Origin of the sequence: Bradyrhizobium sp. CSA112 (assembly GCF_029051645.1) — a bacterium.
Lineage (GTDB): Bacteria > Pseudomonadota > Alphaproteobacteria > Rhizobiales > Xanthobacteraceae > Bradyrhizobium.
Genome location: NZ_JAACFS010000003.1, coordinates 401,382 through 514,244 on the forward strand (window position 1 = coordinate 401,382; position 112,863 = coordinate 514,244).

Genomic DNA, 112,863 nt, shown 5'->3' on the forward strand with positions numbered 1-112,863 from the left:
GCGCATCAAGGAAGCGCGCGCCAAGCTGGAGAAAGGCGAGATCACTGCGGAGGACCTGCGCAAGGCCGAAGACCTCGAGATCGAAAAGGTCGTGCACAAGCAGGCCTCTATCGGCCTGAAGCTTGCGACCGACGGCGAGTTCCGCCGCTCCTGGTGGCATTTCGACTTTCTCGCCAAGCTCGGCGGTTGCGAGCTCTTTCACCCCGAGACCGGTATTCAGTTCGCGGGCGTCGAGACCCGCCATGACGCCGTCCGCGTGATCGGCAAGCTCGATTTCCCCGACAACCATCCGATGCTGGATCATTTCCGCTTCCTGAAGAAGCATGCCGACACCGCGCACGTCACGCCGAAGATGACGATCCCGTCGCCCGCGGTGCTGCATTTCCGCGGCGGCCGCAAGTCGATCTCGAAGGAGGTCTATCCCGACCTCGAGGAATTCTTCCTCGACCTCGGCAAGACCTATCGCAAGGCGGTCAAGGCATTCTATGACGCCGGCTGCCGTTACCTGCAGTTCGACGACACCGTGTGGGCCTATCTCTGTTCGCAGGACGAGTTGCAGAAGGCACGCGATCGCGGCGACAACCCTGACGGCCTGCAGGAAATCTACGCGCGCATCATCAACTACGCTTTGGCCGAGCGGCCGGCCGACATGGTGATCACCACCCATGTCTGCCGCGGCAATTTCCGCTCGACCTGGATCTCGTCCGGCGGCTACGAGCCGGTCGCCGAGACCATGCTGGCCGGCACCAATTACGACGGCTACTTCCTCGAATATGATTCCGATCGCGCCGGCGGCTTCGAGCCGCTGCGGTACTTGCCGAAGGGCAACAAGGTCGTGGTGGTCGGCGTCATTACGTCGAAATTCGGCGAGCTGGAGAAGAAGGACGACATCAAGCGCCGCCTCGAAGAGGCCGCCAAGTTCGCTCCGCTCGATCAGCTCGCGGTCTCGCCGCAATGCGGCTTTGCCTCGACCGAGGAAGGCAACATCCTGTCCGAGGAAGAGCAGTGGGCTAAGCTCAGCCTCGCGGTGGAAGTCGCTGGCGAGGTGTGGGGGAAGTAGGCGCACGGTCATTGCGCGCCACGGTTGTCACCGGCCATCGCTCGGCTTGTCCAGGCCAAACAATGCGCGGGTGATGACATCCTCTATGTGGCGCTTGTATTGGTGTTTCCAAACACTTGACGGATGCGCGGGGTAAACGCCCGCGCATCGGTAATATTTTGGCGGTTTCTTTTCGACTTTGTTGACCGTGTTTTCCGACCTGCCTGTCCGCGGTCGCCGACAGGAATTACAACAAAACCCGTACCTTAACCTGCCGTTCAGCCTTTCCGGCGAAGCTCGCACAAAGGAAAACCGGCGGCGCCGACCGTCTCGCGGCCGCCGCTCACCAGCCTTGTGGGCTGTGTTTCGAAGTGTGAGGGCGAGCGTGATCAGCCTCGGTGATCAGCTAGACAGACATCGCGGCTTTGGGCCCGGGTTCGACTTTCTCCGGATTTCCCTCGCACTTGGAATTGTGGTCTGGCACTCCTTCAGTCTTGCGCATGGCGGATTCAATATCGAGCAAGCCCCGGTCGCATGGTTCGCCGGCTACGGCATGGTCTATCTATTTTTTGCCTTGAGCGGCTTTCTGATCGCGGGCAGCGCGCAGCGCCTCAGCCTCGGTAATTTTCTCGTCAATCGGGGCTCACGGATTTTTCCGGCGCTTGTCGTCGAAGTCCTGCTCTCGGCGTTCGTTCTGGGCGCGCTGTTCACCGAGCTTCCAGTCGGGGAATATCTGTCCAATCCAGGGACCTATCGATACCTGACGAACATCCTCGGTCTGATGAATTTTCATCTGCCCGGCGTGTTCAAGGGCAACAGCGTCGACGTCGTCAACTATTCGCTCTGGACAGTGCCTTACGAATTCTTCTGCTACTTTATCATCATGTCGGCCTTCATGATCTTTGGCTTGCTTCGCAGGCCGGCGCTGGTTGTCGCCTTCGCAGCGGCAATGGCGATCATCGGCCTTGCCCTGGCGCTGTTTGCAGCAGGCCCGCAATCTGAGGGTGGGCTCATCAAGCTCTGCTATTCCGCCTTCACCGAACGCGGGTCGCGGCTGATCGTGGCATTCATGCTGGGAAGCGCTGCCTACCTGTTGCGATATCGGATCCCCTACAGCCATGCGGCTTTCGGCCTCAGTATGCTGTTCCTGTTCGGCCTCGCAGCGCTTGGACCACTGACCGTTCCCTCACTCAATGTGCTGGCTTCGCTGCCGCTGGTCTACGTCATGGCCTATCTTGGGGCTTCCAACGTGCCGATGCCCCCTGTGTTTCACGAGCGTGATTATTCCTACGGAATCTATCTCTACGGGATGCCGATACAGCAGATGATGATCAGCCTTTTTCCAAACGTCACCAGCCCGGTGGCCCAACTCGGCCTGGCGGTTCCGACCATCATCTGCTTTGCGGCGCTTTCCTGGCATCTGATCGAGCGGCCGATATTGCGGCAGCGGCGACGCTTCTCGTTCGTCGCCAAGGTCCGCGATGTCGGCCCGAGCACGCCGGCGCCGATTGCGTCGGACGAAGCCTTGCGGATGGCCAAGTGAGTGAGAAGGTGGCGTCGTGCTGGAGAAGGCCGGCGGCGTAGGGGCGAGCTCGCCGGCGACACGGTGACCGGCTTCATCTGCAGACCGACCGCCGCCATTTCCGGCTTGCCCGGCATGGCGATGCCGCCACGGCGCAGACATCGGGCGGTTCAATCGTGCCAGGGCATCCGGCAGGCCCTTCCCCCGTTGGGCAGGTGGTGGTAGGACACTTCGGCCATCCGGCTCTGCCCACCGAAACTTCCCAAACTCCATCCGATGAAGAACGACCAGATTCTCAGCCAGATCACCGAGTTTTGCCGCCAGGCCGACATGGCGGAGACGACGTTCGGGCGCCGGGCGGTCAACGACGGCAAGCTGGTGCATCGCCTGCGCGAGGGCAAACGCATCACCGTCGACACGCTGGATCGCATCCATGCCTATATCGCGGCGTCCACCGGCAGCCTTCCGCCGCCCCGCGGCCTCGAAGTGCCGCCTGAAAAGCGCGATCCGCGCGGCAATTTCCGCTTTTTCGAGAACCGTCAGAAATACCTGCTGTTCGTCCATACCTGCAGCGAAAAGCGGGTCATTGCCGAGCGGGTGGCGCTGGAGCTGTCCAGCCTGCATCCGCGCCCGCCGGCGCTTCGGGTGTTCGACGCCGGCGTCGGCGACGGCACGGTGCTGGCGCGGGTGATGCGCTCGATGCACGGCCGCTTTCCCCACATGCCGTTCTACATCGCCGGCAAGGAGCTCAGCCTGGAGGACGTCCGCCTGACGCTCGATAAGGTGCCGGACCGGCTGTTCGAGCACCCCGCGACCGTCGTCGTCCTGACCAACATGCATTACGCCGAGGCGCCCTGGCTGACGCCGGCCTCGCCGGCCGCAGCCGCCGGGATGATTTGGCATGAGGTACCCTTGCGGGGGGCCTCTTCGGGGGAATTCGAGGCCCAAATTGCCGAATTGGGGCCGTTTCTGGAACAAAACTGGCGGGCCAATATCAGCCCCAAATCGGGCATGCCGATCTATGAACGCCCGGTGGCGCTGGTGGTGTATCGGGAGGACCACAGGTTCCTGCTTGATTCGATCATCCCCCGGGCGGGCCGAACCGAGGCCAATTTCGATCTTGTGATCGCTTCCCAGCCCTACCGGGCAAAATCCTCTGTGAATTTCCGCGCCAAGCGGATCATCGCTCCGCTGGCCCGTTCCCTGCGGGCAGGGGGCCGTCTGATTGGAATTCACTCCCACGGGCAGGATCCGGGCCTGGAAATCATCCAGTCGGTCTGGCCCGGAGAAAATCCTTTCGCGGTGAGCCGTCATGAGCTATTGCGCGCGGTGAAATACGAGCTGGGATCGGCTGGGCGCGACCTTAACTTTAATGCCTACGCCGATAACCGTTCCATCTTCCGTTATGATATGGAAGCGCTGCCCAACGAGGTCACCGGCCAGATCGGAACCTCGACGGCCTTTGCAGCGTGGAATGCGGCGGTGTATGTCGCCCAGATCGAAGACGACCGGTTGACGGAAATGACTGAAAACAGCCGAACACTCGATGCCACCAGAGAGGTTCTGCGCAAGCATAATGGGCTTTGGTTTTACGACGAATCCTACGTCATTTCGCGCCGTCGCGACTGACATTCCAGGATAGATAACACACAGCCGCCGGCATCCGGCGGGAACTTAAGGGGTTGTTGATGCGCGCGTCCTATCTGTTCACCAGCGAGTCGGTTTCCGAGGGTCATCCGGACAAGGTTTGCGATCGAATCTCGGACGAAATCGTCGACCTGTTTTACCGGGAAGGCCCGAAGGCGGGCATCGATCCGTGGGCAATCCGCGCGGCCTGCGAAACGCTCGCCACCACCAACAAGGTGGTGATCGCCGGCGAAACCCGCGGCCCGGAATCGGTTACCAATGAACAGATCGAAAACACCGTGCGCGAGGCGATCAAGGACATCGGCTACGAGCAGGAGGGTTTTCACTGGAAGACCGCCGACATTGAAATCCTGCTGCATCCGCAGTCCGCTGACATCGCGCAGGGCGTCGACGCCAAGCAGCCCAGCAACCAGGAAGAGGGCGCGGGCGACCAGGGCATCATGTTCGGCTACGCAACCAACGAGACGCCGGATCTGATGCCGGCGCCGATCTTCTACGCCCACAAGATCCTGCGGCTGATTTCCGAAGCGCGCCACTCCGGCCGCGAAAAGGTGCTGGGTCCGGACTCCAAGAGCCAGGTCACCGTGCAGTACGAGAATGGCAAGCCGGTCGGTGTTCGCGAGATCGTGGTCTCGCACCAGCATCTGGTCGAGGACCTCACCTCCAATCAGGTTCGCGACATTATCGAGCCCTATGTGCGCGAGGCGCTGCCGAAGGAGTGGATCAACGGCAAGACCATCTGGCACATCAATCCGACCGGCAAGTTCTACATCGGTGGTCCCGATGGCGACTCCGGTCTCACCGGCCGCAAGATCATTGTCGATACCTATGGTGGCGCGGCCCCGCATGGCGGCGGCGCCTTCTCCGGCAAGGATCCGACCAAGGTCGACCGCTCGGCTGCCTATGCGGCGCGCTACGTCGCCAAGAATATCGTCGCAGCCGGCCTTGCCGATCGCTGCACGCTGCAACTGGCGTACGCAATCGGCGTGGCGCGGCCGCTGTCGATCTATATCGATACCCACGGTACCGGAAAGGTGCCGGAGGACAAGCTCGAGAAGGCGGTGGCCCAGGCCATGGATTTGACGCCGCGCGGCATCCGCACCCATCTCGATCTCAACCGGCCGATCTACGCGCGTACCTCGGCCTACGGCCATTTCGGCCGCACGCCCGACAATGAAGGCGGCTTCTCCTGGGAGAAGACCGATCTGGTCGAACCGCTCAAGCGCGCGGTTTAGTTTTAACAGCGTCATTCCGGGGCACCGCGATAGCGGTGAACCCGGAATCTTTTTCGATAGTTTCGAGATTCCGGGTTCGCGCTGCGCGCGCCCCCGGAATGACGAGTTCAACAAAGGGAAACTCCCCATGACCACCGCCGCCGCCAAGAAGCCCGCCTTCACCGACTACATCGTCAAGGACATTTCGCTCGCCGAATTCGGCCGCAAGGAGATCTCGCTGGCCGAGACCGAAATGCCAGGCCTGATGGCGACGCGCGAGGAATACGGTCCGAAGCAGCCGCTGAAGGGCGCCCGCATCGCCGGCTCGCTGCACATGACGATCCAGACCGCGGTCTTGATCGAAACGCTGGCCGCGCTCGGCGCCGACATCCGCTGGGTGTCGTGCAACATCTATTCGACGCAGGACCATGCGGCGGCCGCCATCGCCGCCGCCGGCATTCCGGTGTTCGCGGTGAAGGGCGAAACGCTCGCCGATTACTGGGACTACACTGCCAAGCTGTTCGACTGGCACGGCGGCGGCACGCCCAACATGATCCTCGATGACGGCGGCGATGCCACCATGCTGGTGCATGCCGGCTACCGCGCCGAGCAGGGCGATACCGCCTTCCTCGACAAGCCGACGTCGGAGGAAGAGGAAATCTTCTATGCGCTCGTCAAGCGCCTGCTGAAGGAGAAGCCGAAGGGCTACTTCGCCGAGATCGCCAAGAACATCAAGGGCGTCTCGGAGGAGACCACGACGGGTGTGCATCGCCTCTACGACATGGCGAACAAGGGCACGCTCCTGTTCCCCGCCATCAACGTCAACGACAGCGTCACCAAGTCGAAGTTCGACAACCTTTATGGCTGCCGTGAATCGCTGGTCGACGGCATCCGTCGCGGCACCGACGTGATGATGTCCGGCAAGATCGCGATGGTTGCCGGATTTGGCGACGTCGGCAAGGGCTCGGCCGCCTCGCTGCGCCAGGCCGGCTGCCGCGTCATGGTCTCCGAGGTCGATCCGATCTGCGCACTGCAGGCGGCAATGGAAGGCTATGAAGTCACGACCATGGAAGATGCTGCGCCGCGTGCCGATATCTTCGTCACGGCGACCGGCAACAAGGACATCATCACCATCGAGCACATGCGCGCGATGAAGGATCGCGCCATCGTCTGCAACATCGGCCACTTCGACAACGAGATCCAGATCGCGGGTCTGCGTAACCTGAAATGGACCAACATCAAGCCGCAGGTCGACGAGATCGAATTCCCCGACAAGCACCGCATCGTCCTGCTCTCGGAGGGGCGCCTGGTGAACCTCGGCAACGCGATGGGTCATCCTTCGTTCGTGATGTCGGCCTCCTTCACCAACCAGACGCTGGCGCAGATCGAACTCTGGGCCAACAACAAGGACGGCAAGTACGAAAAGAAAGTCTACGTGCTGCCGAAGTCGCTGGACGAGAAGGTGGCGCGGCTGCACCTCGCCAAGATCGGCGTCAAGCTGACCGAGCTGCGCAAGGACCAGGCCGACTATATCGGCGTCAAGCCGGAAGGCCCGTACAAGTCGGATCATTACCGGTATTGATTTCACGCAGGACGCGCCGTCGCAGGTGTCTTCCTGACGTAAACGCCAGACCCTCAGCAAGCCCCGGAGCGATCCGGAGCTTTTTGCTGGCCGGCCGCACAATCCGCAATCGTTGCGATGCAATAGTAAATTCCGATACAGCCTGTATCGTTGCGACAACCTGACAATGCGAGTTGCAATTTCTACCTGCAGACCCTTAGATCGATCAGCAGGGAGATCGTCATGACCGATACGGCAGAGCACTTCGACGTCCTCATTGTCGGCGCCGGCCTGTCCGGCATCGGTGCAGGCTATCACCTGCAGGAGAAGTGCCCCGGCAAGAGCTACGTGATCCTCGAGGGCCGCGATTGCATCGGCGGCACCTGGGATCTGTTTCGCTATCCCGGCATCCGTTCCGACTCGGACATGTACACGCTCGGCTATTCGTTCAAACCCTGGACCGAGCCGAAGGCGATCGCCGACGGGCCGCGGATCCTCAATTATGTGCGCGAGACCGCTGCCGACAACGGCATCGACAAGCACATCCGCTTCCACCATCGCGTCAAACGCGCGTCGTGGTCGTCGCCGGATGCGCGCTGGACGGTCGAAGCCGAACGCAGCATGGGCGAGGGCGCGACCGAAATCGTGCGCTTCACCTGCAATTTCCTGTTCATGTGCTCGGGCTATTACAAATACGAGGAAGGCTACACGCCGAAATTTTCCGGCACGGCTGACTTCGCCGGCCAGATCGTGCATCCGCAGAAATGGCCTAGGGATATCGACTACGCCGGCAAGCGTGTGGTGGTGATCGGCTCGGGCGCCACAGCGGTGACGCTGGTGCCGGAGATGGCCAAGACCGCGTCGCATGTCACCATGCTGCAGCGCTCGCCGACTTACGTCGTGGCGCGGCCGGCGGAAGATGCGCTCGCCAACAAGTTGCGCCGGAATCTCTCCGCGAAATTCGCCTATCACATGATCCGCTGGCGCAACGTGCTGTTTGGCATGTATTTCTTCCAGCTCTGCCGCCGCAAGCCCGATCGCGCCAAGCAACTGATCCTCGGCGGCGTCAAGATGGCGCTGGGGCCGGAATACGACGTGGCTAAGCATTTCACGCCGCGTTACAATCCCTGGGAGCAGCGGCTCTGCCTGGTGCCAGACGGCGACCTGTTCAAGTCGATCCGGGACAAGCGCGCTTCCGTCGTCACCAGCGAGATCGACACCTTCACCAAAAGCGGCATCAAGCTGAAGGACGGCAGCGAGCTCGAAGCCGATATCATCATCACCGCGACCGGGCTGAACCTGCAGGTGCTGGGCGGCCTCGAAGTCAGCGTCGACGGCCGCCAAGTCGATTTCGCGCGAACGCTGAACTACAAGGGCATGATGTATTCTGATATTCCGAACATGGCCTCGGCGTTCGGTTACACCAACGCGTCGTGGACGCTGAAATGCGATCTCACCTGCGAATATGTCTGCCGTCTGATCAACTACATGGACCGCAACGGCTACAAGCAGTGCATGCCGCAAAACGTCGATCCTGACGTCACGGAACTGCCGTCGCTGGATTTCTCGTCCGGCTATGTGCAGCGCTCGATCGCGAAGCTGCCCAAGCAGGGCTCGAAGCGGCCGTGGCGGCTGTATCAGAACTATGCGCTCGACATCGTCACCTTGCGCTACGGCAAGATCGACGACGGGGTGATGCAGTATTCGTGAGCGGTTCCGCCGCGAGAGGCGCGTCCCGACGCCCCATGCGTTATTTCGCGTATACGTATGTGAGCGCGAATCGTTCAAGGTGCCCTCAGGGTTAACGCCGGATTAACCGGAGTCACTATACGCTGCGTGGCTTGCGGCCCCTGACAGCACGAGGAAGCCCATGGACGCCCAGCGAATTGCCGTCGATGTCATCGTGGCGCTGACCGATTGCGACCGCGAGGCCGCCACTGCCTTCGTCCGCAAATGCTATCTCGCCGGCGTCCGCGATCCCAAGCGGCTCACGTTCAAGGGCCTGCAGGCGCTGGCGCGGGGTTGACGTTCGGCCTTTCTTCGATTTTCTGGTTCAATTTAGCGAACTGTTCAACTGCGAACGCAACTGTCTCAACGTCATTGCGAGCGCAGCGAAGCAATCCATCTTTCCGTGCGCGAGGTGACAATGGATTGCTTCGCTGCGCTCGCAATGACGGGGAAATAGCGACACATCCACCATCGTCATCCCCGCGCATGCGGGGATCCAGTCGTAGGATGGGTGGAGCGAAGCGATACCCATCGCCACACGCACTCGCATTGATGGGTATCGCTTCGCTCCACCCATCCTACGAGGCATAACTTCACCTTCTCGCGGCGCATTGCGTCCGAGGTTTGCATCTTCGTTTGCCCCTCCTGAACTTAGAGGGCGCAGGGAAGACCGGGTGCTTGCTGCACCCGCGGTCTCGCGTGCGATTTGCGCAAACAAAACTGCACACGAGCATACAGGGCAGCGGGAGCATTCCGGCCTTCCCTGCGCAATGGCTTTACGGCTTACTTCGTGCTCTCCCCCGGTGAACGGCTTTCCGTAGGGCGGATAGCGAAAGCGTAAGCCGCCTTAGCAGCGATCGGTGGGCTACGCTTTCTCGACATATTTTGAAGATGATGGAGAGCCTCATCGGCTCTGTGCTCCGGCACAAATAAATGATCGTGATAAAAGGCCGACACTGCATTCACGCTTATGCCGGCTTCTGCTAGTCGGCCGGCGACTGCCGCCAGAAAGCCGACCGCTTCAAGCGAGGAATGAACGGTCAGCGTGATCAGTCGCGATGCAAATTGATATGACAGTCCTGCGCTTTCGGCTTCTTCCCGCCGCACGATGAAAGTCGTTCCTTCGCGTTCGCGGAAGATGTGTAGCGGCTTCAGTGTGGCTGGAATTTCCTTGTCTTCCGAAATGCTGCAGAAAACGAAGACGCCTTCGTGCATCTCGGGCGTCATGTTTTGCAACAACGTCTTGAGATCGCGTTCGCCTGGCATGGCCGTATGCCCTTCAAAAGAGCTCTGCGAGCCGTAGTAATCCGCATGAGCCACCGGGTCGCGCGAATGCGCGCCCGATGACAGGCTCCGCGATATGCGGGGATATCATCCGGATGTCGCTTCACTCATCCGGGCTAAGGTTTTCGAGTTGTCAGCCTACGACGACTTCGCTGATCTGGATGACCGGAGATTGGTCGGTATAGTTCGGGATGTCTGCCATGATCTCCTTGGCGTGAGGCCCGAAGCCGGCCTGGAAGGCCTCGACCGAGTCGCAGAAGATGTGACACATGCCGACATAGGTTGCGGGAACACCGGGCGCGCCGCCGGCCAGGCCCTTGTCGACTGTGTAGGACTTGCAAGCGTCGCCCATGCGCGCTTTCACGAGCGGCATATGCTTGTCGCGGTAGTAATCGTGATCGAAGCGCCCGCCGGGTGTATTGGGATACATTACGCTTACCTTGATCATGGACGTGCCCTCCGATCTGACGTTCGCCGTTATTCTCCGGCAATATCCGGAGTCTGTGTCAGTTTTGCGGATCTTGCAACCAGGAGGCGGCGGGGCGCGATATCAGGCGCGCGCGGCTGCGGCGTAAGCCGAGCAATGCGTAAGATGGGTGGAGCCAACGGGTCCAGCCTTCGGCCGGCCCGATGATAAACTCCGCGATACCCATCGTTTGCATCCGATGATCGCGATGGGTTCGCAAGGACTCAACCCATCCTGCCGCTCAACGAAAGCCCCGGACCTCGGTCCGGGGCTTTGCATCCCGCGGAGGCTCAGTCGCAGATTACTCCGGTTTGCCGATTGCAACCTTCAGCGTACCGACGCCGTCGACGCCGCACTCGATGTTGTCGCCGGGGTTGAGCTGGGAGACGCCGGCCGGCGTGCCCGTCATGATGATGTCGCCGGCAGCGAGTTTTACCTGCTGCGAGAGCTGCCAGATGATTTCCGGCACGTTCCAGATCAGCTCGGTGAGATCACCTTTCTGGGTCTCCTTGCCGTTCACCGTCAGCCAGATCTTGCCCTCGGTAGGATGGCCGATCTTGGCGGCAGGCTGGATGGCGGAGCAGGGCGCCGAATAGTCAAAGGATTTTCCGACTTCCCACGGCCGCTCCTTCTTGCGCGAGGCGAGCTGCAGGTCGCGGCGGGTGAGGTCGATGCCGACCGCATAGCCGTAAACATGGTCGAGCGCCTTGTCGGCTGATATGTTGAGGCCGCCGCTCTTCATGGCGACGATCAGCTCGACCTCGTGATGCAGGTCCTTGGTCAGCGGCGGATAGGGAATGGTGGCGCCGTCGGGCACCAGCATGTCGGCGTGTTTAGCGAAGAAGAACGGCGGCGCGCGCTCGTCATTGCCCATCTCGCGGATATGTTCGAGATAGTTGCGCCCGACGCACCAGATGCGGCGGACCGGATAGGTGGCTGTCTCGCCGACGACGGGAAGCGTGGGCTGCGGGGCTGCTGATATGACGTAGGAGGCTGCGTTCATGAAGTTGGTCTCGGCAGGTTACAGATGAAAATCCGGGCTCATCTTTTATTTGAGCATGATCTCCGCGCAAACGCGTTCCGCGTTTGTCGCGAGGGAAAACCGGTACCCACTTTTCCGGATCATGCTCTAGCTTTTACGCGGTTGCGCTGACCGGCGCCAGACTGGGATGGCCGGCGTCGCGCTGCTGCAGGCGGAAGAACGAGGCGTAACGCCCGCCGCGCCGCAGCAAATCGTCATGCAGGCCGCGCTCGACGATTTCGCCGCCCTCGATCACCAGGATGGCGTCGGCATGCATGATGGTGTGCAGGCGGTGGGCGATCACGATGGTGGTGCGGTTCTGGCAGAGATGCTCGATTGCCTCCTGCACAGCTTTTTCGGATTCCGAGTCCAGCGCCGCAGTGGCCTCGTCGAGCAGGATGATCGGCGCGTTCTTGAGCAGGGCACGCGCCACCGCAATGCGCTGGCGCTGGCCGCCGGATAGCTGCGTGCCGTGCTCGCCGACAGGAGTGTCATAGCCGAGCGGAAAGCCCATGATGAAGTCATGCGCACAAGCCGCTTTCGCCGCCGCCACGATCTCGTCCTGCGTGGCGCCTTGCTTGCCGAAGGCGATGTTGGCGCCGATCGTGTCGCGGAACAAATAGACGTCCTGCCCGACATAGCCGGTCTGGGCGCGCAGCGAATGGCGTGACACGCCCGAGATGTTCTGGCCGTCGATCAGGATTTCGCCGCCGTTCACTTCGTAAAGCCGCAGCAGCAGCGCGAGCACCGTGGACTTGCCGCCGCCGGACGGTCCGACCAGCGCGGTGGTCTTGCCGGGCTCGGCGATGAAGCTTATGGCCTTTAGCACCGGCTCGTCCGGCCGGTAGGAGAAATTGACGTCGCGGAACTCGACCCGTGCGCTCGAGAGCTTGAGCGCCGGCTTGTCGTTGTCGGCGGGCTCGCTCGCCGGGCTGTCGACGATCTCGAGCAGCATGCGCGCGCCGACCAACTGGCTGTTGAGGTCGATATTGAGCCGCGCCAGGCGCTTGGCCGGCTCGGTCGCCAGCAGGAAAGCGGTCATGAAGGAGAAAAACTGGCCGGGCGTAGCGCCGAGCGCGACCACGCTGTAGCCGCCATAGAGCAGGCAGCCGGCGACCGCAAAGCCGCCGAGCATTTCCATCAGCGGATTGGAGCGGTTGGAAACCCGCGCCATCTTGTTGGCGTTGCGCTCGACGATCGCGATATTCTCGTCGATGCGCCGCTGCATGGTCTGTTCCAGCGTGAACGCCTTCACGGTGCGGATGCCCTGCAGCGATTCCTGCATGGTCTCCATAATGTCGGCGCTGCCGGTGAACTGGTTGTGGGCGAGGCCCTTGATGCGCTTCACCAGCTTGCGCAGAATCAGCATCGCCGGCGGTACCACCACGAGGCCAATAAACGACAGCACCGGATCCTGCGACACCATCACGCCGATCAGGCTGATCAATAGCAGCACGTCGCGTCCGACCGCATTGATCAACAGCGTCAGCACGTCGGTGATGGATTTTGCGCCCGATGTCAGCCGCGCCAGGAATTCGGACGAATGCCGCTCGGAGTAGAATCCGATGCTTTCGCTCATCAGCTTGGCAAACAGCCGCCGCTGATTGTTGGCGAGAATGGCGTTGCTGATCTTCGACAGGATCACGGTGTGGCCGTAGGTCGCCAGGCCCTTGATGAACAGTAGCACCACCGTGACGCCGGAGAGAATGGCGATTCCGACGACGTTCTTGTCGATATAGGCTTGGTTGATCACCTGGCCCAGGATATAGGCGGAGCCCGCAGTGGCGCCGGCGGACACGCCCATCAGCGCGAACGCGGTCAGATAGCGCCGCCAATAGACAAAACCCTGTTCCATGACGAGGCAGCGAATCAGGATCGCCGCGCCATAGGGGTCGTCGGTAATTTTTCTGGTAGGTTTGCTTGGAAGTTCGGTCATCCGCGTTCCATTGACGGCGCCTGATAGCCCGGCGCGTCAGGGCTGCTGCGGTGACTCCTTGCCTGCTTGGCGGGGCTTTTTCAAGCCAAATAAGCGCTTGATTTCAGGCTGATTCCGCATGCTGCGGAAGGCCGCCGCGCTCGCGAAACAGCTTCTCCTCCCAGGCCAGCGCATGGGCGGCGATGGTCTCGAGATTGTCGTATTGCGGCGTCCAGTCCAGTGTCGCGTGAATGCGGCTGACATCGGCGACCATGGTCATGATGTCGCCGGGGCGGCGCGGCGCATAGGATACCGCGAAATTGCGCATGGAGACGCGGCGGACGGCTTCGATGGTCTCGAGCACCGAATAGCCGCGGCCGTAACCGCAGTTCAACGTGATCGAGCTTCTGCCGTCGCGCAAATAGGCCAGCGCTGCGCGATGGGCCTGCGCGAGATCGCTGACATGGATGAAGTCGCGGATGCAGCTTCCGTCCGGCGTCGGGTAATCGGTTCCGAACACGTCGATCTTGGCGCGCTGGCCGGTAGCGGCTTCGACCGCGATCTTGAGCAGATGGGTCGCGCCGACGGTGGCGAGGCCGCAGCGGCCTTTCGGATCGGCGCCGGCGACGTTGAAATAGCGCAGCACGACATAGTTCATGCCGTGAGCGGAAGCTGTATCATGCAGCATGATTTCGGTCATCAGCTTGGAAGAGCCGTAGGGCGAGGCCGGCCGCGTCGGCGCATGTTCCGGCACCGGCACCTGGTCCGGATTGCCGTAGACGGCGGCGGTCGACGAAAAGATGAAGCGGTTGACGCCAGCCTTGACCGCGGCATTCAGCAGGCTGCGGGTCGTCATGGTGTTGTTGCGGTAATAGCCGAGCGGATCGCGCACGGAATCCGGCACCACGATGGAGCCGGCGAAATGAATGATGCTCTCGATGCCGTGCTGAGCGATCACGCCTTCGACGAGGTTTTCGTCGCCGGCGTCGCCGATGAACAGCGGCACGCCTTCCGGCAGGAAGGCGGTGAATCCGGTGGAAAGGTTGTCGATCACGACGACGCTTTCGCCGGCGTCCGCCAGGGCATGAACCATGTGACTTCCGATATAGCCGGCGCCACCGGTGACGAGCACGGTCATGACTTCACCTCTCCCGATTATTGGGGGCGATGCTAGCGGGGCTGCGGTGAAGAGTGGGTTTCGGCGCGGCCGAACTGGCCACTATGCTTAATGTTGCGTATAGGAACTGGCCGAAACGGAGCAGGACGTGCCGATCGAGAACAATTTGGCCAGTGATCTGCAACTGATCGTGCCGAATCTGCACAGGCGCTATTCGGGGGTCACGGCGACCAACCGGATGGTGGCGCCGAGGCTTGCCACAATGTACCGCGCGGCGTGGCTCGGGCCGCATGCGCCCGACGGCATCGCGCGGACGGGTTTTGCGGATCTGTTGAAACTCTGGCGACGCCGCAACTCCCTGATCTGGCATGCGCGGCGCAATGACGAGATGATCGCAGGGTTATTGCTGCGCGCGCTCGGCTGGCCGCTGAAACTCGTCTTCACTTCGGCGGCGCAACGGCATCACAAGCTGCTGACGCGCTGGCTGATCCGGCAGATGGATGCGGTGATCGCCACTTCCGAACTCTCGGCGTCGTTTCTCAAGCGCGAGGCGACGGTCGTGATGCATGGCGTCGATACCGACAGCTATGCACCGCCGACTGACCGCGCGGCAGCGTTTGCGGAAGCCAAGCTGCCGGGGCGCTACGCGATCGGCTGCTTCGGCCGGGTGCGCGCGCAAAAAGGCACGGACGTTTTTGTCGAGGCGATGTGCCGGCTGCTGCCGCGCTATCCCGATTTCACCGCAATCATCGTCGGTGCGGTCGTGGCGGAGCAGCAGGGTTTTGCCAGCGGCTTGAGAAAGCAGATCGAGGTGGCCGGGCTGCAATCGCGCATCGTCATCACGGGCGAGCTCGCGATTGAAGAGGTACAGCGCTGGTATCAGCGGCTGACGATCTACGCCTTCACCTCACGCAACGAAGGCTTTGGCCTGACGCTGATCGAGGCGATGTCCTCAGGGGCGGCGCTGGTGGCGTCGCGCGCGGGCGCCGCCGAATTCGTGGTTGAGGATGGCGTGACAGGCGTGCTGACGCCGCCGGGCGACGTCGATGCGCTGGTCGCCGCACTGGAGCCGCTGATGCGCGATCCGGTCGCGGCGCATGCGATGGGCGAACGCGCGCGGGCGCGTGTGCTGCAAAAGTTCAGTCTCGATGCCGAGGCGCATGCGATCGCCGCGGTCTATCGGACGCTCGGCTGACTGACCAGCAGGCGATGCGCGACATCGGCCACGTAGCTGGGGTCGATGTCGCGCATGCAGCGATGGTCGTTCATGGTGCAGACGGTGCGTTGGCAGGGCTGGCAGGGCAACTCGGCCTTGGTCTGAACAACCGTGGCCGCAAGACCGTTCAGCGGCGCCCACAGATAGGGATCGGTGGGGCCGAAAATGCCCATGGTCGGCGTGCCGATCGCCGCCGCGATATGCATCAGGCCGGAATCGTTCGAGATGGCGACGCCGGCTGCCGCCATCGCCAGAATCCCGTTGCGCAGGTCTGAGCCGGTGAGGTCGCGGGCCTTACCGCCGGTGGCGGCGACAATCTCCAGCGCCAGCGCCTTCTCGCCGGGGCCGCCGATCACCCAGACGTCGAGCCCGCGCTCGGCCAACAGCCGCGCGGCGCCGGGGTAATAGGTCCAGCGCTTGGAGGCGCCGACCGAGCCCGGGGCCAGCGCCACGGCGGGACCAGTGCCGAGGCCGTTGGCCCGGCGCCAGCGCGCGATTTCCTCCGGCGCCACGACGAGCTGCGGCACCGGCCACTCCGCCGGCAGCGACGCGCCGGAGGGCAGCGCCAGGGCGGCATTCTTGTCAATGAAGCGGGGCAGGGCCTTCTCGCCCCAGCGCATCCGGTTGATCAGTCCGAATCGAGCCTCGCCGAAAAAGCCGATGCGCTCAGGGATCCCGGCCAACGCCGGGGCAATCGCGGCCTTCCAGGTGCGCGGCAGGACGAGGGCGGTTCGATAACCCCGGGAGCGCAGCTCGGATGCGAGACCCCATTGTTTCGCCGGCGCAAGCCGGCTGCGGGGCAGGTCCCAGACGATTCCCGCCCGGACACCCGGCATGTAATCGACCAGGGGGGCGCATAGGGAGGTCACCAGCAGATCGACCGGCCGGTTCGGCCAGCGCTGCTTGAGAACACGCACGACCGTGTGGCCGCGGACGAAATCGCCAATCCACATATAGGGCACGATCAGGATCGGCCGCGTATCGGCGGCATCCTCCATCTCGATTCCATTAAGTGAATTAATATTCATATTTTGTGTTCGGCTGTTCGGCGCCGGGACGATTCCGCTCCGGAGGTAACCGCTTCGCATCGGCAGGTAAAGCCGTTACCGAACAATCATGGCAGGGGATGACAAGCTGCTGGTGACCGAGGGCGCCAGTTTTGTCGGGTCGAACGTCGTGGCTGCGTTGAATGACGCCGGCCGGGACGTGGCCGTGTGCGACGTGCTTGGCCATGACGGATTTGGACGCGATCGCGGCAACCTACAAAACCTCGGTCTGAGCTATCACCTCAGCGATGAATGCATCGAGATCTCCACCTGTGAACAGGAAGCCCGGCAGGCCCGCGGCCTTCGCCGCCTCGATATCAGTCGGGCGGTCTCCAATGACGAAGCTGCCGGCGCGTCGTACTGACCAGTGCTGAAGCAGGTCGTGGATCATGCCAGGGTTCGGTTTGCGCCAATGATGATCTTCGAGATAGCCGGCGACCGAGCCCGCTGGATGATGCGGACAGTACCTGATGTCGTCGATCACGGCGCCCTGGGCTGCAAGTTCGGCGCACATCCAGTTATGCAGCGCATTGACTTGATCCTCGGTGAAGTAACCGCGCGCCACGCCGGACTGGTTGGTGAAAAGGAAGACGAAATAGCCGGCCTCGTTGAGGCGCCGGATTGCTCGTGCTGCATTCGGCATCCAGCGAATCCGCTCGCGTGTGCCGATATAGCCGTCGTCACAATTGACGACGCCGTCGCGGTCGAGAAAAGCCCCAGGCCTTTGGCTCAACTGCTCGCTCATCGGTGGGGCGCCCATTGGAGTACGCCCTGAGCGCGCTTGGTATCGGCGGAATCCTCCATTTCGGTCCCATATGATGAATATGAATTCATATCTTTATCTTGTCGCGGCTAATCATTTGCGGTCCTGTCGGTAACCGCTCCGCTTCGGCAGGTAAAGCCGCTCGATCGGCCTTGGCTTCGCCCAAGAAGCAAAGTTGCCTGCCGCGCGGGAGTGGGGCAAAGCTTTGCCGATCAATCATGGCAGGGGATGGCATGTTGCTGGTGACCGGGGGCGCCGGTTTTATCGGGTCGAATGTGGTGGCTGCGTTGAATGACGCCGGCCGGGACGTGGCCGTGTGCGATGTGCTCGGCCATGACGGCAAATGGCGCAATCTGGCCAAGCGCCGGCTCGCCGATTTCGTGCCGCCTTCGGAACTGATGGACTGGCTGAAGGGCCGCCGGCTGGAGGCCGTCATTCACCTCGGTGCGATCTCCGAGACCACGGCGACCGACGGTGATCTGGTGATCGAGACCAATTTCCGCCTGTCGATGCGGCTGCTCGACTGGTGCACGGCGAACGCCACGCCGCTGATCTACGCGTCCTCGGCGGCAACCTATGGTGACGGCGAGCAGGGTTTTCGCGACGACCAATCGATGGATGCCCTGAAGAAGCTGCGGCCGATGAATCTCTATGGCTGGAGCAAGCATCTGTTTGACATGGCGGTCGCTGAACGCGCCGCACGCGGCGAACGGCTGCCGCCGCAATGGGTCGGGTTGAAGTTCTTTAACGTGTTCGGCCCCAACGAATATCACAAGGGCACGATGATGAGCGTGCTGGCGCGCCGCTTCGACGACGTCAAGGCCGGCCGTCCCGTGCAATTGTTCAAGTCGCACCGCGAAGGTATCCCCGACGGCGACCAGCGCCGCGACTTCATCTATGTCGACGACGTCGTGCGCGTGACGATGTGGCTGCTCTCGACGCCATCGGTCAGCGGCATCTTCAACGTCGGCACCGGCACCGCGCGCAGCTTTCGCGATCTGATCCTGTCAGCCTATGCCGCGCTCGGCGCGAAGCCGAACATCCAGTATATCGAGATGCCCGAGCAAATCCGCGGCAGTTATCAATACTTCACGCAGAGTGAAGTCGATCGGCTGCTGGGCGCCGGCTATAATGGCGGCTTCACCGCGCTGGAAGACGCGGTCGAGACTTATGTGAAGGCTTTTCTCAATCGCACCGATCGCTTTCGCTGATGGGCACCAGGTAGACAGATGTTCGATTTTGAAGCCCTGAGCCAGGCGATCCCACGTCAGACCGTGCTCTGCGTCGGCGACCTCATGCTCGACGAATTCGTCTATGGCGAGGTGTCGCGCATTTCGCCGGAAGCGCCAGCGCCCGTTATCGCGGTCCAGCGCAGCGAGACCAATGTCGGCGGCGCCGGCAACGTTGCGCGCAACATCGCCTCGCTCGGCGCGCGCTGCATCTTTGCGGGGCTCGTCGGCGAGGACGCGGCGGGCGCGAAGCTGAAGGCCGATCTGGCGCGGGAGAGCCTGATCGAGGCTGTGCTGGTTGCGGATTCCTCCCGTCCGACAACGCGCAAGGTGCGCTTCGTCTCCGAGCATTTTTCCACCCACATGCTGCGCGCGGATTGGGAGCTGGCGGTGCCGGCCTCGGCCGATGTCGAGCAAAAGCTGATCGACGCGATCCTGCCGCAGGTCGCACGCGCCGACATCGTGCTGCTGTCCGACTACGCCAAGGGTGTGCTGACGGCGCGCGTCATCCGCAACATCATCGACGCCGCGCGGAAATTCGGCAAGCGCGTGATCGTCGATCCCAAGAGCGCCAATTTCGCGATCTATCGCGGCGCCACCCTGCTGACGCCGAACCGCAGGGAGTTCGCGGAAGCCACCCGCAGCCGCGCCGACACCGACCAGAACATTGCCGGCGCGGCGCAGGACGCGATGGTTCTCGCCGATTGCGAGGCGATGCTGGTGACGCAAAGCGAGCACGGCATGACGCTGGTGGTTCGCGGCGGCGAGGCGATCCATGTGCCGGCATTGCCGGTCAAGGTGCGCGACGTCTCGGGCGCGGGCGACACGGTCGCCGCCGTCCTGGCGCTGACGCTTGCGGCCAGGGCGGACTGGGAGACGGCGCTGCGGATGGCGAATGCGGCGGCCGCGGTTGCGGTCGGCAAGAAGGGCACCGCCACGGTGACGCCGGCGGAACTGCGGCGAAAGATCCTGCCGCATGCGTCGCTGGCGGCCGAAGAAAAGATCGTGCCGGCAGGCGGCGATCTCGATGCGCATCTTGCGGACTGGCGCAGGCAGGGGCTGCGCATAGGCTTCACCAATGGCTGCTTCGACATTCTGCATCCCGGTCACGTCAAGGTGCTGACAGCCGCGCGCGGCGCCTGCGACCGCCTGATCGTCGGTCTCAACAGCGATGCCTCGGTGAAGCGGCTGAAGGGCGAGGGACGCCCCGTTCAGGACGAACGGGCGCGCGGCGAAGTGCTGGCGGCGCTGGAGGCGGTCGATCTCGTCGCGATCTTCGAGGAAGACACGCCGATCGACCTGATCGCGAAGGTGACGCCGAGCGTGCTGGTCAAGGGCGGCGACTATACCCGCGAGCAGGTCGTCGGTCACGAGATCGTCGAGGCTGCAGGCGGCGAGGTCGTGCTGGTCGACATTCTGCCCGGCCACAGCACGACGTCGCTAGTCGGGCGCGCGAGGGGAGGCAAGGCGTGAGCGTAAGTGCGGTGCCCGTACCCGAGGCACGGATACGGTGGCATTGGCGTGACCAAGCGATGTGGATGACGATCGCGGATGTTTTCGCGGTTCTGACTGTACTTACGCTGCCTTGGTCGACGAGCCTGCCGGGAATTTTCGTGCCCTGCTGGCTCGGCGCCGTGGCGTGGGGAACGGACTGGCGAGCCTTCGCGCGATTGCTGATGCAACCGATCTGCTATTTGCCGCTTGCTTTCGCCGGCCTGGCTGCCGTCGGCACGCTCTGGTCGGACGCTGCGTGGGGCGCGCGTCTCTACGCCGTTGGTCCCACGCTCAAGCTTCTGGTGTTGCCCGGCTTGTTCTATCATTTCGAGCGCTCGTCGCGCGGAATGTGGGTCTTTATCGCGTTCCTGGTTTCGTGCACATTGCTGATGCTGGTGTCCTGGATCGTTCTGATCGATCCAAGTTTTTCGCTGAAGCCCGTCGCGGAGGCGGAGCGCGGCATCTTCGTCAAGAATTATATCGACCAAAGCCAGGAATTCGCGCTGTGCGCGGTGGCGCTGGCCTACCCGATCGTCCGTCTCTTGCAAGCAAACAGGCTGTGGTTGGCGCTGATGCTGGCCGTGATCTCGTTCGGCTTCATCGTCAACATGTCTTTTGTGATCGTTTCGCGCACGGCGATGGTCACCATCCCGGTCATGATTGCAGTATTCGCGCTGCTTCACCTGAAATGGCGAACCAGCCTGATGATCTTCAGCGGATTGGTTGTCCTGACGGCACTTGCTTTTGCCACGTCGCCGCTCCTGCAGCGGAAGGCGGAAACGATCGTCAGCGACTACCAGCGGTACAAGCAGGAAAACCTACCTACATCCGTGGGGCTGAGGCTGGAGTATTGGCGAAAGTCGCTGCAGTTCTTTGCCGCGTCGCCTGTCGTCGGTAACGGGACGGGTTCCACGCTCGGGCTATTCCAGAGAGCCGCTAGCGGCGAGGCCGATCGCGCCACGGCCCAAATCATCGGCAACCCCCATAACCAGACGCTTGCCGTTGCGGTTCAGTGGGGCGCCGCCGGGATCATCGTGCTGTATACGATGTGGTTTGCGCATCTGCGGCTGTTCCGCGGCGAGGGTCTCGTGGCCTGGATCGGACTGCTGGTCGTGGTGCAAAACATCTTCACCTCGGTGTTCAATTCGCACATCTTCGATTTCCACGAAGGATGGATGTACGTGCTGGGTGTCGGTGTTGCCGGTGGCATGATGCTCGCGGCCAGGCAACGCAGCGTAGGCGCAAAAGGGGCCGGGTCGTGATGGGGGTGGACCAGCGCAGGGAGATAAATTCGATCGGCTCGATATTGTCGGTCATGGCCTCGGCTCGGCACAATCCGTCCGCGCGCATGCTGAATGTCGATCTCATCGCTGTTTTGGTGGCAGTGTTGCTGCCATGGTCGACCAGCGGCGTGGGCATCGGCATGCTGGTCTGGATCGCCGCTCTGGCCGCAACGCTCGAATTGCGCCCGTTCCTGCGTTCGTTGCAGCGGCCGATCTGCGCGCTGCCGATCGTGCTCGTTGCGCTCGCCGCGCTGGGAACCCTGTGGTCGGACGCATCCTGGGGCGCACGCCTCTATGCTCTTAGTCCCGCCACGAAGCTGCTCTTTCTGCCGTTCCTGTTCTATCATTTCGAGCGCTCGACGCGCGGCATGTGGGTGTTCGTCGCTTTCCTGGCGTCCTGCACGCTGCTAACGGTCGCGTCCTGGATGGTTGTGATTGATCCCAGCCTCTCACTGAAGGCTCCCGGCGACCCGGCAGGGTACGGCATCTTTGTCAAAAACTACATCGACCAGAGCCAGGAATTCGTGTTGTGCACGGTCGTGCTCGCTTTCCCCATCATCACATTGCTGCGGGACGGGAAAATGCGGCAGGCGTTGTTGTTGACGGCCGTTGCTGCGAACTTCGTCCTCAACATGGCGTTCGTCGTCGTGTCGCGAACGGCACTGGTCACGCTGCCGATCATGCTCGCCGTGTTCGCCATGGCGCATTTGAAGTGGCGAACCAACGTGCTCCTGTCCGTCACCGCCGTCGTGCTCGGCGCGCTGGCCTGGACACTATCGCCTCAACTGCAGGCGACGACCGACAGGTTCGTGCGGGACTACCGGATTTACAAGGAATTCAATCAGCCGACATCGATCGGGCTACGGCTCGAATTTTGGGAGAAGTCGTTGCGGTTTTTTGCCGAGGCGCCCGTCATCGGCCACGGCACGGGTTCAACACGTGGGCTGTTCGAGGCGGCCGCGACCGGTCCCGCGGTGCTGGCGCAGGGGCACGTGATCGGCAATCCGCACAACCAGACCCTCAACGTCGCTGTCCAGTGGGGCACGATCGGGATCGTGATCCTGTACGCAATGTGGTTTTCGCATTTTGCGCTGTTTCGCGGCGAAGGTCTGGCGGCCTGGATCGGCCTGATGGTCGTGCTGCAGAACGTGTTCAGTTCGTTGTTCAACTCGCATCTGTTCGATTTTCACGAGGGCTGGATGTATGTGCTGGGCGTCGGGGTAGCCGGAGGCATGGTATTGCGCGCGAAATCCGGCGGAGAGGAACCTTCCGGAACAGCCCGGTCATGATCGCTGGCATGCACGCCGGAGATAAGATATCAGCGGACCCGGGATGCCCTGCGAATCCCCTCGCTTCCGCACCCGGCTATTGGAAATGACGCCTCTTTCGCAACTGACCCGTCGTAATTTCCTTATCGCAGTGCATGACGCGCTGGCGACCGCGGTTGCGCTTCTGGCAAGCTTCTACCTTAGATTTGATGGAGGCGAGGCCTTCTATGCCCGGCTGCCGCTGCTGCTGCGCATTCTGCCCCTCTTCATCGTCTTCAGCATCGTGATTTGTTACGTCTTCAACCTGACGACGACGAAATGGCGTTTCATTTCGCTCCCCGATGCGCTGAACATCCTGCGCGTGGCGACCGTTCTGGCGGTAACGCTCGTTGTGTTGGACTATGCCTTCATTTTCGCGGCATCGAACGGAAAGGCGCCGGTGCTATTCGGCCGCATTACCATCGTTCTCTACTGGTTTCTCCAGGTGTCCGCGCTGAGCGCCCTCCGTTTCGGCTATCGCTATTTCCGTTATTCGCGCGTTCGCCGCCATGCCCGGACCGAAGGGGCCGCGTCGATCCTGTTGATCGGTCGTGCCGCCGACGCGGAGGTACTGTTGCGCGCAATCGAGAGCGGCGCCGTCAAGCAGCTTTGGCCGGTCGGCGTGCTGTCGCCGTCGACCGCGGATCGCGGGCAGTCGATCCGCAACGTGCCGGTGCTCGGCGGCATCGACGATGTCGAGGACGTGATCCGCGACTATGCCGGGCGTGGCAAGCCGATTTCGCGGATTGTCATGACGCCGTCGGCGTTCGAACCCGAGGCTCACCCCGAGGCGGTTCTGATGCGGGCCAAGCGGCTCGGCCTGTTCGTCAGCCGCCTGCCGTCACTCGAAAGCGGCGACGTGCCGAGGCTGACCAATGTCGCCGTCGAAGATCTGCTGCTGCGGCCGAGCGAGAAGATCGATTATGCGCGGCTTGAAGCGCTGGTGAAGGGCAAGGCTGTGATCGTCACCGGCGGCGGTGGCTCGATCGGTTCGGAAATTTGCGATCGCGTCGCGACCTTCGGCGCTGCGCGGCTATTGGTGATCGAGCATTCGGAACCGGCGCTTTACGCAGTGACGGAGGCGCTGACGGCGCGCGCGGCCAATGCCGAGATCGAGGGCCGAATCGCTGATATCCGCGATCGCGACCGGATCATGAACCTGATGAAGGAATTCAAGCCCGATATAGTGTTCCATGCCGCCGCCCTGAAACACGTGCCGATCCTCGAGCGCGACTGGAGCGAGGGCGTCAAGACCAACATCTTCGGATCGGTCAACGTCGCCGACGCCGCGCAGGCGGCAGGCGCCGAAGCCATGGTGATGATCTCGACCGACAAGGCGATCGAGCCGGTCTCGATGCTGGGCCTGACCAAGCGCTTTGCCGAAATGTATTGCCAGGCGCTCGACCATGACCTGATGACGCAGTCGGACGGCAAGCCGCACATGCGGTTGATCTCGGTGCGGTTCGGCAACGTGCTGGCCTCGAACGGATCGGTAGTGCCGAAATTCAAGGCACAGATCGAGGCCGGCGGCCCAGTCACGGTGACGCACCCGGATATGGTCCGCTATTTCATGACCATCCGCGAAGCCTGCGATCTCGTGCTGACCGCGACGACCCACGCGCTGACGCCGGCGCGGCCCGATGTTTCCGTATACGTCCTCAACATGGGGCAGCCGGTCAAGATCGTGGAAATGGCCGAGCGGATGATCCGCCTGTCCGGCCTCGAACCCGGCATCGATATCGAGGTGGTGTTCACCGGCATGCGGCCGGGCGAGCGGCTGAACGAGATCCTGTTCGCCACCGAGGAACCGACCATGGAGATCGGAGTAGCCGGCATCATGGCGGCCAAGCCGAACGAGCCGCCGATGCAGACGTTGCGCAAGTGGCTCGCGGCGCTGGAGGAGGCGATTGCGCGGGATGACCGTTCCACCATCAGGGCGGTGCTCAAGGATGCCGTTCCCGAGTTCGGATCGCACGCCGCCTAATCTTGTTCGGTGTTCGCCGGCCATGCGGCCGCTTCGAAGGCAATGATGCAGAAGTCCGGAAAAGTCGTAGTCGTCAGCCAGCACTATCCGCCGGCCGCGATCATGGCGGCGATTTCGGAGCGCATCACAGGAAGCCGAAGTCCTGGTCCTGTTAGGAACAATAGCGTCAAGCATTTCGATTTTGAAATCGCGATGGCCGACTATTGCATCCAGATCCGCGAACTCTTGCAGAAGAATCCAGGTTAGCCGGCGGACATTTGCCGGCGCGAGAAGCGGTGCATCAGGAACGCCGTGGCGATGCCGCCTGCAACGAAGAGCAGGATTGCGATCGCCGTCGACGACGTCATGACCGAGCCGATCGCCAGCGCAGCCAGGAGGACATTGAGCGCGAACACCTCGCTCACGACGCGCCACACCGGAAAGCCGTTGTCGGTGGCGCGCTGATAGAAGTGGCTGCGATGCGCCGCCCAGAACGGCTCGCGCCTGATGACGCGCCGAAACAGCGTGACGGTGGCGTCAGTGAGATAATAGAGCGGCAACAGTAGCGCCGCTGTCACATGCTGATGCCAGGCGAGCTGCAGCAGGCACCAACCGATGAGCAGGCCGATCGGCAGGCTGCCGACGTCGCCGAGAAAGATTTTCGCCACCGGCCGGTTGAACGGCGCGAAGCCCAGCATCGCGCCGAACAGCGCCGCGGCGGCGACCGTCGCCGGCGCCGGAAGTTCGCCGAGCCAGCCGAGCATAACGAGTGCGCCGGTTACGGGCACGATCTCGGCGACGGTCATCAGGTCGAGCCCGTCCATGAAGTTGACGAGGTTCACGAACCACAGGCCCGCAAGCAACAATAGGCCGCGCTCGAGCCAGAACGGGCAGGCGGAAACGATCCTCAAGTTTTCAGGCGCGGCGAGGATCACGGCGGCGACGGCAAGCCCCTGCAGCAACAGCCGCGGCACAACGGGAATCGATTTGACGTCATCAGCGATGCCCACGGCCCCAATGAACAGCGTCGCGGCAAATACAGCGACGGGAATTTTCATCTCCGCAGCCCCGGCAAGCACGATGACCGCGACCGTCGTGATCAGCGTGGCCGTGATCACCGCGATGCCCGCGCCCTGCGGCGTCGGAATCCGGTGGGAAGAACGCGCGTTCGGCTTTGCCAGTGCTATTCGCAGCAGCAGCGGCCGGATCGCCCAGGTCAGGACGCCCGACAGCAGCGCCGCCGGCACCGCTGCAGCAAACAACAGCAGTAGTTGCGAATTGGCCATTCTGTCCGCGCGGAAGTTAGTGAAGATTACTTGGGAACCTCGATGGCTGCCGTGCCCTGTGCGGCCTTCTCGGCGCTCAAGATCCAGACCAGCCCGCCGATCGCGCCGACGATGAAATATACTGCGCCAAAGAGCAGCGAGATGTTGACGCCCTCGTTGGCCATCAGTCCGGCATATCCGAACGCCAGCCCCATGGTGGCCTCGCGGACGCCCCAGCCGGCTATCGAAATCGGCAGCATGGTGATCAGCATCACGGGCGGAACGAGCTGGAAAATCTGGCCGAACAGCACGGGGGCTGCGATCGACTGCACCACGCACCAGGCGATGACGACGGCGAGCACGTGCACCAGCAACGACAGCACCGCGACTTTCGGACCGTGGGAGCCGAACAGCACACGATTGGCGATCACTGAGCAGGCGTGGATGTGATGGGTTCCCCACCAGCGCTTCAACCACGGCCACGGCAGTCTGCCGAGCAGGAGAAATCCGAGGCCGCCGGCAAGCGCTGCGAAATCGACGAACAGCAGCGCCGACCTTCCGTGCGGATCGGTGATCAGGCGGTAGCTCCAGGGCAGGCTCGCGACGATGACCACAGCGAGCGCGATCAGGCCGATAGCGCGGTCGACGAAGATGGAATAGGTGGCGGCCCGCCAGCCGGCGCCGCTGCGCGCCACCAGCCAAAGCCGTACCGCGTCGCCGCCGATCGAGGAGGGCAGGGTCTGGTTGAAGAAGGTTCCGATCACGTTGAAGCGCATCGCCTGCCTGGTCGGCAGCGGCGCGCCGCACTCCGCGCTGATCTCTCGCCATCGCAACACGCCGATGAATATCTGCAGGAACGCCACGGCGATCGCCACGCCGATCCAGCCAAGGCTGGAAACGTCGATGCGGGCGACGAGGTCGGCTAGATCGATCTTGCGCAGCGAGAAATACAGGAGCGCCGCCGAGACCAGTATCTTCAAAGTCGAAAGCAGGATTCGGCGCATCTCGCCCGTGCTGGGTTTGAGAAGGGGTGCAAAAAGCGATGCAATTCGGCGCCTTGGTATGGTTTTCAGGCCGATCTGGCAATAGCGGGGCTGGTAGGTGTTGCGGCCCCCTCGACAACGCGGGTAAAAAGCCGCGAACCGGATGTGGCGAGCCGGTGCCACGTTCAGGGATATGATGTCGGATCAGGCAATATTGGTCACGGGAGCAGCCGGTTTCATCGGCTTCCACGTCGCTCGCCGGTTGCTGGCCGAGGGCCGCGCGGTGGTCGGCCTCGACAATCTCAACGACTACTACGATCCGGCGCTGAAACGGGCGCGGCTGGACATCCTGCGCCAGGAGCAGGGTTTTGCGTTCGAACAGATCAATCTCGCCGATCGCGCCTCGATGGAACGTCTGTTCGCCAAACACCGCTTTGCAAAGCTACCGTTTTCGGAGAACGACAAGACCGACCATCCGGTCAGCCTCTATGCCGCCACGAAGAAGGCCAATGAGCTGATCGCACATTCCTACAGCCACCTCTACCGTCTTCCGGTGAGGGACCTGCGGTTCTTTACCATTTACGGGCCATGGGGACGGCCCGATATGGCGTATTTCCTCTTTACCAAAGCGATCGTGGAGGGCACTCCGATCAGGCTCTTTAACCATGGCAGGATGCGGCGCGACTTTACCCATGTTGCGGACGCGACACGTGCCATACTGCACCTGGTCGATCAGGCCCCGCGCGATGGCGGCCCGGCGGCCGATGCGCCGGCACGTATTTACAATGTTGGCAACAATCACCCGGAAGAACTAACCCATGTGGTCTCGGTTCTGGAGCGGGAATTGGGCCGCGCGGCGTAAAGGAGATGCTGCCGATGCAGCCCGGAGACGTGACCGAGACCTTCGCCGATGTCGCGGAATTGATGCGCGACACCGGTTTCAGGCCGCAGACCTCGACCGAGGACGGGCTTGCCGATTTTGTCGCCTGGTATCGTGACTCTTACAGGATTTGAGGCGCCGATGAGCCAACGAATTATTCCCCTGATCATGTGCGGTGGCGCGGGAACGCGGCTGTGGCCGGCCTCGCGCGAGGTTCACCCCAAGCAGTTCCTGTCCTTGTTCGGGGCGCGCTCGACGTTCCAGGACACGCTGTTGCGGGTTTCCGATGCTGATCTGTTCGAACGGCCCGTCATCATCACCAACAACGCCTATCGCTTCATGGTGCTCGAGCAACTGGCGGAGATCGGGCTCGAGGCCGACGTGCTGCTCGAACCGATGCGGCGCGATTCCGGGCCTGCGATTGCGGCTGGCGCCGCTTTTGCAGAGGCGCGCGACAAGGATGCGATCGTGCTGGCGCTCGCCGCCGATCACGTCGTTTCCGACACACCCGCCTTCCTCGCCGCCTGCCGCGAGGGGCTGGCTGCAGCGGAAGCCGGGCACATCGTCACGTTCGGTGTGCAGCCCGAACGCGCCGCTACCGAATATGGCTACATCAATCCCGGCGAAGTCATTTCCGGCAAGGTCCACGCGGTCGCGAAGTTTGTCGAGAAGCCTGATCCGGCAACGGCGGCGGGTTATGTCGAGGCCGGGTATCTCTGGAACAGCGGCAACTTCATGTTCCGCGCCGCCATACTGTCGGATGAATATCGCAAGGTGGATGCGGACAGCGTCCAGGCCGTGACCGACGCGGTGGCGAAGGCGGGCACCGACCTCGGATTCGTCAAGCTCGACGATGCCGCGTTCGGATCGGCGAAGTCGATCTCGATCGACTATGCTGTGATGGAAAAGACCGCGCGCGCCGCGGTCGTGCCGGTCGCGTGCGGCTGGTCCGACGTCGGCTCCTGGCATGCGGTGTGGGAATTGTCCGGCAAGGACGGCGAGGGCAACGCGGCTCGCGGCGTTGCCGTGTTCGAGGATTCCCGCAACTGCAACGTATCGACCGACCGCGCGCTGGTCGCGCTCGAAGGCGTCGACGATCTCGTGGTGGTCGCGACCCAGGACGCCGTGCTGGTCTCCAGGCAAAAGGACGCCAACGGGCTGAAGCGGCTGGTCGCGAAGCTGAAGACGGTGGCTCCGCAGGTGACCGAGGATCACATCAGGGTACACAGGCCCTGGGGATCCTATCAGTCGGTCGACAATGGCGACCGGCATCAGGTCAAGCGCATCATCGTCAAGCCGGGCGGGCGGCTTTCGCTGCAGAAGCATCACCACCGGGCCGAGCACTGGATCGTGGTGCGCGGAACGGCGCAGGTTACCGTCAACGAGCTGGTCAAGACCGTGCACGAGAACGAATCGATCTACATCCCGATCGGCGCGGTGCACCGGTTGGAGAATCCCGGCAAGATTCAGCTCGAACTGATCGAGGTCCAGACCGGCAGCTATTTCGGCGAGGACGACATCATCCGCATCGAGGACGACTACAAGCGCAGTTGAGCGAAACAGTAGTTTTACCGGTCCCGGCGGCTGTAATTCTTTGAATCAAAACGTGTCCGAAAACCGTCGATCGCGTTCGCCACATCTGTGACAGCGTGCTAGAGAACCGACGGGGGACGTTACCGGCGCAGAATCTGCTTGGGGTCGACAAATCATGAGTTTCAAAGGGTCCGCATCTGCCGCGAAGACCGATGCAGAACGCGGCTTGCGCGTCGGCGTGGTCGGCGCAGGCGTGATGGGCAGCAACCATGCCCGCGTGCTGGCTGGTCTGCCCGGGGTGACGCTGGTCGGCATCGTCGATCCGTTACCGGAACACCGTGTGCGCGCCACCGCGCTTGCCGGCTGCCGGGCTTTCGCCGATCTCGACGAGCTGTTTGACGAGGGCGTCGATGCCGTGACGATCGCGGCGCCGACCCATCTGCATCATGAGATTGCGCTCGCCTGCGTCACCCGCAACATCCACATCCTGGTCGAGAAGCCGGTCGCTTCCACCGTGGAGGAGGGGCAGGACATCGTCAATGCGGCGCGCAGCGCCGGCGTGACGCTGATGGTCGGCCATGTCGAGCGCTTCAATCCAGCGGTCGCCGCGATCAAGCAGGCAATCTCGGGCGAGGACATTCTCTCGATCGGCATCACCCGCGTCGGGCCGTTCCCGCCGCGGATGTCGAATGTCGGCGTGGTGATCGATCTCGCCGTGCACGACATCGACCTGATCCGCTGGTTCACCGAGTCCGATATCGTCGAGGTGCAGCCGCAGCTCTCGAGCGCGGTTGCCGAGCGCGAGGACATTGCGCTGCTGCAGTTCCGCACCGCCTCCGGCGTGCTCGCCCACATCAACACCAACTGGCTGACGCCGTTCAAGGCGCGCAGCGTCACGGTTGCGACGCGCGGCAAATATGTGATGGGCGATCTGCTGACACGCCAGGTGACCGAGTGTTTCGGCTTCAAGCCGGACGGCAGCTATTCGATGCGGCATCTGCCGGTCGGCCATGACGAACCGCTCCGCGCCGAACTGATCGCGTTCCTCGATGCCGTCCGCACCGGTAATGTGCCGGCGGTTTCCGGCGATGAGGGCGTCGCCAGTCTCGAAATCGCGATCCGCTGCCTCGAGCAGCCCGCCAAGCCCGCGGCTTCCGCCGCGCGCAAGGGCCCGCGCCGCATCGCCGGCTGAACTCTCCCATCCGATTCCCGGAAGGCACCATGAACCAGCATATGCGCCAAGAACCCGTTCCCTTCGTCGACATTACCGCGCAGCGCCGACGGCTCGGTAAATCGATCGATGAGGCCGTTGCCCGCGTGCTCAACCACTGCCAGTTCATCAACGGGCCGGAGGTCACGGAGTTGGAAGCCGCGCTTGCAAAATTTTGCGGCGCCAAGCACGTCGTGAGCTGCGCCAGCGGCACCGACGCGCTGCTGATGGTGCTGATGGCGAAGCAGATCGGCCCCGGCGATGCCGTGTTGTGTCCCTCCTTCACCTTTTGCGCGACCGGCGAGGTGGTGGTGCTGACCGGTGCCACGCCCATCTTCGTCGACGTCGACGAGGTGACCTTCAATATCGACACCGGCTCGCTGAAGCGCGGCATCGCAACCGCGCGGCAGCGCGGCCTGAAGCCGCGGGCGGTGATCCCGGTCGACCTGTTCGGACAAAGCGCCGACCACGACGCGATCGGCGCCATCGCGGAGGCCGAGGGCCTCTTCGTGCTCAACGACGCCGCGCAGAGCTTTGGCGCCAGCTACAAGGGCCGCCGGCTCGGTACCTTCGGCCTGGCGACCACAACCAGCTTCTTTCCCGCAAAGCCGCTCGGCTGCTACGGCGACGGCGGCGCGATCTTCACCGACGACGATGCGCTGGCCGAAACGCTGCGCAGCATCCGCGTCCACGGCCAGGGCTCGGACAAATACGACAATGTCCGTATCGGCCTCACCGCGCGGCTCGACACCATGCAAGCCGCGATTCTGATCGAGAAGCTGAAAATCTTCCAGGACGAGATCGCGGCGCGCAATGTGGTTGCAGAGCGCTATGCGCGGGGGCTCGGAAATGTCGTGACCGTGCCCCGTCTTGCCAGCGGCTGCAGCTCGATCTGGGCGTGCTATACCATCCGCCTGCCTAAAGGCACGGACCGTGACCGCTTCGTTGCCAACCTGAAGGCGCAGGGGATTCCGACCGCGATCTATTACACGAAATCGATCCATCAGCAGACCGCCTACAAGAGTTTCCCGGTGGCGGACGGCGGGCTGCCGGTGAGCGAAAAGCTCTCGGACGATGTCGTCAGCCTGCCGATTCACGCCTATCTCGACGAGGCGACGCAGGCGCGGGTGATCGAGGCGGTGCGCGGCGCGCTCTCTTCCTGATTTCACGGTTTGGCGAATATGCGCTAGAAGCGGCGCATGCTCGGACGCATCTTCACCGTCGGCGGTTACACGCTGCTTTCGCGGCTGACCGGTTTCGCGCGCGACATCATGCTCGCCGCCATACTCGGCGCCGGGCCTGTCGCCGATGCGTTTTTCGTGGCGCTGCGGCTGCCCAATCATTTTCGCGCGATCTTCGCCGAAGGCGCCTTCAACGCCGCCTTCGTACCGGCCTATGCGCATCTGCACGGCAAGGGTGAAGCGTCGGCGCGGCTGTTCGCCGACCGCGTCTTCACGCTGCTGTTTGCCGTCCAAGTGATCCTGCTCGTTGTCGCCTGGGTGTTCATGCCGGAGGTGATCGCCATTCTCGCGCCGGGATTCAAGGACGATCCGGCGCGCGGCGAACTTGCGATTTCGCTGACGCGGATCACATTTCCGTATTTGCTGTTGATCACGCTGGTGACGCTGTACGGCGGCATGCTCAACGTGATGCACCGCTTTGCGAGCGCCGCCGCCGCGCCGATCTTTCTCAATTTGTCGATGATGGCGACGCTGGCGCTGGCCGCGTTCTTTCCGGGCGCGGGCTACGCCGCCGCATGGGGCGTCCTGCTCGCCGGCATCCTTGAATTCCTGCTGCTGGCCGGCGACGCGGCCAAGACCGGCATCCTGCCGAAATTCGCTTTCGTCAAATTCGACGAAGACGTGCGCGCGTTCTTTCGGGCGCTCGGGCCTGCGACCATCGGCTCGATGGGAACGCAGGTCGCGTTGTTCGCCGACACCATCATCGCGACCTTTCTGCCGGCAGGTGCGCTTTCGGCGCTGTACTACGCCGACCGTCTCAACCAGTTGCCGATCGGCGTGATCGGGATCGCGATCGGCACCGTGCTGTTGCCGGAAATGTCGCGGCGCCTGACCGCGAACGATGTCACCGGTGCATCAGCCGCGCAGCGGCGCGCGTTCGAATTCTCGCTGTTGTTTTCGGTGCCGTTCGTCGCCGCCTTCCTGACCGTGCCTGACGTCATCATGCGCGCGATGTTTGCGCGCGGCGCATTCTCGAAGGCGGATGCCGTGGCCGCGGGCGCCACATTGGCCGCTTACGCGATCGGACTCATTCCGTTCGTGACCATCCGCAGCGCGGTGGCGACCTTCTATGCCCGTCATGACACCGCGACGCCGGTCAAGGCGGCGCTGACCGGCGTTGCGGTCAACGTGGCGCTGAAGGTCGCTTTGATGGGGGCCCTGGCGCAAATCGGCCTGGCGCTCGCCACCGCCATCGGGGCCTGGGTCAATCTGCTGCTCGTGCTGTTTTTCGCGGTGCGGGCAGGCTACCTCGAACTCGACCGCGCCTGGATGACGTCGCTCGCCAAGTTCGCGGCGGCGGGGGTTCTGCTCGCCGCCGCGCTTTGGGCCATCGCGCGATTCGCTAATTTCTACTTCGCGCAAATGCACATCTTCCGCGACGAGACCTCGCTGCTGCTGCTGATCGTGGCTGGTGCATTCGTGTACGGGGTCTTGATCCTGCTGCTGTTTGGCAGGGGATGGCTATTTGTGCTGCTCCGCGACCGCCAATCCCGGGGCTAAACTTCTGTGAATAAAAGAAATTTTCTGGAAGTCGCGCGCTGGCCGCGTTAGCGCAGGCTCGCGCCTGCCGCCGGAAAAACGCCGGCATTGCGAGCCGGACGCCATCAAGTTTTCTTGTTGTGCAGGTGCGGAAAATCCGGCCGCTGGAATAGTGGTCGCCGCTGAAAGCGGGTTTGCGCTGGCTCGCGAACCGCTGCAATATAGAACGCTTCCAGGTGCGTGATCCGGAAACGCGGGTACCGGGTTCTCCGAAAGGATCATGCTCAAAAACAAAAGTGAGTGCGGTGACGTTTCCAGGAAAAGTCATCACGCGCTAACGGCAATTGGAGATACGATGGCAGCTCCCATCAAGTTCGGCGTCGGTCAAAGCGTTCTTCGCAAGGAAGACGACGCGCTCATTCGCGGCAGGGGCCGCTATACCGACGACCACTCACCGTCGCCTGCGATGCACGCGCTGATGCTGCGCTCGCCGCATGCGCACGCGAAGTTCACCATCAACGTTACCAAGGCCCGCGGGATGCCGGGCGTGTCGCTGATTCTGACCGCAGCGGAGGTCGGTGATCTCGGCGATCTGCCGTGCCTGTTCAACCTGGAAGTAGATCCGTTCACCGGCCCGCCCTATCCGATTCTAGCCAAAGACGAGGTTCGCCATGTCGGCGACGCCATCGCCTTCGTCGTCGCCGATACGATCGATCAGGCCCGCGACGCGATCGAGGCGATCGAAGTGAAGTGGACGCCGCTTCCTTCGGTGGTCGGCGTCGTCAACGCCGTCAAGCAGGGAGCGCCGCAGGTCTGGCCCGACAAGCCCGGCAATGTGCTGTTCGACGTGTCGATCGGCGACAAGAAGGCGGCTGAAGCCGCCTTTGCCAAGGCGCATGCGGTCGCCGAAGTATCGATCGTTAACCCGCGCGTCATCACCAACTTCATGGAAACGCGCGCCGCGGTCGCCGAATACGACGCCAAGCGCGATCATCTGACGCTGACTATCGGCAGCCAGGGCAGCCATCGCCTGCGCGAAATCCTGTGCGGCATGGTGCTGAAGATTCCGATGGAAAAGATGCGGGTGATCTGTCCCGACGTCGGCGGCGGCTTCGGCACCAAGCTGTTTCCATATCGCGAATACGCACTTATTTCAGTTGCGGCGAAAAAGCTGCGCAAGACCGTCAAATGGACCGCCGACCGCTCCGATCACTTCATCGGCGATGCGCAGGGCCGCGACAACGTCACGACCGCGAAGATGGCGCTGGCCGAAGACGGCAAGTTCTTGGGGATGGACGTCGACCTGATGGGCGATATGGGCGCCTATCTCTCGACCTTCGGGCCCTATATCCCGCATGGCGGCGCCGGCATGCTGCCTGGGCTCTACGACATTCAGGCCTTCCACTGCCGCGTCCGCACCGTGTTCACCAACACCGTACCGGTCGACGCCTATCGCGGCGCCGGACGTCCCGAAGCGGCCTATGTGGTCGAACGTCTGGTCGACGCCGCCGCGCGAAAACTTGGGCTGGCGCCGGATGCTATCAGGCGCAAGAATTTCATTCCGCCGAAGGCGATGCCCTACAAGACCGCAACCGGAAAGATCTATGATTCCGGGGATTTCAGCGCGCATATGAAACGCGCGATGGAAGTCGCCAACTGGAAGGAGTTTCCCAAGCGCGCCAAGGCGGCGAAGAAGGCCGGCCTGGTGCGTGGCATCGGCATGTCCTGCTATGTCGAAGTCTGCGGCACCATGGGTGAGGAAACCGCCAATGTCGCGCTCGACCCTAATGGCGATATCAGCATCCTGATCGGCACCCAGTCGAGCGGGCAGGGCCACGAGACGGCTTACGCGCAATTGGTCGCCGAGCAGTTTGGTGTGCCGCCGGAGCGCGTTCACGTGCTGCAGGGCGATACTGACAAGATCGCTACCGGTCTCGGTACCGGCGGCTCGTCGTCGATCCCGACCGGTGGTGTCAGCGTCGAGCGCGCCACTCGCGAGCTCGGCACCAAGTTGAAGGAAATCGCGGCCGAAGCGCTGGAAACCAGCGCCGGCGACCTCGAGATCAGCAATGGCGTCGTGCGCATCGCCGGCACCGATCGCTCGATCAGCTTTGCCGACCTCGCCAAGCGCCCGGGCGTCGATCCCTCGAAACTGAATGCGAGCGCGACCTTCGCCCAGGCCGATGGCACCTATCCGAACGGCACGCATCTCGCCGAAGTCGAGATCGATCCGGCGACCGGCATCATCAGAATCGTCAACTATGTCATCGTCGACGATTTCGGCGTGACGCTCAATCCGCTGCTGCTCGCCGGCCAGGTGCATGGCGGTGCGATGCAGGGGATCGGTCAGGCCTTGATGGAGCAGGCGGTCTACAGCTCAACCGACGGCCAGCTCGTCACCGGCACCTTCATGGACTACGCGGTGCCACGGGCGTCCGACGGCCCGTCATTCCATTTCGAAACGCACAACGTGCCGTGCACGACCAATCCGCTCGGCGTCAAGGGAGCAGGCGAGGCCGGCGCGATCGGCTCCTGTCCTGCGGTGGTCAACGCGATCATCGAAGGGCTGTGGCGCGAATACAAGATCGATCACATCGATATGCCGGCGACAGCCGAGCGGGTCTGGATCGCGATCCGCGAGGCGCAGAAGCGGCATAACCTCTGATATTTTGTCGCAGGCGGAATGATGCGGCGCCTGCGGTGTTTACAAACAGTCGGTCCGCACCACCTTGGGGCCGGTACAAACCCGAATTGAAGGGGATTTAGCCAATGAAGCGGATCGTCGTCGTCGTAGCTGCGCTTGCATTCAGTGCCGGTGCGGTCGTTGCACAGCAGGATCAGGTCAAGCGGACCCAGGCCATGATGAAGGACAATGGCAAGAACGCCGGCGCGTTGTCGGCGATGGTCAAGGGCGAAAAGCCCTACGATCAGTCGACTGTCAATGCCGCGCTGGCTCAGTTCGATGACACTGCCAAGAACCTTCCGACGCTGTTCCCCGAGAGCATGAAAGGTGTCAAGTTGGAGGGTGATTACGATCCCTCGCCGAAAATCTGGACAGACAAGGCCGGCTTCGAGTCCCAAATTAAGAGCTTCGCCAAGGTCGTCACCGATGCCAAAGGCAAGGTCAAGAATCTCGACACGCTAAAGGCGGAACTGCCTGTCATCGGCAAGCAGTGCGGTGCCTGCCACGAGACATACCGAATCAAGAAGGGCTGATTCCAACTTTGAGCATGATCTCCGCGCAAACGCGTTCCGCGTTTGTCGCGAGGGAAACCGCTACACATTTTTTCCGGATCATGCTCTGGCCTCAAAAAAGGGGCGGACGCCGCGAAGCGTCCGCCCCTTTTGTGTTAGCCTTTTCTTGTTTTGTTTACTCGTGCTCGAACTTACCTACTTCGTCACCAAATTTATTGGTGACTTGATTTATTTGGTTACCTGGCCGCGGATTTCGCCGCCCGGATTGGCTGCGGTGTGAATGTTGACGTAGTACTTGCCGGCCACAAGGTCTGCGGCCTGCGCATCGGTCAGTGTCGCGCTGCCTTCGACCGGGCTCGACGCCGCATTGGGAATGGCGACCGCAACACCGGCATTCTTGCCGGCTTCGGCGGGACCGTGGAAATGTGCGGCGGTCGCTGGACCGGACAGGCCGGAATAGCTCAGCTTCCAGCTCAGCTTCTTGCTGGCGGGATCGTAGTCGATGTCGGCGGTGCCCTTGCCCGCGCTGGTGTTGGGCGGCACCTGGGCCTTGCCGTCGAGCGTCGCCTTCATCTTGTCGGCAGACGCGGGCCCTGCAAAAGCAATCGCTGCCCCCAGCGCAAGCGTGGCAAGCATGGTCTTGTTCGACATGGTGTTTCTCCCTGTTGACGTCAAACGGAAGCGTCAGCCTCAAAACAATGATCTTCCGGATTTATTCCCGAAACGCCACCAAACGCCTCGAAATTTCGTGCAAGCCTGTGGCGCAAAGTGCGTCCATACTGGTTATTGAAGTTGGACGCGTGACGACGGATCGGTGAATGCTGCGACGAATTCTCCTTGGGTTGATTTTTCTCAGCGTCGCCGGTGCTGGCATCTTCTGGTGGCTGACAGTCCCGGCGGTCGTTGCCCCGGCCTCGCTTTCTCCCCGCACGCCGAACCTTGCCAATGGCCTCACGACGTTCAACGCCGGGGGCTGTTCCTCCTGCCATGCCGTTCCCAACCAGCCCGATCGGCTGAAACTGGGCGGTGGGCTTGCAATGCCGTCGCCGTTCGGGACGTTCTACGTTCCCAACATCTCGCCCGATCCCACTTACGGTATTGGCCGGTGGAGCGAGGCGGATTTCGTGACGGCGGTGCTCAAGGGGACTTCACCGGACGGCCAGCATTATTTCCCGGCCTTTCCATATGCGTCCTACCAGCATGCGACGGTCGAGGACGTCCGTGACCTCTTTGCCTACCTGAAGACGCTTGCGCCGGTGGCCGGCAAGCCGCGCGACCACGACGTGCCGTTTCCATTCAATATCCGCCGCAATGTCGGCGTCTGGAAATGGCTGTTCATGGACGGCAAGCCTTACACGGCGGACGCCTCACGTTCGGCGTCATGGAATCGCGGCGCCTATCTCGTCAATGGTATGGGCCATTGCGCCGAGTGCCACAGCCCGCGCAACTTCCTCGGCGGTATCGTCCAGGCGCAACGCTTCGCAGGTGGGCCAAATCCGGAGGGCGAGGGCTGGGTACCCAACATCACCCAGAAGAGATTGGCCGAGTGGAGCGCGAAAGATATCGACTACTTCCTCGAAACCGGGCAAACGCCGGATGGCGACACCGCCGGTGGATCGATGGCGAGAGTGATCAGGAACACATCGCAGTTGCCGCCGGAGGATCGCGCCGCCATCGCGGAATATGTGAAGTCGTTGCCGCCGGTCGAGGGACCGCCACGGCCGCCGAAGGCAAAGGACGATCAAAAGTCTTGATGGAAAGCGTGACTTCGCGCGTCGTCAGTTAGTCAAGGCGGCGGTGATCGGCTCACGCCTTTCCGGCAATGTCGGCACGATCGTCAACGGCTTGCGCGCCACGGGCGGCGCGGCGGTTTTCGTCCGTTTCAAATCAGCGGGGCGCTTGGCCGGAGCGATGTCGGCGTGCGGACGATCGAAATCGCCGATCCGGTACAGCACGACGCCGCGATCGAAATAGGCTGCTGCGAAGCGCGGATAATATTGAACCCCCAAATTGTACGTGACGAAGCCCGGGACAGGCTCGAAGCGGCCGATTGGCGCGGTGCCGGCTTCCTTCGCCGCAGGCGCTGCGGCGGCCATCGTGACCGCTGCGCCGGTTGAAGCTTCTCCCTCGCGCTGGACGCGCGGTTCGTCCTGTGCCGGAGCTTCGGGCTGCAGCGCGGCAACCTCCAGTGCTCCGCCGGCGGTTCTGTCGGTCACCATTTCCGCCGCTCCCGGCGGTTTTGAAAACAGTCCGAACAGGGTGTAGCCGCCCACCAGCACCGCCGAAATGATTGTTGCCGCCATCGTGTTGGAGGCGGCCTTTCGCATGGTCTCGTAGGTACGGGTCGCCGGCGTCGCCGGAGGCTGCAGCGCGATGGCGAGCAAATGATCGTAGGTTGCGCGCTGCTCGGTATCAGTCAGGATGTCATAGGCACGCATCAGCTCCCTGAACCTCAGGGCAGCATCGGGATTGTCAGGGTTCATATCGGGATGCGTAGCCTTGGCGGCCTTGCGGAAGGCAGTCCGCAATCCCTCAGCGTCATCACTCGGAAGCGCTCCGAGCAGATCGTACAGCGTCCCCATTGGTGGTACTCGCGACTGTTTCCCCCTCGGAAGGTCCCCCGCCGCGGAGCTTCCGATTGACGACGCCTAAGCTAATGAAAAACTTCAAGGCGGTAGGATGATGCTCATATGGCAAAAGCATGCCATTGAGATCCGTCGTTAACCATATGTTGCCGCAAAGCTATTCGGCCTAGCCTAGCAGGCCGATACGGGGGGTTCCAGCCCCGTCTCTCCGGGTAGGCGGCCCTGAACGAGCCATCCTTCTGATAATGGTGAGGAAGACTTTGGGCGGTGCGTCCTGCATCTTCGCTTGCCTTCATCGAGCGGCTCAAGAGCCTGCACCATCGTGACGCTGGCGTGTGGTCTCGACATGCCGGAAGATGGGCAGCCGCTCAGGAGGCCCCTCAGGCATGATTGTCGCCGGTCGTCATTGCGCGCTTACGCAGGATGCCTGGAGTGAATTGGCTGCCCGGGCGGTGATCGAAGAAATTGCAGCCGATGCTATGGCGCAGTTCGATCCCGAGACGTTCTGGCCGGGTCATCCAAGCGACGACGGCGTGGGAGACGGTCACGCCAGTTTCTACACGGGCGTGGCCGGTGTTATTTGGGCGCTAGACTACTTGCATCGAGTAGGTGCTGTCAGCGTTGCTGAAGACTTTCGGCCTGTTCTGCCTCGGCTCCTGGAGCGGACAATTGCTGCCTTCGAAAACAATTCGCCTATCGGTTACGGGAAGCATGGCTCGCTGCTCAAGGGCGACATGGGTGCGGCGCTTCTTGCCATGCGTCTCGCACCCGCATCGAGCCTAGCTGATCTTGTGCATCGGCGCGCAGAGGCAAATATGGGACTGCCGATCCGAGAGCTTATGTGGGGCATGCCTGGGTCCATGATTGCCGCAATCCACATGGCCGAGTTGACAAAGGAGCCACGATGGCGCGGCCTGTTCGAAATGCAGGCGGCCCGGCTGTTAGGTGCCCTTGAGGACACGCCGCAAGGCCAACTTTGGACACAAGATCTCTATGGTGAGAACGACCGTTGGCTGGGGCCCGTTCACGGTTTCGCTGGCAACGCCATCCCGTTGCTGCACGGGTGGAATTGGTTGACGCCGACGCAGCAAGCGCAGGTGGCCGAATTTGTGCCGGTGACGCTCGCAGCGAATGCGTGGCGGTCTGAAATTGGGACAACATGGGGCGCGAGAAGCAAGCGCGCGAGGCCGCCTATCTACTGTCAGCATTATCACGGCGCTCCCGGTATGGTGACGACATTTGCAGATGCGCCGTTTGCTACCCCTGAATTTGACGCACTTCTTGTCGACGCCGGCCGCTTCACCTGGGCTGCCGGACCACTTACCAAGGGCTCGGGCCTTTGCCACGGCACGGGTGGGAACGGCTACGCATTCCTCAAACTCTACCGCCGCACGAACGACCCGATCTGGCTCGACCGCGCACGCCAATTCGCGATGACGGCCATCGTCCAGTACCGCGACGCTCGGTTAGCCGTTGGCCGCGGGCGGTATACGCTTTGGACTGGCGACGTCGGCCTTGCAATTTACCTTTGGGACTGCACCACAGGGGAACCTCGTTTCCCGACGATCGACGTGTTCTGATCCGAACATTGCGACAGGTCTGAGTTCGCAAATACGTACTGCAGCGTTTTGTCTTGAACAGCCGCTATCGGCCCATAAAATGAGAGATAACCGGCAGGCACGTTTCAGAGTGCGCTTATATGGCGTTGAATTTACTTCGTTCCGGATACGCAACGATCGAATACGAGATCGCCCAGGAGAGGGCGTCGGCGCTCGGACGGCTTGGACGACGCCTTGAGGCCGCGCTGACGGCACTTGCCGCATGCCCGCTGACGGCCAATTCCGATCGAAAAATCCGCGATGGTCTCGTCGAACAGGCGGGATATGCACTCTGGCTCTTCGTCGTGCAACGCGAGGCCTGTGGTCTCAAACAAAATCGACCAAGTGTTACGTGACTATGGCGTGCCGAACGAGGTGTATGCCCGCATGGGGCCATTGGCCACGCCGAGCATCGATGCGGCGGAGACCATAGGCGGTTAAGGAAGCGCCGGCGCCCATGTTCGGCCGCGGGCGTAGCCGCGCCGGGCGAAGTTTGGTGGCGGTGGCCGACGGGCGGGCCCGCTGTTGCTAGCCCGTGCCAAACGCCTTGAACGTGATGATGGTGTGGGTGTCCTGGATGCCCGGAATCACCTGTACCTTCTCGTTGACGAAATGGCCGATGTCGATGTCTTTATCGACATAGAACTTGACCAGCAGGTCGTAGTGACCAGCGGTGGAATAGATCTCCGAGGCGATCTCGGCCTCTGCAAGTGCATTAGCGACGGCATAGGACTGGCCGAGCTTGCATTTGATCTGAACGAAGAAGGGAACCATCGCTGTCGTCTCCGAAAATGTTGGTCCCAATAGGCCAAAAACCGGGGCCAATGGCAAGCCAGCTTGCCGCCCTTGAGAGGGCGCGTTAGGTAGCCGAAGGCGAAAGCTGGAGCTGGCGGGCCGCTCTACGCCAGCATATCCAATGCCCTTCCATTTTGGGCTGCTCGGCCATATCTTTCCCCTATGACAAAACTGCTCGAAAAGGCTTTGGAAGCCGTGCGGCGTTTGCCCCCTGACAGTCAGGATGAAATCGCGCTCGCCATGCTGACTCTTAGCGGCCATGAGGGAGAGCCGGAGGAGATCGATCCCGCGCATCTTCCCGCCGTGCTGGAAGGGTTAGCGCAAGCCAAGCGTCGTCAATTCGCAACCGATGCCGAGGTCGAGGCCGCGTTTCGTCGCTTCGAGCAATGAAGCTCCGTTTCACGCCACGTGCGGCTCGGAATATCGCCGAGATTGCCGACTATATCCGCGAACACAGCCCGCAGGCCGCGCTTCGGGTGCGGGCCGCGATACTTGCGTCTCTCGAGAGCTTGGTTATGTTTCCGCACATCGGACGGCAACAGAAGATCGAGGGCGTGCGCAAGTTGTTGACGCGGCCTTATCCATACCTAGTCTACTACGTTGCTGACGACGAGGCTGAGGAAATTGTCATCCTCGCCATCCAGCATCCAGCCCGCGAGCGCGAACATTCGGATGCTTAGGGCCGTAAGGCGGATTAGCTTATTAGGATTGGCCATGGCCTTGGACACCGCATTTTCACGAGGCTATCGATGACGACGCCGATCGCGCTGACCATCGCCGGCTCCGATTCCTCAGGGGGAGCGGGCATCGAGGCCGACCTGAAGACGTTTGCCGCGCTCGGCGTCTACGGCGCCTCCGTGATCACCGCGGTGACCGCGCAGAACACCAAAGGCGTCAGCGGCATCCATCAGGTGCCGGCTGAGTTCGTAACCGCGCAGATCGACGCGGTGTTTTCCGATCTCGCGGTGGGGGCGGTTAAGATCGGCATGGTAGCGCAGCCGCCGGTTATCGACGCTATCGTCGCCGGGCTGGCGCGCTGGTCGCCGAAGCACGTCGTGCTCGATCCGGTCATGGTTGCAACTTCGGGCGACCGGCTGCTCGCGACTGAAGCTGTCGACGCGCTTCGGACCAAACTTATTCCGCGCGCTTCGGTGATTACGCCCAATTTGCCGGAAGCCGCCGCGTTGCTGGACGAGCCGGTTGCAGCAGGCGAAGCCGCCGTCGAGGAGCAAGGCAGGCGATTGCTGGCGCTGGGTTGCAAGGCGGTGCTGATCAAGGGCGGCCACGGGGAGGGTGCTGAGAGCATCGACTATCTGATCGATTCTTCTGGTGTCACTGCACTCGCCGCGCCGCGCATCGCCACAAAAAATACCCACGGCACCGGCTGCTCGCTCTCCTCGGCGATTGCCGCGGAACTGGCGAAGGGCGAGGACGTGGAAACCGCCGTGCGCAACGCCAAGACGTGGATTAGCGCTGCGATCGCCGCCGCCGACCGCTTCAGCGTCGGGCATGGCCACGGCCCGATCCATCACTTTTATAAATTCTACTAGCCGCCGTTCCTGCCTGGTGGGCAATCGCACGGGCTCTTACGCCGCGGCGCATCCGTTGAATTACGGGGGTGGTTAATCTCTAGGGATAATTGACCCGGCTGGTGATGGATTCCTGCGCAATTGTGCACCGGGCGGGGACAACGTCGAGATGTTGCCTCTCCAGTGTCGCCTGCCTGTCGCATCGCACTGTTATCCGCAAGCTGTGGGGCGCGGCATTGATTCTCGTGGGATTATCGCGGCGTGAACAAGTCATCGCCCTGTCACAGGAATCTGTCAGGGGACAGGTATGGGTAGTGACTCCTTGAGTGAAGAAAGCCCTGAACGGCGCTTTCGCACCTTGTTTATCTCCGATGTTCATCTCGGAGCCCGCGGCTCGCAAGCCGACCGATTGCTGGACTTCCTCAAAAGCCACGACGCCGACACCATCTACCTCGTCGGTGATATCGTCGATGGCTGGGCGCTGAAGTCGAGCTGGTACTGGCCCCAATCGCACAACGACTTCGTGCAGAAGATGCTGCGCAAGGCGCGCAAGGGCGCCAAGGTCATCTATGTGCCGGGCAATCACGACGAGTTCCTGCGCAACTATTACGGCACGCATTTCGGCGGCATCGACGTGGTGGAAAACACCATTCACGAGGGCGCCGACGGCAAGCGCTACCTCATCATCCACGGCGATATCTTCGATCTCGTGGTGCAGAACGCGCGCTGGCTCGCCCATCTCGGCGACAAGGCCTATGATTTCGCCATTCAGATGAACCGGCTGGTCAACTTCTTCCGGCGCATGTTCGGCGTGCCCTACTGGTCGCTGTCGCAATGGGCGAAGTTGAAGGTCAAGAACGCCGTGAACTATATAGGCGCGTTCGAAAAGACCCTGGCCGGTGAGGCGCGTCGGCACGGCGCCGACGGCGTGATCTGCGGCCATATCCACTACGCCACCATTCGCGACGAGCACGGCATCCGCTACATGAATTGCGGTGACTGGGTGGAAAGCTGCACCGCGCTCGCCGAGCACGAGGACGGCCGGTTCGAGATCATCACCTGGACCGATCCGCAGCGAAGGGCCGCGCCCGTTCCCCGTGTCGCGGCGCGCGCCGCATGACGCATATCCTGGTCGCGACTGATGCGTGGCATCCCCAGGTCAACGGGGTGGTGCGGACGCTGACCGCGACCGCGGAAGCGGCCAAGGGGATTGGCGTTGAGGTGAGTTTCCTGACGCCGCAATCGTTTCGTACCTTTGCGATGCCGAGCTATCCCGATCTGCGGCTGGCGGTGCCGTATCCAGCAAAAATCGCGCGGCTGATCGAAGAGGCAAAGCCCGACAGCATTCATATCGCGACCGAAGGTCCGATCGGGCTGTTGGTGCGGCGCTATTGCCGCAAGCGGGGCCTGCCGTTCACCACGAGCTTTCACACCCGCTTTCCGGAATATGTATCGGCGCGTTCGTCGGTGCCGGAATCCTGGGTGTGGCGCGCGCTGCGCTGGTTCCACCGGCCGAGCCAGGCCGTGATGGCGGCAACGCCGGCGCTGGCGGCCGAATTGCGCCTGCGCGGCTTTCGCAACGTGGTGCTGTGGTCGCGTGGTGTCGATACCTCGCTGTTTCATCCGCGCAGAGCCGATCTCTGCCTGCCAATGCCGGTGTTCCTCTGCGTGGGGCGCGTCGCGGTTGAAAAGAATCTCGAAGCCTTCCTCGACCTCGATCTCCCCGGCACCAAGCTCGTCGTCGGTGACGGGCCCGCCCGGATGGCGCTGGAGCGGAAATATCCGGACGCCGTGTTCCTGGGTGCAAGGCACGGCGAGGAACTGGCCGAAATCTATGCGGCCTCCGACATCTTCGTATTTCCCAGCAAGACCGACACGTTTGGCCTGGTGTTGCTGGAGGCGCTGGCCAGTGGCTTGCCGGTTGCCGCCTTTCCGGTCACCGGCCCGCGCGACGTGATCGGCTCGGCGCCGGTCGGCGTCCTGGATGAGGATCTGCGTGCGGCCTGCCTGGAGGCGCTGCAAATTTCGCGGGAAGATTGCGTCGAATTCGCCGCCGCCCATACCTGGCAGGGCTCCGCGCGGGTCTTTGTCGAGCATGCCCTGAATGTTCGCCCGGCCGCGCCGGAAGGCGAGGCGGCTGGATTCGTGGCGGAAGACCCGCATTTCGCCGCCTGAAATCACGCTAAATCGCCTTGCCCGCCCGTCTGCGACCGCGCTACAAATTGCGGATGCCAGAACCTGTCCAAAATCCGCCCATTGGCGCGGCCGATATCGAGGTCGCCGCCAAGGTGGTCGCGCCCTTTGCGGTGCGAACGCCGCTGTTGTCGTTCCCCGTTCTCAACGAGCGCGTCGGGACCAAGGTCTTCCTGAAGCCCGAAATGCTGCAGCGGACCGGATCGTTCAAGTTCCGCGGCGCCTTCAACAAGCTGGCTTCGATCCCGCAGGACAGGCGCGGCGGCGGCGTGGTCGCGTTCTCCTCCGGCAATCACGCCCAGGGCGTGGCGGCGGCGGCGCAGATCCTGCGCATGCAGGCGACCATCGTGATGCCGGCAGACTCTCCCATCACCAAGCGCGAGCGCACCAAGGGCTATGGCGCCGAGGTGGTGCTCTACGACCGCGACAAGGAAGACCGCGAAGCCATCGCCAACGGCATTGCTGGCAAGCGCGGCGCGACGCTGGTGCGCCCCTATGACGATCCCTTTGTGATCGCCGGACAGGGCACCGCGGGCCGCGAGATCGCCGAGGATATGACGGCGCTCGGGCTCAGCCCTGATATCGTGGTGGCGCCAGCATCGGGCGGCGGACTGATCGCCGGCGTTGCGACCGCGGTGAAGGCGAAATTCCCGCAGGCTCAGGTGATCGTCGCCGAGCCCAAGGACTATGACGACCACGGCATTTCGTTGCGCGCAGGCCACCGCGAGGCCCATCACGCCGCCGGCCGCACCATCTGCGATGCGCTGATGGCGGCGATGCCGGGCGAGCTCACCTTCTCGATCAACAGCAAGCTGCTCGCGAACGGCGTGACCGCATCCGACGAGGAAGTCGGCGCGGCGGTCGCCTATGCCTATCGGGAATTGAAGCTGGTGGTCGAGCCCGGCGGCGCCGTCGGTCTCGCCGCATTGTTGGCCGGCCGCATCGACGCCAGGGGCAAGAACGTCGTCATCGTGCTCTCCGGCGGCAATGTCGACGCGGACTTGTTTGCCAAGCTGGTCGCCTGATCATCTCGTCTTAAACGGAATCGGGCAGAGCGTGTGCTCTGCCCGATTTCGCATTGTACGAAGCTGTCTTGTCAGCGCCTGAAGCTGCCGCCGAACGAGCCGCGGGACGGGCTTCCGGCCATGCGCTGGCTGAAACCTCCGCCGCCCATGCCGCCGCTGAAATGACGTGGCGCGGTGTTCATCATGGGCCTGGTCATCATAGGCCTGGTCGTGACGGGTTTGGTGACTCGTGTCGGATTGTTATGAATCCTGGGCGGCAACGTCGTGACCTTGCCGAGTTTGCTGCTGTTGTTGCCGGCATTGACAGAATTGGTGTTGATCTTGCCGGGCAGGGTCGTGACCTTGCCGCCATTGCCATTGTTGTTGCCAGTGGGATTGAGCTTGCCAGGCAGGGTCGTGACTTTGCCCGTGTTGCCGTTGTTATTGCCGCTATTGATCGGGTTGTTTGAAGTCACGCCCTTGGCGGGCAGCGTAACGATCTTCGACGTCCCCGGCATGTGAGCGTGGGCACCAAGATTGTGCTTGGAGATGCCGAGGGCGGGTGAGTTGCCAATGTTCACCGGCTTGAACTTCGGCGACTGCTTCGCCAGATGCGTGAACTGCATCAGCGGCACGGCCCTCGGCGCGACATGCAGCTTCAGCGCTGACTTGGCATAGGGACTGTTTGAATAATTGTCGTGGAACGTCTTGTAGGCGAAGGGCGAGTTCGCGAGCACCGCCTTGTGCCACGCCTTTGCCACCTGCAGGTTGCCGAGCAGCACGCGGATGTGGTCGCACAGCGGGTCATGCGGGTAGAGCCGGATGAACTCCTCATAATACTCGGGCGAGCCTTCGGACAGCACGTAGTCGTAGGCCTGGCGCACCGAACGCGAGGGCAGATTCGCAGCAGTCTGCACGATCGGGCGGCGGTCCGGCGCGCGGCTTGCGGCAACCGCCGTATCGCCGAAGAAATAGAAGTCGGAGGTCAGCGATGAGCTTTCCCATGGCGTCTGACGACCGTTGGTCGTGTTGTTCACTTCGAGCCGGACACGCTTGAACAACTGCTCGATCGGCAGGTTCGGCTCGCGTGCGATATTCAGGAACGCGGACGTATATGGGCTGTGGTTGCCATCGCCATCCTGCGCCTCCATTCCCGGTGCGGTCGAGTAGCCGACGATCGAGCCGTTCGGCGCGTCGACGATGGCAAGGCCTCGTCCCGCATCGTTGATCTCCGGGAACGGATTGTTGCGGCAGGCGTCGAGCACGACGATGCGCATCCGGCTCGAGATGGATTCCAGCGTACCCATCAGGTCGACCAGCCGCAGCGAATTGCCATCGAGATCGGACGGCGACGAGATCTTTGCATCGACCGGAAGCAAGTAGTTCTCGCCCGCCACCTGCACGCCGTGGCCGGCATAGTAGATCATGGCGACGGTGCCGGGCCCGCGCTCGGCCACCCTGGCGGAGAAATCCTGCACGACCTTGACCATGTCGCTGCGCGTCAGGTCGGTCGCCCGGGTGACCTCGAAACCAGCCGAGTTCAAAAGCTGCGCCATCGATTGCGCATCGTTGCCGGGATTGGCGAGCTTTGGTGCGCTCTGGTAATTCGAGTTGCCGATGACAAGCGCGACCCGCTGGTCGGCGGGCGGCGTCTGCATGCCGGTGCGGATATCGGCGTTGGGGGCCTCGGCGAAAGCTGTGCCGGTGCCGAAAATCAACAGACTTGCCAGGAGACCGGCGCGTAATAGCGTTGGCTTAAAACGGGACATGGCAGCGTTCCTCAAATGAATCTCGCGGCGAGATTTGCTGTGGGGACGCTAAGCCGTATCCGCATGGCGGTACGTGACGCCGGTCACGCTAGCGGCGCGCCGTGTCCCGCTCTTGCCGCGGCGTGATGGAGCTGACAATCTCGGGTTGCTGAAAGGTCGAAGGAACCCAAAATGGGGGTAGGCTTCGGGCTGAAGACCGCAACCGGAATCATCGCGGCGGTGCTGGTCGCTGCGGCGGCGGCCCAGGCGAGGCAGGTATTCGCGCCGCTGGCTGCGGCCCTCTTCATCATCGCCATCGTGTGGCCGGTCCAGAAGCGGCTGCAATCGTGGATGCCGAAGCTTGCCGCGCTGGCGATCACCGTCATCGCCACGGTGGCGGTCTGTCTCAGCTTTGCCTCGCTCGCGGCTTGGGGATTTGGTCGTGTAGGAAGATCGCTGGTCGCCGATTTGCCGCGGTACCAGGACTTCTATGCGGCGATGGTGACCTGGCTGGATGGCCATGGCGTCTCGGTCGCCGGATTGTGGGCCGAACATTTCAACGTAGGCTGGCTCTTGCGCGTGACGCAGTATGTCACCGGGCGTGTCAACACCACACTCAGCTTCTGGGTGATTGCGCTGATTTACGTCATGCTCGGACTGCTCGAAGTCGAGAACGTCAGGCAGAAGATCGAGCGGCTGGATAACCGTATCGCAGCGCACGTGCTGCTCGACGGTAGCGCCGCGACCGCGGCAAAATTTCGAAGATACCTGCTGGTGCGGACGAAGATGAGCGCGGTGACCGGTCTGTTGGTCGGCATTTTCGCTGCGATTACCGGCCTGCCATTTGCATTCGAGTGGGGCGTGATTGCCTTCGTGCTCAACTATATCCCCTTCATCGGTCCGTTCGTCGCAACGCTCTTTCCCACCTTGCTGGCAATGACACAGTTCGAGAGCTGGCCTGCGGTTCTGGGTCTCTTCGCCTGCCTGAATGTCATTCAGTTCGTGGTTGGCAGCTACATCGAGCCGCGGGTGGCCGGCACGATGCTGTCGATCTCGCCTGTCGTCGTGTTGTTTTCGATCTTCTTCTGGACGTTCCTGTGGGGGCTGTTCGGGACCTTCATCGGCGTCCCGATCACGCTCGCCATGCTCACCTTCTGCGCGGCGCATCCATCAAGCCGCTGGGTCGCCGATCTCTTCGGCGGACCGGATCCGAAACCCGGCAAGCTTTAGGACGCGTTCTAGCCGGCAATCTCCACGCGCTCTGGCGGCAGCAGATCAAGCCGTCCGTCCGCGCCAGCCGCCAGCGTATGAATGTAGAAATGCGTCGTCGCATCATCAGTCGCTCCCATTACCGGCGAAGGCGCCGAGATGATCTTCAACGGGCCGCATGCGCCGATCCAGTCGATATGACGGTGACCGTGCATCACGATGACGCGACCCGCTAACGCCTCCAGCCTGCGGACGAACCAGCTACCGTTGATCAATGCCGTTCCGATGCGTTCGGAAAACGCCTTCACCGGCATGGGATATTCCACCAGATGGTGGTGCAAAGCAACGATCCACCGTGCCCTGGGAAAATGTCCAACCGTGCTTTCGAAACGACGCGTCTGTTCAATGGACACCAGTCCGAGCGCGTTAGTGAAGGAGAAGTGGGTTTCTGCATTGGAGTTCAGGATCGCTATGCCAAGGCCGTCTTCCGTGTCGGGCGGCAGGATCATCGGAAACTGATCGTCGAAGAGCCTGCGCATCGCCGACGCACGGCGCATGCCGCCGTGCGTCGCCAGGGCTACGATCGCATCGCGGTGCGGGGCCAGCGCCTCATGCAGCGTAGCGGCCGGTTTTCCCGTGGTGTCGACGACGTGAACGCGATCGCCTTGCACTGCCGCCATTGCCGACAAGGTTCGAATTTGCCGTAGCCGCTTGCCCGGGCTGAACGGCAGATCGAGCCGGGCCGGATTGGCGCGGTCGACGATGTTGACGTCGTGATTGCCAGGCAGCAGGACCGTGCGCGCGGCAAGTTCCGGATGAAGCGCCATTGCGTCGAGGAATTCGGCCCATTCGCTGGCGCGGCCGGCGTCGGTCATATCGCCGGTGATCAGCACATAGTCGAGTGGATCGACCGCATGAAGAGCGGTGAGACGCGTCAGGACCTGTTCGAGCCGGCCATTGCCGCGCGGGCCCGACCGTCCACTTTCGATGCGAAAGCCATATTGTTCACCGATCACGTGAAGGTCCGACAGATGCGCTACACGCCAACTGCGGCCTCCGGAGCAGGCGGTATCGAACGCGGCGAGATCGAGCGGTTGAGGCATGCTGGCATCCGCAAATCCCCAAACCAGCGATGCGGCCGCCAGGTAGGCCGACAGCAGCACGATGGCGTTTGCAAGCGTCGGCAAAGCGAGGCGATGCAGCAGGACAAGGTCGTTCCAGCTACCCGTCCAACGTGACACAGGCCAGGCGGCCATCGCGATCAGCACTGCGAATGCGGCCAGCATGATGCCGGCTCCAACCGAATTGGCGCTGCGCAACCTCGCCCGGCCGGCGAGGGTAAGGCTCTTGCCCCACATCCGCTCCGTCAGGTGACGCAGCGCTTCGCGCCCGAACGCATAACCGGGCTGCACCGCGAGCGCATTGAGCGACCAGAAACTGGTCTCCGCGACCCGAAAAAGCGGGCGCCATCCGATCCATCCCAGGACGAGAATAGCGATCAGAGCGAGAATCGTGCCGATCTCGGTCAACGCAGCAAGATGTTCCGACAAGGTTGAAAACCAGGCGGAAGCCAGCAATGGCGCAAGGCCAAGCAGCACCGCCGGCAGCAGCAGCAAGATCGTCCAGGCGAACAGCAGCTTCGGCAAGCTGATTTCGACGAACAGGCTTCCAGCGATCGCGAGCAGCGACCGTTGCCCGGGGCTGGCGGCATCGTCCTCGATATCGCCATCGCGCGGATCGATCAGCATACGATCTCCATGTCGACTGGGGCGCGTCCCGCTGTCGACCTCGTCATCACCGCTCGGTTGATCGCCGCGACCTAGGCGGCGTTCGTTTCGGGCGGTAGCGGTGCGGTGGCCGCCTTTGCGAGTGCGTCGCGAAGTTGCTGTTCCTTGGTGTCGTCCAGAGATGTCTTGAGCACGGTGCCTCCCGCGTCCTGAATCTCCCGCAGCACCTTGTCCGGAGTCATATTCTTGATCAGTACGAACAGCGCTGCGTTGCCGGGCTGCAATTTTTCCGAGAGCTCTTTCATGAAGGCGTCATCGATGCCGTAGTCCGACAGGGCGCCGCCGAGCGCTCCGGATGCGGCGCCCAAGGCAACACCAAGTAAGGGATTTAGGAAGATCAGGCCGATCAGGAGTCCCCAGAAGCTGCCCGATACGGCACCCACCGCCGTCGTATTGACGAGTTGGTTCAGCTTGACGGGGCCAGCTTCCGTTTTCGCGGCGATCACGGCATCGCTGATCGAAATCAGATATTCCTTTTGCAGCGTTAACAGGCGCTGACGTACCTCTTCTGCCTTTGCTTCGGATGGATAGATGATCGCGACTAGATCTGACATCTCGGTATCCTCCACTCGATATGATGGACATGATGTAGGCCGCGCAGGGCGCTTCTGACGAGGCAACTCTCCTTCTGCCGCGCAACGCGCGACGTCGGTGCCGGCAAATCCGTCGGTGGCGAGGACGACCAGCGGCGAGCGGCCGGGTCGCTCGGTGGCCGTGCGGCTCAATAGTACGGTATCACAACCTGCGAGGAACGGTTCACGCTTCGCTGATCGCTCTCATCAAGCCGTGACAGCGCTCGTTCAAATTGGTTGCTAATTCGCCGAGGTTTGTCGATGCATCGTGAGCGCAACGTGATTTATCGCAAAGTTTTGTAGCAAAGCACACTCGCCGCAAACCGACTTTAAGGTTGTGTGGTTGACTCCATACACTCTGGAGCGTTACGTTTCGACGTAAGTCAGAAGGCTGAAGCGGTCGACGCAGATCGCTTGTCAGCGCACAACCTGTGTTGCCGGACAGCACGATCATCCACGAGCAGGATGGTTCAAGCCGGATGGAGGAGTCCAATGGACCTTCCTTCGATCGCAGAACGAACAGAGCGGCCTTACATCTCGACCGGACATCTGCCCGAGCCCGAGCTGGTGCAGAAACTGGTGTCCGATGCCCACCGGCGTTTCAGGTCGAACGGCGAGGGGCAGAATTCGCAAGTCTATCCGGCGCTCGCCAGAGTTCCGCGAGAGCTTTTCGGGATTTGCGTCGTCGGGACCAGCGGGCGTGTCTACGAGGCCGGAGACACCGAGTACAAATTCTCGATCATGAGCGTGTCGAAGCCATTCGTGTTCGCGCTGGTTTGCGAGACGGTCGGTCCGGAAGAGGCGCGTGCAAGGCTTGGGGCGAATGCCACGGGATTGCCGTTCAACTCGCTCGCCGCCATCGAGCAGGGCGGAGGCCGCACCAACCCGATGGTCAATGCGGGTGCGATCGCGACCACGAGCCTCGTGCCGGGCCTGACCGCGGAAGGCCAATGGCAATTCATCCACGACGGGCTGTCGCGTTTTGCAGGTCGCAAGCTCTCGCTCAATGAAGAGGTTTACGCTTCGGCGTCGCAGACGAACTACCGCAACCGCAGTATCGCCCGGCTGCTGCAGAGCTACGACCGCATCTACTGTGACGCCAAGCAGGCCACCGATCTCTACACCAGGCAGTGCTCGCTGAACGTAAGCGCCCGCGATCTGGCAGTGATGGGCGCGACACTGGCGGATGGTGGCGTCAATCCGGTCACCAAACAGCGCGTGGTCGACGCGGCCGTCTGTCACTATGTGCTGACGGTGATGATAACGGCGGGATTGTACGAGACCTCGGGCGACTGGCTCTATGACATCGGCCTGCCGGGCAAGAGCGGGATCGGCGGTGGCATTGTCGCGGTCTCTCCGGGCAAGGGCGGCTTCGGGACATTCGCGCCGCCGCTCGACGCGGCCGGCAACAGCGTGAAGGGGCAGCTCGCGGCAAAGTTCCTGTCGCAGCGGCTGGGAATGGATCTGTTCGTCTCTCAACCGGAAAATTGAAACGAATGCAGTGAGCGGTTTGGTCGATCCGACAGATCGATCCGGAACCGAGCAACCCGGGAGGACACCATGGCGACGCACTCGATTTCGATGGGGGCCGTCCGGGAAGAAGTGCGCGAGTCGTGGGTGCCGATGATCGCGATCGCGCTCGGCCAGATGATCATGTCCTTCAACGTCGCCTCCCTGCCGGTCGCGCTCGGCGGGATGGTGAAAAGCTTCGGCGTGCCGCCGACGACGGTTGCGACCGGAATCGTGGCCTATTCCATGCTGGTTGCGGGCTTCGTCATGCTGGGTGCAAAGCTTGCCCAGCGTTTCGGCGCGTTGCAGGTTTTCCGCTTCGCCGTCGTTTTGTTCTGCGCGTCGCAGATCCTGATGACGTTCAGCCCCACGGCAGCATTGATGATCACGGCACAGGCGCTTTGCGGCGCGGCGGGCGCGGTGATCGTGCCGTCGCTGGTGGCGCTGATCGCGGAGAACTATACCGGGCGGCAGCAGGCAACCGCGGTGGGTGCGCTCGGCTCCGCGCGAGCGGCCGCGGGCGTGCTGGCGTTCATCATCGGCGGCGTGCTGGGCACCTATATCGGCTGGCGTCCGGCGTTCGGCATCCTGATCGCGGTTTCTGCGATTGTTTTCCTGTTGAGCTTCCGACTGAAGCCTGACCACGGCCGTCCTGACGTGCAGATCGATGCCGTCGGCGTCGTGCTGGCAGCGTCGGCGATCGTTCTCATCAGCTTCGGTTTCAACAATCTCAATGGTTGGGGGCTCGCGCTCGCCACCGCCAATGCGCCGTTCGATCTGCTTGGCCTTTCGCCGGCGCCAATCCTGATCGTTCTCGGCATCATGCTCGGGCAGGCCTTCCTGACGTGGACGCACCGGCGTCAGGCCGCCGGAAAGACGCCGCTATTGGCGCTCGAGGTGATCGACTCGCCGGAGGAGCGGTGTGCGGTCTACGCGCTGTTTGCCGTGGTCGCGCTGGAGGCCGCGCTCAATTTCTCGGTGCCGCTCTATATCCAGATCGTGCAGGGCCGCTCGCCGCTTGCGACCGCCATTGCGATGATGCCGTTCAATCTGACGGTGTTCTTCACGGCAATGCTGATCGTCAACGTCTATGACCGGCTGACGCCGCGGCAGATCGGCCGTTACGGCTTCATTCTGTGCACCGTCGCCCTGGTATGGCTCGCCTTTGTCGTGCGCAACGACTGGAGCGAGGTACCCGTGCTGTTCGGCCTGGTGCTGTTCGGCATCGGGCAGGGTTCGCTGGTCACGTTGCTGTTCAATGTGCTGGTCACCGCTTCGCCCAAGGAGCTGGCGGGCGACGTCGGCTCGCTGCGCGGCACCACGCAGAATCTTGCCGCCGCGGTTGGAACGGCGGTGGCGGGTGCGCTTCTCGTCGGCCTGTTGAGCACGATCGCCCTCAGCCAGATCGCTGCGAACCCCGTACTGCCGAAGGAGATTCAGAGCCAGGTCGATCTCGACAATATCACCTTCGTCAGCAACGACCGTTTGCGCAGCGTAATGGAAGCTACCACCGCCACGCCAGAGCAGGTCGAGGAAGCCGTGCGCGTGAATACCGAGGCGCGGCTGCGTGCGCTGAAAATCGGGCTCTTGATCATGGCCGGCCTTGCGCTGCTCGCGATCATCCCGGCCGGCCGGCTTCCGAACTATCTTCCGGGCGAAATTCCGAGCGATGCGCCCGGCAACCGAGTGAGGTCAGGCTGATCGAATGGGAGCCTGCGAGGAAAGGGACGTCCCGACAAGGAGAACAACGATGGATGCAATCGATCGTCGCAGTGCGCTGCGGACTCTGATGTGCGGTGCCGTGGCGGCCGGCCTGGCCACAAGCCTGCCAGCAGGGATGGCCGAGGCGACGCCGCTCGCGGTGCAGAAAGATCCCGGAAAGAACGCCGGAGAATTCAAGCTGGAGGCTCAAGGCCCTGGCACGCGGCCGGCTGGACGGCCGCCGGGACGGCCGCCCACGCGGCCATCGCGTCCTCCCCCTCACAGGCATCGCCGCCGGCGTCGCCGTTGGGTCTGCTGGTGGCACCGCGGCCGTCGCCGGTGCGGCTGGCGATGGAAATAGCGAAACTGGAGGCCGGTGAACCTGAGGCGAGGAGAATGACATGACGACCTATGACAACAGCTCGCCGATCGGCGCCACCAATTTGCGTGCGCCGCCGTTCTGGATTTGCGTCCTGCTCGGCCTCGTGATGATCGGGGCGGGTTTTCTGGTTCTCGGCGACATCATGCTTGTCACCCTCATCAGCACCATCTTCATCGGCTGGGTCGCCATCATTGCGGGCGCGTTCGAGATATTCCACGCGTTCTGGACCAAGGGATGGGGAGGGTTCGTATGGCAGGTGCTTCTCGGCATCCTGTACGTCGCCTTTGGCATCGTGCTGGTGGGCCAGCCGGTGGAGAGCGCGCTGATCCTCACCTACGTCCTCGGCCTGGTGTTTCTGATTTCCGGTGTCGTTCGCATCCTGCTCGGCATCAGCCACTGGCGGGAAGCGGGCTGGATCATGCTGTTATCAGGCGTATTCGGCGTCTTGGCCGGCCTCGTCATTCTGACGGGATTCCCGATGACGGGATTGTGGGTCCTCGGCTTCCTCCTCGGCGTCGATCTGATTTCTCACGGGATCGGGTGGCTCGCTTACGCGTGGAAGCCCACTACCAGCGCCGCATAGCCGGTTCGCCAGGCTCGGCTGACCGCCGCCAGCTCCTGGAAGCCGGGGAGCTTCAAGCGGCAGGGCAGAGGCCTTTTACGAAAAGAACGCGATCTTCTCGGCCTGGCTCATGCGCCGGATCGGCGCCAGCGGGTCGTTGGCCGCCGTGACCGGCTTTCGCAGCATGCCGCTCGCGATGAGGCTCGAGCCGAGCGACATTTCCACCGCCGGCACAGGCGCGGGTGCGGCAGGCGGAGGCGGCGGTTGAACGACCTGTTGAACCGGCGGCGGCGATGGCGTGGCGACTGGTTTGGGTGATTCTGCGACCACCGCGGGAGTGATCGGCGCCGGCTGCGCCTGACGGGCTTGCTCGGCTATCGCTTCGGCGATCTCGTCGTCGCTGATCGGATCCGGCGCGCCCATCTCCATCGCGATCATATCGAGGACCGCCTCGTCTTGGGCGTCGGCGTCTTGAGCGTCGGCGTTTTGGACGGCGGTATCTTGGATCGAGGTGTCTTGGATCGAGCTGTCCTGAAGCGAGGTGTCCTGGATCGAGGTCTCTTGGACGATGGCTTCCTGGGCAGCAGCGGCGGGCTCGGGGGCCGGCGGCGTTTCCGTTTCCCTCAGCACGGCCGCTGCCGCAAGCGCGGCCTCGGCAGCTTCATGCGCCGAGCTTGTTTCGGCCAAGCCTGTTTCGATTTCCTGCGCGGCCGGGGAGGCAGCCGCCTCGGTCTCGGCCGGCGGACGGTCGTGGTCGCCGAACTCCACAAGGCGGCCCTGGAGGGCAGCAAAGGCTGCATGGAGGCCTGCTCTCGCCTCCTCGGAGGAGAACTGTTCGGTGCCCTTTTCGATGACGGTGACCTGCGAATCGATCAGGTCGCAGATCCGCCCGTCATTGCCGATTTCCCGCAACCGCCAGGCGATTTCCCGCAGCACCCGCGCGCCCTTGCGGACCGGCGCCAGCCGCTGCTCCAGCGCGAGGCTGTCGAGCGCCTCGACCGCCGATTCCTCGGCAGCCTTAACCGCACCGCGGATGGCGGCGAGCGCCTCGGTCAAGCGTTCCTGCGCCGCGGCCGCCGCGGCGACGGCCTCCGCGGCCTGCTGCACCGAAAGGCCTTCCTCCCGGCGGAGACTTTCTTCCCGCTGAAGGGTTTCCTCCCTTTGGGCGGCGAGGCTGTGCTCGATCCGCATCACCGCGTCCAGCACCATGCGGGTGTCGGCATTGCGGTTGCGTTTGGCGTATTCGGTCAGGAACCAGCGGCCTCGCGAAGTCTCCATGAAGGCTTCGGCGATCGCGGCATAGTCCTCCTCGCCCGGCCGCGCGGCGCGTGCTGAGATCGGCGAAAGGGCGAATACTTCGTCGGCCATGTCAAACTCTTCGCGCAAATCAGCGCGCCTTGCGATAACGAGACAACACGATATTGCCCGAATCGCAATTGAATTGATGCTGAGCGAATCACAAATCCCCATCGCTTCTCAAGGCGCATCGAAGCGATTCGCAACGCGGGTGGCGCTGTTTTACGGCACGCTGTTCGGCATGACCGGCGCCCATCTGCCGTTTTTCACGGTATGGTTGAAAGCGGTCGGGATCGATGCGTTCTGGATCGGGCTGATCACGGCCGTTCCCCCGGTGACGCGGTTTACGGTGCTTCCGCTGGTGACGGGCTTTGCGGAATGGCGTCAGGCCTTGCGCGGCGGCATCATCGTGACCGCCTTTGCCACCGCATTGGGCTTTTTCATCCTGGGCAGCCAGCATCTGCCGGTCCTGGTGTTCCTGATCTATGCCCTGACCTGCTGCCTGTGGACGCCCATGGTGCCGCTGACGGATGCCTATGCGTTGCGGGGCGTGAAGCGTTATGGCCTCAACTATGGACCGCTGCGGCTGTGGGGCTCGGCCGCCTTCGTCCTCGGCGCGCTGGTCTGCGGGATGCTGCTCGATCTCATCGCCGCCCGAAATTTGATCTGGATCATCGCCGGCGCGGCCGCAATCGGGGCGCTGGCCAGCCTCGCGCTGGAGCCGCTGGACGACACCAGGACCGTTCGCCCGGTCACCGGGGGCGCGAGCAAATTGCTGCGCGACGGCGGCTTTATCGCTGTTATCGTGGCGTCGGCGCTGATCCAGGGCAGCCATGCCGCCTATTACATTTTTGCGTCGATCGCCTGGCAGCAAGCGGGATACGACGGGCTGACGATAGCGGTTCTGTGGGTGCTGGGCGTGATTGCCGAGATCGTGCTGTTCGCGCTGTCGCCGCGATTCACGCTGCAGCCGTCGATGCTGGTGGTGATCGCGGCGCTGAGCGCAGCCGCGCGCTGGGTGATAACGGCACAGGATCCGCCCCTTGCGATCCTCGCCATGGTCCAGCTCGCGCATGCGCTGAGCTTCGGGCTGACGCAGGTCGGCGTCATGGGGCTGATGCTGCGCCATGTGCCCGGCCACGTGATGGCGAGGGCGCAGGGCTATCTTACCGCCTGTGGCGGCATCGTCGCCGGCGTCGCAGCGATCGCGTCAGGCACGATCTACGAGACCTGGGGACAGGGTATCTACTACGTAATGGCCGTGATGGCCGCCCTGGGCGGGCTGGTGGTCTGGCTGGCGCGGGACCGGCTCACACATCAGCCCCACAAGGCGGCTTCCGGCGGATAGACCAGGCTGCCATCGTAGCGCAGGCCGCCGTCGCGGTCGCGCGCCAGCAACAGGGGACCGTCGAGATCGACGAATCTGGCCTGTTGCGTTAGCAGCATGGCCGGCGCCATCGCCAGCGAGGTCGCGACCATGCAGCCGATCATGATTTCAAAGCCGAGCGCCTGTGCGGCGTCCGCCATCGCGAGCGCCTCGGTCAGCCCGCCGGTCTTGTCGAGCTTGATATTGACGGCGTCGTAGCGTTCGCGAAGCCCTTCGAGCGAGGCGCGATCATGCACGCTTTCGTCGGCGCAGACCGCGACCCTTCGCTTGATGCGTGCTAGCGCTTCATCCTGCCCGGCCGGCAGCGGCTGCTCGACCAGCGTCACGCCGGCGTTCGCGCAAGCGGCCAGGTTTTGTTCGAGATTGTCCGGCGTCCAGGCCTCGTTGGCATCCACGATCAGTTCGGACTCGGGGGCCGCCCGGCGCACCGCTGATATCCGCCCGCCATCACCGTCACCGCCGAGCTTGATCTTGAGCAGCGGTCGGTGCGCCGCCTTGGCGGTCGCCGCCGCCATTGCCTCCGGCGTGCCGAGCGAGATGGTGAAGGCGGTGGTGCAGGGACGTGGCGCGGGCCGGCCAAGCAGGGTCCAGACCCGCCGGCCGGCGCTCTTGGCCTCGAGGTCCAACAGCGCGCAATCCAGCGCGTTCCGAGCGGCGCCGGCGGGCATCGCCGCCTGCAGGGCCTGCCGATCCAGCCCGTTCGAGAGCGGCTCCCGCATCGCCTCGATGGCCTGCAATGTCGCCTCTGGCGTTTCACCATAGCGGGGGTAGGGCACACACTCGCCGCGCCCGGTATGACCGCCATGACTGACGGTCGCGACGACCGTGACCGCCTCGATCTTGGCGCCCCGGCTGATCGTGAAGGAGCCCGCAATGGGCCAGTGCTCGATGCTGGCGGCAAGCTTTCGGGAAATGCTGGAAGTCATTTTAAAATCTGGCAATTTTCTGAACCGTAAGCTTGCCCGCTGCTACCAACTATGGCTGGTTAGGGGCAGATTCGACAAGGCAGTACGGCGTGCGGAACCCAAGCGTTTTGCAGGGGTAGCGCATCGGCCGAGGGGTGGGCATCGTGAACGGCAACCCGACATTGGAGCGGATAGCCAGGAGCAACGGGCTGGCGCTGTGCGCGGCTGGCCCGTGGACGGCCCGCTTTGCGCCGGTGCTGGAACGAATGGTCGCCGACGCCGAGAAGCTGGGCGGCACCCGGCCTAACATTTTCATCGATGTCTCGCAGGTGTCGAAGCTCGACACGTTCGGCGCCTGGCTGATCGAGCGGCTGCGCCGCAGTCTGACCCAGGGCGGCATCGAGGCCCAGATCGCCGGGCTCTCGGCGAATTATTCAAGCCTGGTCGACGAGGTGCGCCGGGTCAAAGCCGAGCCGATCGTCGAAACCGATCGGGTGACCATCACGGGGATGCTGGAGCAGGTCGGCCGCAGCGTCGCCGGCATCGGCGGAACGCTGATCGGGCTGATCGACATGCTTGGCGCGGTGCTCGCCGCGACCGGCCACGTCATCATTCGCCCGCGCGGCTTCCGCCTGACCTCGACGATCCATCACCTGGAGCAGGTATGCTGGCGCGCGGTGCCGATCGTGGTGCTGATCACCTTCCTGATCGGCTGCATCATCTCGCAGCAGGGCATTTTCCATTTCCGCAAGTTCGGCGCCGATATCTTCGTGGTCGACATGCTGGGCGTGCTGGTGCTGCGCGAGATCGGCGTGCTGCTGGTTGCGATCATGGTGGCGGGCCGCTCGGGCTCGGCCTACACCGCCGAACTCGGCTCGATGAAGATGCGCGAGGAAATCGACGCGCTGCGCACCATGGGCTTCGATCCGATCGAGGTTTTGATCCTGCCGCGGATGCTGGCGCTGGTGCTGGCATTGCCGATCCTGGCGTTCCTCGGCGCGATGGCGGCACTCTACGGCGGCGGGCTGGTGGCGTGGCTCTATGGCGGCGTCGAGCCCGAAGCTTTCCTGCTGCGGCTGCGCGATGCCATCTCGATCGATCATTTCGTCGTCGGCATCATCAAGGCGCCGGTCATGGCCGCCGTCATCGGCATCGTCGCCTGCGTCGAGGGACTGGCCGTGCAGGGCAGCGCCGAGTCGCTCGGGCAGCACACCACGTCCTCGGTGGTGAAGGGAATCTTCTTCGTGATCGTGATGGACGGCGTGTTCGCGATCTTCTTCGCATCGATCGGAATGTGACCATGGCGGACGAGATTTCCGACGCCATCATCCGGGTTCGCGACATCACCGTGCAGTTCGGTAAGACGCGCGTACTCGACGGGCTCAACCTCGACGTCAAGCGTGGCGAAATTCTCGGATTTGTCGGCCCGTCCGGCGCCGGAAAATCGGTGCTGACGCGCACCATTATCGGTCTCGTGCCCAAGATCGCCGGACGCATCGAAGTGTTTGGCATCGATCTCGATGCGGCGAGCTCCGCGGAGCGCCGCGGCGTCGAGCGCCGCTGGGGCATCCTGTTTCAGCAGGGCGCGCTGTTCTCCTCGCTCACGGTGCGGCAGAACATCCAGTTTCCGGTGCGCGAATATCTCAAGGTATCGCAGCGGCTGCTCGACGAGATCATGATAGCCAAGCTCGGCATGGTGGGCCTGCGGCCCGACGTCGCCGACCGCTACCCGTCCGAATTGTCGGGCGGCATGATCAAGCGCGTGGCGCTGGCGCGCGCGCTGGCCCTCGACCCCGAACTGGTGTTTCTGGACGAGCCGACTTCGGGGCTCGATCCGATCGGCGCCGGCGATTTCGACGAGCTGGTGCGTACCCTGCAGCGTACTTTGGGCCTGACGGTTTTCATGGTAACCCATGATCTCGACAGCCTTTATACGGCCTGCGACCGCATCGCGGTTTTAGGGAACGGTAAGATCATTGCAGCAGGATCGATTGCCGACATGCAGGCCTCGCAGCATCCCTGGCTGAGGCAATATTTTCACGGCAAGCGCGCCCGCGCGGTCATGGGCTAGAGCATGATCACGAAGCGGGCACCGGTTTTTGATGAGATCGTGTTCAAACAACAGATAAATGACGGGTCTGATCGGCGAAGCTGAACAGATCCAGATTTCGGAGTACCTTGAATTATGGAAACGCGGGCGAATTACGTCCTGATCGGGGCCTTCACGCTGGCAGTGATCGCCGCCGCGTTCGGCTTTGTGCTGTGGTTTCAAAGCTTGCATACCACCAAGCAGCGCAGCCCAATCCGCATCGTGTTCGAAGGCCCGGCGTCCGGTCTTCGAAACGGCGGCAGCGTCAACTTTAACGGTATTCGGATAGGGGAGGTTGTCTCGGTGAAGCTCGACAACCCGCGGCGGGTGGTCGCACTGGCGATGGTCGAGAACAACGCCCCGATCCGCAAAGACACGCTCGTCGGCCTCGAATTCCAGGGGTTGACCGGCGTCGCGGCGATCTCGCTGAAGGGCGGTGAGGAATCCGCGCCTTCCGTGCCGCTCGACGAGGACGGCGTTCCGATGCTGACCGCCGACCCGAGCGCGCTGCAGGATGTGACGGAGTCCATTCGCGCCACGTTGCAGAACGTCAACCGGCTGGTCGCCGACAATCAGGAATCGGTGAAGAACTCGCTGCGAAACCTCGAGACCTTCACGGCCGCGCTCGCGCGTAACTCCGAGAAGATCGACAACGTCATGCTCAGGGTCGATGGCGTGATGGGCAAGGCCGACAGTCTGATGCTCGGTCTCAACACCATTGCAGGCGGCGCCGCCGGCGGCGAATTGAATTTGATGGTGAAGTCGATCCGCGAACTCGCCGAGGATTTTGACAAGCGGTCAGGCGCGCTGATGGCCGATGGCCGCCGCACCCTTTCCGACATCAGCCGCGCCGTGAACAATTTCGACCGCAACCCGACCCGGGTGATCTTCGGCGGCGGCAGCAGCAGCAACAGCCAGGCGGCAGCACCGCCGCCGCCACCGCCAGCAGCCGCGGCACCAAGGGCGCCGAGTGGACAGAAGAAGCAGTAGGCCGTCCTCGAACGCCAACGTTTTCAGCGCCTACCTTGGGCTCGAAGCGGGGTTGATGAACTTCAATCCAGCAAAGTCCTTTTCATTGTCGGTCGCGACCACGCAACTATTGGCCTCCGCCGTCGCAGCCACGATCATGTCGAGCGCACTGCGTGGCCGCCCCTTGGCCGTTCCATCGGCCATCAGCCGCGCCCAGATCAAGGCCGCCTGCTCGTCGAAGGCGAGCACGCGGCCAGCGAACAGGGTTTGCGGTCCTTCCGGACCGGCGAACCAGGCTTCCAGCACGGCGCGTTTCTTTCCGGCAGGCTTCTGCAGCAGCCCGCGCTGAATTTCCGCGACGGTCAGTGCTGAGATGAACAGGTCAGCGTCAGCCCGTTCCGACATCCATGCCAGCAGCGACGTGGAGGGATTCGGCTGTGTAACGTTGCTGATGATATTCGTGTCGAGCAGATAGCGTGTCACAAATCGACCTTGCGACCTGTGTCGCGCGAACGCGCGAGATTGAGATCGGCTCCGACCAGCGGCGAGCGGCGCAACGCGGCAAGGATGCCACCTTTCCCTGGCGGTTCGCCCGTGATCGTTTGGCTCACAGCCGCTCGAATCCGCGCGGCATCCGGATCGTTCTCCGCGAGGCGCCTCGCCAGCGATCGAATCAGGTCGCGGTCGGCGTCGAGGCCAAGGACCTCAAATCGCGCCATGCCGCGCTTTACTAACCGCGTCCGATAATTCCGGATCGCTCTTTTCTGAGCGGTATCGGCCATGGGAGATTCCCTATACCTAAATATATCCGGTAATATAGCCAGACATGGGGCCGTTTGCAAGACGCGCATTTGGATGGTGAAGGGCCGACGTTGGTGGAAACGACAGATCTCCCGAAAACAAAACGGAGGCCGCGAGGCCTCCGTTTTCAATTCGCTATTCGTCACTCACTATTCGCGTCTTTACCCCAGCCGTCCCGCCGCGTGCGCGAGCAGGGTGTAGACCATGCCGGTCTCCGAGGTGAGGTGGCCGCGCAGGGCTTGCGGTCCGCGATCCTCGCGCGCGACTTCGTCGAGCAGCCGTTCGAACTCGGCGATATAGCGGTCGACCGTCTGCTTGAAGGCGCGGTCGGCGCGATATTTGCGGGCGACTTCGTCGAACGCCTTCTGGCCGGCCGGCGTGTAGAGCCGCTTGGAGAACGCCTTGCTCTCGCCGCGCTGGTAGCGATCCCACATTTCGGCGGCGAGGTTGCGATCCATCAGCCGGCCGATGTCGAGCGACAGCGACTCCAGCGGATTGGCCGGGCTCTGTGGCACGCGGCCACGGGGAGCCTCGCGTCCGGTACCGGCGTCGGTGCGATGGAGCAGGTCGGACAGCCATCCGTCGCGTCCGGCATCCTGGCTTACCGGGCTCACCGGTGGGGCTTCGGTGCGACGCTGGGCGGGCATGCCCAGATCCGGCGGGGGCAGGGTCGATGCGCTGCCGGCGTCGCGCATGCGCACTTCATTGCGGCCGCCGGCGGCGGATGCCATCACAGGCTCCTCCTGGCGTTGCACGCTGGCGCGGCCGGAGGTCACGACGTCGAGCCCGCGGCCATGGTGCGCGACGATGCGGTTGAGCTCGGCGAGCGCCTCGATCTGATCGACGATCACCTTGCGCATCTGCGCGGTGTTGTCGGCGGCCTCCTGCGGCATTTCCAGCACGCCGCGGCGCAGCTCGTTGCGGGTCGCCTCGAGCTCCTGATGCATCTCGGCCGCCATCTGCTTCATGGCCTGCACCATCGCACCGAACTTCTCCGTCGACTGCTTGAACATCGCATCTGTTTCATGGGTGCTCTGCTGGTACAGGTGGTTCATCGCATCGAGGGTCTGTTGCCGCTCGTTCTCAGCCGCCGCCCGAACCGCCTCGAATTGCCGGCTGATCGCCGCCGATCCGGCGCCCGCAGTTTCCGCGACCACGCGCGCGATATCGCGGGCGCGTTCCTCCGCCGCGGCGAGGGATTCGTCGAGCAGGCCGGTGAAGCGTGACAGGCGCTGGTCGAGGTCGGTGGTGCGCAGGTCGATCGTGGTCACTAGCGATTCAAGCTGCAACTTGCGGTCGGCGACCGATGTCGATGTGGAGCGGTTGGCCTGTTCGACCACGCTGGCTGCTTCGACCAGCGACTTGCCGTGTTTTTCGAACTCGCTCGACAGCGCGCCGAGATCTTCCAGTGCCTTCGAGGTCTTGGAGTTGAAGACGGTCAGTTGGTCGTCCAGGGTCTGCGTGGCGACCCCGTTGTGGGCGGTGACGTCGTTCATGGCGGACACGAAGTCGGCCACGCGGGTCACCAGCGCGCGCTCCAGCGAGTTGAGATTATCGTGGGCGCCGGTCAGCACCTCCTGCAGCAGGATGTTGCCTTCGCGCAGTCGCTCGAACAGCGCCACCGTGTCGGTGCGCAGGATCTTGCTGGTCTCCTGCATTTCGGTGACGGCCGCGATCGAAACCTGACGCGACTGGTCGATGGCCGAGCGCGACGACTGCTCGAGATCCTTCAGCGATTTGGCTACCGCACCGGTGGCGAGGTCGCCTGCGGACGTAATCGTGCGCGCGACTTCCGAGCCGTGGGTCGACATCGATTGCGAGAACGCCTGGCCGCGGGTTTCGATCGACTTCAGGGCGTCGGCGGTGACGCGGTCGATGTCAGTCGTGAGTTGTGTGGTCCTCGCGCTCAGCGCCTCGACCAGCGATCCGCGGCGACTGTCGACGATCTGCGCCAGACGATCGGTCTGCTGCTGAACGTAGGTGACGATTTCGTCGGTCTTGCCGGTCATCGTCGAGCCGAAATTGCTGCTCGCGGCGAGCACCGAACGCTCGATATCGGCCGAGGTCGATTTGACCTTGGTGCTGACCTCGTTCGTCGCGGCGATCAGCGCGCTCTGTGCGTTCTGCGCAGTGGTCTGGATGGTGTCGGTCGTGCTGGCGGTGACGACGCCGAGCGAACGCTCCATATCGCCGGCGATCGCCTTGATCTGGTTGGCGGCCTCGACGGAGGTCGCCGACAGCGAGCTCTGGGCTTCGCGCGCGGTGCCGAGGATGGCGGCGGCGGTTTCGGCGCCGACCGCGGTCAGGGTGCGTTCGACATCGATCGCCAGCGACTTGACGTGGTTGGCGGCTTCCGAAGATGCCGTCATCAGCGCGTTCTGCGCTTCGCGCGCGCCCGTCGTGATCGACTCGGCGGTGGCGTTGCCGGCCATCGAGAGCGAACGCTCCATATCGGCTGCGAGCGACTTGACCTGGCTCGATGCGTCGGCGGACGCGTTCATGAGGGTGCTCTGGGCCTCGCGGGCGCCTGCCGTGATCGCCTCGGCGGTCGCCGTTCCGGCGATCGACAGCGAACGCTGCACGTCGGCCGCGAGCGACTTGACCTGATTGGCGGCTTCCGTGGAGGCGGCGACCAGCGTGCTCTGGGCTTCGCGGGCGCCTGCGGTGACGGCCTCGGCCGTTGCCGTTCCGGCGAGCGACAGCGAACGCTCGACGTCGGAGGCGAGCGACTTGACCTGGCTTGCTGCGTCCGTGGACGCGGCAACCAGCGTGGTCTGCGCCTCGCGCGCGCCTGATAGAACCGATGCGGCCGTGGCATCGCCTGCGGCCGAGAGGGTGCGCTCGACGTCGGCGGCGAGAGATTTGATCTGCGAGGCAGCCTCGGAGGAGGCGGACACCAGCGTGGTTTGGGCTTCCTGGGCGCTGGTCAGGATCGAATTGGCCGCGCCGGTGCCGACAGCGGCGAGGGAGGCTTCGACCTCGGCCGACGTCAGTTTCAACTGCGCGCCGACATCGGAGGAAACCGTCAGCAGCGCTTGCTGCGCGGTGCGTGCGCCGGTCTGGATGGTCTCGGCGGTATTGACCACGAGGTTGGTCAGCGAACGCTCGGCATCCTCGACATGCGACTTGATGCCGGAGGACAGCATTTCGGCGCGCGACATCAGGTCTTCGCTGGCCTGACGGCCGCTGCTTTCGATCCGGCCCGCCACGGCTTCGATGCGCGAGCCGAGCAGATCCTCGAACTGCGCAACGCGGGTGTCGATATCGGTGGCGATGGCGCCAACCCGGGTCTCGATGCCGTTGGCGAGGTCGCCGACCCGGGTCTCGATGCCGCTGGCAAGGCCGGTGACCCGCGTCTCGAGTCCACTGGCGATGTCGCCGACCCGCGTCTCAATGCCCTGATGAATTTCCTGGAACCGCGCCTGGATGGTGTCGGTCAGATAGGCGCTGCGGCCGTCGAGGGTTTCGGTGACATTGGCAATACGATGGTCGACCGCTGCAATCGCCTGCGCGGTGCCCTCGGTCAGCGAGGAGGTGAGCAGGCTGAGCCGCTGGTCGATCGACTGGATCGCCTGCGCCGCGCCGTCGGTCAGCGAGCCCGTCAGCGTGCTGAGACGGTTGTCGATGGTTTCGGTGACGGATTTGGCTCGGGTATCGAACGTCGTCTCGAGCGATTGCAGGCGGCCGTCGACGGTCTCATCGAACCACTTGATCTTGTTTTCGAGCGAGGCGTCGAGGTTGCTGACGCGCGTGCCGAGCGTGGTTTCGAACTGCAGCAGGCGCTGATCGAGCGAAGCGGTGATCTCGCCGCTGTTCGCGACCAGGCGGGTGTCAAAAGTGTCGACGTAATTCTTCAGGCTGTCGCTGATCTCCTGGGTACGCTGGCCCATGCGCTCGACGATGTCGCCGCCGAAAGTTTTGACGGTGCGATCGAACTCCGAGATGTGACGCGTGATCAGCGCGCCCAGCGTGCCGCTGTCGCGGGCGAACTTTTCCGCGAGCTCCGAGCCCTGGTTCTTCACCAGTTCGTCGAAGGCGCTCATCTGCAGCGCGAGGCTGTCGTGCGCGTTCTCGGTCTGGCTGATCACCTTGGCGACCAGCGTGTTCACGGTCACGTCGAGTGCGTCGCTGGCCTTGTCGCCGGAGGTGAGGATGCGGCTCGCCAGGCGGTTGCCGGCATCGTCGATCTTGCTGACGAGATCGCCCGAGCGCAGCTCGAGTTCAAGCAGCAGCGAGTCGGAGGAATTCTTCAGGGAGTCGTGGACCTGCTCGGTGCGGTCGGAGATGCCGTCGACGATGGTCGATGAGCGCTGTTCGAATTCACCGGTTATACGGTCGATGCGTTCGTTCAGCATCTCATGGACGCGGTCGGCGAGATCGACGAACTCGTCGTGGACGTGGCCGGTCTTGAAATTGAGGCTGGTGGTCAGCCGCTCGGAGGCGTCGAGCACGGCGCGCGTGGTCTCGGCGCTGGCTTCCTCGAGGCGGTCGAGCAGGTCGCCGCCGCGCTCGCCGAGCGCGAGGATCATGTTGTCGCCAGCATTGCTCAGCGCGCTCGTGATGTGCTGGCCGCGCTCTTCGAGCGCGCCGGTGATGCTTTTTGCGACCTCGTCGACGCGCGAGGCGATCGCGTCCGAGATCAGTGCGATGTCGTGGCGCAGATCGATCTGCACGCCGGAAATGGCGCTGCGAACCTGCTCGGCCTGGCCGACCAGATTGTCACGCTGATGGGCGATGTCCTGCAGCAGCGCGCGAATGCGCACTTCGTTGTCGGAATAGGCGCGCTCGAGTGCTGCGACTTCATTGGCGACGAGCGTTTCGAGTTCGCCGGCGCGCGCGATCGCGCGCTCGACGCCGTCGCCCATCGCCGCGACTTCGCGGCGAATTGCCTGACCGACGGTCACCATCGAATCGGCGGCAGCTCCTTCGGGCTCGGAAAAGCGGATCGCGACCTGCGCCATCGACTGCGCGATCATCCGCATTTCCTGGCCGCGCCAGGCGAGGCTGGCGAGGAAATAGAACAACAGCACCGGCGCGAAGAACAATGCGGCAAGGCCGGCGAGCACCAGCACGCCGCCGCTCTGTCCGATTGCCGCCTGCAGCGAGGGCAGGAAGGCAGCGGTCAACAGAGCGCAGCCGACGATCCAGACGCCACCGAAGATGGTCGCAAGCGTGTAAACGCTGCGGGCAGGGCGGTTCTTCTGGATCGCCTGCAGAATTTGTCCGATGGTTTCGCGATCGTCATTGGCGGCGCGACGGGGGCTGCGCGGCTCCTCAATCGGATCGAACACCTGGCGCTCCGCGCTTCCGCGCGTGTCGAACGGCGTTTCGGAGTAGCTGGGCGCGGCTGAGGGCATGGTCGGCGGCGTGAGCTCGCTGCCGATCGGATTTCGGCTGCTGTCGACGCTCGTATCGCTGATGTTGAGCGCTTCCTGAATGGCAGAGAGCGCGACTTCGGTGGGATCTTTGACCTTCTTGGGATTGTTCGCCATGTTCAGTCCGAGCCCTCTTAACTTTACGCGTCCAGCCGTTCTTGCAAAAAGCCCCCGCAAGCTCGAAGCCGGATTCATAAGCCCCCGCGGACGCAAGGCGTGCCCCGCCGGCACCTTGTCCGCCACATCCGCAAACATCCTATTGGCTGAGCGATACGAATGAAATGGCCGCGATTAAGACATTCTTAATCATCCTTAATCATCGTTAACAGCTTTGTTTCTTAAGGCCTTAAGGATACACAAATTTCTGGAACCGGATCGCCGATAAAGGCGAATTGTCGGCGAAAACAAGGCGAAGCAGCGGCAAATTCGAAGAACACTCCGTTAACCCTGTCGTGGTTGGCTGACGAAAAGCCCCTCCGAGAATCAGTGCAGGGGTTATCCGGACCTAGGCCAATGCCGCTTCATCTCGAACGGGTAGAATGGATGCCATCGCCACCGCTGGCTCCCGACGACGGGCCGATCGATTTCGAACATCTGCAACGGATGACGCTCGGCGATGCCGGTATCGAGCAGGAAGTGTTGACGATGTTTTTGGCGCAATCGGCAAGGCTCGTGCGCAACCTCGCCGCCATGCCGTCTGATGCCGGCGCGCTGGTGCACACGCTCAAGGGCTCGGCCCGCGCGATCGGCGCCTTTGCCGTCGCCGATGCCGCGGCGCGGTTGGAGGCGGTCATCACCGGTGGCTCCGACCCGTCCGCTGCGCTTGCGGAACTCGACGAGGCGGTCGCGCAGGCGCGGGCAGCGATCGAGGCGGTTCTGCGCCGTTCCTGAGAGGAAAGCGGTCCGTATTGGCCAAAATCCCGGTAAGTGCCGTTTCAGCTTTTCGTCCCGACCGCTGGCGCTGTGCGGATCGACCCGTTATAGGACTGCCGGGACCTCCTTACATATTCCGGCAGCACGAGCGATCATGGCCAAAATCCACTTTGTCGACCATACCGGCGAAAAACGAACCATTGAAGTCGAGAACGGCGCGACCGTGATGGAAGCTGCGATCCGCAACGCCATTCCGGGCATCGAGGCCGAATGCGGCGGCGCTTGTGCCTGCGCGACCTGCCACGTCTATGTCGACGAAGCCTGGCGCGAGAAGGTCGGCTCTCCGACCCCGATGGAAGAAGACATGCTGGACTTCGGTTTCGACGTGCGGCCGAACTCGCGCCTTTCGTGCCAGATCAAGGTGAGCGACGACCTCGACGGTTTGGTCGTGTCGACGCCGGAACGGCAAGCCTGAGGTCGCAAAGACATTCAGCGCGATCCGGCGTTGGCGGTGTCCGCGAGATGATCGTCGACCGCATATAGCGCGCAATCGGGCGCGTGTTCCGCGCAGGCGGCGAGGGCAGCTTCCGTCGCTTCGCGCGCCGATCGGCGCCCGCTGCGGAAAGCGAAAGCTCCCTTTGGCGAGACGGCAAAGGCCCGGTGCGGGCTGGCGGAGAGATAATCGGCAAATCCCGCGCGCCCCTTGTCGCGCAATTGTTGCGGCGGCGGCAGTGGCGATGGCGCCGGCATCGCGGCGATATCGCGCGTTCCCAGATTTTGATCGCGCAGGAAGCCATCCACCGCGGGCGTCCAGAGCGGTATCGCGCGCGAAAACAGAGAATGGCCGTCATCGCCATGTGGCGGGAAATCGACGAATTGCGCCCGCCCGCCGGCGTCGGTAAACGCCGCGAACATTCTGCGCACCAGTTCGGGCCCGAAGAACTTGTCGTTCTGCGCGTAGATCCACAGCGTCGGAATCCGCGACGTCTTGCCTAGCGTGGCGAAGGCGCGGACCAGCGCATCCTCGTCGCAGACGTCATTGTCGGCGCGCGAACCGCGGCCACCGGCGAAATTGATCACGGCGGCGAGTCCCGGCGGGGGATTGGCGGTCAGCGCGATGGAAGCGAAGCCACCAGCCGAGACGCCGACCGCGATCATGCCATTGGTCGAAACGTCGCTCCGGCTGCTCATGGCTTCGATTGCCGCGCGTAGATCGCTGGCCGACTGCCGTGCCGCACGCAAATATTCGCGTTGGCCACACGGGCCGCTGCTCTCGGCATATCTGCCATCGGAATCGCCATAGCCCCTGCGCATGAACACCAGTGCCGCAAAACCGCGCCGAGCGAATTCAAGGGCTTGCCGATAGGATCTATACGGCGACATCGGCGCCCGCGCCGCCCCATCGCGCGGCGCACCGTGGCTGATCAAGGCGAGTGGATAGCGGCGCGCGCCCGAAGGCCGCAACAGCATCGCTTCAAGTCCGCGCGGGCCTGCGGCCTCCATCGGAATACGCAGGTCCTCCCGATGGAACGGCTCGGCCGCGGCAGGCTGCATCATCGCGATGCCGACGAGCAGGGCCGCGAACATCGCCGCGCGCGTCATGCGGGCGTTGCTCCGCGGCGGATCCAGCGCTGAAAATTCGCCAGGATTTCCGGCGTCAACGGCGTCGGCTTGCGCGTGGCTTCGTCAAGCAGCACCGATACCGATTGCGCCGACGCAACGCATTTGCCTTCGGAGAACACCACCTGATCGAAGGTGACGGAAGTTCTGCCGAACTTGACGACGCCCAGTCCCATTTCGATCGTGCCTGGCCAGCGCAATTCGGCGCGGAAATGGATGTCGAGCCGGACCATGATCCAGGCAAAGCCATCCGGCATCAGACCGTAGCCGGGATTCTTCATCAGCGTGACGCGGCCGGTTTCGAAATAGGTTGCGTAGACCGCGTTGTTGACGTGCTGGTTGGGATCGAGGTCGGCAAATCTCACATTGTCCGACAAGCGATAGGGAAAATCCTCCAGACGCGGGGTCGCGTCGGCACGCAAGGGGGCGTTCACGGGGCCATCTCCGAAAATTTCGGTCCCTTACAGCCCACTTGTCGAATGACGGCAAGGGGTTGCGGCTGTCGCGAACGATATTATGGCTTTCCTGTTAGCCCCGGGTTGGCTAGACAGATGCGGCTTTCCCGCCAGGTTCAACCGAAAAGAAGCTGATATGAGCGAAGCGATCAAAACCGATGTGCTGATTATTGGCGCGGGTCCGTGCGGCCTGTTTGCCGTTTTCGAACTGGGCCTGCTCGACATGAAGGCGCATTTGGTCGACATCCTCGACAAGATCGGCGGCCAGTGTGCCGAACTCTACCCGGAAAAGCCGATCTACGACATTCCCGGCATTCCCTTCGTCACCGGCCAGGGCCTGACGGACGCGCTGCTCGAACAGGTCAAGCCGTTTCATCCGACCATCCATCTCAACGAGATGGTGGAGACGATCGAGAAGATCGGCGATCCCGGCTTTCGCGTGACGACCGATGCCGGTCAGGTGTTCGAATGCAAGGTGGTGGTGATTTCCGCAGGCGGCGGTTCGTTCCAGCCGAAGCGGCCGCCGGTGCCGGGCATCGAGGCCTATGAAGGCACTTCGGTGTTCTATGCCGTGCGCAAGATGGAGCAGTTCCGCGACAAGAGCATCTTGATCGTCGGCGGCGGCGATTCCGCGCTCGACTGGACGCTCAATCTGCAGCCGATCGCGAAACGCGTGACGCTGCTGCACCGGCGCGACGATTTCCGCGCTGCGCCCCACAGCGTCGAGCAGATGCGTGCGCTGGTGGCGAGCGAAAAGATGGACCTGAAGATCGGTCAGGTGACCGCACTCGAAGGCGAGGACGGCAGGCTCTCGGCGGCGATGATGAAGGGCAACGACAATGCGATCTCGAAGATCGAGTGCGATACGATGCTGCCGTTCTTCGGGCTGACCATGAAGCTCGGCCCGGTGGCGAACTGGGGCGTCGCGCTCGAGAACAATCTGGTGCCGGTCGACACCGCAGCGTTCGAGACCAATGTTCCCGGCATCTTCGCGATCGGCGACATCAACACCTATCCCGGCAAACTCAAATTGATCCTGTCCGGATTCCACGAAGGCGCGCTGATGGCGCAGAAGGCGCACCGCTACGTCTATCCGGACAAGCGGCTGGTGTTCCAGTACACCACCTCGTCGTCGAGCCTGCAGAAGAAGCTCGGCGTCAACTGATTCCCAAAAAGATGACGGTTGTGCTAGCGGAGCTTTGCCGGCCCGCGTGGCGATCGTTACTGGAACCGTCCGCGAAATGGCCTTAGTCTGCGGCCATTCATTTAGGGAATTGATCAGGTGATCACATGCGCAAGCTAGCCGGATTTCAACTGATACTCCCGATCGTGATCGGGCTCGCATTTACCGGGGAACTCGCCGCGCAGCCGGTGGAACCTTCTGCGGCCGGGCTGTGGGAGAAGGTCGAGAAGGGCAAGCCGGTCGGCTGGTTTCTGGTGGTCGATCGCAACGGCACCTTCGAAGGCGCGTTCGCCAAGCTCTTTTCCGAGCCCGGCGATGCTCCCAATCCGATCTGCTCGAAATGCACCGACGATCGAAAGGATGCGCCGTGGCTTGGGCTCTCCTTCATCCGCGACATGAAGCGCGAGGGATTGAAGTACGAGAACGGCAATGTGCTCGATCCGCGCGATGGCAAGATCTACAAGGCCAAGATGACGCTCAGTCCCGATGGGCAGACGTTGACGATGCGCGGCTATCTCGGCATCTCGCTGTTGGGCAAGGATGAGATCTGGACGCGCCTGCCGGACACGGCGATAGCGCAGCTCGATCCCGCTATCATCGCAAAATACCTGCCCGCGCACGCTGCAGCGATGAAGCCTCCAGCCGGTGCGGCAAAGGCCCCTGCAGCGCCCAAGAAGACCACTGCGCCGGCGCCCGCTCCAGTTCCAGCGCGCTAGAAAAGTCCGCCGGCTCTGCCGGGTGGGCGCGGCGCGTCTGGTATTGGCGGCACCGGCTGCGAGGTAACTTCAGGCACCGCCGCATCGAGCTGCAGCACGGCGGCGGCAGCCGGCACGACGGCATCCGCCATGGCCGCGTGACCCTCGGCGCTCGGATGCACCGCCCCGCCATAGACCGCCGACAAGACGCCCCAGGTTGCGTCATGGATATCGGACGGCTGCTGCGATGACGGCAGGCCTTGGGGGTAGGTCATCGCCGCGAAGTAGCTGTCATTGGCATCGCGGATCCAGCGCGCGCGTGGCAGATAGGCGCGGTACTCGCCGGCGCTGCGGCCACACAGCATCGGCTGGTTGGCGGCTGTGACGATATCGGGATCGAAGCTATCGCCGGTGGCCGAGAAGCACTGCCGGTCGAATTCGGGGTCGCTTTCGGCGCGTGCGCAGAAGCCGTGGCTGGCAAAGCTGGTCTGATGGCTGTCGACGAAAGTCATGCGGTCGGTGCTCGGATTGCGGCACAGGATGCCGCCCTCGCACAGCGCCAGCGCTCTTAACTGCGGCAGGAATTCGCCTTCGACGAAGTTCGATACGGCGGCCAGCCGCTGCGGCTGGGCATTGAAGGAGGGATGAATGTCGAAGCCGGCGCGTCCGCCGGGGCAGGGCGCGCCGCCATTGGACAGCGTCGGATTGGCGTAGGCGGTGTAGACCACCCGCGACAGGTCGCCGCCGACAAGGGGCTTGAGTGCCTCGCGCAACTTGGCAAAGCCCTGCGGCAGGTCCCGCGTCATCGCGCTGCGTGCGTCGTCCACCGAGGCCATCACGCCGCTGCGCCGAAACAGCGTACGCTCGGTCGCCGTGTCGACGATCACATCCGCAACAAGCCCGGAAAAGTAGATATCGTTGGCGCCGATCGACAGCAGCACGAGGTCAAGCTTGCGATCCGGCTGGCGGCGTTTCACTGCAGCGATGGCTTCGCGCAGCTCGGCCAGTTGCCCGTTGACGGTGCCCTGGCACGCGCCGCCCGATTTCGACGGCAGGCAGTCGCGGGCGCGCTGCGAGCCGAACAGCCCGTCGGCAATGGTGGCGCCGGTGCAGGCCAGCGGCAGATAGGTCACCGCGATGTGCGGATATCGCACGGCGAGCGCCAGCGCGGTCCGGGTCTGATAGCTGTAGAGCGAGCGGTGGCAGGCAGGGTTGAACCAGAGCGCGCTCTGCCGCTGCCAGACCGGCAGAAAGTCTGGCGCCTCGCAGGCTCGTCCGCCCTTATAGCCGGCGCGGCTCGGGCGGTAATATTGCGCGGCTGCCGTTCCGAGATAGGAGCGGAAGCAAAAACCTTCATCGGCCAGCGCAATCGGCCGGTCCGGATTTCCCTCGCCGGACGCGACGCTGTCGCCGAGGCCCGCGATGAAGATGTCGCGCACCGCGATCTCGGTGAAAGCGCGCTGACTGCCCTCCGAGCTCGACATGTCGACGGTGGCAACCGTGGTGCGGCCATAGCGGACCCTGAGATTGACCGGCTCGGCGCAGTCGAAGGTGGAGGTTTGCGGGCCGTCGCCGTCGTCGATCGTCCAGGCGCAGGTGGCGCCGACCGGAACCGGACCGGTCAGCCGGGCCACGATCGGATGGTCGATCGGCGTCAGATAGCTTTCCTTGACGTTGTCGCGGGTGCAGGGCTCGCTGACGCGGCCGGCAAGATCGATGCAGAGCCGATTCACGGTGTTGCGCGCCCAGCCGCGGCCGTCGCTTTGCACCGCCAGCGCCTGTTCTGCGGCCAACACGCTGCGGCCACGTGCGCTCTCGGCGTGTAGCAGGAAATCCCGCTCCTCGCGGAACAGGCGGAAGCGGTTGCGCACCTCCCAGGAAATCTGCAGCGGTCCGTAGCCGCCTGCGGTCTGGGCTTCCACAGCGGACGTGGACATTCCAACCAGCGCGCTGGCAACCAGCGCGATCGACATCATTGAACGTAGAAGCATTCCAGCCATGGCGTCGTTTGACGTTAGCGGTAAGGCAGAAATAAGAGAATGAGGCAGCTCCGACCCAAAAGACCAGACCGCGCAGATAACGACGCCGTTACCAGCCTCAGGATTGCCGGCCGTTGATCGGTTGCCGCACCCTGGCCTTGGCCGTGCACGCTTGGCTGAGCCGGCGCCGTTCCTGCCAGGGTTGCACCACGCTGAGCCAGACTTCGCGCGTCCCCATGATCGAAATCGATATGCCGAAGGGGATCAGGAAGTACAGGATCCGGAACACCACCAGCGTCGCCAGCAACTCTTCCCTGCTGAACTGCGGCAGCGCCACCAGCATCGCGGCGTCGAACACGCCGATGCTACCGGGCGCATGACTGGCGAAGCCGAGCAGCGTCGCGAGGATGAACACCACCGCCAGCGAAACGAAATCGATATGCGGCTCCATCGGCATCAACAGATACATCGCCAGCGCGCAGAAGCCGAGATCGACCACGCCGATCATAACCTGCAGCAACGTCAGCCGGGCGGAAGGCAACACGACCTTCCAGCCGTTCTGCCCGAGCTCGCGGCGACCCTGGCCCATCAGCAGCCAGACGAAATAGGCGGCGATGCCGGCAAGGCAGCCGATCGCGATCATCCGGTTCATCGCCGGCGGCAGCAGGTCCATCGCCGATGCCGCCTCGGGATGCCAGGCCATGCCGCAGCCGAGTACGAACAGATTGCCGAGCCAGAAGGTGAGCCCTGAGAGAAAGCAGATTTTTGCGACATCGATCGCCGTCAGGCCGTAGTCGGAATAGATCCGGAACCGGATCGCGCCGCCGGTGAAGACGGTGGCGCCGATGTTGTGGCCGATGGTGTAGCTGGTGAAGCTCGACAGCGCGGCGATGCGATAGGGTACGTGCGTCTTGCCAATGGTTCGCAAGGCGAAGAAATCATAGAAGGTCAGCGTGCAAAACGCCCCCACCACGCATAGCGCGGCCAGCGCGATGCGATGCGGGGCGATCTCCGTCAGCGCGGTCAGGATAATTCCGGTGTCCACCCCTTTCAGGGTGCGAACCAGTGTAGTGACCGCAAAGATGATGATGAGGAGACTCGCAGCGATCCCTAGCCGTTTCCAGCCGATCTTCTCCTTGAAGCCACGCCCGAGCGCGGTCAGCAGCCGATGCATTCATCCTCCCGGCGGGGCAATACGTAAAGATGGGCCTGTCACCACGGGTGACAGTCGACGGTCAGAGGCACCGTGCGCGAAACCCATAAGCTAAAACCGGGCCCTTGTGCAGCCCTTGACAAGCATGCCTTTTGGCTTCGTTCGCCGCCCTTGTCATATGCCCTACATATGTCGCCGCATTAACGATTTTGAGTCGCAACGAGGTCCGTTCCGCGGGCGCTTTTTGCCGTATCGTTCCGTCCGTTCCATCGCGGCGTTTTCGGGGCCTTTAGGAACATCCCTTTTGCGAGCCGGTTAGCTCCCATCAGCATCGAACATGAAGCGCGCCCCGGCCCGGAAAAGGCCTGGCTTGCGCCTGCGTGTTCCCAAACGAAGGAGAACCGCAATGGGACTCTTCACAAAAGACATCAAGACCATGAACGACCTGTTCGTGCATCAATTGCAGGATATCTACTATGCCGAGAAGCAACTCGTGAAAGCACTGCCAAAAATGGCCGAAAAGGCCACCGACAAGCAGCTCAAGCAGGGCTTTTTGACCCATCTCGATGAAACCAAGACGCATGTGCAGCGCCTCGAAGAGATATTCCGCATGCACGGCGCCGAGGTGAAGGCGGCCGATTGCCCGGCGATCGACGGCATCATCGAGGAGGCCGATGACGTTGCGGGCGAAATCGAGGACAAGGCCGTGCTGGACGCAGCCCTGATCAGCGCCGCGCAAGCCGCCGAGCACTATGAAATCACCCGCTATGGCAGCCTGATCGCGTGGGCGCGGCAGCTCGGGCGCAACGATTGCGCCACAATCCTGCAGAAGACGCTCGATGAGGAAAAGACGGTCGACAAGAAGCTGACCTCGCTGGCGGAAGGCAAGGTCAACCTGCGCGCCGCAAGCTGAACATCGCGCAATTGAGGCAAAACGCCGCGCGGGGAAGCGCCTCGCACGGCGTTTCCATGCCGGGCCGCCTGGCATGCCAAAAGTGTTTGTTCACCATCCGCGCAACTGAGTTGCGGCGGTTACCTCAAATATACCAATAGGACTGCTGTTAAAGGCCCCATCGGGGGTCTGTAATGTACCGCGTCCTAACTTGCCTCACCACCGAGCATGACTGGAGACTGGTCGTGCTTGCCGGCACCATTTGCTGGCTCGCGAGCGCGGTCGCGATCAGCCTGTTTCATCGTGCCCGGGCCTCGCGGGGCCGAACGCGCGCGATCTGGATCGGCCTCGACGCGGCGGTCGGCGGCTGCGGAATCTGGGCCACGCATTTCGTCGCGATGCTGGCTTACGATCCGGGCGCGGGCGCCGGATACAGCATACCCATCACCTTGCTGTCGCTGGTCTTCGCAATAAGCATCGTCGCCATCGGCCTCTGCATTGCGTTGTCCAGCGCGCGCCAATTGGTGGTTGCCCTCGGCGGCGCCGTCATTGGCGGCGGCGTCGCAGCGATGCACTATACCGGCATGGCGGCACTCGAGCTTCCGGCGTTCATTGTATGGTCGCGCAGCATCGTTGTGGCCTCGATTGTGCTTGGCAGCCTGTTCGCGGCCGTAGCGCTTCTTGTCGCCGTACGTCGTGACAATCCCGTTCATACGCTGGCCGCCACCGCGCTGCTGACGGTTGCCATCGTTTCGCATCATTTCACGGCGATGGGCGCCGTCACGCTCATTCCCGACCCGACGCTCGGTAGCGACGGGCTGTCGATTTCTCCGACCGCGCTTTCGTTCCTGACGGCGGTAGCAGCCTTCGCCATCCTCGGTCTATCGCTGCTGGCGGCCATGATCGACCGCCGCGCGAAAGGCGAACTCCATCAGCAGAAAGTCCTGCTCGACACCGCGCTCGACAACATGTCGCAAGGACTTTCCATGTTCGATGCGGATGGCCGCATCCTGCTGTACAACGAACGCTATGCCGAAATGATGGGACGGACCGGTATGGCTCTCCAGGGCCGTCTGCTCCTCGATGTGCTCCGGCAGCAGAAGGCGCTTGATCGATGGGACGGCGATCCCGATCAGTTCGTCGCCAGCGTGATCGCTGCGGCCAAGGCCGGTAACAGTGTGACGAGGACGGTGACCCGCAACGGACGCGCCATCCGCGTCGTCGATCAGCCCATGAAGGGCGGCGGGTGGGTTGCTACTTTCGAGGACATTACCGAATGGCAGGCCGCCCAGGAACAGATATCCCATATGGCGCGCCATGACGCGCTGACCAATCTGCCGAACCGGACGCTGTTCCGCGAGCAACTCGAAAAGGCCTTGCGGCTTGCCAAACGCAGCGACCAGCTTGCGGTGCTCTGTCTCGACCTCGACCACTTCAAGGACATCAACGATTCGCTCGGCCATCCGGTCGGCGATGCGCTCCTGAAGGAAGTCGCCCGCCGCCTCGGCGAATGCATCACCGAGAATGACACGGTGGCGAGGCTGGGTGGGGACGAATTCGCGATCGTGCAGTTCTGCAACGATTGCGACCCGTCCGCCGTTTCCTTGCTCGCCAGCCACGTGGTCGAGAAGGTTTCCGCGCCTTACGAGATTGCCGGCCACCAGCTCGTCATCGGAGTCAGCATAGGCATTTCGCTGGCGCCGGAGGACGGCAAGAATCCCGACGAACTGCTCAAGAAAGCCGATCTCGCGCTCTACCGCGCCAAGGAGGACGGCCGCGGCACCTACCGCTTCTTCGAGACCGGGATGGACGCCCGCGCGCAAGCCCGGCGGCTATTGGAACTCGACTTGCGTGCCGCGCTGCAGCGCGGAGAATTCGAAGTCTATTACCAGCCGATCCGCGACGTCGCCAAAGACGTCGTCGTTAGTTTCGAAGCCCTGGCGCGGTGGAAACATTCGCTGCGCGGCATGATCTCTCCGGCTAACTTCATTCCGCTGGCGGAAGAAACCGGCCTGATCGTGCCGATCGGCGAGTGGGTGTTGCGCCAGGCCTGCATGGACGCGGCCCAATGGTCGCGGGATGTCGGCGTCGCCGTCAACCTCTCGCCGGTGCAGTTCAAGAATCCCAATCTGGTGTCGACGGTGAAGGAGGCGCTGAAAGCCTCCGGCCTTCCGGCGCGCCGGCTTGAGCTCGAGATCACCGAATCGGTGTTGCTGCAGAACAGCGAGGCAACGCTTTCGGTCCTGCACGAGCTTCGCGCCTTTGGCGTCCGGATTTCGCTGGACGATTTCGGAACCGGATATTCGTCCCTGAGCTACCTGCGCAGCTTTCCGTTCGACAAGATCAAGATCGACCGCTCGTTCGTCACCGAACTCGCCACGCGCGATGATTCGATGGCGATCGTCCGCGCCGTGACCGGCCTCGGCAAAAGCCTGGGCATCGTCACCACGGCCGAAGGCGTCGAGACCGACGCGCAGTTCGAGCTGTTGCGTCAGGAAGGCTGCACGCAGGCGCAAGGCTATCTGTTCAGCCCGCCGCGTCCCGCAGCCGAGGTGGAAACGATGCTCTCAAAAGCCCGCGCGCGGGCCATCGCTTAGTTTCTCAAGCCTTGTTTTTCTAAGCTTTGAGCAATGCGAAATGCGCGCCGCAGAACGCCATCACGGCGCCGAGGCATAAGGCTGCAAGGCCGGCGAGCACGCCCGATATGGTAGGGACGGGGCTCGGCGCGGAGGCGGCCTGTCCGGCGCCGGCGAGGATCAGCACGCCGACTGCGATCAGGAACTGCCGCATCCGCTGCGGAATTTGGCCCGAGGCCGCGCTGTGCATCAGGTTGGCGGTAAAATAGCCACCGGAAAAGCCCACGGTCGCGATCAGCCACCACGCGATTGCCGCGCCCGCCGGCATGAACTCGCTTGTATCGGACCGCCACAGGCCGCCGAGATCGAGCCCGTAACGCGCGCCCAGCATATGCACGGCCAGCGCCAGCAGCACTCCGGAAACAATCGCGCCGGCCAGGATCAGGCGGCGCGGAAAATAAGTCGTCTCGGCCATGGCCCGCTTGTAAGGTAAAGCCGGCTCGCCGCGCAAGCGGGCGGCTTCAAGCGATACGGATATTTTGAATTGCCGACATCACTGCCGAACCAGGCAACGGAAGGCGAGGGCGCGCGCACGATCAGCTACGCCTACAAGGCGTCACTGATCTCGTCGGCGCATCAATTCGAACTGACGGATGCCGGATTGTCGTGGAAAATCGGCCGCCGGTCCGGCGTGTGGCCCTATGCCGATATCGCTTCGATCCGTCTGTCGTATCGGCCGATGTCGATGCAACCCCGCCGCTTTCGCGCCGATATCGCAAGGGCCGGCGGCGGACGGATCGCCATCCTTTCGACGACCTGGCAGACGGTCTCGTTGATGACGCCGCAGGACCAGAGCTATCGCGCCTTCATCACCGAGCTGCATCGCAGGATGAGGGCCGCAGGCAGCAAGGCTTCCCTGATCGTCGGCATCGGAACGGTAACCTATGCCACGGCGGTTGTGATGCTGGCGTTGCTGGCCGTCGCCATGATCGGACTTCTTGCGCGGGCGCTTGCGACTTCCGAATTCACCGGCGCGTTGTTTCTGGTCGGCATCGCGATCTGGTTTGCCTGGACCATCGGCGGCTTCATCAAGCGCAATCGGCCGCGCAGATATTCGTTCGACGCGCTTCCCGAGACGCTGCTGCCATAGCCTGATTCGCAATCAAGCGACACGAAATGTGATTTCGTGAAATGCCGCAGGACCCGGCACTCTGTGCGGCGTTCCTGATAGCTGCGAGTTGCCGTGACAACCCCGACGACACGATCGCCGACGGCGGCCGAGATTGCCGCGATCAATGCACGGCATCTGATCAAGACGCCGTTACGGCCGGCCGACCTGCTGTTCGTGTTCGGCACGCGCGAGGATGTCGACGAGCGCGTCGATGAAGCCTGCCGGCTTTGGCGCGCAGGATACTTTCGCCGGGCGATCGTGAGCGGCGGCGTGACGCCGGGATCGGCGCTTTCGGAGTGCGAGATCATCGTCAATGCGATGGTCGCGCGCGGCGTTCCCGCCGACATCATCCTCAGAGAGGATCGCGCGATGAACACCGGCGAGAACGTGATCTTCTCGCTGCCGATCATCGACCGAGCGCTCGGGCTCGCCAACATCCGCAGCGTGATCTGCCTCGGCAATACCTGGACGGCGCGCCGCTATCCGATGACGCTGCATCGGCACTGGCCGGAAGTGGAGAAAATGCTGGTCGTGGTCGACAGTTTCAAGACGCCGCGGGCGCTTTGGCACACCGACGCCGAATTCAGCCGCCGCATCCTCAATGAATGGGACAAGATCGAGCCGTACAAGGCGAGGGGCTTTATCGCGGAATGGCCGGAGAGCGAAACGCGCGATCGGTAGCGCTACTCGGTCGTATCGACGTCTTCTTTCGCGGTCAGCATTACCGCCACCGTGCGCAGCGCCAGATCGAGCTGCTCGGTGCTGGGCGCGCCGAGCGCCAGGCGGACGGCGTTGGGCGCATGGCCGGGGGATACGGCGAAGGTGGTCGAAGGGGTCAACGCGATGTCGCGTCGGGCGGCGGCCGCGACGAATGTCTGCGAGCGCCAATGCGGCGGCAAGGTCAGCCAGAGATGGTAGGATTTGACGTTCGCCTGAACTTCGAAGCCGGCGAGGTATTTGGCCGCCATCTGCTGGCGGCGTGCCGCGTCGATCCGTTTCAGGCGTGACAACTCGGCAACCGTGCCGTCAGCCATCAGCCGTTGACCGGCGGCAAATGCGAATCCGGAAGCCGTCCATCCGCCCGATCGAACCGCGGCCATGATGCGCTCGCGCAGGCGCGGCGGCGAAACGATGAAGCCGAGCGCAAGGCCGGGCGCCACCTTCTTCGACAGGCTGTCGAGGGTGATGCAGCTATCCGGGGCAAGCGCGGCCATCGGCGTCTCTTCGTCGAGAAAGCCATAGACCGTGTCCTCGATGACGGTGAGGCCGAGCTTCTCGACGACGCGCAGCAGGTCAGCCCGGCGCGCCGGCGGCATGGTCATGCCGAGCGGATTTTGTATAGTCGGCTGAACGTACAGCGCCGACAAATGCGCTTCGCGGTGAGCCTTCTGCACCGCGTCAGGGCGGACGCCGTTCTCGTCCATCGCGAGCGGCACCAGCGTGACGCCGAGCCTCGCGGCAATGTCCTTGATGAAGGGATAGGTCAAGGCCTCGACGCCGCAGCGGCCGCCGCTCGGCACCATCGCCGCCAGCGCAGCAGCGATGCATTGCCTGCCGTTCGCGGTGAAGACCAGTTGATCGGCGGCCGGAGACCAGTCCTCGCGGGAGAGAAATTCGGCGGAAATGGTCCGTGCCGCGTGTGTGCCTGCCGTGGTCGAGTGCCGCAACGCGAGATCCAGCACTTCGGGGCGTTCGAGCCCCGCAAGGCTTCGTGCGATCATCGCCGATTGCGTCGGCAGGATCGGGTAGTTCACTTCCAGGTCGATGCGCGCGCCGCGCGGCTCAGTCGGCAAGGCGATCCCGCGCCGTGTTTCGCCTGACACAAACGTGCCGCGCCCGACTTCGCCGACCACGAGGCCGCGGCGGAGCAGCTCGGTGTAGACGCGGCTCGCGGTCGAGACTGCGATCTTCCGCTCATAGGCGAAGCTGCGCTGCGGCGGCAGGCGATCGCCGGGCTTGAGCGCGCCGTTGGCGATCTCGGCGGCGACGGTATCGGCAAGCTTTAAGTACTCGAACTTTGACATTATTGCACCGAGAGCAATGTTTTCCTTGCACCGAGCAATGTATCGGATCATTTTGAACCCATCAAGCCCATGATTGCACTGAGAGGGGTGCAAGCAATCAGAATCCAATAGGTGCAGGCGCTATCCGCAGCGTTTGCGCCAGCGGCGGCGCTTTGCCGCGCGAAAGCAAGGAGACGTACGATGACCACGATATCGCCCATCGCAGCCCGGACTGCGCCCCAGAGCTCGGCGAGCGGATTTTTCCGCCTGCTCGGAAGCTGGGTAAACGGCATCGTCACTTATTTTGCGCGCCGCCAAGCCATCCAAACACTGAGCGAACTGGACGATCGCGCGCTCCGCGATATCGGCATCGAGCGCAGCCGGATTGAATCCGCCGTGCGCGGCACCGTCGATCCGGATTTCGGCCGGATCAGGTGAAGCGCCTGAATTGATCGCTGCGTAAATCAAACGGCCCGGTCGATCGACCGGGCCGAAATTTTTGTCGGATCGCATGCCGCGCACGTGCGATCACGCAGCGTGGCGAAAATGGCTCACTACCCGGAATAGAAAGGAAGCGGGTCGTCATCTCCTAGATTCGTAGGACGCAGATTTCGCGCGCGGTCGATACGTGAACGATCAGCGCGGAATCAAGCGAACCTGGAGATGGAAATGAAATTGTTGGCCCAACGCCATTCTATGCTGCGACAGGCAATCGGGCTGGCGCCCTTGATTGCACTGGCCGCGCCGGTCGACCGCGCCGAGGCCGCGTGCGATCCGGTATCGCCGGCAAAGCGGCGGGGTTTGTGAAGTCCACAATCCCCCATCGGAAACTAGAACAGGACGAGATCAGGTTGGGCCATGACGGCAGACCATTCCGGGCCCGGACGCAAGCGGCGTGAGAGCTGCGGGCCGGGTCCGTCCTACTTTGCATGGGGTTGTTTTCGATATTTTGTGTCTGGGCTCTGCGGTGTACCGCGCGGAGCGCATCTGCATGGCGTCCGGGATACGAGATCGTTAGTGCTTTGCACTCCAACTAATGCCGCACCACCAGCACCGAGCACCTGGCGTAGCGCACGACATGACCGGCGTTGGAGCCGAGGAAATAGGTCCGCATCGCCGGCCGGTGCGAGGTCATCACAATCAGGTCGGCCTTGATCGCCGCCGCCTCTTGGAGGATCTCGTGATAGATACCACCCTGCCGCACTGCGGTGGAAATGCGCGACGCCTCGATACCGGATTCCTTCGCCACGATGGTGAGCGCTTCCTCCGACGTCGCGCGCTGCTGGGCGTCGAAATCGGCCGGCACATATTCCGCCAGCATCACCGGCGTCATCGGCAACACGTTGAGCAGGCGCACCGAGCCGTTCCAGGTTTGCGACAGCATTGCGGCGGTCGCGATCGCCGGCTTCGCCAGTTCGGTGTCAGCCAGATCGATCGGCACGAGAATCGACTTGAACATCTGCGCCTCCCGCCTGAGCCCGTTCGGTCCCGATTTATCAGGGCCGGGCTCTAGCCTCTTGTTTTGACGCGTTTTCTTTTACGCGAACTTGTTCTTAATTCGCTCGAAAACCGTGTCATGAAGAGCTTAGCATGGTGGGGCGGGGATGTCCGCCTGCCTCAGTCGTCCAGCGCCTGCTTCAGCAATTTCGGGCTGGTGAAGCGCACGAGTTTGCCGCGGCGAAACGCCACCTCGCTCCAATCGTCGATCGCAAAATCCAGGATGGCAAGGCCGGCGGTTGGCAGATTGTCCTCAAGTGACTTCTTCGCCGCTGCATCGCCGCTGCCGGCGAGCATCAAGGCCAGCTCATGCATGCCGGGATTGTGGCCGACCAGCATCAGACGTGCGGGATCGTCGACCTCGGCCATGCGGATGATCCGCAGGAACTGCGCCGGCTCGGCGCCGTAGAGTTCGTCGATCAATTCGACCTGCGGCTGCGGCGGCCGATCCCGCACTGCATCCTTTATTGCATCGCGTGCGATCTCCCAGGTCTGCCGCGCCCGCACCGCGGTCGAAACCAGAACGGCATCGGGAAACGGCGGATGCCGGCCGATCCAGGTTCCGATGGCGGCGGCGTCCCGCCGGCCGCGCTCGTCTAGACGGCGGTCGTGGTCACGGCCCGAAGGCGCGTCGTGTTCAGTCTTGGCGTGACGCAGCAGCATCAAACGGCGCATTGGCGCGATCTCGATTCGGTCTTAGTCTCGACTAATCTACAAGCTCATGTCCGCGGCAAGGTGACAAGCGCTGCAGCGGTCCGTAAGAAACGCCATGCTCGAGACTTTCACAAGTGCGACCAACAGCCCCTACGATGACGCGCCTTTTCGTTCGCGGCTTTCGTTCGACCTGGATGTTGACATTTGCGTGGTGGGCGCAGGACTTGCCGGTCTCACCGTGGCGCTGGAGGCCGCGCGCCTTGGCGCCAGCGTGGCCGTTCTCGAAGGCCGGCATGTCGGCTGGAACGCGTCCGGTCATCAACTCGGCACGGTCATGCCGGGCTACAGCCTTCCGATCGGCGATCTGATCGAGCGCGTCGGCCTCGACGACGCGCGCGAGCTGTGGGCGATGTCGAAGGAGGGCGCTGACTACGTTCGCGCCGCCGCCACCGAAGAGGCGATGCCGGGAATTGCGCTGACCGAAGGCGCGCTGGAGGTCTCCAACGTCGACGTCGGCGAAATGCTGATCAGCCGGCTGCAGACGCTGAGCGAGGATTTCGAAACCGAAGTCGAGGGATGGCAGCTCGATCGCGTTCGCGATCAGCTCGGGACGGCACGCTATTTCCACGGCATCTATTATCCGCGCGCGTTCCAGATCGACGGCCGCAAATACATCCACGGCCTTGCCGTACTGGCGAGGCGGGCGGGCGCGCGCATCTTCGAGGATACTCCCGTCGTCAGCATCGATTCGTCAGGCATTCGCAAGCGTATCGTGACGCCGTCGGCGCGGCTGCGCGCCTCGCATATCGTGCTGACCGGCAACGTTCATCTCGGCACTCCGTTGCGCCGCCTGTCCGAGACGTTGCTGCCGGTCTGGCGCTATGCCGCGGTGACCGAACCGCTCGGCGACCGTCTTGGCGAGATCCTCGCCTTCAAGGGGTCGGTCGTCGACAGCGACGGCATCGATCATTTTCGGATCGTGGATGGCGACCGGCTGATGTGGGCGAGCCCGGAGACCACCTGGGACGCGCGGCCGCGCCGCTTCGGCCCTGTCATTCAACGCCGCATCGCCACCATCTTTCCCCAACTCGGCAAGGTGCCGATCGCTGACGTGTTCGGCGGCGCAGTCGGGGTGACCGTGCACGGCATGCCGCAGATCGGCCAATTGCGCAAAGGGCTGTGGGTCGCCAGCGGCTTCGGCCGCCAGGGGCTGAACACCTCGGCAATGGCAGGGCAGGTCATCGCGCGCAGCATCCTGTGGGGCGAGGACCGCTGGAAACTGTTCTCGCCGTTCGAACTGGTCTGGGCAGGCGGCGTCACCGGCCGCGTCGCCGGCCATCTGATCGGCCTGTGGGGGCGGGGCCATTCCGCCGCGGCGGGCGCGCTGGCCCGCTACCGCGAAGGCGCTCGTGTCCGGGAGCGCGTTCGCGAGGCGCGATTGGCGGAAGCCAACCGGCAGGCCGGAACCAGGCCGCCACGCCGTCCGCCGGGCGAGCCGCGGCCGGTACGTCCACAGCCGCCGCGGTCGGCATAGGCGCAGAATGGCGGGGGGCCCGTCCCTGGCTCGCAGGAAAGTGAGAAAATCCGGAACGGATCCGTGTAACGTCGGCGCTCGTGGGCCGTACTTGATGGCGAAACGTTACGCCCGCCTCGCACGGAGATTTCCATGATCGAACGCCGTATCCTGCTCGCATCCGTAGCCGGCCTGTTTGGCCTGGCCGCTTTCCGCTGGTTGCGCGCCTCGCCGGCGCAAGCGGCCGAGAAATTCGAGGTGGAAAAGACCGACGCCGAATGGCGCGCCCAGCTCACGCCCCAGCAGTATGAAATCCTGCGCAAGCACGGCACCGAGCGGCCCGGCTCGAGCCCGCTCCTGAAAGAAAAGCGCAAGGGCATCTATGCCTGCGCCGGATGCGACCTGCCGCTGTTCTCCTCTGATACCAAATACGATAGCGGCACTGGTTGGCCGAGCTTCTGGAAGCCGCTCGACAATGCCCTTGGTGAAACCAAGGACACGACGTTCGGGATGACGCGCACGGAAGTCCACTGCCGCCGCTGCGGTGGACATATGGGTCACGTCTTCGACGACGGGCCGAAGCCGACCGGCTTGCGCTATTGCATCGACGGGTTTGGGCTGGTGTTTCACCCGTCCGGGCCACAGGCTTCGTAACGGCATCGCTCGGCAATTGTTGCCCGCCCGGCAAATGTGCCCCGGTCTTCGGATCGGGGCTTTTTTCTTAAGTATTTGATTTCCATTGATTTTATAGTTTGGCACAACGCTTGCGACATGTTCTCCCGACGCGGCCTCGGTTTCCCTGGAACGGCGAGCCGCCCGGATCGAATTTGGAGAACATGTCATGGGTATCTTCGGCGCACTCACCACCGCGGTCGGCGGCCTCCGCGCCAACTCCTACGCGCTGGAAAACGTCTCGGGCAACATCGCCAACTCGCAGACCACAGCGTTCAAGCGCGTCGACACCTCCTTCCTCGATCTGATTCCGCAGACCTCAGCGACCGCGCAACTCGCCGGCGGCGTGACCACGCAATCCCGCTCCACCAACTCGGTGCAGGGCGACGTGCAGACGGCTTCGGTTGCGACCTTCATGGCGATCAACGGCAACGGCTTTTTTGCGGTGCAAAAGCCCGGCAACTTCACCGACGGCACGCCGGTGTTCGACGGTGTCGACCGCTACACCCGCCGCGGCGACTTCCAACTCGACAAGAGCGGCTATCTCGTCAATGGCGCCGGCTATTATCTGCAGGGCGTGCCGATCGACCCGACCACCGGCAACCCTTCCGGCAGTTCGCCGCAGGTTCTCCGATTCCAGAACGACTTCTTGCCGGCGCAGCAAACCACCAGGATCGACTATCGCGCCAACCTCGCCAGCTATCCGTTGACGACCAAGCACGACGTTTCCGTTCCCGGATCGGAATTGATCGCGCCGGGATCATACAGCGCCGGACATAATCCGCTGGCACTCGGAACGCCTATGGCGCCCTATACCGATGCCTCCAGAAGCGGCACCACTCAGAACAACAAAGCGACGCCGTCGGTTGCAAACACGGCCGCGACCCTGCTTAGCGGTGCGGCCGGCACCAACTCGATCTCCTCCAACTTCGTCGCGGGCGACACAATCACGGTCAACGGCCAAACCCTCACCTTCATGGCGTCGGGCACCGCCGTCGGCCCCAACCAGATCAACGTCGACGACAGCATCGGAACCTTGCTGGGCAAGATTGACGTGCTCCAGGGAACGTCAGCCCCGAACACGGCCACGATCAACTCCGGCTCGATCACGCTGCATTCCGGCACCTCCTTCAATCTCTCGGTCTCGAGTTCAAACACCACAGCTTGGGCCGCGCTCGGCTTTACCGGCACCGTGACGGCGACGCGCGGCGGCGGCGGCGGCGTCGGCACTGGTCAGGTCGTCGGCAACGACAACTCGACGTTCCTCGCCGAATCGATAGCGGGTGGTGCGGTCACGACCTACGACGTCTCGGGCGCTCCGGTGAACCTGCAGTTCCGCTGGGCCAAGGTCGACAGCGCCGCGCTTGGCGCGGGCCATACCGACACCTGGAACCTGTTCTACCAGGTCAATCCCAACGCAACCGGCACCCAGGTTGCGTGGCAGAACGTCAACACCAATTTCACCTTCTCTGCCTCAGGTCAGATGACGCCGGCGGTACCGAACATCGAGCTCACCAATGCCGTCGTCAACGGCGTCGCGCTGGGCAGTCCCGTCATCAACTTCGGTACCGGCGGTGTTACCCAATTCGCGGATGCCAATGGCAACGTGCAGGTCAACCAGATCCAGCAGGACGGCTTCCCCGCCGGCCAGTTGCAGTCGGTCGGCGTCGGCACCAACGGCCGAATCGTCGGCAACTATTCCAATGGCCGCAATCTCGACCTCGCTGAAATTTCGGTCGCGACCTTCAACGGCACCAATTTCCTCAAGCGCGTCAACGGCGGCGCATTCGAGGTCACCGACGCATCCGGACAGGCGCTATTCGGCAAGGCCGGAACCATCGTCGGTTCGTCCCTGGAGGGATCCAACACCGACATCGCCGACGAGTTCACCAAGCTGATCGTCACCCAGCAGGCTTACTCGGCCAATACCAAGGTGATCACCACTTCCAACACGATGGTGCAGGATCTCCTGAACGTGCTGCGCTGATTGCGCGACGAGCCGTTCGCGATGCGTCTTGAGATGGGCAATCAGTCATGGGTTTGAGTCAAGCTCTCTCCACCGCAATGTCCGGCCTGCGCGCGACGCAAGCCGCAATCGCGCTGGTCGGATCGAACGTCGCCAACGCCGAAACGCCTGGTTACGTCAGGAAGTCGATCATCCAGTCCGCCGGCGTGACCGGCGACTACGGCTCGAGCGTTCTGCTCCACGGCGTCGACCGGCAGCTCGATCAATATCTGCAGGCCCAATTGCGCACGGAAACTTCCGGCGCGGCCTACGCCGATATCCGTTCGACTTTCCTCGCCAATCTGCAGAATGTCTACGGGAATCCGGCTGAAACCGGCACCATCGAGGATTCGTTCAACAAGCTCCTGACGGCCTTCCAGGGCTTGTCGACCAGCCCGGATTCGCAGTCGGCGCGGATCAGCGCCGTCAGCGCCGCGCAAACGATGGCGCAGACGCTCAATGCGGCGACGCAGGGGATTCAGAGCCTTCGCGCCAACGCCGAGATGGGCATCAACGATTCCATCACCACTGCCAACAACGCGATGGCCCAGATCGCGTTCATCAACAACCAGCTCCAGAACAACGGCAAGACGGACGCCGCGACGGCCTCGCTGCTCGACCAGCGCGATCAGTACATCACTCAACTGTCGAGCCTGATGGACATCAGAACGGTCGTCAACGACCTCAACCAGGTGACGGTATTCACGAACTCCGGCGTGCAACTGGTCGGCACCGAGGCTGCGCAGCTAAGCTTCAATCCGCAGGGCACGATGACGCCCAACACGCTGTACAGCTCCGACCCGACCAAGAACAACGTCGGCACCATCGCCATCAATTTCCCGCACGGCGGCAGCTACGATCTGGTATCGACCAACTCGATCCGTTCGGGCAAGATCGCGGCCTATCTCGAACTGCGCGACAACACGCTGGTGAAGGCGCAGGCGCAGATCGACCAGTTCGCGGCGTCGATGTCGAGCGCACTGTCAGACAAGACGACCGCAGGCGTCGCCGCTCCCGCGTCGGTCCTGCCGCAGGCCGGTTATGACCTCGATCTCACGGGATTGCAGTCGGGCAACGTCATTAACGTCAGCTACAAGGATAACACCACCGGCGTTACGCATAATCTCTCGATCGTGCGTGTCGACGATCCGAGCGTGCTGCCGCTGAGCAATACCACAACGCTCGATCCGAACGATGAAGTGCTCGGCATCAATTTTTCCGGCGGCATGGCTTCGGTGGTTACCCAGCTCAACGCCGCGCTCGGGTCGGCCGATCTGCAGTTTTCGAATCCTTCCGGCTCTACGCTGCGCGTTCTGGATGACGGCGCGCCGAATCGCTCGGATGTGCTGGCCGCGTCGGTCACCACGACCATGTCTTCGCTCACCAGCGGCAACCCACAGCTTCCGCTATTCACGGACAATGGCGGCCTCTTTTCCGGTGCGATCACCGCCAACGGTTCGCAGCAAATCGGTCTCGCCGGCCGCATCAGCGTCAATCTCGGGCTTCTCGGCGATCCCTCGCGCACTATCGTATTCTCCACCAGCCCGTTGACGGCCGCTGGCGACACCACACGCTCCGACTTCATTCTCAAGCAACTGCAGACGGGGAACTATCGCTATTCGCCGCAGACCGGCATCGGGACCACCGGCGCTCCGTTCACCGGCACGCTGACTAACTTCGCCAAGCAGTTCATCAGCCAGCAGGGCGAAGCCGCGACCGCCGCCAAGCAGCTCGCCGACGGTCAGTCCGTGGTGCTGAATACCCTGCAGAAGAAGGTGACAGACGCATCGGGCGTCAATATCGACGACGAGATGGCGCATCTGCTCGCGCTGCAGAATGCGTACTCTGCCAACGCGCGCGTAATGTCGTCCATCAAGCAGATGTACGACACGCTGATCCAGGCCATGTGAGGGTATCATGTCGATCGATGGCGTTAGCGGCAGAACATCCTACATCGGGACCTCGATCCTCAACATCCGCAAGCAACTCGATGATCTGACGCAGCAGCTTGCCAGCGGCCGGGTCTCGACGACTTATGCAGGGCAGGGCGCCAACCGCGGCTTTGCGCTGAGTTTGCGCGCGCAGGTCAGCAGCATCGACGCGTTCAAGGACACCGCAACCAACGTCAATACCAGGCTCAACGTCGTTAACCTTGCGCTGCAGGGATTGGCCGACATCGGCACGTCGGTAAAGAAAGCGGCCGGTACGTCGACCATCGTGCTCAACGACAACGGTCAAACCTCCGGCCAGATCACGGCACAGGCGGCGTTCTCGAATGCGGTGTCGCTGCTCAACAGCCAGACCGGCGACCGCTATCTGTTTTCCGGCCGCACGACCGACACGTCCGCGACGGTGCCGGCCGACGTCATGCTCGACGGCGTGGGAACGCAGGCCGGCTTGAAGCAACTGATCAACGAACGCCGCCAGGCCGATCAGGGTGTCGCCAACATGGCGCATCTGACGGTCTCGTCGCCGCCGTTGACGACAACCGTGACCAGCCTGGCCGAGGATGGTTCATCGTTCGGGTTGAAGCTCGGTTCGATCAGTTCGTCGCTGACAGGAGCGACTGTGACGCAGCCAACCGGCGCGCCGCCGGCCGCTACCGTCGATCTCGGCGCCGTCAATCCGAATAGTGGCGACAAGATCACGTTCAACTTCAACCTGCCGGACGGCACTACCGAGTCGATCGCGCTGACCGCGACGACCACGAACCCGCCGCCGACCGGCTCGTTCCTGATCGGCGTCGATACGGTTGCGACCACTGCGAACCTGCAGGCCGCATTGACGTCTTCGATCCAAACGCTGAGCGACACGTCACTGGTGGCCGCGTCCGCGATCGCGGCGTCCGAAAACTTCTTCAGCCCGTCCGCGACCGTCACGGGGACTGCGGTCAACAATCAGGCCACGGTACCAGGGCCGATCACCGGCGCTACGCTGCTCTCGGGCGCGGCGGGAACGGATTCGCTGGCCGCGAGCTTTGCGGCGGGCGATACGATTACGGTCAACGGCACGCCGATCACCTTCGTTGCTTCAGGTGCGACCGGCAACCAGCTCAACATCACCGACAGCGTGCAGACCTTGCTGGCAAAGATCGATTCGATCACCGGCACCGGTACGCCATCGACCGTCACCGGCGGCGCAATAGCATTGCACGGCGCTGACGGCGAGAGCCTGACGGTTTCCAGTTCGAACGCAACCGCGTTCGCGGCGCTGGGCTTTAGCGCCACGGCGAGCGCAAATGCGGCGCCGTTGCGCGTCAACGGCCCGCCGTTTGCCACGGCCACCAATCTGATCGGCGGCACATCCGCCAACACCGTCTCGTGGTACACCGGCGAAGTCGGTACCGATCCGGCGCGCGGCACCGCGATCGCGCGCATCGACCAGTCCATCACGGTGCAATATGGCGCGCGTGCCAACGAGCAGGCGTTGCGCTATCAGTTGCAGAACATCGCGGTGTATTCCGCCGTCACGACCAATGCCGCCGATCCGAACTCAAAAGCGCAGGTGAACGCGCTGCAGCAGCGGATTTCGGCAAACCTGGCGCCGCAGAGCGGCCAGCAATCGATTCAGGACATGCAGGCGGAGTTCGCCGGCGCGCAGAACGCAATCAAGGCTTCGAGCGATCGCCAGACCCAGCTCAAGGGGATGGCGCAGACCATGCTCGACCAGATCGAGGGCATCAATCAGGACGAGGTGGCGACCAAGATCCTGGCGCTGCAGACCAGTCTGCAGGCCTCGTATCAAACGACCTCGATGCTCTACCAGACCACGCTGACCAAGTTCCTGCCGATCTGACGATCGGCAATTTGCGCGTTGATCGAAATGCGAAAAGGCCTCCTTGCGGAGGCCTTTTTCTTTTGAGCGATGCGGTGGCTATGCGGATTTGCGATCAGCCTCGGGAGACAGCAACTTACGGGCGCTGTCTAGGATCTGCTCTTCGTGGGCGATCAGTTTCTTCGCTTCTTTCAGCGCGTGGTAGAGGTCGCCATTGAGAATGTAGTTGTTGATCCCTTCGATGAATGGCCATGCACTCGGCATCGCGGTCAGGATATCGCGCACGAGGCTGAAATAGGTCGGATGGTGCGCCATCGGATCCGGTGACAGGTACATGAGCTGCGCGGCGAGATAGACCAGCTTGGCCGGCGTATCGGCGGTCTCAGGGGTGAGGATGTCCTTCTCACGCAGGATTGGAATCCTGTCGCCGTCGATCAGCAGCCGGGCGCGTTGATCGGTGTTGGTGACCACACAGGCGCCGATGATGATTCGCTCGTGCGGTTTGAGCTCGACTTTCAAGGCCATGCCTGTTCTCCGTTTGACGCTTTTCGCGCGTTGTCGGTTGCCCGCCGGCAGATTCGGCATCCTTCCTGATGATGGTTAACCAATCGTGAAGATGCGATTAGTGCCCATTTGGCGGGGCTTTTCCGCACGTGGCCAGTAGAAGTACGGAATGAATTCGGTCGCGGCGAAGTGAGTACAAATTTACTAGCGCGTCAGTCGATCGCGGTGTCCGCGCTGGCGCTGGCCAACCAGTCGCAGCAGAGCGTGCTGCGGCGCCTGCGCTAAGGCGGGGACGGCAAACGATCACGGCGGCGGAGGAGGAAACTACCGCCGCCTTTCTTTTCGAATGTGGGATTCGATTCGCTCGAGAAACAAAAACGCCGAAGCGAAGAATTTGGGCTTCGATCTTAATTCCATCAGAACCTGATGGCCGGCATGCTCACGCAAATATGGATTTTTTGCCGGACTACCGACACAATCGGTAACTCTTGCTAACCATATTTAAAGGCGCAAGCTGTATGAAAGTTGGGCAGTTTTTCTGAAGTCCCCGCGGTCTTGCAAACCGCTCCCATCGAGGTTCGTGAATGTCTAATGCAGCCCAGGCCTACGCGCGTACATCGCAAACGACGACGTCCCCCCGTGAAATCGAAGCGCAGGCGCTGCTGAAGGCCGCACGGCAACTCCAGGAAGTCCAGTCAAACTGGAACGGTCCTGACAAGGCCATGCACAACGCGTTGCTGTTCAACCGTCGGCTCTGGTCGATCTTCATGAGCGCAGTTGAGGCGAACGAGAATCCTCAACCGATCGAAGTGCGGCAGAACATCGCGAACATCGGCGTTTTCGTGATGAAGCAGACCGTCGACATGCAAATGAATCCGGATCCGGCCAAGCTGAAATCGCTGATCGACATCAATTGCAATCTCGCCGCCGGCCTTTCTGGTCGCGGCTAACCGGTTTGGGTGAGTGAGCCGCCATGGCTGATCTCTGGAGCATTATATCGGCCAACTACAAGGCGGTAGGATTGACCGTTCCGTCCAAGACCCCGTATGTGGCGGTCGATCCCACGCTGTACGAAGGCAGCTGGAGCGGGAAATATGCCGACAACAAGACGTTCAAGTTCACGATCTCGAACGTCACCGGCTTTCGCGCCAAGGTGCAGTACCAGAGCGGCGGCACCAACAAGTTCCAGGAGGTTCTGATCAAGGACCTTTCGTTCCGGATCGGCGACACCAAGTTCACGCTATCCGCCCTTGGGAAAGCGGAGATCAAGAACGTTGTCACCGATCCGTCGAGCGGCCAGACCTATCTCGACCAGGCCTACGCATCACGCGCGAGCTAACGTCAGTCGTTACGTGTCCTAAGCCTTGCGATCGGTAACGCGAAGCCGCGTGGGCGCCTCTTTGGTCAAATCGAGCGTGTGGAAATAAGCCCGCCGGCGCAGCACGGCTTCCTCGGGAAACTGCTTCACCACCTGGCTCGTCCTGGTATCGATGACCTGGTAGACGACGGCGCGGGCGTCGCGGTCGATCACCACCTGGTTCGACTGGTTCGACACCGAAGCATTCGAAATGGAGACGCGGACGGCCGCGGAATCGGTGCTGGCGCGCGCGCCCGTGTCGGCTGCCGAGACACTCTGGCTCGCCGGCAGTTCGGTTGCGACCGCATGCTGTACCGCCTCGCTCACGTGCTGAACGATCGGCGCGGCAACCGGTGCCCCCACCGGTTTGATGTTGAAATCTGTACTCATGGCAGCCTCCGGGCTTGCTGCGAGTCAAATCCCAACCCCTCGTCGATCGCAATATAACCCGGCACCTCTCAACGCGGTGTTAGGGAACACGCTGAATCCCGCCCTGACGCGGGCGCGCAAATTTGGTGAAAATTGTAGCTAGTTGAAAATCGCGATCGCCTACAGCGAGCGGCTGACCGAGAGCGGGGTGATGTTGCGCGGCCCCGGCGCGGTGCGTTGTCCCGAAGCCGTATAGGTGCTCGGAATGTTCTTGCGCTGAATCTCGGCGTTGACGCCGCGCACGATGCCTTCGGACACCGCGTGCGCCGTCGCAAGCACGGTGAGATTGATCTGCAGCATCGCGCGGAAGGTGTCGTGGTGGCGGCGCAGCGTGGTCAACAATTCCGGCGACACCTGCGCCAGATATTTTTGCGCATTCTTCAGATTCTCGACCGCGACCATGTAGCGGCGCGACAGCTCGCCCTTCTGATCTTCCAGCCGCATCGCCTCGCGAACGTTGCCGGCGCGAACCAGTTCGGTTTCGCGCTCGATGATGCCGAGCAGCCCGCTCATCACGTCCATCAACTCTTCCGCGAGCTTGCGCGCCTCGGCCGGCGTGGATATCGCTTTTGCAGGTGCGGGTGCCGACGCGGTCTTTGCTTGAGGACTCTGATTCATGTCGGGTTTTCCTTTTGGATCAGCCGGCGCGGTTGGCTTGCTGCAGGATCAAGGTGCGGAAGACGTCGTTGGAAATGCCGATGCCGCCGGATTTGGCGAGGGATTTTGAGTATTCGTCCGTCAGCATCGAGCGCCAGACGCCGGTGCCGGGCGTATCGCCGAACGGGCCGTCGCCCTTGATGCCGGTGGTCATCTGCGAAAACATCGAGTTGAGGAACATCGCCTCGAATTCCTGGGCCTTGGCGCGTGTCTTTTTCTGCGCCTCGGGCGAAACCTTGGTCAGCGCGTCGGCGAGCTGCAGATCCTTGCGGCCGTTGATCAGCGAAGTCTTTTTCTTCGAGTAGGCGCCGATGCCATTGATAAGGCTCGTGTCCATTACATCACCTCGATGTCGGCCTGGATCGCGCCGGCGGCCTTGATCGCCTGCAGGATGCTGATGAGGTCGCGCGGGCCGATGCCCAGACCATTGAGGCCGTCGACGAGTTGCTGCAGCGAGACGCCGTCTTTCACGACCGCAAATTTCTTGCCGTCTTCGGAAACGCTGACGCCGGTGCGTGGCGTCACCACGGTCCGGCCGCGCGACAGCGGATTGGGCTGGCTGACTTGCGGGCTCTCCGAAATCGAGACGGTGAGATTGCCCTGCGCCACCGCGACGGTAGCGACGCGAACATCGCGGCCCATCACGATGATGCCCGAGCGCTCGTCGATCACGATCTTGGCGGCGAGGTCCGGATCGACCTGCAATTGCTCGATCTCGGTCAGGAAGGCGACGACGTTGCCCTTGAACTCGGCCGGGATCGCAAGCTGCACTGTGGAGGGATCGATCGGCTCGGCGGTCTTGACGCCGAGGAAATCGTTGACGGCGGCCGCGATACGCTTGGCGGTGGTGAAATCGGCGTTGCGCAGCGCCAGCCGCACATTGGGCAGGCGATTGAGCGCGAATTCGATCTCGCGCTCGATGATGGCGCCGTTGGGGATCCGGCCGTTGGTCGGCACGCCGCGCGTGACACTGGCGGCGGCCCCTTCGGCCGCGAAACCGGCGATCGCCAGCGAGCCCTGGGCGACCGCATAGACGTTGCCGTCGGCGCCGAGCAGGGGCGTGACGAGCAGGGTGCCACCCTGCAGATTCTTGGCATCGCCGAGCGCGGACACCGTGACATCCATCCGCGTGCCCTGGGTGCCGAAGGCCGGCAGATTGCCGGTGACCATGACGGCCGCGACGTTGCCGGTTCGGATGGTGGCGCCGCGGATGTTGACGCCCATGCGCTCGAGCATCGCCTGCAGCGATTGCTTGGTGAAGGGGATGTTGTTCAGCGTGTCGCCGGTGCCGTTGAGGCCGACGACGAGGCCGTAGCCGATCAACTGGTTCTGCCGCACGCCCTCGATATTGGCGAGATCCTTGATCCGCGAGGTCGCGCCTGCGGACGAGGGTGACAGCGCCAGCATCACCAGCGCGGCGCAGGCCACCCAAATCAGTCTTGCCGAACGGATGCCGGGCATCCTGTGCTCCCCTCGAGATCTTCAACCGGACCGCTGGCGCCACTCCCATGACGGCGGTCCGCCATTAACTATGCGAGCGCCGTGCCATGTCGCGGTTTCGATGCAATGCTTTGATATTGCTGAATGTTCGCTGGGGCCATGATGCCGCGGCGGTTCACCACGATGGGCGAAACTGCCGCACGTCGGCAGATTTTGCCGGGCCGTTTACGCGTCATTAACCATAAGAGGGCGAAGGTCCCTCTACTCTCACGGCGAGATCACCACGATGCGCATCTACGGACCGAACGGCACCACGCTTGGATCGCCCGCGAGCCACACGCGGCGAACCAGTTCGACCGGCTTCTCGCTGCCGGAAACGCCGACGACGCCTGAAGAGCCGCGCTCGGCCACAGCACCCAAGGCCGCCGGCAACATCGATGCGCTGCTCGCGCTGCAAGGTGTCGAAGATCCGACCGAGCGCCGCAAGCGTTCGGTGGCGCGGGGCAGGGGCGCGCTCGACGTGCTCGACGAACTCAAGATCGGGTTGCTCTCCGGCAATCTCGACGCCTCGACGGTGAACCGGCTGCGCGACGCGGCCGCGAACTTGAAATCCTCCTCCGGCGATCCCGGCCTCGACGCGGTATTGTCCGAGATCGAGCTACGGGTTGAAGTCGAGCTCGCAAAGGCTGGACAGTTCTAGCTCCGACTGTCATTGCCCGGCTTGACCGGGTGGTCGGCCGAGAGGCCGCGGCGTACTGGATGCCCGCTTGAAGCGGGCATGACAGCGGTGGTTGAGTCACGCCGCCATATCCTTGCGCGCCGCGTCGTAACGGCGCTGCGCGTTCAACACCTCCTTCAGATTCCTCTCCGCCCACTCCCGTAACGGATCGACGGCGTCGGCGAGCGTGGCGCCGAGCGGCGTGATCGAATACTCCACCGTCACCGGCACGGTTGCGATCGCACGGCGCCTGATCAGTCCGTCGCGTTCGAGCGATTTGAGAACCTGGCTCAGCATCTTCTGCGAGATGCCTTCAATCGTCCGCCGTAACGCATTGAAACGCATCGGCTCGTCGCGCACGAGAAGCAGGATTAACACCGCCCATTTGTCGCCGACGCGATCGAGAATTTGCCGTGTCGGGCAATCGGCCGAATAAGCGTTCGGGGTTTTCGAATTGGTGGCTTTCACGGCGGTTACTCCGGCGTAATCAGGTGACCCAAAAGTGCTCTCTTCACACTTACATCCCTTTCGCCATCTAGTCACCATTAGATACCATATTCGCGTATCGCAAAGGAGACTTCCATGAAAATCGCCGTCATCGGCGCGTCCGGCAATGCCGGCTCGCGCATAACAGCCGAACTCGCCCGCCGCGGCCACAGCGTAACCGCCATCGCCCGCCATCCCGAAAAGATCGCCCAGCAGGCCAACGTCACGCCGACCAGGGGCGACGTCATGGACCAGGCCGGCCTTGCCCGTTTGCTCGCCGGCCATGACGCCGCGATCAGTTCGGTCCACTTTCTAGCGAGCGACCCGGTCAAGCTGATCGCCGCCGCCAGCGAATCGAAGGTTGGCCGCTACCTCGTCGTCGGCGGCGCCGGCAGCCTCGAAGTGGCCCCCGGGGTGCGGCTGGTGACGACCCCGGGCTTTCCCGTGGCATACAAGGCAGAAGCCGAGAAGGGCGCCGCCTTTCTCGATCTGCTCCGAGCCGAGAAGGAACTCAATTGGACCTTCCTGTCGCCATCGGCCCTGTTTACGGCCGGCGAGCGGACCGGCAAGTTCCGCCTTGGGACCGACCAGCTTTTGACCGCTGCCGACGGCAAAAGCTCGATTTCCTTCGAGGATTTCGCAGTTGCACTCGCCGACGAGATCGAGCGCCCGGCCCATATCCGCCAGCTCTTCACGGTCGGCTACTAGACCGGCGGGCCGCTCCGATAGTTTTGCCTGTGCAAGGCCTTGGGGGAGGTACCCCCAAGGGGACGGCCGATATTGTCTGTCACAACCCGCCGCTATATAAGGCCCGCGCGGACGGACAATTTTCCGCCCCGCCTTGCACGTGAAGATGGGCTGGCCTTGGAAAAGTTGAAGAACTATCGACCCTCCGAAAAAGAGCCTTTCATGAACGACCGGCAGCGCGATTATTTTCGCGCCAAGCTGTTGGCGTGGAAGGACGAGATCCTGAGGGAATCGAAGATCACCCTGCAGACCCTTCAGGAAGAGAACGTCAATCATCCGGATCTCGCTGATCGCGCCTCTTCTGAAACCGATCGCGCCATCGAACTGCGCGCCCGCGACCGCCAGCGCAAATTGATCTCCAAGATCGACGCCGCGCTGCAACGCATCGAGGACAACACCTACGGCTATTGCGAGGAGACCGGCGAGCCGATTTCGCTGAAGCGGCTGGAGGCCCGTCCGATTGCAACGCTGTCGGTGGAAGCGCAGGAACGTCACGAGAAGCGCGAAAAGGTTTATCGGGACGAGTAGGACAATGTCTGATGCCTGACGGCCGCGTACTGTCCGCGCCGCAGGCTGCAAACGAGAAAGCCGCCGCTGATGGACAAAATTCTCGCGGCCGCACAGACCATCGCCACTGCCCGCCGCAATCGCACGCCGCTGGCCTCGCTTCCCGCTGAGCTCGCGCCCGGCGATGAGGCGGAAGGCTATCGTATTCAACGTGCGGTCCACGACCTGCTGCTGCCGCAGACAGGCGCCCTGGTCGGTTACAAGATCGGCTGCACCAGCGCGGTGATGCAGCAATATCTCGATATCCCCCATCCCTGCGCCGGTGGCGTGTTCGCCAAGGGCGTCCATGAGAGCGGCGCGAAGCTTCGCTTCGGCGACTACGTGCGCGTCGGCGTCGAATGCGAGATCGCGGTGCGGCTGGCGCGCAATTTGTCGCCGAGCGAAGAGCCGTTCACGGCGGAGTGGGTGATGGAGGCGATCGAGGCTTATTTCCCTGCGATCGAAATCGTCGACGACCGCTACGTCAAATGGGAGACAATGGGCGCGCCGACACTCGTTGCGGACGATTTCTTTGCCGCCGGCTGCGTGCTCGGCAAGGCGGTTCCACGCACCAGGGCGCCGGATCTGCTCAAGGTCGCGGGCCGCGCCCTGATCAACGGCGAGGAAGTGGGCCGCGGCACCGGCGCCGACGTGCTCGACCATCCCCACAATGCGCTTGCCTGGCTCGCCAATCACCTGGCCGAGGAGGGTAAGGGCCTTCATGCGGGCCAGATCGTGCTCACGGGTAGTCTCGTGAAGACCGTATGGCTCAACGCCGGCGACAGCGTGAAGATGGAGCTCGACGGGTTGGGCACTGTGGCAGTCAATTTCCGGAATTGAGTGGCGGCGATGGCAGAGAGCGTTCCTTCGGTTCTCGAAGCCGAAGCCAGAGGTGAAATCGCCGACATCTATGCCGACATCCGGAAAGTTCTCGGCACCAGCGTGGTCAATCTGATCTGGCGCAACCTCGCGACCATGCCGGGTGCGCTGGAATGGACGTGGTCGACGGTACGGCCGCTCTATCTCGGCGACGCGCCATTGCATGCCGAAGCCGTGAGGCGAACGATCGCGCTGCCGGATTGGCCCGGCTTCTCCACGGATACCTTGCTCGCCGCCGGTGTGGACGAGACCGAACGTGCGCTCATTCGTGGCGTGCTCGACAGCTATCAATACACCAACGCGCTGGCGCTCGTCGTGCTCTCGGCGCTGCTGGCGCATTACGAGCCGCGACCAGCTGATACCGTGGCGCCTGCCGCGACCGCGCCAAAACCGTCCGGCGCCAAGATTCCGGAATTGCCGCCAATGGATGCGCTTGATCCCGAAGTGGCGGCGCTGGTCGGCGAATTGAATTCCTTCGGCGAAGACACCGAACCGCAACTGATCGCAAGCATGTACCGGCATCTCGCTTACTGGCCGGCCTACCTCGCGCTGGTGCGAACCATGCTCGCGCCGCTGCAGCGGGAAGGGCGGCTGAATGCGCTGACGCTTTCGACTCGCGCGCTTGGGTATGCCCATGGCGCGGTTCTCGCGTCGCAACTGAAACCTGCCACGCCGCCGGATACGCTGAAGGGCGCGCTTGCTTCCTGCCGCCTGTTCGTCGAACATCCGATCGCGCGCATGACGGGGCTCTGCGCCCTGATCCGGCGCGCGACGCCGGAATGAGACGTCAGCCGTCGGAGCACTGCAATACGGACTTATCCCAGAATGCCTTGATCGCATTGAAGGGTACGGTCAGTCGTTCCCGATTCCCCATGAACCGCAGCAAGACCTCGAAGCGGTCGTCCTTTATGTGCAACTGCTCGAAGTCCTGCTGCAGGATGATGGTCATATCGTCGGGGTATTTCGACTTGAGGCCAAGCGACAGTTTCACGCCATCGGCGTGGGTGCGGAACGTGATATTGACCGGCCGCTGCTCCGAAGCGAGCTTGAGCGTCTCGGCAATCTTGGAGCGCGCTGTCGGCTTGCTGCACGGCTCGGCCAACGCATGCGAGGCTGGGACGAGAATCGCGAGCAGGAGAAGCGTTGCCCCACAAGAGAGGGACATACCTCGCACTTGCGGGGTATCCAGCCGGCCGCGACCTGTCGTTTCCATCACTGCTGTCTCTGGAATACTCGATCGCCTGCCTTCATGGGCAAATGACAACTGGGTGTGTTCGCGGTCCCGCGACGCGCCTTCATCCGGGATCATGCTAACGGGTTCCCTCAAAAAAGAAAGAGGCGCAGTGACGTAGGGCGTGCATGGTACCCGCAGGCCGTGTGCGCTGGAGGCAGCACATGGTGGTTAACGCGGGGTACTTCGGGATCAGCCGGCGCGCCCTGCGCAAGGGTTTTCACGGCTTATGTCGTGCTCCCCGGAGAGGCGCAACCATCTTGGCATCGTCGTTGGCGAATTAATGGTTAATGAAAAGTCCTGATTCCAGCCCGGAAATCCGACGCCGGCTTGCCGCCCGCGGTGGTGCCCCGGGGCTGCGCGATTCGTCGTCCGCAAGTCCCTAAAGCACAAGTTCCTAAACCAAATGCGTCGATCGATGTACTTCCTGTCGAACGGCTCGCCGAAGGCGTTCAAGCGCCATTCTTTTGCGCGGGTGTTCGTCATGGAAAACCAACCTGCGACAATCTTGCGCGGCGGACCTGCGCGTCCTCCAACCTTCATGACGATGACCAACGGTCGGGGCCATGCGGTCGCGAAGGTGATTTGGGGGGATGTATTCATGATCAGACTTGGCAGAAAGAGAGCTTGCCGCGCCAGGCAATTCGAGGATCGGCGAGCGGGCGCATTCTCACGCAATTAGCGCATCGCCGCCTCGCGAAGGATGCGGGAACACAGTCGATAGCGGCGGAACCAGGAAGAAGTGACGTCCGGGCAGGAACGATTTTAGACCGGGAAAATTATGCAATGGTGTCTTCAGACACGCGGTAACCTTATAAGGCTCCGGGTGCAATCTTCCCCCGGGGGCACCGGAGCCTGCTTTTTCACCGCGTGATGTGCCATACAGTCTTCGCGCCAGGTGTACCGTGCATCCATAGCGCTGATTTTTTGTCGAGTTGCTCGGCAAGCCGCATTGGGCGTCACAAGCTGATGACATAAGCGCTCATCGCGAGCAAAACGGCGACGCTTAGGGCGATAACGATCAAGAAGAATTTTCCCATTGGCTCTGCCTCTCGCGAGACCCAACGCAAAGCAGCAGAAATGGTTCTCCGCTGGCAGACCAGCACGGCATCTAAAAAAATATGCCCGCCATCGAGTGAAGGGCCTTTCGAAGTGTCGTGGCGCGATCACGATCAGATCGCGACGCCGTAATAGTCGTTGACAGCGCGGTCCTGTTCGGATCGCTCCAGTTCCAGGTGTTGTCGTTGCGGTAGTGCGGTGCGCCCTTGAGCTGCGATTCCGTCACGCCGGTGACGTAGCCGCCGAGCGAAGTGTCGTATTTCAGCGATTGCCAGGGCAGCGGATAATGGTCGTCGCCGATGCCGAGAAAGCCGCCGAACGAGAGCACGGCGTAAGATACTCTGCCGCTCTTCTTGTCGATCATGACGCGCTTGATCGAGCCGATCTTGTTGCGATCGGCGCCATAGACCGCAGTTCCCTCGACCTTGTCGCTGCCGATCAGGTTGCCGGTTTCGTTTGCTTTCAAAGACATCCGTGTTCCCCTCCAGATGACATAGAGAACGAAAAACGAGAGGCGAGGGGAAACGTTCCTGAGAGCGAGGGTTACGCATCGACGCAGCGCGACCTGCGATAGTGAAGTTCCTACGTTACGTCATTGACAGCCGGCAGCACTCGCTTCCCCTCATCGCCAAGGGACGACACCGCCGTTACAGGGTCAATACCCGCCCGCGGCTAGGTGAAGATCGACCCTTGCTGTCGTACGCTGATGCGGTCAGTCGCGATCTCGTCAATCCGATACCGGCGAAAATCAAAGCGATGCCTGACGCGATAGCTCGCACTTGATTCCAGAACTGCCATCGCCCCGAATAGCTTTCCCAAACCTCCCGCGCGACATCAATGTCTGCTGGAACAGGCGTCCTCGCCAACGCTTCGTTCATGGGAACGTTCACAGCCATTGTGAGAAAAAGGCCGAAAGCCATATAGACCGCAGCCGCGGCCAGGAACCACAACGCAGCCAGACTTTGACCGGCAAAGCGCATTGCGGCCGCCGTGAAAACCAGAACCGCGGGCGTCAGGAAGAATGCGGGAAAGAACACCGCATTGCGCACTGACGCATTCATCGCCTGCATGGCGGCGATTGCGACGCGGGGATCCGCCTGATCGAGCCCCCACATTGTCGAGCAGACCCAGGCATAGAAGAATCCGAAAATCGCGCCGCAAAAGACGACTGATGCGATCGACAGCGCCGCGAGCATTCCAGGCATTGCAGCCTCCCTAAGGGCCAATCATTCTGTTCTCACCAATACTGCAAAACCACAACCGGCAAGACATCCGCTGAGCGTGACCCTTGTCAAAATTACGGTGTCCAGAATGTATGGGTAACAAGTAAAAATCTGCAGCGCGAGGTCTCACCACCGCGGCTCATGGCACACAGCGGAGGTTAGAAGCCGGGTAGCGCATGCCCGCCCCGGGGCGCGAGCACATGGCCGACACGCCAGCCGCCGCAGGGCTTTCGCCTGCGTGGCCCGGCTGCTATTGTTCCGATCGAGAGCCTGAATGGCCCACGAGACGACACAGGGAGATGACGGATGGCAAGGACGTTGGTGACGATGGCCGGCGCTGCCGTGCTGACCGGGGTGCTGGCTGCTTTATCGGCGCCGGCGATGGCGCAATATCCCGACCGCCCCATCAAGATGATCGTGCCATGGGCCGCGGGCGGCGATACCGACAATATCTTCCGGCCGTTCGCCGCCGAACTCCAGAAGCACATCGGCCAACCGGTGGTCGTCGCCAATGTCAGCGGCGCATCCGGCACCACCGGCGCGCGCGAGGCCAAGGCTGCGGCGCCCGATGGCTATACGGTCTACGCCGTGCACGACTATATCCATCTGACGTTCTACGCGGGTATCAGTGACGTCAAATACAGCGACTTCGAGCCGATCTGCCTGGTCTCAGCGACCCCCTCGGTGCTGACCGCGAGCGCCAAAACGCCCTGGAAGAACTGGCAGGAGCTCGCCGACGACGCCAAGAAGCGGCCGGGCGAGATCACGGTCGGCGCCACGCTCGGCTCGACCAGCCATATCTTCCCGGCAATGATCGAGAAGGCGGCCGGCGTGAAATTCAAGTTCGTGTCCTACGACGGCCTGGCCCCGCGGATGAACGCGCTGCTCGGCGGCCACATCAACCTCACCGACTCCAACCTGACGCAGAAGGGCAAGGTCGAAGCCGGCGTGCTGCGCTACATCGCGATCGCGAGCGAGAAGCGCGATCCGGAAGCGCCCGACGTGCCGACGCTCAAGGAACTCGGCATGAACATCGTGTACGAAGTGGCGCGCGGCATCTTCGTTCCCAAGGGGACGCCCGCGCCGGTCCGCGCCAAGCTCGAGGAGGGCTGCGCCAAGGCGACCAAGGAGCCGAGCTTCGCTCAAGCGATGAAAGTGCAGGGCACCCGCGTGGCGTTCCTCAATGCCAATGACTATGCGCAGTTCCTCGCCAAGATCGACAACGAGAACAAGGTCGTCATGACCGATCTCGGTCTGATCAAGAAATGAGCATCGGCCGCGACGGAATTGCCGGGCTGGTCCTGCTCGCGATCAGCCTGATCCTTCTGGTCAAGTCCTTCCAGCTTCCATCCCTTCCCATCGTTCCGGTCGGGCCGGGCTTTTACCCGGCCATCGTGCTGTCGCTGATGGCGGCCGCGAGCGCGCTGCTGGTCCTGCAGGACCTCCTGAGGCGCCGCGCCCCGGCCGGCGTTGGCGATGCGCCGCGACGAAATTATCGCCTGGTCGTGATCGCATTCGCGATCGTCGGCGCCTATGTGGTGCTGCTGCCGCTTTTGGGATTTCGCGTCGCCACTGTCTTGTTCGTCGGCGCGTTGCAGGCCGCATTGGACCGTCCGCGAACGGTGCGGCAATGGGTTGTGCTCGCCGTGATCGCGCTCGGCACCGCCGCGGTGAGCTATTTCGCCTTCGAACGGTACCTGCTGGTGCTGCTGCCACGCGGCGCGTGGACGGGTTTCTGATGCTCGATTTGCTCTGGAACGGCCTCGTCAACATCGCCCAGTGGAAATACTTGTTGCCGCTGTTTGCCGGCACGTTCATCGGCGTGGTCGGCGGCTCTCTGCCGGGCGTCACCATCACCATGACCGTCATCGTGGTGCTGCCGTTCACCTACGGGCTTGATCCGCTGGCGGGCCTTGCGGCGATGACTGGCGTCTATGTTGGCGGATCGACCGGCGGCCTCATTGCCTGCTGTCTGCTCGGCATCCCGGGCTCGCCCGCTTCGATCGCCACCACGTTTGACGGCTTTCCAATGGCGCGCAACGGCGAGCCGGGCCGCGCCATCTGGCTCGGCGTCTGGGCTTCGGTCTGGGGCGGCCTGCTCGGCGCTTTGTTCCTGGTGTTCCTCACCGGGCCGCTCGCGGCGATCGCGCTGGAATTCGGGCCGTGGGAATACTTCTCGCTGTTCGTGCTCGCCATGGCGATGGTCGCGGGTCTCACGGAATCCTCGCTCCTCAAGGGACTGATCTCGACCGCCATCGGGTTGTTGATCACGGTGGTCGGCCACGATCCGATCGGTAGCGTGCCGCGCTTTACCTTCGGCTCACAGTTCATCGGCGGCGGCTTTCCGTTCCTCCCCGTGCTGATCGGCATTTTCGCTTTCGCGCAGATCATGACCGATCTGGAGAAGCTGAATTCGCCGCGCGGCCAGCCGGCGCAATCGCTGGTCGGGGTCAAGCTTGAGCGTTTCTCGCACCTCAAGGTGAACCTGGAAATCTTCAAGCAGCCGTTCCTGCTCGCGTGGGCAACGATCGTCGGGCTGATCATCGGAATCCTGCCTGCCATCGGCGGCAGCGCATCGAGCGTCATGGCCTATGACCAGGCCAAGAAATTCTCGAAAACGCCGGAGCGTTTCGGCAGGGGGCACCCCGAGGGCATCATCGCTTCGGAAGCCTCGAACAACGCCAATGTCAGCGGCTCCTTGATGACCATCATGGCATTCGGGATTCCCGGCGACGCCGTCACCGCCGTGATGCTTGGCGCGATGACGATCCACGGTATCCAGTCGGGACCGCTATTCATCTCGCAAAACCCCGACATCGCCTATGGCATCTATGCGGCCTACATCCTGGCGCATCCCTGCATGCTGCTGATCTGCGTTATGCTGATGCCGCTGATGTTGCGCGTGACCTCGGTGCGGATGGCGGTGCTGGCGCCGGTCGTGCTCGTGCTCTGCGTCGTCGGCGCTTACGCACTCAACAACACGATGCAGAGCGTCTACGTGCTGCTGCTGTTCGGCGTCGTCGGCTACGTGCTGGTCAAGCTCGGCTTTCCGCTCGCGCCCCTGATCCTCGGCCTAATTCTCGGCGACCAGATCGAAATCAACCTTGTGCGTGCGATCATGACCGACGCGAATCCCTGGCTCTTCCTGACGCGGCCGATTTCGGGCTTGCTGCTGCTGGCGGCGGCGACCTCGGTCGGGCTGGCCATATGGCAGCATTGGCGCCACCAGAACCGGTTGGCTGAGGAAGAGCCGGATTTTTGAGCCGCAACGAGGTGCCGTTCGGCGGCCTGCGTCGCGGCGATTGTAGTGGCGAGCGGCGTCTAACTTCGGCTCCCGACGCTTGCGGCCTCGGAAAGAATCCAGCGTAATCCCGCCTCCACGCAATCCGTTCACCTCACAGTGAGCCGGCGATGTGAAATGGCTCACGCTGCACGTTCTCCAATCGCGCCTAGGAAAGGAGCGGGCGACTTAAATTGCAGGAGAGAAAAATGCGTACTGTAGTTATTGCTCTCGCGACGTCCGCAGCCATTTTCGCTACCGCTTCAACTCCGTCAGCAGCACAGACTTATCCATACTGTCTTCAGGGCGACGAATACGCCGGCGGGGCAGGCGACTGCAGCTTCTCGACCTACGCGCAGTGCCAAGCGAGCGCTTCAGGCCGAACGGCCTCCTGTGGACTCAATCGGCACTTCAATGCCAAAGCCCAACTGCTCGTCAAAGTCCGCCCTCGTCATCGTTCGAACTGATATCGTCCGAGCGGCATGGCAATGAACTGCGGCCTCCGCCGGGGAAGCCGACGGAGGCCGTCGAACATCGCGTCGCGTCCGGGTTGGCAAGGGGACGAAGGAGCGCGCCGTCGCCGATCTAGGCCCGACGCCAACCATCAGCCAGCTCTTTAGATCGATCGCCGTTGCCGGCCGGCGAAGAGACCGTAGACAAAGAGCACAACGATGGCGCCGACTACCGCACCGATCAGACCCGCGCCTTCTCCGGGCCCGTACCATCCGAGCGCCTGGCCGAGATACGTCGCCACGAAGGCGCCAACGATGCCCAAGATAGTGGTGAGAATGAAGCCTGAGGGCTCGTTGTCTCCAGGCATAATGAACTTGGCAATCACGCCGGCAATGAAACCAATGATGATCGTCCAAAGTATGCCCATCTCGATGCTCCGTTCCTGATTGCGCCGACGTCACGTCCATCAATTCATGCTGCGGGCAAACGGCCGTCCGGCGTGTATTTGTCGACGGCTGCCGGAAGTTCGCGCGACAACCTCGCCAGGATTTCCTCCTGCGACAGTCCGGTCTGCTGTTCGAGTTGTGCCAGAACGTCGGAGCCGATCGCCTGCTTCAATTCCGGGGGCGAGACATCCTTGTTCGGGCCCTGATTGACCCAGGATTCAGCCTTGTCGCCCTGGCCGTTTTGCTGGAACCTATCGAGCAGTTCGCCGATCCCGCCGTTGAGGAGGCCGCCAACCCCGGCGCCGCCCAACATCCCGCTCAGATTGCCCAGCAAGCCGCCCAGGGGCTGCTGACCGGCGCCTGCATTCGTCTGGCCGCCGCCAGCGCCCTTGAGAAGTTCTGCCAGTTTGTCGCGGTTCTGATATCCGGCAATGGCGAGTAGCCCGAGAAGGGCAGTCATCGATGGCATTCCGCGGCTCATGGTCGGCTCCCTGTAGTTCGGTGCTGTCAGGAACGCCGGGCGGAAGCTTCGGTTCCAATGCGTGTGCGGCCGTACGAGGAAGCACTCGCGGAAACGACCACGGCCTCCGCCAGGGGAGCTGACGGAGGCCGCGTTGATACACTTCATCACGCCTAGGTTCGCAATGGAGTGTGGGAGCTCTAAGAAAAACTAGAATGGCAGCAGCACGTCCATCACCTGCTGGCCGTAGCGGGGTTGCTGCACGTCGGTGATCTGGCCGCGGCCGCCATAGGCGATGCGCGCCTGCGCGATCTTCGAGGAATCGATGGTGTTGTCGCTCTGGATGTCCTCGGGGCGGACGATGCCGGCGACGATCAGTTCACGGATTTCGAAGTTGACGCGGATCTCCTGCTTGCCTTCGACCACGAGATTGCCGTTCGGCAGCACCTGCGTCACCACGGCCGCGACGTTGGTCTGCAACGCTTCCTGGCGGTTGACCGAGCCCTTGCCGTCGCTCGACGATATCGAGTCCGTGGTCAGGATCTTGCCGGGCAGGATCTTGTTTGCCTGCGTGATCGTGCTTGACCCAATGAAATCGGTGATCCCCGAGTCTTCCTTGGCGGAGCGGCTGCGTTGGGTCTCGTTGGACAGGTTGGCCTTGTCGGTGATGTTGACGGTCACCGTCAGGAGGTCGCCGATCCGCGCCGCACGCTGATCCTTGAAGAAGGCGCGAGAGCCGTTCCGCCACAGCGAGTTGGCATTGTAGGAAGCTTGCTCCGGCTTCGGCATCGGCATCTGCACCGGCTTGTAGCCGGGCTGCGTGGTCGGGTTTTCGATCTCCGTCAGCCTCGGCTTTTCGCCGATCTGCGACAGACGGTCGATCGAGGAACAACCGCTCGCAACGGCGGCCAGCGACAACATGGCGCCTGTGAGAAGGATGCGGTTGATACGGAGGACTGACATTTACATTACTCGGCTTTTGGAGCGACTGACGAATTGACGGTGGCGACGGCGACGGGCGTTGCGGCCGGTCTGGCGCCGAGCGAAGAGGTGGCATCGCTGGTCTGCGCCGGGCGCGGCGTCGCGACCATGATCGAAACCTGGCCGCGGCCGGTCACGGTGCCGGACAGCGTGCGCTTCGACTGCAGGTTCATGACGTTGACGACGTCGCCTTCGGTGCCGCTTTCCAGCGCCTTGCCGCGCATGGTGAGGTAGATTCCGGGCGCATCGTAGATCAACGTGACGTTCTGGTCGCGCTGCACCAGATCGGGCTTGGCGAGATCGGCGGTCCGGATCGCCTGGCCGGCGCGGAGCTGGCGGCGGGCCTGCATGCCCACCGCGCGGTCGCGCGCGGCGGCATCAGCGCCGACTTCCGCTTTCGGGCGGCGCTCGACCACCACGTCGGATGATTTCAGGATCTCATTGCGCTCGACATTGCGCGCCAGCACCGCGGCCTCGACGGTCTCGATCGCCGTGCCGGTGAAACGCAACTTGGCCGGCGCGGCGCCGTTCTCGTTGGTGATTTCAAAGGTGACGTCGAAGCGGCCGTTGCGGCTATCGTAGCGCACCATGCTTGCCTGCATGCCGCCGGTGAAGCCGGCGTCGAGCCTGACGTCGCCGGGATCGCGGTCGAAGGTCAGCGACAGGTTGGCGGCGTCGCCAAGGCCATTGCGCCGCTCCAGCGCGCGGGCGATCTGTAGCTCGATGTCCTTGCCTTCGAGCGTGCGGGCGAGACGCGTAACCGAAATCTCCTTCAGGTCGCGGGTGTCGACGCCGATCACATGATGGGTGCGAAGGGTGTTGAGCACCTGCGTCACCGGAAGCGAGCCCGTGGTGCCCAAATCCGGCGCACGGTAAATCGCGATCTGCGCGGCGCTGCCGGCATTGTCGATGACGTCGCCGATCCGCACGATGTCGGCCGACACCTGCACATGGGGCCGCAGCACCGGCGCCGTGATGATGTCGCGGCTCGCAAAAGTGTCCTGCCGGGTCTGGGCGGCGGCGGGCGCAAGGCCGGCGAGCAGCGCGGTGGCGAGAAGGAGGGCGCGGGCGGTCATGACCAGTCCTTTAGCGGAACATGTTGGAGGTGGATTGCAGCATCTGGTCGGCCGCACTGACGACCTTGGCGTTCATCTCATAGGCGCGCTGGGCGGCGATCAGGTCGGAGATTTCGGTCACCACCTCGACATTGGCTTGTTCGAGATTGCCCTGCTGCATGTCGCCAAAACCGTCGGTGTTGGCGACGCCATCCTGCGGCGTGCCGGAGGCCGGCGTGTCGGTGAACAGGTTGTCGCCGATCGGGTTGAGGCCGGCCTTGTTGATGAAGCGGGTCAGGCCGATCTGGCCGACCAGCGTCGGCGTGGTCGAGCCCGGCAGCATCACCGTGAGCTGGCCCTGCGCGTTGATGGTGATCTGCGAGGAATTTTGCGGGATCGTCATCGTCGGCTGCACCGGATTGCCCTGGGCGGTGACGACACGGCCCTGCGCGTCCATCATGAACGAGCCGTCGCGGGTGTAGGCGTAGGTGCCGTCGGGCACCTGGATCTTGAAGAAACCTTCGCCGCGGATCGCGACGTCGAGATCGTTGCCGGTCGGCGACAGCGTGCCTTGGCCCATCAGGCGCGGCGTGCCGACGGTCTTGACACCGCCGCCGATATCGACGCCGACCGGCAGGATTGTGCCCTGGTCGGAAGCCTGCGCGCCGACCCGGCGCACATGGTCGTAGATCAGGTCCTGGAACGCCGCGCGCTGCTTCTTGTAGCCGGTGGTGCGCATGTTGGCGATATTGTTGGAGATCACCTGAACGTTGAGTTCCTGTGCCGCCATGCCGGTCGCTGCTGTGTAGAGTGCGCGCATCGATCTATTCCTTAAGCGTTATGCCGGAACGTCGGCGAGTTTTTCGACTGCGGTTCGGTGCAGGTCGTGCTGCTGTTGCAGCATCGCCGAGATCTGCGTGTAGGTGCGCGTGATCTCGATCATGCGGCTCATTTCGTGGACGGAATTGACGTTCGACTTCTCGATGTAACCCTGGCGCACGCGCGAGGTGGTATCGGGCTGCGCGGCGACGCCCTGGCCGGCGGAATAGAGGTTGCTGCCTTCCTTCACGAGCTTCTGCGCGTCGGCAAAATTGACCAGTCGCAGCTTGCCGCGAACCGAATCGGTGCGGCCGGTGCCCTCGAGCACGGTGACGTTGCCGTCGGCGGCAATGCTGATTTCCTTGTCGGTCGGCTGGAACACGATCGGGCCGGAGGTACCCAGCACCGGATCGCCGCTCGCGGTCACGAGCTGTCCCTGGTTGTTGATCTGCAGGCCGCCGTCGCGGGTGTAGCGTTCGCCGGCCGGCGTCTGCACCACCAGGAACGCGCCGCCGTCGATCGCGACGTCGAGCGGGTTCTTGGTCTGCTCGGACGGGCCGGCCGAGAAATCGTGGAAGGTGGCGCGGTCCTGCACGAAGGAGACGCGGCGGTCGGCGCGCACGAAATTGTCTTCATGCGCCGGCGAGCGCAGATATTCCTCGAACAGCGACCGGTCGGCCTTGAAGCCGGTCGTGTTGATGTTGGCGACGTTGTTGGCGACGACATCCAACTGCCGTTCCAGCGTCATTTGCCGTGAAAGTCCGACGAGAAGCATATTCTC

General features: G+C 62.9%; 104 protein-coding genes and 3 pseudogenes (2 of these 107 running past the window's edge). 64 read left to right on the plus strand and 43 right to left on the minus strand.

The window, feature by feature from the left end:
- From GWE18_RS09380 to GWE18_RS09410, 7 genes are all read left to right on the plus strand, one after another.
- Positions 1-1,060 carry the 3' portion of a cobalamin-independent methionine synthase II family protein gene (locus GWE18_RS09380; protein ID WP_275185466.1) on the plus strand. 59 nt of this gene lie to the left of the window's left edge, so the window shows 1,060 of its 1,119 coding nt (coding positions 60-1,119); the start codon falls outside the window, past its left edge; its stop codon occupies positions 1,058-1,060.
- 364 nt (positions 1,061-1,424) lie between these two features.
- Positions 1,425-2,582: an acyltransferase gene (locus GWE18_RS09385; protein ID WP_275185467.1), complete on the plus strand. Its 1,158-nt coding sequence runs from the start codon at positions 1,425-1,427 to the stop codon at positions 2,580-2,582.
- A gap of 255 nt (positions 2,583-2,837) precedes the next feature.
- Entirely contained in the window at positions 2,838-4,190 is a 1,353-nt protein-coding gene (locus GWE18_RS09390) for a hypothetical protein (protein WP_275185468.1), read from the plus strand.
- A 59-nt stretch (positions 4,191-4,249) separates the two neighbouring features.
- On the plus strand, positions 4,250-5,443 hold the full coding sequence (gene metK, locus GWE18_RS09395; protein WP_275185469.1) for a methionine adenosyltransferase: 1,194 nt from the start codon (positions 4,250-4,252) through the stop codon (positions 5,441-5,443).
- Positions 5,444-5,570: 127 nt separating this feature from the next.
- Positions 5,571-7,004 carry an adenosylhomocysteinase gene (gene ahcY, locus GWE18_RS09400; RefSeq protein WP_275185470.1) on the plus strand — a complete coding sequence of 478 codons (1,434 nt, stop codon included), beginning with the start codon at positions 5,571-5,573 and terminating at the stop codon, positions 7,002-7,004.
- A 222-nt stretch (positions 7,005-7,226) separates the two neighbouring features.
- The gene (locus GWE18_RS09405; protein WP_275185471.1) at positions 7,227-8,693 is read left to right on the plus strand and encodes an NAD(P)/FAD-dependent oxidoreductase; all 1,467 of its coding nucleotides are present in this window, start codon (positions 7,227-7,229) and stop codon (positions 8,691-8,693) included.
- A gap of 160 nt (positions 8,694-8,853) precedes the next feature.
- Entirely contained in the window at positions 8,854-9,009 is a 156-nt protein-coding gene (locus GWE18_RS09410) for a hypothetical protein (RefSeq protein ID WP_275185472.1), read from the plus strand.
- Between the two features lie 575 nt (positions 9,010-9,584).
- On the opposite strand, the pseudogene GWE18_RS09415 reads toward GWE18_RS09410, so the two are convergent.
- The 5 genes and pseudogenes from GWE18_RS09415 to galE form a co-directional block, all read right to left on the minus strand.
- A pseudogene (locus GWE18_RS09415) lies at positions 9,585-9,977 on the minus strand (ACT domain-containing protein); the annotation flags it as partial.
- A gap of 151 nt (positions 9,978-10,128) precedes the next feature.
- A complete protein-coding gene (locus tag GWE18_RS09420) occupies positions 10,129-10,443 on the minus strand; it encodes an EthD family reductase (protein WP_275185473.1) in 315 nt (104 codons plus the stop codon).
- Positions 10,444-10,762: 319 nt separating this feature from the next.
- Positions 10,763-11,464 carry a fumarylacetoacetate hydrolase family protein gene (locus GWE18_RS09425; RefSeq protein ID WP_275185474.1) on the minus strand — a complete coding sequence of 234 codons (702 nt, stop codon included), beginning with the start codon at positions 11,462-11,464 and terminating at the stop codon, positions 10,763-10,765.
- Between the two features lie 133 nt (positions 11,465-11,597).
- Positions 11,598-13,418 (minus strand): ABC transporter ATP-binding protein, encoded by a 1,821-nt coding sequence (locus GWE18_RS09430; protein WP_275185475.1) that lies wholly within the window; start codon positions 13,416-13,418, stop codon positions 11,598-11,600.
- A gap of 103 nt (positions 13,419-13,521) precedes the next feature.
- On the minus strand, positions 13,522-14,535 hold the full coding sequence (gene galE, locus GWE18_RS09435; RefSeq protein ID WP_275185476.1) for a UDP-glucose 4-epimerase GalE: 1,014 nt from the start codon (positions 14,533-14,535) through the stop codon (positions 13,522-13,524).
- Between the two features lie 127 nt (positions 14,536-14,662).
- Here galE and GWE18_RS09440 point away from each other — a divergent pair, with 127 nt between their 5' ends.
- Positions 14,663-15,709: a glycosyltransferase family 4 protein gene (locus GWE18_RS09440; protein WP_275185477.1), complete on the plus strand. Its 1,047-nt coding sequence runs from the start codon at positions 14,663-14,665 to the stop codon at positions 15,707-15,709.
- Here GWE18_RS09440 and waaF read toward each other — a convergent pair.
- Both waaF and GWE18_RS09450 read right to left on the minus strand, forming a co-directional pair.
- Entirely contained in the window at positions 15,691-16,758 is a 1,068-nt protein-coding gene (waaF, locus tag GWE18_RS09445) for a lipopolysaccharide heptosyltransferase II (RefSeq protein ID WP_275185478.1), read from the minus strand. The two genes, GWE18_RS09440 and waaF, sit on opposite strands and share 19 nt — an antisense overlap.
- 232 nt (positions 16,759-16,990) lie before the next feature.
- Positions 16,991-17,521, minus strand: coding sequence for an HAD family hydrolase (locus GWE18_RS09450; RefSeq protein WP_275185479.1), 531 nt, complete (start codon positions 17,519-17,521; stop codon positions 16,991-16,993).
- A gap of 251 nt (positions 17,522-17,772) precedes the next feature.
- Between GWE18_RS09450 and rfaD the strand changes: the two genes are divergently transcribed.
- From rfaD to GWE18_RS09480, 6 genes are all read left to right on the plus strand, one after another.
- Positions 17,773-18,750, plus strand: coding sequence for an ADP-glyceromanno-heptose 6-epimerase (gene rfaD, locus GWE18_RS09455; RefSeq protein ID WP_275185480.1), 978 nt, complete (start codon positions 17,773-17,775; stop codon positions 18,748-18,750).
- An 18-nt stretch (positions 18,751-18,768) separates the two neighbouring features.
- Positions 18,769-20,241, plus strand: a complete 1,473-nt coding sequence (rfaE1, locus tag GWE18_RS09460) for a D-glycero-beta-D-manno-heptose-7-phosphate kinase (RefSeq protein ID WP_275185481.1) — start codon at positions 18,769-18,771, stop codon at positions 20,239-20,241.
- A 65-nt stretch (positions 20,242-20,306) separates the two neighbouring features.
- The gene (locus GWE18_RS09465; RefSeq protein ID WP_275185482.1) at positions 20,307-21,524 is read left to right on the plus strand and encodes an O-antigen ligase family protein; all 1,218 of its coding nucleotides are present in this window, start codon (positions 20,307-20,309) and stop codon (positions 21,522-21,524) included.
- 53 nt (positions 21,525-21,577) lie between these two features.
- Positions 21,578-22,834 carry an O-antigen ligase family protein gene (locus GWE18_RS09470; RefSeq protein WP_275185606.1) on the plus strand — a complete coding sequence of 419 codons (1,257 nt, stop codon included), beginning with the start codon at positions 21,578-21,580 and terminating at the stop codon, positions 22,832-22,834.
- An 85-nt stretch (positions 22,835-22,919) separates the two neighbouring features.
- The gene (locus GWE18_RS09475; RefSeq protein ID WP_275185483.1) at positions 22,920-24,836 is read left to right on the plus strand and encodes an SDR family NAD(P)-dependent oxidoreductase; all 1,917 of its coding nucleotides are present in this window, start codon (positions 22,920-22,922) and stop codon (positions 24,834-24,836) included.
- Between the two features lie 45 nt (positions 24,837-24,881).
- Positions 24,882-25,082, plus strand: a complete 201-nt coding sequence (locus GWE18_RS09480; RefSeq protein ID WP_275185484.1) for a hypothetical protein — start codon at positions 24,882-24,884, stop codon at positions 25,080-25,082.
- Here the strand turns inward: GWE18_RS09480 and GWE18_RS09485 are convergent.
- Together GWE18_RS09485 and GWE18_RS09490 are read right to left on the minus strand one after the other, a co-directional pair.
- On the minus strand, positions 25,079-26,101 hold the full coding sequence (locus GWE18_RS09485; RefSeq protein ID WP_275185485.1) for a glycosyl transferase: 1,023 nt from the start codon (positions 26,099-26,101) through the stop codon (positions 25,079-25,081). The genes GWE18_RS09480 and GWE18_RS09485 overlap by 4 nt on opposite strands.
- Before the next feature lie 26 nt (positions 26,102-26,127).
- Entirely contained in the window at positions 26,128-27,084 is a 957-nt protein-coding gene (locus GWE18_RS09490) for a lysylphosphatidylglycerol synthase transmembrane domain-containing protein (protein ID WP_275185486.1), read from the minus strand.
- A 175-nt stretch (positions 27,085-27,259) separates the two neighbouring features.
- Between GWE18_RS09490 and GWE18_RS09495 the strand changes: the two are divergent.
- From GWE18_RS09495 to GWE18_RS09525, 7 genes and pseudogenes are all read left to right on the plus strand, one after another.
- Positions 27,260-28,077, plus strand: a pseudogene (locus GWE18_RS09495) (NAD-dependent epimerase/dehydratase family protein).
- Between the two features lie 7 nt (positions 28,078-28,084).
- The gene (locus tag GWE18_RS09500) at positions 28,085-29,497 is read left to right on the plus strand and encodes a mannose-1-phosphate guanylyltransferase/mannose-6-phosphate isomerase (protein WP_275185487.1); all 1,413 of its coding nucleotides are present in this window, start codon (positions 28,085-28,087) and stop codon (positions 29,495-29,497) included.
- A 154-nt stretch (positions 29,498-29,651) separates the two neighbouring features.
- Positions 29,652-30,668: a Gfo/Idh/MocA family oxidoreductase gene (locus tag GWE18_RS09505; protein WP_275185488.1), complete on the plus strand. Its 1,017-nt coding sequence runs from the start codon at positions 29,652-29,654 to the stop codon at positions 30,666-30,668.
- Between the two features lie 29 nt (positions 30,669-30,697).
- The gene (locus GWE18_RS09510; RefSeq protein WP_275185489.1) at positions 30,698-31,849 is read left to right on the plus strand and encodes a DegT/DnrJ/EryC1/StrS family aminotransferase; all 1,152 of its coding nucleotides are present in this window, start codon (positions 30,698-30,700) and stop codon (positions 31,847-31,849) included.
- 36 nt (positions 31,850-31,885) lie between these two features.
- Positions 31,886-33,427: a murein biosynthesis integral membrane protein MurJ gene (gene murJ, locus GWE18_RS09515; RefSeq protein WP_275185490.1), complete on the plus strand. Its 1,542-nt coding sequence runs from the start codon at positions 31,886-31,888 to the stop codon at positions 33,425-33,427.
- Between the two features lie 334 nt (positions 33,428-33,761).
- Positions 33,762-36,071, plus strand: a complete 2,310-nt coding sequence (locus GWE18_RS09520) for a xanthine dehydrogenase family protein molybdopterin-binding subunit (protein ID WP_275185491.1) — start codon at positions 33,762-33,764, stop codon at positions 36,069-36,071.
- A 104-nt stretch (positions 36,072-36,175) separates the two neighbouring features.
- Positions 36,176-36,622: a cytochrome c gene (locus GWE18_RS09525; RefSeq protein WP_275185492.1), complete on the plus strand. Its 447-nt coding sequence runs from the start codon at positions 36,176-36,178 to the stop codon at positions 36,620-36,622.
- A gap of 207 nt (positions 36,623-36,829) precedes the next feature.
- Here the strand turns inward: GWE18_RS09525 and GWE18_RS09530 are convergent, their stop codons facing one another.
- The gene (locus tag GWE18_RS09530; protein WP_275185493.1) at positions 36,830-37,252 is read right to left on the minus strand and encodes a CHRD domain-containing protein; all 423 of its coding nucleotides are present in this window, start codon (positions 37,250-37,252) and stop codon (positions 36,830-36,832) included.
- Between the two features lie 167 nt (positions 37,253-37,419).
- Here GWE18_RS09530 and GWE18_RS09535 point away from each other — a divergent pair, with 167 nt between their 5' ends.
- Positions 37,420-38,355, plus strand: a complete 936-nt coding sequence (locus GWE18_RS09535; protein ID WP_275185494.1) for a cytochrome c — start codon at positions 37,420-37,422, stop codon at positions 38,353-38,355.
- A 24-nt stretch (positions 38,356-38,379) separates the two neighbouring features.
- Here GWE18_RS09535 and GWE18_RS09540 read toward each other — a convergent pair whose 3' ends face one another.
- Positions 38,380-39,183 carry a J domain-containing protein gene (locus GWE18_RS09540; RefSeq protein WP_275185495.1) on the minus strand — a complete coding sequence of 268 codons (804 nt, stop codon included), beginning with the start codon at positions 39,181-39,183 and terminating at the stop codon, positions 38,380-38,382.
- Positions 39,184-39,572: 389 nt separating this feature from the next.
- Between GWE18_RS09540 and GWE18_RS09545 the strand changes: the two genes are divergently transcribed.
- Both GWE18_RS09545 and GWE18_RS42255 read left to right on the plus strand, forming a co-directional pair.
- Positions 39,573-40,766: a LanC-like protein gene (locus GWE18_RS09545; protein WP_275185496.1), complete on the plus strand. Its 1,194-nt coding sequence runs from the start codon at positions 39,573-39,575 to the stop codon at positions 40,764-40,766.
- A gap of 119 nt (positions 40,767-40,885) precedes the next feature.
- Positions 40,886-41,140, plus strand: a complete 255-nt coding sequence (locus GWE18_RS42255; protein WP_342804242.1) for a DUF6665 family protein — start codon at positions 40,886-40,888, stop codon at positions 41,138-41,140.
- A 172-nt stretch (positions 41,141-41,312) separates the two neighbouring features.
- Here the strand turns inward: GWE18_RS42255 and GWE18_RS09550 are convergent, their stop codons facing one another.
- A complete protein-coding gene (locus GWE18_RS09550) occupies positions 41,313-41,558 on the minus strand; it encodes an Lrp/AsnC family transcriptional regulator (RefSeq protein WP_275185497.1) in 246 nt (81 codons plus the stop codon).
- 183 nt (positions 41,559-41,741) lie between these two features.
- Between GWE18_RS09550 and GWE18_RS09555 the strand changes: the two genes are divergently transcribed.
- The 6 genes from GWE18_RS09555 to GWE18_RS09580 all read left to right on the plus strand — a co-directional run bounded on the left by GWE18_RS09555 (position 41,742) and on the right by GWE18_RS09580 (position 46,326).
- Complete coding sequence (locus tag GWE18_RS09555) at positions 41,742-41,969, plus strand: hypothetical protein (RefSeq protein ID WP_275185498.1); 228 nt, start codon at positions 41,742-41,744, stop codon at positions 41,967-41,969.
- Positions 41,966-42,259: a type II toxin-antitoxin system RelE/ParE family toxin gene (locus GWE18_RS09560; RefSeq protein WP_275185499.1), complete on the plus strand. Its 294-nt coding sequence runs from the start codon at positions 41,966-41,968 to the stop codon at positions 42,257-42,259. Before GWE18_RS09555 ends, GWE18_RS09560 begins: the two co-directional genes overlap by 4 nt.
- A 69-nt stretch (positions 42,260-42,328) precedes the next feature.
- Positions 42,329-43,129 (plus strand): bifunctional hydroxymethylpyrimidine kinase/phosphomethylpyrimidine kinase, encoded by an 801-nt coding sequence (gene thiD / locus GWE18_RS09565; protein WP_275185500.1) that lies wholly within the window; start codon positions 42,329-42,331, stop codon positions 43,127-43,129.
- A 286-nt stretch (positions 43,130-43,415) separates the two neighbouring features.
- Positions 43,416-44,228: a UDP-2,3-diacylglucosamine diphosphatase gene (locus tag GWE18_RS09570; RefSeq protein ID WP_275185501.1), complete on the plus strand. Its 813-nt coding sequence runs from the start codon at positions 43,416-43,418 to the stop codon at positions 44,226-44,228.
- Positions 44,225-45,283 (plus strand): glycosyltransferase family 1 protein, encoded by a 1,059-nt coding sequence (locus GWE18_RS09575; RefSeq protein ID WP_275185502.1) that lies wholly within the window; start codon positions 44,225-44,227, stop codon positions 45,281-45,283. Before GWE18_RS09570 ends, GWE18_RS09575 begins: the two co-directional genes overlap by 4 nt.
- A gap of 53 nt (positions 45,284-45,336) precedes the next feature.
- Positions 45,337-46,326: a threonine/serine dehydratase gene (locus tag GWE18_RS09580; RefSeq protein WP_275185503.1), complete on the plus strand. Its 990-nt coding sequence runs from the start codon at positions 45,337-45,339 to the stop codon at positions 46,324-46,326.
- Between the two features lie 71 nt (positions 46,327-46,397).
- Here GWE18_RS09580 and GWE18_RS09585 read toward each other — a convergent pair whose 3' ends face one another.
- Positions 46,398-48,074, minus strand: coding sequence for a caspase family protein (locus tag GWE18_RS09585; RefSeq protein ID WP_275185505.1), 1,677 nt, complete (start codon positions 48,072-48,074; stop codon positions 46,398-46,400).
- 171 nt (positions 48,075-48,245) lie between these two features.
- On the opposite strand from GWE18_RS09585, the gene GWE18_RS09590 reads away from it, so the two are divergent.
- Positions 48,246-49,283, plus strand: coding sequence for an AI-2E family transporter (locus tag GWE18_RS09590; protein WP_275185506.1), 1,038 nt, complete (start codon positions 48,246-48,248; stop codon positions 49,281-49,283).
- Between the two features lie 8 nt (positions 49,284-49,291).
- On the opposite strand, the gene GWE18_RS09595 is transcribed toward GWE18_RS09590, so the two are convergent.
- The gene (locus tag GWE18_RS09595; RefSeq protein ID WP_275185507.1) at positions 49,292-51,010 is read right to left on the minus strand and encodes a metallophosphoesterase; all 1,719 of its coding nucleotides are present in this window, start codon (positions 51,008-51,010) and stop codon (positions 49,292-49,294) included.
- A 71-nt stretch (positions 51,011-51,081) separates the two neighbouring features.
- The gene (locus GWE18_RS09600; RefSeq protein ID WP_275185607.1) at positions 51,082-51,603 is read right to left on the minus strand and encodes a DUF1269 domain-containing protein; all 522 of its coding nucleotides are present in this window, start codon (positions 51,601-51,603) and stop codon (positions 51,082-51,084) included.
- A 510-nt stretch (positions 51,604-52,113) separates the two neighbouring features.
- Between GWE18_RS09600 and glsA the strand changes: the two genes are divergently transcribed.
- The 3 genes from glsA (at position 52,114) to GWE18_RS09615 (ending at position 55,796) form a co-directional block, all read left to right on the plus strand.
- Positions 52,114-53,112 carry a glutaminase A gene (gene glsA, locus GWE18_RS09605; RefSeq protein ID WP_275185508.1) on the plus strand — a complete coding sequence of 333 codons (999 nt, stop codon included), beginning with the start codon at positions 52,114-52,116 and terminating at the stop codon, positions 53,110-53,112.
- A gap of 69 nt (positions 53,113-53,181) precedes the next feature.
- Positions 53,182-54,831 (plus strand): MFS transporter, encoded by a 1,650-nt coding sequence (locus tag GWE18_RS09610; protein WP_275185509.1) that lies wholly within the window; start codon positions 53,182-53,184, stop codon positions 54,829-54,831.
- A gap of 401 nt (positions 54,832-55,232) precedes the next feature.
- A complete protein-coding gene (locus GWE18_RS09615; protein ID WP_275185510.1) occupies positions 55,233-55,796 on the plus strand; it encodes an HdeD family acid-resistance protein in 564 nt (187 codons plus the stop codon).
- Between the two features lie 75 nt (positions 55,797-55,871).
- Here GWE18_RS09615 and GWE18_RS09620 read toward each other — a convergent pair whose 3' ends face one another.
- On the minus strand, positions 55,872-57,143 hold the full coding sequence (locus tag GWE18_RS09620; RefSeq protein WP_275185511.1) for a hypothetical protein: 1,272 nt from the start codon (positions 57,141-57,143) through the stop codon (positions 55,872-55,874).
- Between the two features lie 76 nt (positions 57,144-57,219).
- Between GWE18_RS09620 and GWE18_RS09625 the strand changes: the two genes are divergently transcribed.
- Entirely contained in the window at positions 57,220-58,419 is a 1,200-nt protein-coding gene (locus GWE18_RS09625) for an MFS transporter (RefSeq protein ID WP_275185512.1), read from the plus strand.
- Here GWE18_RS09625 and dgcA read toward each other — a convergent pair.
- The gene (gene dgcA / locus GWE18_RS09630; RefSeq protein ID WP_275185513.1) at positions 58,389-59,384 is read right to left on the minus strand and encodes an N-acetyl-D-Glu racemase DgcA; all 996 of its coding nucleotides are present in this window, start codon (positions 59,382-59,384) and stop codon (positions 58,389-58,391) included. The genes GWE18_RS09625 and dgcA overlap by 31 nt on opposite strands.
- A gap of 143 nt (positions 59,385-59,527) precedes the next feature.
- On the opposite strand from dgcA, the gene GWE18_RS09635 reads away from it, so the two are divergent.
- The 3 genes from GWE18_RS09635 to GWE18_RS09645 all read left to right on the plus strand — a co-directional run bounded on the left by GWE18_RS09635 (position 59,528) and on the right by GWE18_RS09645 (position 62,442).
- Entirely contained in the window at positions 59,528-60,661 is a 1,134-nt protein-coding gene (locus GWE18_RS09635; RefSeq protein WP_275185514.1) for an MlaE family lipid ABC transporter permease subunit, read from the plus strand.
- Positions 60,662-60,663: 2 nt separating this feature from the next.
- The gene (locus tag GWE18_RS09640; protein ID WP_275185515.1) at positions 60,664-61,434 is read left to right on the plus strand and encodes an ABC transporter ATP-binding protein; all 771 of its coding nucleotides are present in this window, start codon (positions 60,664-60,666) and stop codon (positions 61,432-61,434) included.
- A gap of 114 nt (positions 61,435-61,548) precedes the next feature.
- Complete coding sequence (locus GWE18_RS09645) at positions 61,549-62,442, plus strand: MlaD family protein (protein WP_275185516.1); 894 nt, start codon at positions 61,549-61,551, stop codon at positions 62,440-62,442.
- 30 nt (positions 62,443-62,472) lie between these two features.
- Here the strand turns inward: GWE18_RS09645 and GWE18_RS09650 are convergent, their stop codons facing one another.
- From GWE18_RS09650 to GWE18_RS09660, 3 genes are all read right to left on the minus strand, one after another.
- Complete coding sequence (locus GWE18_RS09650) at positions 62,473-62,904, minus strand: type II toxin-antitoxin system VapC family toxin (RefSeq protein ID WP_275185517.1); 432 nt, start codon at positions 62,902-62,904, stop codon at positions 62,473-62,475.
- Entirely contained in the window at positions 62,901-63,203 is a 303-nt protein-coding gene (locus GWE18_RS09655; protein ID WP_057900650.1) for a hypothetical protein, read from the minus strand. Before GWE18_RS09655 ends, GWE18_RS09650 begins: the two co-directional genes overlap by 4 nt.
- 180 nt (positions 63,204-63,383) lie before the next feature.
- Positions 63,384-68,714 (minus strand): negative regulator of septation ring formation, encoded by a 5,331-nt coding sequence (locus GWE18_RS09660; protein ID WP_275185518.1) that lies wholly within the window; start codon positions 68,712-68,714, stop codon positions 63,384-63,386.
- A gap of 396 nt (positions 68,715-69,110) precedes the next feature.
- Here GWE18_RS09660 and GWE18_RS09665 point away from each other — a divergent pair, with 396 nt between their 5' ends.
- Together GWE18_RS09665 and GWE18_RS09670 are read left to right on the plus strand one after the other, a co-directional pair.
- Positions 69,111-69,488: an Hpt domain-containing protein gene (locus tag GWE18_RS09665; protein WP_275185519.1), complete on the plus strand. Its 378-nt coding sequence runs from the start codon at positions 69,111-69,113 to the stop codon at positions 69,486-69,488.
- Between the two features lie 136 nt (positions 69,489-69,624).
- Positions 69,625-69,945, plus strand: coding sequence for a 2Fe-2S iron-sulfur cluster-binding protein (locus GWE18_RS09670; RefSeq protein WP_057850964.1), 321 nt, complete (start codon positions 69,625-69,627; stop codon positions 69,943-69,945).
- 14 nt (positions 69,946-69,959) lie between these two features.
- Here the strand turns inward: GWE18_RS09670 and GWE18_RS09675 are convergent, their stop codons facing one another.
- Both GWE18_RS09675 and GWE18_RS09680 read right to left on the minus strand, forming a co-directional pair.
- Positions 69,960-71,072: a CocE/NonD family hydrolase gene (locus tag GWE18_RS09675; protein ID WP_275185520.1), complete on the minus strand. Its 1,113-nt coding sequence runs from the start codon at positions 71,070-71,072 to the stop codon at positions 69,960-69,962.
- Positions 71,069-71,524: a thioesterase family protein gene (locus GWE18_RS09680; protein ID WP_275185521.1), complete on the minus strand. Its 456-nt coding sequence runs from the start codon at positions 71,522-71,524 to the stop codon at positions 71,069-71,071. The genes GWE18_RS09675 and GWE18_RS09680 overlap by 4 nt, the downstream gene beginning before the upstream one ends.
- 157 nt (positions 71,525-71,681) lie before the next feature.
- Here GWE18_RS09680 and GWE18_RS09685 point away from each other — a divergent pair, with 157 nt between their 5' ends.
- Both GWE18_RS09685 and GWE18_RS09690 read left to right on the plus strand, forming a co-directional pair.
- Positions 71,682-72,710 (plus strand): NAD(P)/FAD-dependent oxidoreductase, encoded by a 1,029-nt coding sequence (locus GWE18_RS09685; RefSeq protein WP_275185522.1) that lies wholly within the window; start codon positions 71,682-71,684, stop codon positions 72,708-72,710.
- Between the two features lie 125 nt (positions 72,711-72,835).
- Positions 72,836-73,444 (plus strand): DUF2147 domain-containing protein, encoded by a 609-nt coding sequence (locus tag GWE18_RS09690; protein ID WP_275185523.1) that lies wholly within the window; start codon positions 72,836-72,838, stop codon positions 73,442-73,444.
- Here the strand turns inward: GWE18_RS09690 and GWE18_RS09695 are convergent.
- Together GWE18_RS09695 and GWE18_RS09700 are read right to left on the minus strand one after the other, a co-directional pair.
- Positions 73,441-75,360, minus strand: coding sequence for a hypothetical protein (locus tag GWE18_RS09695; RefSeq protein ID WP_275185608.1), 1,920 nt, complete (start codon positions 75,358-75,360; stop codon positions 73,441-73,443). The genes GWE18_RS09690 and GWE18_RS09695 overlap by 4 nt on opposite strands.
- A 160-nt stretch (positions 75,361-75,520) precedes the next feature.
- Complete coding sequence (locus GWE18_RS09700; RefSeq protein ID WP_275185524.1) at positions 75,521-76,576, minus strand: YbhN family protein; 1,056 nt, start codon at positions 76,574-76,576, stop codon at positions 75,521-75,523.
- 385 nt (positions 76,577-76,961) lie between these two features.
- On the opposite strand from GWE18_RS09700, the gene GWE18_RS09705 reads away from it, so the two are divergent.
- The gene (locus GWE18_RS09705; protein ID WP_275185525.1) at positions 76,962-77,468 is read left to right on the plus strand and encodes a ferritin-like domain-containing protein; all 507 of its coding nucleotides are present in this window, start codon (positions 76,962-76,964) and stop codon (positions 77,466-77,468) included.
- Between the two features lie 173 nt (positions 77,469-77,641).
- Positions 77,642-80,044, plus strand: a complete 2,403-nt coding sequence (locus GWE18_RS09710; protein WP_275185526.1) for an EAL domain-containing protein — start codon at positions 77,642-77,644, stop codon at positions 80,042-80,044.
- A gap of 19 nt (positions 80,045-80,063) precedes the next feature.
- Here GWE18_RS09710 and GWE18_RS09715 read toward each other — a convergent pair whose 3' ends face one another.
- Complete coding sequence (locus GWE18_RS09715) at positions 80,064-80,498, minus strand: hypothetical protein (protein WP_275185527.1); 435 nt, start codon at positions 80,496-80,498, stop codon at positions 80,064-80,066.
- A 69-nt stretch (positions 80,499-80,567) separates the two neighbouring features.
- On the opposite strand from GWE18_RS09715, the gene GWE18_RS09720 reads away from it, so the two are divergent.
- Together GWE18_RS09720 and GWE18_RS09725 are read left to right on the plus strand one after the other, a co-directional pair.
- Complete coding sequence (locus GWE18_RS09720; protein WP_275185528.1) at positions 80,568-81,173, plus strand: hypothetical protein; 606 nt, start codon at positions 80,568-80,570, stop codon at positions 81,171-81,173.
- Between the two features lie 93 nt (positions 81,174-81,266).
- Positions 81,267-81,875, plus strand: a complete 609-nt coding sequence (locus GWE18_RS09725) for a YdcF family protein (RefSeq protein WP_275185529.1) — start codon at positions 81,267-81,269, stop codon at positions 81,873-81,875.
- Between the two features lie 2 nt (positions 81,876-81,877).
- Here the strand turns inward: GWE18_RS09725 and GWE18_RS09730 are convergent, their stop codons facing one another.
- Complete coding sequence (locus GWE18_RS09730) at positions 81,878-83,218, minus strand: PLP-dependent aminotransferase family protein (RefSeq protein WP_275185530.1); 1,341 nt, start codon at positions 83,216-83,218, stop codon at positions 81,878-81,880.
- A 180-nt stretch (positions 83,219-83,398) separates the two neighbouring features.
- Between GWE18_RS09730 and GWE18_RS09735 the strand changes: the two genes are divergently transcribed.
- Complete coding sequence (locus GWE18_RS09735; RefSeq protein ID WP_275185531.1) at positions 83,399-83,635, plus strand: DUF1127 domain-containing protein; 237 nt, start codon at positions 83,399-83,401, stop codon at positions 83,633-83,635.
- Positions 83,636-83,866: 231 nt separating this feature from the next.
- Positions 83,867-84,004 (plus strand): hypothetical protein, encoded by a 138-nt coding sequence (locus GWE18_RS09740; RefSeq protein WP_275185532.1) that lies wholly within the window; start codon positions 83,867-83,869, stop codon positions 84,002-84,004.
- Positions 84,005-84,230: 226 nt separating this feature from the next.
- On the opposite strand, the gene GWE18_RS09745 is transcribed toward GWE18_RS09740, so the two are convergent.
- Positions 84,231-84,656: a universal stress protein gene (locus GWE18_RS09745; protein WP_275185533.1), complete on the minus strand. Its 426-nt coding sequence runs from the start codon at positions 84,654-84,656 to the stop codon at positions 84,231-84,233.
- A gap of 158 nt (positions 84,657-84,814) precedes the next feature.
- Entirely contained in the window at positions 84,815-85,369 is a 555-nt protein-coding gene (locus GWE18_RS09750; RefSeq protein WP_275185534.1) for a histidine phosphatase family protein, read from the minus strand.
- 94 nt (positions 85,370-85,463) lie between these two features.
- Between GWE18_RS09750 and GWE18_RS09755 the strand changes: the two genes are divergently transcribed.
- From GWE18_RS09755 to GWE18_RS09775, 5 genes are all read left to right on the plus strand, one after another.
- On the plus strand, positions 85,464-86,882 hold the full coding sequence (locus GWE18_RS09755; protein ID WP_275185535.1) for an FAD-binding oxidoreductase: 1,419 nt from the start codon (positions 85,464-85,466) through the stop codon (positions 86,880-86,882).
- Between the two features lie 132 nt (positions 86,883-87,014).
- Positions 87,015-87,515: a peptide-methionine (R)-S-oxide reductase MsrB gene (gene msrB, locus GWE18_RS09760; RefSeq protein ID WP_275185536.1), complete on the plus strand. Its 501-nt coding sequence runs from the start codon at positions 87,015-87,017 to the stop codon at positions 87,513-87,515.
- Between the two features lie 187 nt (positions 87,516-87,702).
- Complete coding sequence (locus tag GWE18_RS09765) at positions 87,703-89,520, plus strand: flagellar hook-basal body complex protein (RefSeq protein WP_275185537.1); 1,818 nt, start codon at positions 87,703-87,705, stop codon at positions 89,518-89,520.
- 47 nt (positions 89,521-89,567) lie between these two features.
- On the plus strand, positions 89,568-91,448 hold the full coding sequence (gene flgK, locus GWE18_RS09770; RefSeq protein ID WP_275185538.1) for a flagellar hook-associated protein FlgK: 1,881 nt from the start codon (positions 89,568-89,570) through the stop codon (positions 91,446-91,448).
- A 7-nt stretch (positions 91,449-91,455) separates the two neighbouring features.
- Positions 91,456-93,333 (plus strand): flagellar protein, encoded by a 1,878-nt coding sequence (locus GWE18_RS09775; RefSeq protein ID WP_275185539.1) that lies wholly within the window; start codon positions 91,456-91,458, stop codon positions 93,331-93,333.
- Positions 93,334-93,411: 78 nt separating this feature from the next.
- Here the strand turns inward: GWE18_RS09775 and flbT are convergent, their stop codons facing one another.
- Positions 93,412-93,837 (minus strand): flagellar biosynthesis repressor FlbT, encoded by a 426-nt coding sequence (flbT, locus tag GWE18_RS09780; protein WP_275185540.1) that lies wholly within the window; start codon positions 93,835-93,837, stop codon positions 93,412-93,414.
- Positions 93,838-94,400: 563 nt separating this feature from the next.
- Between flbT and flaF the strand changes: the two genes are divergently transcribed.
- Positions 94,401-94,766, plus strand: a complete 366-nt coding sequence (flaF, locus tag GWE18_RS09785) for a flagellar biosynthesis regulator FlaF (RefSeq protein WP_275185541.1) — start codon at positions 94,401-94,403, stop codon at positions 94,764-94,766.
- 23 nt (positions 94,767-94,789) lie between these two features.
- Positions 94,790-95,155, plus strand: coding sequence for a hypothetical protein (locus tag GWE18_RS09790; protein WP_275185542.1), 366 nt, complete (start codon positions 94,790-94,792; stop codon positions 95,153-95,155).
- Between the two features lie 18 nt (positions 95,156-95,173).
- On the opposite strand, the gene GWE18_RS09795 is transcribed toward GWE18_RS09790, so the two are convergent.
- From GWE18_RS09795 to GWE18_RS09810, 4 genes are all read right to left on the minus strand, one after another.
- Positions 95,174-95,563: a hypothetical protein gene (locus GWE18_RS09795; protein WP_275185543.1), complete on the minus strand. Its 390-nt coding sequence runs from the start codon at positions 95,561-95,563 to the stop codon at positions 95,174-95,176.
- Positions 95,564-95,722: 159 nt separating this feature from the next.
- Positions 95,723-96,220 (minus strand): hypothetical protein, encoded by a 498-nt coding sequence (locus GWE18_RS09800; protein ID WP_275185544.1) that lies wholly within the window; start codon positions 96,218-96,220, stop codon positions 95,723-95,725.
- Between the two features lie 19 nt (positions 96,221-96,239).
- Positions 96,240-96,596 (minus strand): flagellar assembly peptidoglycan hydrolase FlgJ, encoded by a 357-nt coding sequence (gene flgJ, locus GWE18_RS09805; protein ID WP_275185545.1) that lies wholly within the window; start codon positions 96,594-96,596, stop codon positions 96,240-96,242.
- Positions 96,596-97,720, minus strand: a complete 1,125-nt coding sequence (locus tag GWE18_RS09810; RefSeq protein WP_275185546.1) for a flagellar basal body P-ring protein FlgI — start codon at positions 97,718-97,720, stop codon at positions 96,596-96,598. The genes flgJ and GWE18_RS09810 overlap by 1 nt, the downstream gene beginning before the upstream one ends.
- A 265-nt stretch (positions 97,721-97,985) precedes the next feature.
- Here GWE18_RS09810 and GWE18_RS09815 point away from each other — a divergent pair, with 265 nt between their 5' ends.
- On the plus strand, positions 97,986-98,399 hold the full coding sequence (locus GWE18_RS09815) for a flagellar assembly protein FliX (RefSeq protein ID WP_057849309.1): 414 nt from the start codon (positions 97,986-97,988) through the stop codon (positions 98,397-98,399).
- Between the two features lie 96 nt (positions 98,400-98,495).
- Here GWE18_RS09815 and GWE18_RS09820 read toward each other — a convergent pair whose 3' ends face one another.
- Entirely contained in the window at positions 98,496-98,885 is a 390-nt protein-coding gene (locus tag GWE18_RS09820; protein WP_275185547.1) for a helix-turn-helix domain-containing protein, read from the minus strand.
- Positions 98,886-98,999: 114 nt separating this feature from the next.
- Between GWE18_RS09820 and GWE18_RS09825 the strand changes: the two genes are divergently transcribed.
- From GWE18_RS09825 to GWE18_RS09840, 4 genes are all read left to right on the plus strand, one after another.
- Positions 99,000-99,611, plus strand: coding sequence for an NAD(P)-dependent oxidoreductase (locus tag GWE18_RS09825; RefSeq protein ID WP_275185548.1), 612 nt, complete (start codon positions 99,000-99,002; stop codon positions 99,609-99,611).
- Positions 99,612-99,812: 201 nt separating this feature from the next.
- Positions 99,813-100,178 (plus strand): RNA polymerase-binding protein DksA, encoded by a 366-nt coding sequence (gene dksA, locus GWE18_RS09830; RefSeq protein WP_092509290.1) that lies wholly within the window; start codon positions 99,813-99,815, stop codon positions 100,176-100,178.
- Between the two features lie 69 nt (positions 100,179-100,247).
- Positions 100,248-101,036, plus strand: a complete 789-nt coding sequence (locus GWE18_RS09835; protein ID WP_275185549.1) for a fumarylacetoacetate hydrolase family protein — start codon at positions 100,248-100,250, stop codon at positions 101,034-101,036.
- A 9-nt stretch (positions 101,037-101,045) separates the two neighbouring features.
- Entirely contained in the window at positions 101,046-101,858 is an 813-nt protein-coding gene (locus GWE18_RS09840; RefSeq protein ID WP_275185550.1) for a hypothetical protein, read from the plus strand.
- Between the two features lie 4 nt (positions 101,859-101,862).
- Here the strand turns inward: GWE18_RS09840 and GWE18_RS09845 are convergent, their stop codons facing one another.
- The 3 genes and pseudogenes from GWE18_RS09845 to GWE18_RS09855 all read right to left on the minus strand — a co-directional run bounded on the left by GWE18_RS09845 (position 101,863) and on the right by GWE18_RS09855 (position 104,561).
- Positions 101,863-102,384: a ClpXP protease specificity-enhancing factor SspB gene (locus tag GWE18_RS09845; protein ID WP_275185551.1), complete on the minus strand. Its 522-nt coding sequence runs from the start codon at positions 102,382-102,384 to the stop codon at positions 101,863-101,865.
- Positions 102,385-103,478: 1,094 nt separating this feature from the next.
- Positions 103,479-103,837 (minus strand): annotated as a pseudogene (locus GWE18_RS09850) (PRC-barrel domain-containing protein).
- 175 nt (positions 103,838-104,012) lie between these two features.
- Entirely contained in the window at positions 104,013-104,561 is a 549-nt protein-coding gene (locus tag GWE18_RS09855) for an anthrone oxygenase family protein (protein WP_342804243.1), read from the minus strand.
- 333 nt (positions 104,562-104,894) lie between these two features.
- Between GWE18_RS09855 and GWE18_RS09860 the strand changes: the two genes are divergently transcribed.
- The 4 genes from GWE18_RS09860 (at position 104,895) to GWE18_RS09875 (ending at position 108,335) form a co-directional block, all read left to right on the plus strand.
- The gene (locus GWE18_RS09860; protein WP_275185553.1) at positions 104,895-105,857 is read left to right on the plus strand and encodes a tripartite tricarboxylate transporter substrate binding protein; all 963 of its coding nucleotides are present in this window, start codon (positions 104,895-104,897) and stop codon (positions 105,855-105,857) included.
- Positions 105,854-106,327: a tripartite tricarboxylate transporter TctB family protein gene (locus GWE18_RS09865; protein WP_275185554.1), complete on the plus strand. Its 474-nt coding sequence runs from the start codon at positions 105,854-105,856 to the stop codon at positions 106,325-106,327. The genes GWE18_RS09860 and GWE18_RS09865 overlap by 4 nt, the downstream gene beginning before the upstream one ends.
- The gene (locus tag GWE18_RS09870) at positions 106,327-107,850 is read left to right on the plus strand and encodes a tripartite tricarboxylate transporter permease (protein ID WP_275185555.1); all 1,524 of its coding nucleotides are present in this window, start codon (positions 106,327-106,329) and stop codon (positions 107,848-107,850) included. Before GWE18_RS09865 ends, GWE18_RS09870 begins: the two co-directional genes overlap by 1 nt.
- Positions 107,851-108,077: 227 nt before the next feature.
- Complete coding sequence (locus GWE18_RS09875) at positions 108,078-108,335, plus strand: DUF3551 domain-containing protein (RefSeq protein ID WP_275185556.1); 258 nt, start codon at positions 108,078-108,080, stop codon at positions 108,333-108,335.
- A 149-nt stretch (positions 108,336-108,484) separates the two neighbouring features.
- Here the strand turns inward: GWE18_RS09875 and GWE18_RS09880 are convergent, their stop codons facing one another.
- From GWE18_RS09880 to flgF, 6 genes are all read right to left on the minus strand, one after another.
- On the minus strand, positions 108,485-108,748 hold the full coding sequence (locus GWE18_RS09880; RefSeq protein ID WP_275185557.1) for a GlsB/YeaQ/YmgE family stress response membrane protein: 264 nt from the start codon (positions 108,746-108,748) through the stop codon (positions 108,485-108,487).
- A gap of 44 nt (positions 108,749-108,792) precedes the next feature.
- Positions 108,793-109,248, minus strand: a complete 456-nt coding sequence (locus GWE18_RS09885; RefSeq protein WP_275185558.1) for a YidB family protein — start codon at positions 109,246-109,248, stop codon at positions 108,793-108,795.
- 189 nt (positions 109,249-109,437) lie between these two features.
- A complete protein-coding gene (gene flgH / locus GWE18_RS09890; protein WP_275185559.1) occupies positions 109,438-110,190 on the minus strand; it encodes a flagellar basal body L-ring protein FlgH in 753 nt (250 codons plus the stop codon).
- Positions 110,191-110,195: 5 nt separating this feature from the next.
- Positions 110,196-111,284, minus strand: coding sequence for a flagellar basal body P-ring formation chaperone FlgA (gene flgA, locus GWE18_RS09895; protein WP_275185560.1), 1,089 nt, complete (start codon positions 111,282-111,284; stop codon positions 110,196-110,198).
- Between the two features lie 10 nt (positions 111,285-111,294).
- On the minus strand, positions 111,295-112,083 hold the full coding sequence (flgG, locus tag GWE18_RS09900; RefSeq protein ID WP_275185561.1) for a flagellar basal-body rod protein FlgG: 789 nt from the start codon (positions 112,081-112,083) through the stop codon (positions 111,295-111,297).
- A gap of 18 nt (positions 112,084-112,101) precedes the next feature.
- A protein-coding gene (gene flgF, locus GWE18_RS09905; RefSeq protein WP_275185562.1) for a flagellar basal-body rod protein FlgF crosses the window boundary here: on the minus strand, positions 112,102-112,863 show its 3' portion. The gene runs 3 nt beyond the window's last position; 762 of the gene's 765 nt are visible here — the last part of the coding sequence; its start codon lies beyond the right edge, outside the window; the stop codon is at positions 112,102-112,104.

Bases quoted from the DNA above. Each gene is read 5' to 3' on its own strand.
- GWE18_RS09390 (WP_275185468.1), top strand. From the start codon at position 2,838: ATGAAGAACGACCAGATTCTCAGCCAGATCACCGAGTTTTGCCGCCAG.
- metK (WP_275185469.1), top strand. From the start codon at position 4,250: ATGCGCGCGTCCTATCTGTTCACCAGCGAGTCGGTTTCCGAGGGTCAT.
- ahcY (WP_275185470.1), top strand. From the start codon at position 5,571: ATGACCACCGCCGCCGCCAAGAAGCCCGCCTTCACCGACTACATCGTC.
- GWE18_RS09405 (WP_275185471.1), top strand. From the start codon at position 7,227: ATGACCGATACGGCAGAGCACTTCGACGTCCTCATTGTCGGCGCCGGC.
- GWE18_RS09410 (WP_275185472.1), top strand. From the start codon at position 8,854: ATGGACGCCCAGCGAATTGCCGTCGATGTCATCGTGGCGCTGACCGAT.
- GWE18_RS09420 (WP_275185473.1), bottom strand. From the start codon at position 10,443: ATGATCAAGGTAAGCGTAATGTATCCCAATACACCCGGCGGGCGCTTC.
- GWE18_RS09425 (WP_275185474.1), bottom strand. From the start codon at position 11,464: ATGAACGCAGCCTCCTACGTCATATCAGCAGCCCCGCAGCCCACGCTT.
- GWE18_RS09430 (WP_275185475.1), bottom strand. From the start codon at position 13,418: ATGACCGAACTTCCAAGCAAACCTACCAGAAAAATTACCGACGACCCC.
- galE (WP_275185476.1), bottom strand. From the start codon at position 14,535: ATGACCGTGCTCGTCACCGGTGGCGCCGGCTATATCGGAAGTCACATG.
- waaF (WP_275185478.1), bottom strand. From the start codon at position 16,758: ATGAATATTAATTCACTTAATGGAATCGAGATGGAGGATGCCGCCGAT.
- GWE18_RS09450 (WP_275185479.1), bottom strand. From the start codon at position 17,521: ATGAGCGAGCAGTTGAGCCAAAGGCCTGGGGCTTTTCTCGACCGCGAC.
- rfaD (WP_275185480.1), top strand. From the start codon at position 17,773: ATGTTGCTGGTGACCGGGGGCGCCGGTTTTATCGGGTCGAATGTGGTG.
- rfaE1 (WP_275185481.1), top strand. From the start codon at position 18,769: ATGTTCGATTTTGAAGCCCTGAGCCAGGCGATCCCACGTCAGACCGTG.
- GWE18_RS09465 (WP_275185482.1), top strand. From the start codon at position 20,307: ATGACGATCGCGGATGTTTTCGCGGTTCTGACTGTACTTACGCTGCCT.
- GWE18_RS09470 (WP_275185606.1), top strand. From the start codon at position 21,578: ATGGCCTCGGCTCGGCACAATCCGTCCGCGCGCATGCTGAATGTCGAT.
- GWE18_RS09475 (WP_275185483.1), top strand. From the start codon at position 22,920: ATGACGCCTCTTTCGCAACTGACCCGTCGTAATTTCCTTATCGCAGTG.
- GWE18_RS09480 (WP_275185484.1), top strand. From the start codon at position 24,882: ATGCAGAAGTCCGGAAAAGTCGTAGTCGTCAGCCAGCACTATCCGCCG.
- GWE18_RS09485 (WP_275185485.1), bottom strand. From the start codon at position 26,101: ATGGCCAATTCGCAACTACTGCTGTTGTTTGCTGCAGCGGTGCCGGCG.
- GWE18_RS09490 (WP_275185486.1), bottom strand. From the start codon at position 27,084: ATGCGCCGAATCCTGCTTTCGACTTTGAAGATACTGGTCTCGGCGGCG.
- GWE18_RS09500 (WP_275185487.1), top strand. From the start codon at position 28,085: ATGAGCCAACGAATTATTCCCCTGATCATGTGCGGTGGCGCGGGAACG.
- GWE18_RS09505 (WP_275185488.1), top strand. From the start codon at position 29,652: ATGAGTTTCAAAGGGTCCGCATCTGCCGCGAAGACCGATGCAGAACGC.
- GWE18_RS09510 (WP_275185489.1), top strand. From the start codon at position 30,698: ATGAACCAGCATATGCGCCAAGAACCCGTTCCCTTCGTCGACATTACC.
- murJ (WP_275185490.1), top strand. From the start codon at position 31,886: ATGCTCGGACGCATCTTCACCGTCGGCGGTTACACGCTGCTTTCGCGG.
- GWE18_RS09520 (WP_275185491.1), top strand. From the start codon at position 33,762: ATGGCAGCTCCCATCAAGTTCGGCGTCGGTCAAAGCGTTCTTCGCAAG.
- GWE18_RS09525 (WP_275185492.1), top strand. From the start codon at position 36,176: ATGAAGCGGATCGTCGTCGTCGTAGCTGCGCTTGCATTCAGTGCCGGT.
- GWE18_RS09530 (WP_275185493.1), bottom strand. From the start codon at position 37,252: ATGTCGAACAAGACCATGCTTGCCACGCTTGCGCTGGGGGCAGCGATT.
- GWE18_RS09535 (WP_275185494.1), top strand. From the start codon at position 37,420: ATGCTGCGACGAATTCTCCTTGGGTTGATTTTTCTCAGCGTCGCCGGT.
- GWE18_RS09540 (WP_275185495.1), bottom strand. From the start codon at position 39,183: ATGGGGACGCTGTACGATCTGCTCGGAGCGCTTCCGAGTGATGACGCT.
- GWE18_RS09545 (WP_275185496.1), top strand. From the start codon at position 39,573: ATGATTGTCGCCGGTCGTCATTGCGCGCTTACGCAGGATGCCTGGAGT.
- GWE18_RS42255 (WP_342804242.1), top strand. From the start codon at position 40,886: ATGGCGTTGAATTTACTTCGTTCCGGATACGCAACGATCGAATACGAG.
- GWE18_RS09550 (WP_275185497.1), bottom strand. From the start codon at position 41,558: ATGGTTCCCTTCTTCGTTCAGATCAAATGCAAGCTCGGCCAGTCCTAT.
- GWE18_RS09555 (WP_275185498.1), top strand. From the start codon at position 41,742: ATGACAAAACTGCTCGAAAAGGCTTTGGAAGCCGTGCGGCGTTTGCCC.
- GWE18_RS09560 (WP_275185499.1), top strand. From the start codon at position 41,966: ATGAAGCTCCGTTTCACGCCACGTGCGGCTCGGAATATCGCCGAGATT.
- thiD (WP_275185500.1), top strand. From the start codon at position 42,329: ATGACGACGCCGATCGCGCTGACCATCGCCGGCTCCGATTCCTCAGGG.
- GWE18_RS09570 (WP_275185501.1), top strand. From the start codon at position 43,416: ATGGGTAGTGACTCCTTGAGTGAAGAAAGCCCTGAACGGCGCTTTCGC.
- GWE18_RS09575 (WP_275185502.1), top strand. From the start codon at position 44,225: ATGACGCATATCCTGGTCGCGACTGATGCGTGGCATCCCCAGGTCAAC.
- GWE18_RS09580 (WP_275185503.1), top strand. From the start codon at position 45,337: ATGCCAGAACCTGTCCAAAATCCGCCCATTGGCGCGGCCGATATCGAG.
- GWE18_RS09585 (WP_275185505.1), bottom strand. From the start codon at position 48,074: ATGTCCCGTTTTAAGCCAACGCTATTACGCGCCGGTCTCCTGGCAAGT.
- GWE18_RS09590 (WP_275185506.1), top strand. From the start codon at position 48,246: ATGGGGGTAGGCTTCGGGCTGAAGACCGCAACCGGAATCATCGCGGCG.
- GWE18_RS09595 (WP_275185507.1), bottom strand. From the start codon at position 51,010: ATGCTGATCGATCCGCGCGATGGCGATATCGAGGACGATGCCGCCAGC.
- GWE18_RS09600 (WP_275185607.1), bottom strand. From the start codon at position 51,603: ATGTCAGATCTAGTCGCGATCATCTATCCATCCGAAGCAAAGGCAGAA.
- glsA (WP_275185508.1), top strand. From the start codon at position 52,114: ATGGACCTTCCTTCGATCGCAGAACGAACAGAGCGGCCTTACATCTCG.
- GWE18_RS09610 (WP_275185509.1), top strand. From the start codon at position 53,182: ATGGCGACGCACTCGATTTCGATGGGGGCCGTCCGGGAAGAAGTGCGC.
- GWE18_RS09615 (WP_275185510.1), top strand. From the start codon at position 55,233: ATGACGACCTATGACAACAGCTCGCCGATCGGCGCCACCAATTTGCGT.
- GWE18_RS09620 (WP_275185511.1), bottom strand. From the start codon at position 57,143: ATGGCCGACGAAGTATTCGCCCTTTCGCCGATCTCAGCACGCGCCGCG.
- GWE18_RS09625 (WP_275185512.1), top strand. From the start codon at position 57,220: ATGCTGAGCGAATCACAAATCCCCATCGCTTCTCAAGGCGCATCGAAG.
- dgcA (WP_275185513.1), bottom strand. From the start codon at position 59,384: ATGACTTCCAGCATTTCCCGAAAGCTTGCCGCCAGCATCGAGCACTGG.
- GWE18_RS09640 (WP_275185515.1), top strand. From the start codon at position 60,664: ATGGCGGACGAGATTTCCGACGCCATCATCCGGGTTCGCGACATCACC.
- GWE18_RS09645 (WP_275185516.1), top strand. From the start codon at position 61,549: ATGGAAACGCGGGCGAATTACGTCCTGATCGGGGCCTTCACGCTGGCA.
- GWE18_RS09655 (WP_057900650.1), bottom strand. From the start codon at position 63,203: ATGGCCGATACCGCTCAGAAAAGAGCGATCCGGAATTATCGGACGCGG.
- GWE18_RS09660 (WP_275185518.1), bottom strand. From the start codon at position 68,714: ATGGCGAACAATCCCAAGAAGGTCAAAGATCCCACCGAAGTCGCGCTC.
- GWE18_RS09665 (WP_275185519.1), top strand. From the start codon at position 69,111: ATGCCGCTTCATCTCGAACGGGTAGAATGGATGCCATCGCCACCGCTG.
- GWE18_RS09670 (WP_057850964.1), top strand. From the start codon at position 69,625: ATGGCCAAAATCCACTTTGTCGACCATACCGGCGAAAAACGAACCATT.
- GWE18_RS09675 (WP_275185520.1), bottom strand. From the start codon at position 71,072: ATGACGCGCGCGGCGATGTTCGCGGCCCTGCTCGTCGGCATCGCGATG.
- GWE18_RS09685 (WP_275185522.1), top strand. From the start codon at position 71,682: ATGAGCGAAGCGATCAAAACCGATGTGCTGATTATTGGCGCGGGTCCG.
- GWE18_RS09690 (WP_275185523.1), top strand. From the start codon at position 72,836: ATGCGCAAGCTAGCCGGATTTCAACTGATACTCCCGATCGTGATCGGG.
- GWE18_RS09695 (WP_275185608.1), bottom strand. From the start codon at position 75,360: ATGTCCACGTCCGCTGTGGAAGCCCAGACCGCAGGCGGCTACGGACCG.
- GWE18_RS09700 (WP_275185524.1), bottom strand. From the start codon at position 76,576: ATGCATCGGCTGCTGACCGCGCTCGGGCGTGGCTTCAAGGAGAAGATC.
- GWE18_RS09705 (WP_275185525.1), top strand. From the start codon at position 76,962: ATGGGACTCTTCACAAAAGACATCAAGACCATGAACGACCTGTTCGTG.
- GWE18_RS09710 (WP_275185526.1), top strand. From the start codon at position 77,642: ATGTACCGCGTCCTAACTTGCCTCACCACCGAGCATGACTGGAGACTG.
- GWE18_RS09715 (WP_275185527.1), bottom strand. From the start codon at position 80,498: ATGGCCGAGACGACTTATTTTCCGCGCCGCCTGATCCTGGCCGGCGCG.
- GWE18_RS09730 (WP_275185530.1), bottom strand. From the start codon at position 83,218: ATGTCAAAGTTCGAGTACTTAAAGCTTGCCGATACCGTCGCCGCCGAG.
- GWE18_RS09735 (WP_275185531.1), top strand. From the start codon at position 83,399: ATGACCACGATATCGCCCATCGCAGCCCGGACTGCGCCCCAGAGCTCG.
- GWE18_RS09740 (WP_275185532.1), top strand. From the start codon at position 83,867: ATGAAATTGTTGGCCCAACGCCATTCTATGCTGCGACAGGCAATCGGG.
- GWE18_RS09745 (WP_275185533.1), bottom strand. From the start codon at position 84,656: ATGTTCAAGTCGATTCTCGTGCCGATCGATCTGGCTGACACCGAACTG.
- GWE18_RS09750 (WP_275185534.1), bottom strand. From the start codon at position 85,369: ATGCGCCGTTTGATGCTGCTGCGTCACGCCAAGACTGAACACGACGCG.
- GWE18_RS09755 (WP_275185535.1), top strand. From the start codon at position 85,464: ATGCTCGAGACTTTCACAAGTGCGACCAACAGCCCCTACGATGACGCG.
- msrB (WP_275185536.1), top strand. From the start codon at position 87,015: ATGATCGAACGCCGTATCCTGCTCGCATCCGTAGCCGGCCTGTTTGGC.
- GWE18_RS09765 (WP_275185537.1), top strand. From the start codon at position 87,703: ATGGGTATCTTCGGCGCACTCACCACCGCGGTCGGCGGCCTCCGCGCC.
- flgK (WP_275185538.1), top strand. From the start codon at position 89,568: ATGGGTTTGAGTCAAGCTCTCTCCACCGCAATGTCCGGCCTGCGCGCG.
- GWE18_RS09775 (WP_275185539.1), top strand. From the start codon at position 91,456: ATGTCGATCGATGGCGTTAGCGGCAGAACATCCTACATCGGGACCTCG.
- flbT (WP_275185540.1), bottom strand. From the start codon at position 93,837: ATGGCCTTGAAAGTCGAGCTCAAACCGCACGAGCGAATCATCATCGGC.
- flaF (WP_275185541.1), top strand. From the start codon at position 94,401: ATGTCTAATGCAGCCCAGGCCTACGCGCGTACATCGCAAACGACGACG.
- GWE18_RS09790 (WP_275185542.1), top strand. From the start codon at position 94,790: ATGGCTGATCTCTGGAGCATTATATCGGCCAACTACAAGGCGGTAGGA.
- GWE18_RS09795 (WP_275185543.1), bottom strand. From the start codon at position 95,563: ATGAGTACAGATTTCAACATCAAACCGGTGGGGGCACCGGTTGCCGCG.
- GWE18_RS09800 (WP_275185544.1), bottom strand. From the start codon at position 96,220: ATGAATCAGAGTCCTCAAGCAAAGACCGCGTCGGCACCCGCACCTGCA.
- flgJ (WP_275185545.1), bottom strand. From the start codon at position 96,596: ATGGACACGAGCCTTATCAATGGCATCGGCGCCTACTCGAAGAAAAAG.
- GWE18_RS09810 (WP_275185546.1), bottom strand. From the start codon at position 97,720: ATGCCCGGCATCCGTTCGGCAAGACTGATTTGGGTGGCCTGCGCCGCG.
- GWE18_RS09815 (WP_057849309.1), top strand. From the start codon at position 97,986: ATGCGCATCTACGGACCGAACGGCACCACGCTTGGATCGCCCGCGAGC.
- GWE18_RS09825 (WP_275185548.1), top strand. From the start codon at position 99,000: ATGAAAATCGCCGTCATCGGCGCGTCCGGCAATGCCGGCTCGCGCATA.
- dksA (WP_092509290.1), top strand. From the start codon at position 99,813: ATGAACGACCGGCAGCGCGATTATTTTCGCGCCAAGCTGTTGGCGTGG.
- GWE18_RS09835 (WP_275185549.1), top strand. From the start codon at position 100,248: ATGGACAAAATTCTCGCGGCCGCACAGACCATCGCCACTGCCCGCCGC.
- GWE18_RS09840 (WP_275185550.1), top strand. From the start codon at position 101,046: ATGGCAGAGAGCGTTCCTTCGGTTCTCGAAGCCGAAGCCAGAGGTGAA.
- GWE18_RS09845 (WP_275185551.1), bottom strand. From the start codon at position 102,384: ATGATCCCGGATGAAGGCGCGTCGCGGGACCGCGAACACACCCAGTTG.
- GWE18_RS09855 (WP_342804243.1), bottom strand. From the start codon at position 104,561: ATGCTCGCGGCGCTGTCGATCGCATCAGTCGTCTTTTGCGGCGCGATT.
- GWE18_RS09860 (WP_275185553.1), top strand. From the start codon at position 104,895: ATGGCAAGGACGTTGGTGACGATGGCCGGCGCTGCCGTGCTGACCGGG.
- GWE18_RS09865 (WP_275185554.1), top strand. From the start codon at position 105,854: ATGAGCATCGGCCGCGACGGAATTGCCGGGCTGGTCCTGCTCGCGATC.
- GWE18_RS09870 (WP_275185555.1), top strand. From the start codon at position 106,327: ATGCTCGATTTGCTCTGGAACGGCCTCGTCAACATCGCCCAGTGGAAA.
- GWE18_RS09875 (WP_275185556.1), top strand. From the start codon at position 108,078: ATGCGTACTGTAGTTATTGCTCTCGCGACGTCCGCAGCCATTTTCGCT.
- GWE18_RS09880 (WP_275185557.1), bottom strand. From the start codon at position 108,748: ATGGGCATACTTTGGACGATCATCATTGGTTTCATTGCCGGCGTGATT.
- GWE18_RS09885 (WP_275185558.1), bottom strand. From the start codon at position 109,248: ATGAGCCGCGGAATGCCATCGATGACTGCCCTTCTCGGGCTACTCGCC.
- flgH (WP_275185559.1), bottom strand. From the start codon at position 110,190: ATGTCAGTCCTCCGTATCAACCGCATCCTTCTCACAGGCGCCATGTTG.
- flgA (WP_275185560.1), bottom strand. From the start codon at position 111,284: ATGACCGCCCGCGCCCTCCTTCTCGCCACCGCGCTGCTCGCCGGCCTT.
- flgG (WP_275185561.1), bottom strand. From the start codon at position 112,083: ATGCGCGCACTCTACACAGCAGCGACCGGCATGGCGGCACAGGAACTC.